This window comes from Dinoroseobacter sp. PD6 (assembly GCF_028807315.1).
GTDB classification, from domain to species: Bacteria; Pseudomonadota; Alphaproteobacteria; order Rhodobacterales; family Rhodobacteraceae; genus Dinoroseobacter; species Dinoroseobacter shibae.
In genome coordinates, this window is record NZ_JARAMN010000003.1 from 115,343 (window position 1) to 226,892 (window position 111,550).

A 111,550-nucleotide genomic window follows, 5' to 3' on the forward strand; every position below is an offset into this window, starting at 1 on the left:
CAGAGCATAACGAACTCAAGCCCCGGATCACCGTCTTCGGTGTCGGCGGCGCCGGCGGCAACGCCGTGGACAACATGATCGACAAGCAGCTCGATGGCGTGGAATTCGTCATTGCGAACACCGACAGCCAGGCGCTGCAGGGCTCCAACGCCCCGGCCAAGATCCAGATCGGCGCGAAAGTGACCGAAGGGCTTGGCGCCGGTGCGCGGCCCAGCGTGGGCGCGGCCGCCGCCGAAGAGAGCATCGAGGAAATCGTCGATCACCTCGCGGGCGCGCATATGTGCTTCATCACCGCGGGCATGGGCGGCGGCACCGGCACGGGTGCTGCCCCGATCATCGCGCAGGCGGCGCGGGAGCTGGGTGTTCTGACCGTCGGCGTCGTCACCAAACCCTTCCAGTTCGAAGGCGCCAAGCGGATGCGCCAGGCCGAGGAAGGCGTCGAGATCCTGCAAAAGGTGGTCGATACCCTGATCATCATCCCCAACCAGAACCTGTTCCGGCTGGCCAACGAGAAGACGACCTTCACCGAGGCGTTCTCGATGGCCGATGACGTGCTCTACCAGGGCGTCAAGGGGGTGACCGACCTGATGGTGCAGCCGGGTCTCATCAACCTCGACTTCGCGGATGTGCGCGCCGTGATGGACGAGATGGGCAAGGCGATGATGGGCACCGGCGAGGCCACTGGCGAGGATCGCGCGACCCAGGCCGCGGAGAAGGCGATCGCCAACCCGCTGCTGGACGAGATCAGCCTGCGTGGCGCCAAGGGCGTTCTGATCAACATCACCGGCGGCTACGACCTGACCCTGTTCGAGCTGGACGAGGCCGCGAACCGGATCCGCGAAGAGGTGGACCCGGAAGCCAACATCATCGTCGGCTCGACGCTCGACACCTCCATGGAAGGGGCGATGCGCGTCTCCGTGGTGGCCACGGGGATCGACGCCGTCGAGGCCCAGCAGGACGTGCCGACCCCGCGCCGCCGGATGTCCGAGCCGCTCACCCCCGCATCGAGCTTCGCGGCCGACCCAGCCGACGAGACACCGGAGCCGGTCTATCAGCCCGAGGTCGCCGCGGTCGAGGCCGCGCCGGAGCCGCAAGAGGCCCCTGCCCGGATCGAAGAGGTCGCGCAGCGCGCCCCCGCCGAAGAGCCGGTCGAGGAGGATCTCTTCGCGACCGCCGAGAGCCGGAAGGTCGAAACCTTCCGCGCCCAGCCCGATGCCTATGACCCCAACGGGTTCGAGCCGGGCTCGCCCGCGTCCGAGTTCGTCGCCCCCCAGCCGCGCAAACCCGGCACGCCGACCCCCGAGACCCTCGCGCGCCTGCGCACGGCGGTGAACTCCACCAAATCGGTCGGCGCCGCGCCGTCGCGCGCGCCGGCAGACCCGGGGGAGGGGGCGGAAAAACGCGGCTTCGGAATCAATTCCCTGATCAACCGGATGACCGGCCAGGCGGCCGATCACGGCCACGCAGCCAGCCCGCAGGCCCGCCGTCCCAGTCCCGTAGACACGCCACAAGCGGTCGATCCGGACCAGGAAAAGGTCGAAATCCCGGCCTTCCTGCGGCGCCAGGCCAACTAGGTTCGGTCACGAAAACTGCACAGGGAAGCCGCCTCCGGGCGGCTTTTTTGTTTTAAAAAACATAGGGTTCCCCGCGGCGCCCGCTGATTCAGGCGGAGTTCCGCCGAGCCGATTTTGCTATGTTTCACACCGTTGCAAAGATTGAGTTGAGATAGTCACGGATGCTGACTTAATAGCCTCATAACGGCGGGAAAACCGTCGCGTTCATGAGGTGTTGACGTGCAGAAAACGCTGAAATCCAAAGTCGTCTTCGAAGGCGTGGGGCTCCATAGCGGCGCACCCGTTCGCATGGTCGTACATCCGGCCTCCGCCGAGTACGGGATCTGGTTCAAGCGCACCGACATCCTCGCGGGCGACAATTTCGTGGCCGCGCGCTGGGACCAGGTAGAGCGCACACCGCTCTGCACCAAGCTGCGCAACGACGCGGGCATGACCGTCTCCACCGTGGAGCATGTGATGGCCGCCCTGTCGGGCTGCGGCATCTACAATGCGCTGATCGAGTTGAACGGCCCCGAAGTCCCGATCCTCGACGGCAGCTCCGCCGAGTTTGTCGCAGGCTTTCTTGCCGCGGGCATCCGCGATCTGTCCGAGCCCAGCCGCCTGCTGCGCATCCTCAAACCGGTCGAGGTCCGCGATGGCCTCGCCATGGCGCGGCTCGACCCGGCGCCCGGCTTCGAGCTGCGCTTTCACATCGATTTCGTCGACAGCGCCATCGGCGACCAGTCCAAGCGCCTGTCCATGGCCAACGGCACCTTCGTGCGGGAGCTGTGCGACAGCCGTACCTTCTGCCGCCAGTCGGACGTGGACGCGATGCATGCCCAGGGCCTCGCCCTCGGCGGCACCTATGACAACGCGGTCGTGGTCGACGGCGCGCGCGTGCTCAGCCCCGGCGGCTTCCGCCACCCGGACGAGGCGGTCCGCCACAAGATGCTCGACGCGGTGGGCGACCTGGCGTTGGCCGGCGCGCCGATCTTCGGGCGCTACACTGGCGAACGGGCCGGCCACACCATGACCAACACGCTCCTGCGGGCGCTTTTCGCGGACCCGAGCAGCTATGTGGTCGAGACCTGCAGCCGCGCCATGGCCGCGCGCCTGCCGGGCTCGGGCCTGCATCGCACGGACCTGCGCCTGGTGGCCTGAGGCCGCGGCGCAATCTCCGTTTTTAACTTCCGGCAAACGTGCTAAACACCGCCCGGGCGGGTCATGGGATCCGGCCGTGTGCAGACAAGACCGGGGACATGATGACTCGCGTGGGGACCCTCCGTAACCGGATGCTGGCGCTGGGGCTGGCCGTGATCCTGGCCGCCTGCGGTAGCCAGCAACCCGAATTCCCCGCCCTGGAGGAATCGCCCCCGGACGTGATCTTCAACCGCGCCGAGTTCGAATTGCAGGCCAACAATCTCGACGAGGCCGCGCGTTATTTCGGCGAGGTCGAGCGGCTTTATCCGTTCTCCGAATTCGCAAAGCGCGCGCTGATCATGCAGGCCTTCACCTATCACCGGAACCGCGAATACGAGAGCAGCCGTGCCGCGGCACAGCGCTATCTCGATTTCTACCCGGCCGATGAGGACGCGGCCTATGCGCAATACCTTCTGGCGCTCAGCTATTATGATCAGATCGACGATGTGGGCCGCGACCAGGGCCTGACCTTCCAGGCATTGCAGGCCCTGCGCACGGTGATCGAGGTCTATCCCGAGAGCAGCTATGCCAAATCCTCGATCCTGAAATTCGACCTCGCCTTCAACCATCTCGCCGCGAAGGAGATGGAGATCGGGCGCTATTACCTCAAGCGCGGCCATTACGCCGCCGCCATCAACCGCTTCCGCGTGGTGGTGGAGGATTTCCAGACCACGACCCACACCCCCGAGGCGCTGCACCGGCTGGTGGAGGCCTACCTGTCGCTGGGGCTGGAGGGGGAGGCGCAGACCGCTGGCGCGATCCTCGGCTTCAACTACCAGGCCACCGATTGGTACGAGGACAGCTTCCGGTTGCTGACCGAGCGCGGATTGTCCCCGGACGCGCAGGAAACTGGCTGGCTCAGCACGATCTACCGCCAGATGGTGCGCGGCACCTGGCTCTGAGTTTGCCGCGCGGCATGGCAGGGCTTGCGTGGGGCGGGGAAACGCGCCACATCATCTAGAGGTGTATGGGCGTATAGAGGGGCAGGGGATGCTGGCGCGGCTCGACATTCGCGACATCCTGATCATCGACCATCTGGTTCTGGATTTCCGGGCCGGGCTCAATGTGCTGACGGGCGAGACCGGCGCGGGCAAGTCGATCCTGCTCGACGCGCTCGGTTTCGTGCTGGGCTGGCGCGGGCGCGCAGACCTGGTGCGCCAGGGCGCCGCCCAGGGGGAGGTGACGGCGGTGTTCGACCTGGCCCCGGACCATCCCGCCTTCGCCGTGCTGCGCGCGGCGGGCTTTCCGGACCCCGAGGGCGAGCTGATCCTGCGCCGGGTGAACACGGGCGAGGGGCGCAAATCGGCCTATGTGAACGATCGCGCCTGTTCGGGCACGGTCCTGCGGGCGCTGTCGGATGTGCTGGTCGAGTTGCACGGCCAGCAGGACGATCGCGGGCTGCTCGACCCCAAGGGGCACCGGGCGTTGCTGGATGATTTCGGCGGGCATGACCGGTTGCGGCGCGAGGTGGCATCGGCCTGGCGCGCCCGGGCCGCGGCCCAGAGCGCGCTGGAGACTGCCCGGGCCGAGGTCGCCGCCGTCGCCGCGGACGAGGAATTCCTGCGCCATGCGGTGGGCGAGCTCGACGCGCTCGACCCCCAGCCCGGCGAGGAAGCCGAGCTCGATATCGCCCGCCGCCGGATGCAGGCCGCCGAGAAGATCCGCGCCGACGTGGCCCGCGCCCTGCAGGCGCTGATCGCGCCCGATGGCGGGGCGGAGTCCCTCGTGGTGGATGCGACCCGCTGGCTCGAAGGCGTCGCGGCAGAGGCGGACGGGGCGCTGGACGCGCCCATCGGGGCGTTGTCGCGCGCGCTGGTGGAGCTGGGCGAGGCCTCCGACGGCACCGAGCGCGCGCTCGACGGTCTGGGCGTCGATCCGCTGGAGCTGGAGCGGACCGAGGAGCGGCTCTTCGCCCTGCGCGGGCTGGCGCGCAAGCACGGGGTGGCCGCCGACGATCTCGGCGGGTTTGCCGACACTCTGCGCGCGCGGCTGAACACGCTCGATGCCGGGGCCGACCGGCTGCAGGGGCTGGAACAGGCCCTCGCCGAGGCGGAGGCCGCCTATGGCGCCGCCGCCGGGGCCCTGACCGCGGCGCGCCGCGCGGCGGCCGGGCGGCTCGATGCCGCCATGGCCGACGAGCTCGCCCCCCTGAAGATGGAGCGCGCGGTCTTCGGCACCGAGATCACGCCCGCCGCCCCCGGCCCGGACGGGGCCGACCAGGTGACCTTCCGCGTGGCCACCAACCCCGGCGCGCCCGCCGGGGCGCTCAACAAGATCGCCTCGGGCGGGGAGCTGTCGCGATTCCTGCTGGCGCTGAAGGTCTGCCTGACCGCCGGGACCGAGGGGCTGACCCTGATCTTCGACGAGATCGACCGGGGCGTGGGCGGGGCCACCGCCGACGCGGTGGGACGGCGGCTGCAATCCCTGGCCGAGGCGGGGCAGGTGCTGGTCGTCACCCATTCGCCCCAGGTCGCGGCCCTGGGCGCCCATCACTGGCGGGTGGAGAAAACCGTGCAGGCGGATGTGACCCTGTCCCGGGTCGTCCCGCTCGCCCCGCCGGACCGTGTGGACGAGATCGCCCGCATGATGTCCGGCGACGTGGTCACGGACGCGGCCCGGGCCGCGGCGCGCGCCCTGCTGGACGTTGCCTGACGCGAAACGGCCCCCCGGGCGCGCACACGGATCGTTGCAAGCCCGAAACAAATACGCCCGAGGACGGGGCGCGGCCCCGCGTCCCCTTGGGTTTGGCGGCGCGGGAGCGTAGCGTAACAGAATTGTAACCCGTTGATCCGGCGCAAGGACCGCCGCTTTCATGTCAAACCCGCCCCAAGGCTTCTTTGCTCAGCAACTGGGTGCATGGCGCAGCGCGCTTGCGCGCGCCTCCGTCACGATCCGCCGCCAGGGCCCCAGCCAGATCCAGTTCTGGTTCATCGCGCTGGCCGTGGGCATCGCGGCGGGCTTTGCGGCGCTGATCTTCCGCAAGGGGATTCACTGGCTCCAGACAATGGCCTACGGCCACGAGGACGTGCGCGCGGTGATCGACCACGCGGCGGGCCTGCCCTGGTACTGGCTGGTGATCGTGCCGACGCTGGGCGGGCTGGTGGTGGGGCTGATCCTGCATTTTTTCACCGATGACGGGCGGGTGCGCTCGGTCGCCGATGTGATCGAGGGCTCCGCGCTCTACGAGGGCCGGGTGGAGAAACGCGCCGGCATCGCCTCGGCGGTCGCCTCTTGGATCACCCTGTCCACCGGCGGGTCGTCCGGGCGCGAGGGGCCGGTGGTCCACCTGGCCGCCGTGATCTCCAGCTGGGTGAGCAACCGCATCCATGCCGACGGGATCACCGGGCGCGACCTGCTCGGCTGTGCGGTTGCCGCCGCCGTGTCGGCCTCGTTCAACGCCCCCATCGCCGGGGCGCTCTTCGCGCTGGAGGTGGTGCTGCGCCATTTCGCGGTTCACGCCTTCGCGCCCATCGTCATCGCCTCGGCCGCCGGGACGGTGATCAACCGGCTGGAATTCGGCGACGTGACCGAGTTTTCTCTGCCCGAGGCCAATGCGCTGGCGTTCTATGTCGAACTGCCCGCCTTCCTTCTGCTGGGGCTCGTCTGCGGCTTGGTCGCCATCGTCTTGATGAAATCGGTGTTCTGGACCGAGGATTTCGCCAACCACCTGCAGAAGGTCACCGGCCTTCCGCGCTACCTGCGCCCGGCTTTCGCGGGGGTGCTGCTGGGGCTGCTGGCGATCTGGTTCCCGCATATCATCGGGGTCGGCTACGAGACCACGACCAACGCCCTGACCTCGCAACTGCTGCTGCACGAGGCGATCGTGTTCGCCATCCTCAAGGTGGTCGCGGTGGCGATCACCATCGGCGGGCGCATGGGGGGCGGCATCTTCTCGCCCTCGCTCATGGTCGGCGCGCTGACGGGGCTGGCCTTCGGGATGATCGCCACGGGCGTCTTCCCCGATGTGTCAGGCTCCGAAGCGCTCTACGCGCTGGCGGGGATGGGGGCGGTGGCCGCCGCGGTGCTGGGCGCGCCGATCTCGACGACCCTGATCGTGTTCGAGCTGACCGGCGACTGGCAGACCGGGCTGGCGGTGATGGTGGCGGTGTCGCTCTCCACCGCGCTGGCCAGCCGGGTGGTGGACCGGTCGTTCTTCCTGACACAGCTGGAGCGGCGCAATGTCCATCTCGCCGCGGGGCCGCAAGCCTATCTGCTCGGTACCGTGCGGGTGGCCAAGATCATGCGGCCCACCAGCCACCCCCGGGCCGCGCCCGAGGCGCGATGTTGGGACCTGATCGGGGACGGGGTCTATCTGGATGGCACCGCCAGTCTCGAGACCGCCATGCCCGCCTTCGAGCGGGCCAATCACGATTTCATCCCCGTGGTCAGCCTGGGCGGCGAGGGGGAGCCGCCCGAGCTGTGGGGCGCGCTCTTTCAGGTCGATGCGCTGAAGGCGCTGAACCGGGCGCTGGCCGAAACCGCCGCCGAGGAGCATTCCTGAGCGGCGGCCTATTCGCATAACGGTCTCGCTGGGCCAAGGATTTTAAGTAAAATCCTTGGCAAAATCCTTCCTCAAGGATTTTGCGCCCGGAGGCCCGCGCAGCCAACGTGAAACTCAGCCCACGTGGAACAGGGTCTGGAACAGCCGCGGATCGAGGCTGTCGCTGGCGAAAGTCGGCCCCTCGGTCAGCACGCTCACCGCGTCATGGCTGTGCAGGCTCTCCTGGTGGCTGGCCACCACCCGGAAATCGCCGATCCGGTCGTCCCGCTGCAACGCGAGGCAGAAGCTGCGCGCCGCATCCTCCACGAAGATCGGGTTGGCGGCGTTCAACTCGGCAAAGGCCTGCTCGTCCTCGCGCTTGACCATCACCTGGGTCTCGGTCGGGATCGCCTCGCGGCACAGCTCCACCAGGTCCTCGAACCACAGGCAGTCATCGGCGCCGCAGGTCAGTTCCACCGACACCCGCGCGACCGAGCGCTGGGAATGGGGCGTGGCCAGCTGGCCGCGGAACTGCCGCGCATGTTCCGACAGCTCCAGCGAGCAGGGGCAGGTCGACGAATACACGTAATCCAGATGCATGAACTTGCGCCGCTGCCCGTTCACATCGACCACCTCCAGCGCGATGTCGTAATACTGATACCCCGACAGGCCCGAGCGCAGGCTTTCGACCTTCATCGGGAAGCTGAACCGCATCTGGATGCGCGCATCGAAGCTCTCCAGGTCGGACTTGTAGGCGTCCAGCGTCCGCTCGATCACCTCGAAGCTGAAGGTTTCATCCGCATGCCCGTAGAAGGTGCGCATGATGCGCGACATGTTGATGCCCTTCTTCTCCGCTTCCAGGCTGACGGAGCCGGTCACGCTTGTCTCCAGCGTCACGTCGCCATTGTCCCGCGTGTGGAACCGGATCGGCAGTCGGAAGTTGGAAATCCCCACATGCTGGATCTGCGCCTTGGCACCCCGGATCAGGGACGAGGGCCCGTTCTGCAGGTCCGGCAGGCTGTCCTTGTAAGCCGCGTCGACGGAGAACTCCTCCGGGTAGGCGCGCGCCAGGGACGGATAGTCCGACGGATCCCCCGGCAGCAGCCGCGCCACGGATGGATCGAGGGTCTCGATCTCGGCGGCCGAGGCGGTCTGCGCCCAGGCCCGCAGCGTGGCCAGGGCCGTCGCAGCCTCGTCTCGGTTCGGCAGTTTGTCGATATCCGGGGTATAAACATTCATGTGGGCAGCTCCCTCGCATCCCAAGTGACAGCCCGGCATAAGATGGGGGCCGCATGCCGGGTTTCCAGCATCTTTGTGTCAAGTATACGTGACAGTCCGCCTTCTGGATCACCCGCACCGCTATTTTTGCAGGCAAATCCGCGCGCGGGAAAGGCGCATTTTTTTCCGGGGTTTACACCGCGGCGAGGGCGGTCTGCAGATCGCGCAGCAGGTCGCCCGCATCCTCCAGCCCCACCGACAGCCGGATCAGCCCGTCGGTGATCCCCAGGCCCGCGCGCTGCTCCGGCGTCAGGCGCTGGTGGGTGGTGGTCGCCGGGTGCGTCGCGATGGATTTCGCATCCCCGAGATTGTTCGAGATCGTCACGATCTCCAGCGCGTTGAGGAACCGGAACGCCCCGTCCTTGCCGCCCTTGATATCCAGCGCCAGCACAGTGCCCCCCGCCGCCATCTGCGCCCGGGCCAGGTCGTATTGCGGATGGCTCGGCAGGTGCGGGAAGATGACCTTCTCCAGCGCCGCGTCCCCCTCCAGCATCTCGGCCAGGTTCAGCGCGGTCTCGGCTTGCGCGCGCACCCGCAGATCCAGCGTCTCCATCGCCTTCAGCATGACCCAGGCGTTGAACGGGCTGAGCGAACCGCCGGTGTGTTTCAGATAGGGCTCGGCCACCTTGCGCACGAACTCTTTCGTGCCGCAGATCACCCCGCCCAGGCAGCGGCCCTGTCCGTCGATATGCTTGGTCGCGGAATAGACGATCACATCCGCGCCCTGGTCGCCGGCGCGGGAAAAGATCGGCGTGGCGAAGACATTGTCCACGATGACCAGCGCGCCCACCGCATGGGCCAGTTTCGAGACCGCTTCGATGTCGATCACTTCCAGCGTCGGGTTGGAAATCGTCTCGAAGAACACCGCCTTGGTGTCGGGGCGGATCGCGGCGCGCCAGGCCGCGAGGTCCGTGCCGTCCACGAAGGTCACTTCCACCCCGTAGCGGGTCAGCACCTCTTCGAGGATATAGAGGCACGAGCCGAAGAGCGCGCGCGCCGAGACCACGTGATCGCCCGCCCGCAGCATCGAGGCCAGCGCGCCATTGACCGCCGCCATGCCGGACGCAGTGGCAAAGGCGTCCTCGGTCCCCTCCACCGCGGCGATCCGGTCCTCGAACATCCGCACCGTCGGGTTGCCGTAGCGGGCATAGATGAACTCGTCCGCGCCCGCCTCGATGAACCGCGCCTCGGCGGCCTCGGCAGTGTCGTAGACAAACCCCTGGGTGAGGAAAATCGCCTCCGCCACCTCGCCATACTGGCTGCGCCGCGTGCCCGCATGTACCAGCTTTGTCCGGGTCTGTTTCTCGGTCATCTCTCGTCTCCTGTCGCGCCGGAGCTTGGGTTCCGGGCACGAAAAAACCCCGCAGCCGGACGGGCTCGGGGGTTCCGCGTCCTTTTAGCAGCTTGTTTTACGTGGCCTGCAATCCGGCACCAAATCACCACGGTGTCGCGGGTCTAGGGGTGTTGCGCGGCGCGGTCAAGCACCGTCACGGAAGTCTAACGAAAGTTTCACACCCCCTTCGTAGTCTGGCACTACCCGCCATCCACAACATCTGGTGCCACGCAGAGCGAAGGGAGCCGTCATGCCCGTCCTCAATCTGACCGTGACCGAGACCGTCACCGGGCTTGCCGGGGGCGAGACCGGGTTCGACCGGCGGCTGGGCCGGGCGGCGGCGGCGGGTGGGCCGACCGACCCGATCGTGCTCTTGATCCACGGGTTTCGCTACTCGCCCCTGCGCGGCCCCACCAACCCCCATGACAGCCTCTATGCGACCGCGCCGGGCGGGCGCAAACGGCCCCGGCGGCAACTTTCCTGGCCCGCTGCGCTGGGGTTTCGCGACGATCCGGACGACCCGGGGCTCTGCCTGCCCATCGGCTGGGACGCGCGCGGCACCTTCGCCGAGGCCTTCGCCCAGGCCGAGGCGGTGGGCATGCATCTCGCGCAGCTCATCGCGCGGCTCCATGCGCGCTACCCCGCGCGCCCGATCAAGCTGATGGGCCATTCCCTGGGCGGGCGGGTCGCGCTCGCGGCGCTCGGCGCGCTGCCCGCGCCCATGGTGCGCCAGGTGATCCTGCTGGCCCCCGCGGATTTCGACACCCATGCCCGGGCGGTCCTGACCCGGCCCGGCGCCCAGGGCGCCGAGATCCTGCAGATCAGCCCCCCGGAAAACTGGCTCTTCGACCGGCTGCTGGAACAGGCCCTGCGCCGCGACGCCGGGGCCGGAACGGCCCTCGGCCGCCGCCCGCCCCGGGCGGAGAACTGGATCGCGCTGAGCCTCGCCGACGAGGCGGAGCTTGCCAATCTCGCGGCCCTCGGCCACGCCATCGGCCCGCGCTGCGCGCCGGTGTGCCACTGGGGCGCCTACCTGCGCGCGGGGGTGATGGACCTCTACTCCGCGCTGCTGACCGACCGCGGCCCGCGGGCCCTGCGCGATCTGGCCCCGCCGCCGCGCAGCCTGCCCTGACCCTTGCGCCCGCGGCCCGACCCGTCATAGTCGGACCAAACCCCGCGGAGCCGCCCCATGACCCGACCCATAGAGCTCTACTTCTGGCCCACGCCGAACGGCTGGAAGGCCTCCATCGCGCTGGAGGAAATGGGCCTGCCCTACACCACGCATCTCGTGAACATCGGGGCAGGGGACCAGTTCAAGCCTGCCTTCCTCGCCATCTCGCCCAACAACCGGATGCCCGCCATCACCGATCCCGACGGCCCCGACGGCGCGCCGATCTCGATCTTCGAGAGCGGCGCGATCCTGCAATACCTCGCCCGCAAGACCGGCCGCTTCTATGGCGCGACCGAGCGTGACCGCATCGCCGTGGACCAGTGGCTGATGTGGCAGATGGGCGGGCTCGGCCCCATGGCGGGACAGGCCCATCACTTCCTGAAATACGCCCCCGCCATGGACCCGCCCAACGACCTGCCCTACGCCAAGGACCGCTACCGGGCCGAGACCGGGCGGCTCTACAAGGTGCTCGACACCCAACTGTCCAGGCACGAATTCATCGCGGGCGACTTCTACTCCATTGCCGACATGGCCTGCTGGGGCTGGGCGTCGCTCTGGGAGGGTCAGCAGCAGACCCTCGACGACAAACCCCACATGGCGCGCTGGCTCGACACGCTGGCGGCCCGCCCGGGCGTGCAGGCGGGCCGCGCGCTCCATGCCGACAAGCGTGCCGATTTCCGCAAGGAAACCGGCGCCCACGCGTCCCTCTTCAAGACCAAGACCTGAGCCAGGCGTTGACAGCCCCCCCGGCACAGGCCAACCCTGCGCGCCATGTTTGACCTGCGCCCCGTCGGATACGTGATCGGCCTGCTGGTGGCCGCCCTGGGCGCCTCCATGCTGGTGCCCATGGCGCTCGACCTGATCGCGGGCAACGGGCACTGGCCCGCCTTCCTGGAATCCGCGATCCTGTCGGGGCTTGTCGGCGGGCTGACCGCGATTGCCTGCGCCAACGGGGTGGGCGACCGGTTGAACATCCAGCAGACCTTCCTGCTGACCACGGGCGTCTGGCTCGCCCTGCCGGTCTTCGCGGCGCTGCCCTTCGTGTTCGGGGCGACCGAGGCGCGCTATGTCGATGCATTCTTCGAGGCGATGTCGGGCCTGACCACCACCGGCTCGACCGTCTTCACCGGGCTGGAAACCCTGCCGCCCGGCCTGCTGCTGTGGCGGGGCATGATGCAGTGGTTCGGCGGGGTGGGTATCATCGTGGTGGCCATGGTGTTCCTGCCGGAGCTGCGCATCGGCGGGATGCAGATCTTCCGCTCCGAAGGGTTCGACACGATCGGCAAGATCCTGCCCCGCGCCACGCAGATCGCCAGCCGGATCTCGGTGATCTATCTCGGCCTGACCGGGGCCTGCGCGCTGACCTACCTGATCCTCGGGATGACCGGCTTCGACGCGGTGGTCCACGCCATGACCACGGTCGCCACGGGCGGCTTCGCCAATTCCGACGCCAGTTTCGGCGCCTTCCCGGCGGCCATGGAATACGCCGCCACTCTGTTCATGCTGCTCGCGGCCCTGCCCTTCGTGCGTTATGTCCAGCTGGTCGCGGGCACGGCGCGCCCCCTGCTGCATGACCCGCAGGTGCGGGCCTTCTTCGCCACGGTCGCGATGATCGTGCTGATCATCGCCACGTGGAAGATGATCGCCATCGACACGCCGGGCGAGGAATCCCTCCGCAAGTCCCTGTTCAACACCGTCTCGATCATCACCGGGACGGGCTATGCCAGCGCCGATTACATGCTCTGGGGGGCCTTCCCGGTGGTGGTGCTGTTCTTTGCCGGGCTGATCGGTGGCTGCGCGGGCTCGACCGCCTGCTCGATCAAGGTGTTCCGCTACCAGCTGCTGATCGCCTCCATCGTGGCGCAGATCCGGCGCATCCACTCGCCCCACGGCATGTTCACGCCCCGCTATGGCGGCAAGCCGGTGACCGAGGACGTGCTGTCCTCGGTCATGGCGTTCTTCGTGATGTTCACCGTCTCGCTCGGCATCCTGTCGGTGCTGCTCGCGCTGACCGGGCTCGACTTCATCACCTCGGTGTCGGGCGCGGCCACCGCACTGGGCAATATCGGCCCTGGCTTGGGCGACCAGATCGGGCCGGCGGGCAATTTCGCGGGCCTGAACGACACCGCGAAATGGATCCTGTCGGCCGCGATGCTGATCGGGCGGCTTGAGCTGATGGTGGTCTTCGCGCTCTTTACCGTGCGGTTCTGGCGCGCCTGAGCGACCCTACTCGGCCCAGCACGACACCAGCACCGTGAGGTTCTCCGCCAGCATGGCCAACCGCTCGGGCGGCAGGGCGGCATTTGGATCGCTCTGGACGACCTCGACCCCCGCCGCGCCCAGCCAGTCGGTGATCGCGGCCGCATCGGCACTGAAATTCACGTCCTCCGGCAGCACCCGGCCCCCGTCCATGCCCCGGGGCAGCAACAGCCCCAGAACCCCGCCCGCCACGTCCAGGACCGGCCCGCCCGCATCGGCCTCGGTCACGGTCACGGCGAGCCGGTCGAGCGCGTCTCCCCCGGTCAGGCCGCGCAGATCCGCCAGCGTCCCGAAACTCAGCGTCGGCGCCCCCAGCAGCCCGCCATAGGAATAGCCCGCCACCGCGATCTCCGCCTGCAACCGCGCAGGCCCGGGCGCGAACCGCGCCACGGCCATCGGTGCCACGGTCTCGGTCGGGCTGAGCAGCGCAAGACCCAGATCCGGATCGCTCTGTGTCAGTTCCGCCGCGATGTCGTCCCCGATGGTCAGCCGCGCGCAGCCCTCCAGCCCCCGCGCCGCCGTCAGCACGTCTCCCGCGGGCGTGACGAAAAACCCCGACCCCGCGCGGATCGGTTGCCGCACCTCCAGCCCCGCCAGCAGGTCGATCCGCTGCTCGGCTTGGCGGTCGCCCAGCGTCGGGTCCAGCGCGCTGTCGCCCACGGGCTCGAAACTCGCGCGCATCATCTGCGCCGCCCGCGCCATCAGGCGCGCGTCCTCGGGCGGCCACACCAGGGTGAAGCCCTTGATCAGCCCATCCTCCAGCGCGGAATAGGTATAGGATTCGATCTCGTCGTTGCGCCCGCGGATCTCGAAGCTGTCGCCAGAGAGCGCCCGTTCCCCCTCCCGCGGGATCACCTCCAGCGTCTGCATGATCTCGTACAGCCCGGCGAGGCCCGCGGGCGAGCCCTCCTGGCTGATCAGCAGTGCCTTGCGCCCGCCGTCGCCGGTGTAATGCACGAAGGGCGGCTCGATCCGGTCAAACGCCACCATGCCCATCGGCATGTCCAGCGCGATCCCGGCGTCTTCGCGGGCCACGCGGGTCATTCCCAGCGCGGCCAGGTCGCCCTGCCATTCGGCCAGCAGCTGCGCGCGCTGCGCCGTGGTCAGCGTGCCGGTCACCGGCAAGCCGCGATCGGCCTGCCACTCCGACATGGCCCGCCGCGTGCCCGGGCCGAACGCCCCGTCAATCGCCGCCCGGTAGAACCCGAACCACTGCATCGCCTGCTGCAAGGCCTCCCGCGCGGGCCGGTCCAGGGCGCGCTCGCTGGCGCGGGCCTCGGCCTCGGTCTCGTCGGGGGCCTCGGGGATCGGGCTGATCGTCAGGACCGGCGCGTCGGGCACCAGCCCCGGCGCGGTCGCGGGCGGCGTGACCTGCCCCTGGGGCCAGAACGCCGCGCCGTAATCCGTGCCATCGGCGATGAAACTGTCGCCCGGCACCTGGCCGAAACTGCGCAGCCGCGACAGCACCGCCGCCGCGTCGCCCGGGCTGAACGGCCCCAGCGCGATCGCGTACCACCCCGACGGCAGCCGGAAGCCCGCCACATCGCCCAACGCGCCCGCGTAATCCCGCGCCCGGTCCTCCGCCGCGCGCAGCGTCGGCTGTGCCTCGACCTGGATCCACACCTGCTCCTGCGCGCCTGCAACCCCCGCCATCAGCCAGATCGCCGTCGCCGCCCCTGCAAAAATCCGTCCCGTCACGCTTGTCCTCGATCAAAATTACCCGTTTGCGCCGCACTCTGGCAAAATCCGCCGTCCCCTGCACGCAGAACCCGTCCGGGGCGCGTTGACCCTGCCGGGGCTGTTGCCTATTGAGAACGCGGCTCTGATCAAAGGCATCCCCATGGACACCCCCCGCTCGTTCCAGGAAATCATTCTACGCCTGCAGGCCTACTGGGCCGACCAGGGCTGCGCCGTGCTGCAACCCTATGACATGGAGGTGGGTGCAGGCACCTTCCACCCGGCCACCACCCTGCGCGCGCTGGGCAGCCGCCCCTGGGCCGCCGCCTATGTCCAGCCCTCGCGCCGCCCCACCGATGGCCGCTACGGCGAGAACCCCAACCGGCTGCAGCACTACTACCAGTACCAGGTCATCATCAAACCCAGCCCCCCCGACCTGCAGGAGCTCTATCTCGGCTCGCTCCGCGCCATCGGCATCGACGCCGCCCTCCACGACATCCGCTTTGTCGAGGACGACTGGGAAAGCCCCACGCTCGGCGCCTGGGGCCTGGGATGGGAGGTCTGGTGCGACGGCATGGAAGTCTCGCAATTCACCTATTTCCAGCAGGTCGGCGGCCATGACTGCCGCCCGGTCTCGGGGGAGCTGACCTATGGTCTCGAACGGCTGGCGATGTATGTGCTCGGCGTCGATCACGTCATGGACATGCCCTTCAACGCCCCCGACGCAGCCATCCCGCTGAGCTATGGCGACGTCTTCCGCCAGACCGAGGCCGAATATTCCCGCTGGAACTTCGACCAGGCCGACACCGCGACCCTGCTCAAGCACTTCGAGGAGGCCGAGGCCGAATGCGCCGCCGCCCTCGCGGCCCCCCACGCGGACCCGAAAACCGGCAAACGCATCGTCATGGTCCACCCGGCCTATGACCAGTGCATCAAGGCCAGCCACCTGTTCAACCTGCTGGATGCGCGCGGCGTGATCTCGGTCACCGAACGCCAGGCCTATATCGGCCGGGTCCGCGCGCTCGCCAAGGCCTGCGCCGATGCCTTCGTGCAAACCGAGGCCGGCGGCTGGAGGCCCGCGCCCGCATGAACCGGGGCAAGCTCGTCGGCGGCGCGATCGTGGGCTTTGCCCTGATCTTCGGGATCGTGGTCTACTACACCCAGATTTACGCCTATTATGAACAGGTTGACGCCGAAACCGTCACCATCCGCCTGACCCCCCTGGGCGGGCAGGACGCGCCCGAACCGATGCTGGCGACCAACCTGCAGGCGATCGACGGCAGCTCCAGCCCCCTGCGCTTCCGCGCCTGTTTCGACACGTCCGAAAGCCTCGCCTTGCTGACCGAGAGCTACGTGATCCACGACGCCGCCGTGCCCCTGAACGCGCCCGGCTGGTTCGACTGCTTCGACGCCGCACGGATTGGCGCGGACCTGCGCGACGGCACGGCGCTGGCCTTCCTGGGCGAGGCCGAGATCGCCGATGGCGTGGACCGGATCGTCGCCGTGTATCGCGACGGGCGCGCCTTTGCCTGGCACCAACTCAATGAAAAATTTGCGGACTGACCGATGCCCGAGCTTCTGATCGAACTCTTTTCCGAGGAAATCCCCGCCCGGATGCAGGCCCGCGCGGCGCAGGACCTGCAAAAGCTGGTCACGAACGGGCTGGTCGAGGCGGGCATCACCTATGCCGGGGCCCGCGCCTATGCCACGCCGCGCCGCCTGACCCTGGTGGTCTCCGACATGCTCGCCGCCTCCGCGCCCGTGCGCGAAGAGCGCAAGGGGCCCAAGGCCGACGCGCCCGAGAAAGCCATCGAGGGGTTCCTGCGCTCCACGGGCCTCGGCCGCGAGCAGCTTGAGACCCGCGAGACCCCCAAGGGCGACGTCCTCTTCGCCGTGATCGAAAAACCGGGCCGCCCGGCGGCGGAGATCGTGGCCGAGGTGCTCGAGACCACCATCCGCAACTTCCCCTGGCCGAAATCCATGCGCTGGGGCAGCAGCTCCTTGCGCTGGGTCCGCCCGCTGCATCGCATCCTCTGCCTGATCCGCGATGAAGAGGGGGCCGAAATCGTGCCCCTGACCGTCGACGGCATCACCGCCGGGGATGTGACCGAGGGCCACCGCTTCCTGGCACCCGGCGAGATCAAGGTCCACGGGTTCGAGGATTACGAGACCAAGCTGCGCCGCGCCAAGGTCATTCTCGATGCCGAGGAACGGGCCGAGCATATCTGGGCCGACGCCACCAATCAAGCCTTCGCCCAGGGGCTGGAGGTCGTGGAGGATCGCAGATTGCTGTCCGAGGTCGCCGGTCTGGTGGAATTTCCCGTGCCCCTGATGGGGGAGATCGACGCGGACTTCCTCGACCTGCCGCCCGAGGTGCTGCAGACCTCGATGAAAGAACATCAAAAGTTTTTCAGCGTTCGAGATCTGAAATCCGGCAAAATTGTTCGATTTGTGACAGTGGCAAATACGGAAACCACCGATCACGGGGCCACGATACTCGCCGGAAACCGCAAGGTTCTCTCGGCGCGGCTGGCCGATGCCAAGTTCTTTTGGGAAAACGATCTGAGGATCGCCCGCGCAGGCATGCAGCCCTGGCGCGAGGCGCTGGAAAACGTCACCTTCCACAACAAGCTCGGCTCCCAAGCCGCCCGCATCGCCCGCATCGCCGATCTCGCCGCCACCCTCGCGCCCCAGGTCGGCGCCGACCCGGACGCCGCCCGCACCGCCGCCGAACTGGCCAAGGCGGACCTCAGCTCGGAAATGGTCTTTGAGTTCCCCGAGCTTCAGGGCCTGATGGGCCGCTACTATGCCGAGGCCGCGGGCCACCCGGCGGAGATCGCCGCGGTCGCCCAGGACCACTACCAACCCCTCGGCCCCTCCGACGCCGTGCCCACAGCCCCCCTCAGCATCGCCGTGGCGCTGGCCGACAAGCTCGACACCCTCACCGGCTTCTGGGCCATCGACGAGAAACCCACCGGCTCCAAGGACCCATTTGCCTTGCGCCGCGCCGCCCTCGGCGTGATCCGGATCGTGCTGGAGAATGGGCTTCGATTGCCGCTAATTAATTCGGTTAAGCACCACAACTCCGAGAACACTTCGAGACCACTATTCTCTGCCCTCGTTGCGCATGCAAAAACTGATCAAGAACGTGCCGACGGTAGCAAATCGATGAGCGACTGGAAAGCGTTGGTTGCCCGCAGTCAGGACGACCTCCTCTCCTTCTTCCACGACCGCCTCAAGGTCTTCCTGCGCGACGAGGGCATCCGCCACGATATCATCGACGCCTGTCTCGCCATGGAGGGCAATGACGACCTGCTGCTGCTGGTGAACCGCGCCCGCGCCCTTTCGGAAACCCTGAAAACCGAGGATGGCGAGAACCTGCTCCAGGGGTTCAAGCGCGCCAACAACATCCTCACCCAGGCGGAGGAGGCCGACGGGGTCGAATACTCCTACGGCGCGGACCCGAAGTTTGCCGAGACCGACGAGGAGCGCGCGCTCTTCGCGGCCCTCGACACCGCCGAGGCCGTGATCGACCCGGCGCTCGAAGCCGAGGATTTCGCCGCCGCCACCGCCGCCATGGCGTCCCTGCGCGCGCCGCTCGATGCCTTCTTCGAGGCCGTGCAGGTCAATGCCGAGAACCAGATCCTGCGCCGCAACCGGCTCAACCTGCTCTCCCGCATCCGCGCGACCTGCCTGAAACTGGCCGATCTGACCAGGATCGAGGGTTAACGCGCCCTGAACGGGGCGCGCGGAGGTGCCCGACACTTGCCCGACGCATGTCCGACAGGTGCCCGACCCGGATCCGACCGCGTGCAGATGCGTCCTTGGTGGCAGTTGCAAATGCGCCGACTCCGTCTATCGTAGCGCTAACAGGAGGATGCTGCGGTGCAGAAGAGCGCGCCTTTCACCGAGATCACAAGGACCGTGGACCTCTCCGCCGAGACCCACGGCCAACGCGCGAAATGCATCCAGCGGCTGATCCGGCTCGACATGCCCGTGCCCCATACCGTCGCGCTGAGCTTCGAGACGGTGCACGGGATCGCGGCGGGGCAAGTCATTGATACAAGGCCACTTTTGGGAAGTTTCGGGGCCGACAGCCTGGTCTCCGTACGGCCCAGCCCGGCGATGCAGGAATGGGGCGGCCCCACGGCGATGCTCGATGTGGGCATGAACGACACCATGCTGCTGACCCTGTCGGAAACCATCGGCGCCGAGGCCGCCCGCGCGCTTTATCTGCGCTTCGTGCAGGCCTACGCGGTGGAGGTCGCCCGGCTCGATCCCGAGCTGTTCGAGCCAACCGAGCCGACTCGCGACGCCCTCGTCCAATCTCTTGAAATATATGAAGAAGAAATGGACGAGCCCTTCCCCCAGGACCCGGCGGATCAGCTCGCCGCGGTGCTGAAATCCATGGCACGCGCCTGGGAAGGGACCTCCGCACGGCTGCTGCGCCAGGCCAAGGGCGCGCCGCCCGATGCGGGACTCGGGCTCGTGGTGCAACGCATGGCGCTGGGCATGGGCGCGGCCGAGAGCGGCTCCGGCGTGATTCAGTTCGTCAGCTCCGAGACCGGCCTGGCCCAGATCACCGGCCGCTATCTCAGCCAGTCCCAGGGCCGCGACGCGCTCGCCCACCGCGCCGAGGCGTTGTACCTGTCCCGCGACAGCCGCGGCCCGTCCCTCGAAGACGCCTGCCCCGAGGCCTTTGCCGAGCTGCGCGCCTTCGGCGACGTGCTGCGCACCGGGCTGCGCGAGGAGATGCAGATCGAGTTCGCCCTCGACGCCGGCAAGCTCAGCGTGCTCGACGCGGTCCGCGTGCCGCGCGCGCCCCGGGCGGCGGTGCGCATCGCCGTGGCCCTGGCCGAAAGCGGCGTGATCAGCAAGGAGGACGCGATCCTGCGGATCGAGCCGCGCACCTTGCCCGAACTGCTGCACCGGCAGGTCGCGTTCGACGCGCAGCGCGACCCGATCGCCAAGGGCATGGCCGCCAGCCCCGGCGCGGCGACCGGGCAGCTGGTGTTTTCCGCCACCGCCGCCCAGGCCTGCGCCGCCCAGGAGACGCCCTGCATCCTGGTCCGGCCCGAAACCTCGCCCGAGGATATCCGGGGCATGCACGCGGCCTCCGGCGTGCTGACCGAGAAGGGCGGCATGACCAGCCACGCGGCGGTGATCGCCAGGGGCCTGGGCAAGCCTTGCGTCGTGGGCACGCGGGATATCACCCTGGATTTGCGGGCAAAAACCCTGACCACCCGGGATGGGCGCGTGTTTGCCGAGGGCGACACGGTGACCCTGGACGGAACCGCCGGGGCTTGTCTCGCCGGGGCGCCGCGGCTGATGGAGCCGGCGCTCGACGGGTCCTTCCGCACGCTCATGGCCTGGGCCGACCAGGCCCGCGATATCGGCATCCGTGCCAATGCGGACACGCCCGCCGACGCCGAAACCGCCCGCCGGTTCGACGCCGAGGGGATCGGGCTGTGCCGGACCGAGCACATGTTCTTCGACGAAGACCGCCTGACCGTGATGCACGAGATGATCTTCGCCGAGACCGGCGAGGCGCGCGGCGCGGCGCTGGAGCGGCTCTTGCCCATGCAGCGGGAGGATTTCGTCGACCTGTTCGAGATCATGCGCGGCAAGCCGGTCTGCATCCGGCTGTTCGACCCGCCCCTGCACGAGTTCCTGCCGACCTCGCGGGAGGGCATCTGGAACCTGGCCGAGGCGCTGGACCTGCCGGTCTCGACGGTCACCCACCGGATCGAGGCGCTGAGCGAATACAACCCGATGCTGGGCATGCGCGGCGTGCGGCTCGGCATCGCGATCCCCGAGATATACGAGATGCAGGCGCGCGCGATCTTCGAGGCGACGGTGGATGTCAGCCTCAAGGGCGCGATCGTGACGCCGGAGATCATGCTGCCGCTGGTTTCGGCCCGGCGAGAGGTCGAACTGCTCAAGACCAATATCGATGCGGTCGCCGCCGCGGTGCGCAACGAGCGCGGCACGCGCTTCGGCTTCCGTCTGGGCGTGATGGTGGAGACGCCGCGCGCCGCCCTGAAGGCCGGGGAGATCGCCGAGATCACCGACTTTTTATCTTTTGGAACCAATGATTTGACCCAGATGACCTATGGGCTCAGCCGCGACGATGCAGGCCGGTTCATGGGAACGTATGTCCAGCAGGGTGTCTTTGCCGAGGATCCGTTCCATACGCTCGATGCGGATGGTGTGGGCGAATTGCTCAACATCGCGGCCGAACGGGGCAGGGCGGTGAAACCTGACTTGACCCTGTCGATTTGCGGCGAGCATGGGGGCGACCCCGATTCGATTGATTTTTGCCGAAAAGCGGGCTTTTCCTACGTTTCGTGCTCACCGTTTCGCGTGCCCGTGGCGCGTATGGCCGCAGCCCACCTGGCGCTGACGGACGCGCCGGTCGAGAAAAAACCGCGCCGTTTCAACCTGCTCGGACGCGTTCTTCGCAGCGGAAGCTGACCATCCGGTCAGCGCCTTCTTGCCGCCATACTGTTGCCCCAATGCCACGGGGGTGGACGCGGCGGCCCTGTTTTCATATGAACGCCCCGCAAGTTGCGCAATGCTGCAACTGCGAGAAATTGCTGCGACTGCATCATTCTGTTCGGATGTAGCGCGGGGGCTGACGAGGTTGATGATGATGTTTGGACAAACCGTTTTGCGGTCTGCATTGGCAGGCCTTTTTATTGCAACTGGCTCTCTGTCCCTGGCCGATGTGACGGTCATGTCGTCCAACAACCCCACCAAGGCCATCGACCTGGAGCTGCGCGGTCTGCTCAGTACCGAACAGGGCATGCTTTCGGCCGTGCCCTCCGACCGGTTGCAGCGGCTGGCCTCGCCGGTCACCACCAGCCCGCTGCCCGCGGAGCGCCGCTACAGCCGTGAGTGGATCGATGCCCAGCCCCCCGTGAGCGGCGGCGAGGCGTGGGAATGCCTGGCGGAGGCGCTCTATTTCGAGGCCCGCGGCGAGACCGTGAAGGGGCAGTTCGCCGTGGCGGAGGTGATCCTCAACCGGGTCGAGTCGGCGCGGTATCCGAATTCCGTCTGCGCCGTGATCAACCAGGGCACCGGGCGCAAATACCAGTGCCAGTTCACCTATACCTGTGACGGGCACCCGGAGCGGATCGCCGAGCCGCGGGCCTGGGAACGGGTCGGCAAGGTCGCGAAGATGAGCCTGCAGAGCGCGACGCGGCCCCTGACCGATGGCGCGACCCATTATCACACGACCGCCGTGAACCCCGGCTGGGCGTCGAAATACATCCGCACCGCCGCCATCGGCGTGCACCGGTTCTATAGGCAGTACTACCCCGGCCGCACCGCGTCGCGGTAACACGCCGGTTGCGCGCCACGGGCGCAGACCCCGGGCGCGGCCTGTGCTAGCGTCGCGCCGACTCAAGCCGCGGCCAAGGATCCCCTGCTGATGAACGATGAAACCCGGCGCGCCTTCGCGCATCCCGAGGCCCGTGCGCTGCATCTGTCGCGCGACGGGCGGGACAGGATCTCCTTGCGCGATTACGTGCTGGAGGTCGAGATCGGCGCCTTTCAGGCCGAGCGGGGCACGCGCCAGCGGGTCCGGTTCAACGTGGTGGTGGAGGTGCGCACCGCCGCCGAGACCCTGGCCGATGATGTGGACAAGATCCTGTCCTATGACACCCTGACCGAGGCGATCCATGGCGCGCTGGCCGAGGAGCGGATCAACCTGCTGGAAACGCTGGCGGAACGGGTGGCCGATCGGATCCTGTCGGACCCCAAGGCCGCGCGCGCCTTCGTGCGGATCGAGAAGCTGGATCGCGGCCCCTTCGCCCTCGGGGTCGAGATCGTGCGCACCCCCGAAGAGGCGCAGCGCATCGCCAGCCCGGTTCCGCGCCCGCGGCTCGTGCGGGTGCATGCAGCGGCCATCGCGGCGCCGGACCTGTCGGCGCGGCTCGACGCGCTGGAGACGGACGGCGTGCCGGTGATCCTGTGCATTGCCGAGATCGCCCGGGAGGGGCCGCGCGCAGCCCATCCCGCCGCCCAGCGGCGGATCGACCTTCTGGCGCTGGAGCAGACCGCCTGGATGCTGGCCGGGCGCGATCCGCGCTGCGTCGTGGTGGACAGCCGGACCGAGATCGACTGGGCCCTGCGGCAGGGGCAGATGACCGTCTGGGCGCCGGGCAAGATGCTGCTCGATGCGACGGACGGCCCGGTGCCGGAGCCGCGCGACACCGAAGGGCAGGCGGCCTGGCTGGCGGCCCGGCTCGATGCGCTTGAGGTTCGCGGGCTGGATCTGTAACCCCGGCCCCATGTCGCGCGCCTATTACCGCCCCATTCCGACCCTGACTCCCGGCGCGGGGGCGCTCCGCCTCGCGGGGGGCTGGGTGTGGTGCGACCGGGTGGAGGTGCTGCGCCGGGACGCGGCGGCGGTGCTGATCCCGGCGGGGGAGGTGCCCGCGGAGATGCGCGCCCGGCTGACCGCGCCGCGCGCGCCGGTGGCAGGGGTCACGCTCGACCGGCCGCGGTTGATGGGGATCCTCAACACCACGCCGGACAGTTTTTCCGACGGAGGGCGGTTCGACGGGCTCGGGGCGGCAGTCGCCCATGCCGGGCTGATGCGGGCGCAGGGGGCGGAGATCCTCGATATCGGTGGGGAAAGCACCCGGCCCGGGGCGCGCGAAATCCCCGTGCCGGAAGAGATCGAGCGCACGGCGCCGGTGATCGCCGCCCTGCGTGCGGGCGGTGTGCGCATGCCGATCTCCATCGATACGCGCAAGGCGGCGGTGGCGGCGGCGGCACTCGACGCAGGGGCGGACATGATCAACGATGTCTCGGCCTTCGGCTTCGACCCGGAGATGGGCCCGCTCGCCCGTAAGCGGGGCGTGCCCGCCTGCCTGATGCATGCCAGGGGCGCGCCGGAGACCATGCAGAACGATCCGCGCTACGATGCGGTGCTGCTCGATGTCTATGACGCGCTGGAGGATCGGATCGCCGCGCAGGAGGCGGCGGGTCTGCCGCGGAGCCATATCCTCGCGGACCCCGGCATCGGATTCGGCAAGACGCTGGATCACAACCTCGCGCTTCTGCGGGGGCTGAGCCTGTTTCACGGGTTGGGCTGTGCGATCCTGCTGGGGGCGTCGCGCAAATCCTTCATCGGCACTCTGTCCGCGACACCTCAGGCGGCGGACCGGGTGGCGGGGTCGGTCGCGGTGGCGTTGCACGGGGCCGCGCAGGGGGTTCAGGTCCTGCGGGTCCATGATGTAGAAGCGACGCGACAGGCGCTCGCCCTCTGGGCGCCGCTGACGCAGATCGAGACCGGGTAGGAAGGGGCAAGAACAGCCATGGCACGCAAGCTTTTCGGCACGGACGGGGTCCGGGGCACCGCCAACACCGCGCCGATGACGGCGGAGATGGCCCTGCGCCTCGGTGCCGCCGCGGGGCGGTATTTCCGCCGCGACCAGTCCGCCGCGCACCGGGTGGTGATCGGCAAGGACACGCGGCTGTCGGGCTACATGTTCGAGACCGCGCTGACCGCCGGGTTCACGTCGACGGGGATGAATGTGCTCTTGCTCGGGCCGATCCCGACGCCCGCGGTGGCGTTGCTGACCCAGTCCATGCGCGCCGATGTCGGCGTGATGATCTCGGCCAGCCACAATCCCGCCGACGACAACGGCATCAAGTTCTTCGGCCCCGACGGCTACAAGCTGAGCGATGCCGCCGAGGAGGAGATCGAGGAGATCCTGGCGGGCGATATCCGCCCCGCCCAGGCGCCCAATATCGGCCGCGCCAAGCGGATCGACGACGGGCTCGGGCGCTATATCGAGCGGGCGAAGCGGACCTTTCCCGCGCATCTGCGGCTCGACGGGCTGAAGGTGGTGGTGGATTGCGCCAACGGGGCCGCCTACAAGGTCGCGCCCGCCGTGTTGTGGGAACTGGGGGCGGATGTGATCCCCGTGGGCGTGTCGCCGAACGGGCGCAACATCAACCGCGATTGCGGCTCCACCGCGCCGCAGACCGCCGCGGAGGCGGTGGTGTCCCACGGGGCGGATGTGGGCATCTGCCTCGATGGGGATGCGGACCGGGTGATGATCCTCGACGAGAATGGCGAGTTGGCCGATGGCGATCAGCTCATGGCGCTGTTCGCGACCCGCTGGGCCGCACAGGGGCTGCTGCGCGACAACACGCTGGTGGCGACGGTGATGTCAAACCTCGGTCTGGAATACTACCTGAACAATCTGGGGCTGAAACTGGTGCGGACCGCCGTGGGCGACCGCTACGTGGTGGAGGCGATGCGCAAGGGCGGCTGGAACCTCGGCGGGGAGCAGTCGGGCCATATCGTCATGCTGGACCACGGCACCACGGGCGACGGGCTGATGGCGGGGCTGCAATTCCTGGCCGAGATGGTGCAGCAGGGGCGCATTGCCTCAGAGTTGAAGCACAGCTTCACCACCGTGCCGCAACGGCTGGAAAACGTGCGCTTCGGGGCCGGGCAGGACCCGCTGGCGGCGGCGTCGGTCAAGTCGGCGATTGCCGCGGCCGAGGCGCAGCTGTCGGGCAAGGGGCGGCTGTTGATCCGCAAATCCGGGACCGAGCCTTTGGTGCGGGTGATGGTGGAATGCGAGGATGAGGCGATGCTGACATCCGTGGTGGGCGAGGTGGTCGCAGCGGTCGAGGCCGCCTGCTGAACAGGCGCGGCGCCCAATTTACGGGCGCCAGACCCGCCGCCCGGGCCGATCCCGGTGCCCGTGCGATTCCGGTTTGCAAAGCCGCATCGAACCTGCAACTTTTGGCTGCAGCGGGGGTGCGGCGCTGCGTCGGATGTCCGCGATTCAAAAAAACCAGGGAGCGAAAATCATGGAAGCCGTTGTTATTGTTGTCTTGTTAGGGTTGGCCGGTCTGTGTGGCTTCATGCTCTACAAGGATGGGACCATCGTGTTGCCCGGCACCACCGTGCCGCCCAAGAAAGACGACGCCGAGAGCTGACGCCCCGCGTCGCCCATGGGCACAAAAAAGCCCCGGCACCGGCCGGGGCTTTCGCGTTTGCGAGCCAGGCTCAGTTCTTTTCCTGGTCCACCAGCTTGCCGGCGGAAATCCACGGCATCATGCCGCGCAGCTCCTTGCCGACCGCTTCGATCTGGTGCTCGTCGTTCAGGCGACGCGTGCCCTTGAAGAACGGCTGGCCCACGGTGTTTTCCTGCATGAAGTCGCGCACGAACTTGCCGGTCTGGATATCGGTCAGGATCGCCTTCATCCGGGCCTTGGTCTCGTCATAGGGCAGCACGCGCGGGCCGCTCACATACTCGCCATACTCGGCGGTGTTCGAGATCGAGTAGTTCATGTTGGCGATGCCGCCCTCGTAGATCAGGTCCACGATCAGCTTCACCTCGTGCAGGCACTCGAAATAGGCCATCTCGGGGGCATAGCCCGCCTCGACCAGGGTTTCGAAGCCCATGCGGATCAGCTCCACCAGACCGCCGCAGAGGACCGCCTGCTCGCCGAAGAGGTCGGTTTCGCATTCCTCGCGGAAGTTGGTCTCGATGATGCCCGAGCGCCCGCCGCCGATGGCGGAGCAATAGGACAGGCCGATCTCCAGCGCGCGGCCGGTGGCGTCGGTGTCCACCGCCACGAGGCAGGGCACGCCGCCGCCTTTGGTGTATTCGCCGCGCACGGTGTGGCCGGGGCCCTTGGGCGCCATCATGATGACGTCGACGCCCGCCTTGGGCTCGATCAGGCCGAAATGCACGTTCAACCCGTGGGCAAAGGCGATCGCGGCGCCCTCGCGGATGTTGTCATGGACGTATTTCTTGTAGGTATCCGCCTGAAGCTCGTCGGGCATGGTGAACATGATCAGGTCGCACCAGGCGGCCGCCTCGGCGATGCCCATGACCTGCAGGCCCTCGGCCTCGGCCTTCTTGGCCGATGCGGAGCCTTCGCGCAGGGCGACGACCAGGTTCTTGGCGCCGCTGTCGCGCAGGTTCAGCGCATGGGCATGCCCCTGGGAGCCGTAGCCCAGAATGGCGACTTTCTTGTCCTTGATCAGATTCACATCGCAATCGCGATCGTAATAAACGCGCATTATCCATCCTCCGGTTGCGGGTCTTATCGCTGCGCACCCTACAGAGGCGGGCGGGAAAGGGCAGAAGGCGGGCGCGAGAATTCGGATGCATTCTGAAATTGCTATTCGCGAAAATTCGGTTTAGGTGAAAAATCATGCAAATCGATGATATCGACCGTCGGCTCCTGCGGCTCTATCAGTCCGACCCGACCCTTTCGGCGGCGGAACTGGCCGAGGCCGCGCGCCTGCCGCGGGCCACCGCCTGGCGGCGGATCGAACGGATGGAGGCGGCGGGTGTGATCACCGGCCTGGAGGCGGTGATCGACTGGCGGCGCCTGGGCTTCGCGGTGGAGGTGGCCTTGCGGATCACCTTGGACAAGACCGAGCGCAACGCCTTCGACACCTTCCTCGCCGCCGCCCGCGAGGTGCCGGAGGTCACGGAGATCCAGACCTTCCTCGGCCGGGTCGACGTGCGCCTGAACGTGCTGGCCCGCGACATGGGGCATTACCAGGAGATTTACCGCGCGCGCATCCTGACCCTGCCGCATATCGCCGATATCGAGCAATTGATGCTGATCTCGGACGTGAAGACCGACGAGGCGCTGCCGCTGTGAGCGCGCTCGATGAGACCGACCGCGCGCTTTTGCGGGCGCTGTCGCGCGACGCGCGGCAGACCGCCGGGGCGCTGGGCCGCAAGCTCGGCCTCAGCCAGCCCGCGACCTGGCGGCGGATCAAGCGGCTGGAGGAGGCGGGCATCCTGAAGGGGCGTCGGCTGCGCCTCGACCCGCAGGCGCTGGGTTTCGGGGTGACGGTGTTTCTGGGCGTGAAGCTCGCCGCCAAGGGCCGGGTCAGCGTCGAGGATTTCGAGCGCGCGGTGACCGCGATACCCGAGGTGCAGGTGGTCCAGCACGTTCTGGGCGCTTATGACTACCGGCTGCGCGTCGTGGCGCGGGACATTTCGGATTTCGAGCGGGTGTTGCGGCGGCGGATCATGACCCTGCCCGGCGCGGGAGAGGTGGAAGCGAATGTGCTGTTGTCGGAGGAGCGGCGGCCCGGACCGCTGGGCTGAGACGGGCCCGTGATGGGGTCTTCGACTTCTTCGCGGATGCGGCGGGCAAGAGCCATTGGCGCGACGTGCCGGTCGCCCTGCAGGCGAAAACCCGCGCCCGCCGGAGCCGCCTGTTTCCGATCCGCGCCCGGCCTTTCCCCTGCGACGGAAAAACCCACGCTCGCCCTGCGGCTTTGCGTTAGTTTGACCGTGACAGGTGCGGGGGGCGGTGGCTACCCCGGTGGCCAAAGGAGACTGACATGACCGCTTTGCTCGATACCGTCGATCCGGACGGCCTGCTGGAATACTCGGTGGTGTTCACCGACCGCTCGCTCAATCACATGTCCGGGGCGTTCCAGTGCGTGATGCGCGATATCCACGGCATGCTGTGCGAGGTCTACAATGCCGACCATGTGGCCGTGATCCCCGGCGGCGGCACCTTCGGGATGGAGGCCGTCGCGCGCCAGTTCGGCACCGACGCCCATGCGCTGGTGGTGCGCAACGGCTGGTTCTCCTACCGCTGGAGCCAGATTTTCGAGGCCGGGGGCTTTGCTGCCGAGACCACGGTGATCAAGGCGCGACAGGTGGGCAATGGCGCCACCGCGCCCTTCGCGCCCGCGCCGATCGAGGAGGTGGTGGCCAGGATCCACGAGACCCAGCCGGACGTGGTCTTTGCGCCCCATGTGGAAACCTCCGCCGGGGTGATCCTGCCGGATGCGTATGTCACGCAGCTGGCCGAGGCCGCCCACGCGGTGGGCGCGCTGATGGTGCTGGATTGCATCGCCTCGGGCTGCGCCTGGGTGGACATGAAGGCCACCGGGGTCGATGTGCTGATCTCCGCGCCGCAGAAGGGCTGGTCCGCGTCGCCCTGTGCGGGTCTCGTGATGCTGTCGGAGCGGGCCGTGGCCCGGGTGCGGGAGACGGAGTCCACCAGCTTCGCCATCGATCTGAAGAAATGGCTGTCGATCATGGATGCCTATCTTGGCGGCGGACACGCCTATCACGCGACCATGCCCACGGATGCCCTGCGGGCGTTCCGCGACACCATGCTGGAGACCCAGGCCTACGGCTTCGGCAAGCTGGCGGAGGCGCAGTGGGAATTGGGCACCCGGGTTCGCAGCCTGCTGGCGGCGCGGGGGTTCCAGTCGGTCGCAGCGGACGGCTACGGCGCGCCGGGGGTGGTGGTGGTCTATACCGACGATCCGGCCCTGCAGAACGGGTCGAAATTCGCGGCCCAAGGGATGCAGATCGCGGCGGGCGTGCCCTTGCAATGCGACGAGCCGGCGGAGTTCCGAACGTTTCGGATCGGGCTCTTCGGGTTGGACAAGCTCTATGACGTGCCCGCGGCGGTGACCCGGTTCGAGACCGCCCTGGACAAGGTTCTGAGCTGAGCGCTGGCAAGGGGGCGCGCGCCCCCTTGGCCCCGCCTGAAACCCGCGCGAGGGGCGCATGACGGGCGCAGCGGAACCGTCTGGCGTCCCCGGCTGCGCGGACCATGCCGCCGCACCGGTGCCGCGGCGCGATTCGTCCCGGGTGTGAAGAAGCTCTGCCGCGGCGCGCTGGCAAGGGGGCGCGCGCCCCCTTGGCCCGGCTCGGCTGTTGCGCGGCCTTGGGGCGGGGCGCCTAGCGGACCCCGAGCCCCAGCTGCATCAGGGATTTGCGCACCGGGGCCAGGCCGTAGAGCGCCTTCAGCCCCTGCGCCCGGGCGTCCCGCAGCGGCTGTGCCCCGGCCATGGAGGCGCGGTTCAGCAGGTCGATCCCGGTGATCCGCGTACGCACATCCGGTGCCCGTTTGCGCGCGTAGGCCTGCAGCATCTCCGGGCTGCCGAGGGTGTCCGGCGCGGCCTCGGCCAGCTCCAGCAGCACCCGAACATCCGCCAGCGACATGTTCAGCCCCTGCGCCCCGATGGGCGGTACCACATGGGCGGCCTCGGCGATCAGGGACGTACGCGGGCCGGTGAGCCGCTCCGCCATCTGGCTGATGATCGGCCAGACCGACCGTCTGGAGACCAGCTTGAGCGGGCCCAGCAACCCGGTGGACCGGGCGGTCATCTCGGCTTCGAATTCTGCCACGTCGCAGGATGCGAGGCGCAGCGCCTCCGGCCCCCGCTCCATCCAGACGATGGCGGAGCGCGGCTGACCCTCCAGATCCGGCAGGGGCACCAGGGTGAAGGGGCCGCCGGAGCGGTGGATCTCGGTGGAGACGTTGTCGTGCGGGATCGGGTGGGTGACCGCGAAGGCCAGGGCCTTCTGGCCGTACCGCGTGGTCCGGACGCCAATCCCCAGCGCGTTGCGCACCGGGGAGTTTCGCCCGTCCGCCGCGATCAGCAGCCGCGCCGAGACCATGGTCCCGTCGGTCAGCCGCACCCGGGCCTCGCGTTCGCGCGCCAGCACGTCCGCGGTGCCGACCCCGGGGCGAAAGGTGACGTTCGGCAGCTCTTCCAGCCGCGCGACCATCTCGCGCCGCAAAAGCCAGTTCTGCAGGTTCCAGCCGAAGGGATCGTCGGAGATGTCCCTTGCGTTGAAGGCCTTCTGCACCCGGGCCACGGGCTCGGTCCCGCCGGCATCGATGATCTGCATCACCTGCAGCGGCGCTGCGAAAGGCGCCAGCCGCGCCCAGAGCCCGGCCTTTTCCAGCACCTCGCGGGAGGGTTGCAGGAACGCAGTGGTCCGCATGTCGGCGCCGTCCGCCGCGCCCTCGGTTACCGGCGGGGCGGGGTCGACCACGATCACCTGGAACCCGGCGGATCCAAAGGCGGCGGCGGCGGACAATCCTGCCACGCCGCCGCCGGAAATCAGAATATCGGTCTGTTCGGTCTGCATGCTCGGCCCTCCATTGTCCGGCAACCTAAGGCTGCGGCGGGCAGGGGCCAAGCGGCATTTCGTCCGCGCGGCGCGTCAGCCGCGGCTGATGAGCACCAGCGTCGCGTAGAGTACCGCGACCATGGTCAGCGCACCGACGATCAGCCCGGCATAGCCGAAGACCATCGTCGCGCCGCCCCAGAGACCGATGATGGCCAGCGCCAGCAAGATGAATTGCACCTCATCCTTGTTCACCGAGGCGTCGAACCGGCTTTCCCGAACCACTTTCTGGGTCTTGGGGGCGGGAGCGGATATCGGCGTGTTGGTGGTCAGCGTGGTCATGAGGTTTCTCCGAGTTCTGGGTCTGCGCCGTATATGGCAGCATAGCCATGCGCCGGACAGGAGGCGCGTTGCCGCAGTGCAGCAAAAGCTGAGAAAACCATGCGGGTTTTTTTACTGCCCTGCCCGTGGCTCAGGGCAGGACGCGGGTCAGAAAACCACTCAGGTCATCGGTATGATGGTGAATATGCGGGGCCGGGTCCGGCTCCGGCGCGACATGGACCGTCTGCATGCCCATCGCATGCGGGGCATGCAGGTTGCGGACATCGTCCTCGAACATGGCGGCGCGCCGGGGTGTCACGCCGTCCTGGGCGAACACGGTCTCGAAGGCCGCGCGCTCCGGCTTGGGGCGGAAGCCGGCGTGTTCCACCCCGTAGACCGCGTCGAAAATCCCGCTCAGCCCGCGATGGTGCAGCACGTTTTCCGCATAGGGCGCGCAGCCGTTGGTGTAGACGATCTTGCGCCCGGGCAGGGCCCTGAGCCGCGCCGCGAGGGCGGGATCCGGGGCGAGCACGGTGAAGTCGATGTCATGCACATCCGTCAGGTAGGGGCCGGGATCGACCCCGTGCACCTCCATCAGCCCCGCCAGCGTCGTGCCGAACCGCGCCCAGTACTCCCGGCGCAGGCGGTCCGCCTCGGCGCGGGAAACACCCAGCGCGTCCATCACATAGGCCGTCATGCGCCGCTCGATCTGGTCGAAGAGGCGCATCTGCGGCGGGTAGAGCGTGTTGTCGAGGTCGAACACCCAGGTGTCGACATGGGAAAAGCGATCAGCAACCATGCCCTGCACCTATGCTTTTGCCGCGCGCTTGCCAATGCTTGCTTGAAAACCGGACGCCCGGGCGGCTAGGGTTTCGCGCGGAGGAGACAAGAATGACAGAGCCCAAACCGGCCCAGAAAGACGCCTATGACATGATCCTGGAGGCCATCGACGTAGGCATTTACCGCCCCGGCGACCGGCTGGTGGAAAGCGACCTGGCCGAGCGCTTCGGCGTGTCGCGCACGCCCATTCGCGAGGCCCTGCAACGGCTGGAGACCCAGTCCCTTCTGGCGCGGGACGGCCGGTCCCTGATCGTGGCCTCGCTCGATCACAACCAGATGGCGGAGCTCTACGTGGTTCGCTGCGAGTTGGAGGGGCTGGCGGCGCGTCTGGCGGCCCGGCATGCGGCGGTCGAAGAGATCAAGGTGCTGTCGGACATGGTCGAGAGCGATGCCGCGCTGCTCGGGGATGCGGCCGCCATGGCGCGGGCGAACCGGCGGTTTCACAAGCAGATCCACCTGGCGTCCCACAACCGGTTTCTCGTGCAGCAGCTCGATCTGGTCTATCGGTCCATGGCGTTGATGGCGACCACGTCGCTGGCGGCCGAAGGGCGCGGAGAAGAGGCGTTGGAAGAGCATCGCGCGATCCTGGCGGCGATCACCAACCGCGATGAGGATGCGGCCTACGCGGCGCTCAAGGCGCATATTTCCCTGGCGTTCGAGACCCGGCTGAAGAGCGACGCGGAGAAGCTCTGAGCCGGTGGCGGCTCAGGCGGGCGGCTCGTGTACGTCCATCGCGATCCCGTGGTCGGTCTTGTCCCAGTAGAACGGCTTGTAGAGCAGCTCGACCAGCGCCTTGAGCGCGGCGATGCTCGACATCAGGAAATAGACATGCAGCAGCGGCAGCATCGGCCACAGGTGGCGGTGCCGGGCCGCCCGCACGCCGGCGGCCCAGAGCGCCAGGTTCACCGCCTCGATCCCCAGCATCACCGGGCCGAGCACATGGGCCGGTGGCAGAGTGGCCAGCACGGCGTTGGGCACGATCGGGGCGCCCAGATGCCCAAGCCAAAGCCACAGCAGCAGCGGCATGGTCAGCGCACTCAGGATCGAGCCGAGAAACAGGCATTGCAGGGCTGCGAACCCGCCCGGCCCCAGCGCCCGCCACAATGCGCGGGGGCTGCGCATATGCACCGCATAGGTCGCCATGTAGCCCTTGATCCAGCGCGAGCGCTGCTTGATCCAGGGCCAGATGCGCACGTTGGCCTCTTCCTGGGTGACTGTGTCGATCAGGCTGACCCGGTAGCCGTGGCGGTAGAGCCGCATGCCGAGATCCGCGTCCTCGGTCACGTTATGGGCGTCCCAGGGCCCGACCTCCTCCAGAACCTTGCGGCGCAGGAACAGGGTCGTGCCCCCCAGCGGGATCGGCAGACCCAGCCGGTCGAGCCCCTGCAGGAACAGTCCGAACCAGCCGGCGTATTCGGCGGTAAAGCACCGCGCGATCAGGTTGAACCGGGTGTTGAAGAAGTCGAGCCGCCCCTGCAGGCAGGCCACCTCCGGCGCGGCGTGGCGGAAGCCTTCGGCCACCTTCAGCAGCTGGTCCGGGTCGGGCCGGTCCTCTGCGTCGTAGATGCCCACGATCTCGCCGCGGCAGAAGGGCAGCGCGAAATTCAAGGCCCGCGGCTTGGTCTGCACCGTCCCGCGGGGCACCTCCAGCATGCGGAACCCCTGCGGCAGGCGCAGCTGCGACAGGGCGTTCTTGGTCACGTCATCCTCGGCCTCGACCACGAACAGAACATCCAGCAACGCACGGGGGTAGCGGAGCCGGTCGAGATTGTTCAGCAGTTTTTCCGCCACCTCGCTTTCCCGCAACAGAGGCACGAGGATGCTCATGGCAGGCAGGGGCGGTCTGGTCTTGTTCCGCTCCGGGGGCGGTTGCGGCGGGGGGCGCGCGCTCAGGCAGGCGACCGCGAGCATCAGTTTGAAGCCCATGGTGATCGCCAGCACCGCGAGCGTGATCCACATAAGCGCGCTGGTCACAAGCCCCGGGATCAGAACCAGGGCGGCGGTGGCCAGGGACAGGCACACAAGCCCCATCATCGCCGAGAGTGGCCGGAAGCCGCGGCAGCTCCAGCGTCCGGGCAGGGCGGTCTCGGCGCGGGCGATCAGGTGGGGGGCATGGGCGGCGCGGATCGCCTCGGCAATGGCATCGGCACCGGCCACGGCCAGCACCGGCTGCCCGGCTTCGGGTGGCAGGGTCGCGGCGATATCGGCGAATTCCTCCGGCTCGGCCACCAGGTACACGGTCGCCCCGGACAACCGCCGCCAGGGCAGGATACCGTGGGTGAGACACCAGTCGATCCCGTAGGCGCCGATCAGATCGGGATCGGCGGGCGCCTGCTCCGGGTCGATGCGGCCCGCGCGGTACATCTCGCAGCGCGCTTCCAGCAGCAGTTCGGGCGCCAGCCAGCCTTCGGCCACCAGAACTTCCAGCGGGCGCCGTCCCTGCAGCCGTGCCATGTGCACGGCCTGCAACCGCTCGGCCGGCGAGATGTCCCCCCGCCGCACCAGCAGATCAGCCAGCAACTCCCGCTCCGGGCGCGGCGCTGGCTTGCGCGGCACCGGCGCAAGAAGACCGTCACCCGTATCGCGGGTGGGTTGGAGGGAAATCACGGACATGGCGCTCACAGCGGGGAACACAGGCCGTGCCACCGTGAAACGGCAAGGTTAACATCAAGTTAAGGCGGGTTGCGCCGCGTTAGCCCGCCGTAACTGCACGGCGCGCAGCCATGGCCGCAGCGAACCGCTCGAACAGATAGTAGCTGTCTTGCGGGCCGGGGCTGGCCTCGGGGTGGTACTGCACCGAGAAAACCGGGCGGTCGGTCATGCGGATGCCGCAGTTCGACCCGTCGAAGAGCGACCTGTGGGTTTCGACCACGCCGTGGGGCAGGGTCTGGCTGTCCACGGTGAAGCCGTGGTTCATCGAGGTGATCTCGACCTTGCCGGTTTCCAGATCCTTTACTGGGTGGTTGGCGCCGTGATGGCCGTGGTTCATCTTCACGGTCTGTGCGCCGAGCGCCAGGGCCAGCATCTGGTGGCCGAGACAGATGCCGAAGACCGGCACGTCCGAGGCCTCCAGCACGCCCTTGATCATCGGGACCGCGTATTTCCCGGTGGCCGCCGGATCGCCGGGACCGTTGGACAGGAACACGCCGTCGGGGTTCTGGGCCAGCACGTCTTCGGCGGTGCTGGTGGCGGGCATCACCGTCACGTCGCAGCCCGCCGAGGCCAGGCAGCGCAGGATGTTGCGTTTCGCGCCGTAATCCAGGGCCACGACCTTGTGGCCCGGCGTGGTCCGGCGGGTGTAGCCCTCGGGCCAGGCCCAGCGTTGCTCGTCCCAGCGGTAGGATTGCGCGCAGGTGACCTCCCGGGCGAGATCGACCCCCTCCAGCCCGGCAAAGGCGCGGGCCTGGGCCACGAGGGCTTCGAGGTCGAAATTCCCTTCCGGGTCGTGGGCCAGGGCCACATGGGGCGCGCCCTGCTGGCGGATCTGCCGGGTCAGGCGCCGCGTGTCCACGCCGCCGATCCCGATCCGACCCGTGCGGGTCAGCCACTCGGTCAGCTTGCCTTGCGCGCGCCAGTTCGAGGGCTCGCTCGGGTCCCATTTGACCACCATGCCCGCGGCGACCGGGTCGGCGGCCTCGTCATCCTCGGCGGTCACGCCCGTATTGCCGATATGGGGAAAGGTGAAGGTCACGACCTGGCCCGCATAGGAAGGGTCGGTCATGATTTCCTGGTAGCCGGTCATGGCGGTGTTGAAGCACAGCTCCGCCGAGGTCGTGCCGACCGCGCCGAACCCGCGCCCATAGAAGACCGTGCCATCGGCGAGCACGAGGCAGGCGGTCGGGGTGTCGGGGGCGGCGGGCATGGGCGACTCCTCAGCAGCAGGCAAAATCTGGCGGACCCTAAGGGGGGGGCGCGGTCGGGTCAAGCGCGCGCGATCACATCCGGCCCCTGCGCCTGCACCCGCTTGCCAGACCGCGGCGGCCTTCTTACATAGGGCAGGCTTGCCACTTCTGGGGGACAGACACGACATGGATTTGCGCGAGAAGATCTCCTCGGGCCTGAAGGCCGCGATGAAGGAGAAGGACGCCGCCCGGTTGTCCACCCTGCGGCTCATCAGTGCCGCGATCAAGGACAAGGACATTGCCCTGCGCGGCCAGGGCAAGCCCGAGGGCGTGTCCGAGACGGACATCATGGCGATCCTGGGAAAGATGGTGAAGCAGCGCCAGGAGACCGCGCGCACCTATGAAGAGGCCGGGCGGCTGGAGTTGGCCGCGCAGGAACTGGCGGAGATCGAGGTGATCGAGGAATACCTGCCCACCCCGCTCAGCGAGGACGAGATCGACGCGGCGATCGACGACACGATCACGGCACTGGAGGCGGACTCGATCCGCGACATGGGCCGGGTGATCGGCGCGCTGAAGACCCGCTACACCGGCCGGATGGATTTCGGCCGGGTCGGGCCGATGGTCAAGGACCGGCTCAGCGCCTGAGGCGGCCCGAACAAGACACCACGCCTGTTCCGACGACCCCGACCCCGACCCTCGCGCCCCAAGACCCCGCCATGACCGACACGCCAGCCGATCCCGACGCCCAGACCCTCGCCCGCCGCTACCGCGCGGTGCTGGATGCGGAGATGGCGCAATTGGTGCAGGCCTCCGAAGACAGCGGCGCGGCGCGGCAGACAGTGGAGCTGGACCAGCAGAGCGTCGGGCGGCTGTCGCGGATGGATGCGCTGCAGGGCCAGGCGATGGCGGCCGCGCTGGAGGTGCGCCGCCGCGGACGCCGGGCGCGGATCGTGGCGGCCCTGCACCGTATGGAGACGGGGGAGTTCGGCTATTGCGTCGATTGCGGCGGCTTCATTGGCCTGCCGCGGCTCGACGTGGACCCGACGGCGGCACGGTGCGGCGACTGCAAGGGCTGAGAGCGGCCGCGCGGTCCGCATGTCGCGCATACAAAGGCGCCAACCGGGGGGGTGTCCGGCTGGCGCAGGCCGGTCCGTAATGCGGGCCGGTAACTGCCGGGGCACTCACTCACTACCACCGAAGGCACTCGTTGCGCCACGCGCTGTGGTCCCGGCACCGGTAAGTGTAGGGCACCCGCAGAGAGGGCGCCCTGATCTGGCGCATGTCGAGGGGGATTTGGCCGCGCTGTTGTGGGCAGAGCGCCCCAAAGCCCGTTCGAACGGGCTTGAACGCGCTTTGCGGAGCGGTTGCCGCCTGTTGCGCCGCGCGCGCTACGCGGGGCCGCGGCAGAGGTCCGGGGGCCTGCGAGGCGTGTCGCGCGGGCTGGGCCAAGCCCGTTCGAACGGGCTTGGTCGCTTGCCCGCTCAGGGGCGCCGCATCCGGTTGAGCCGGTCCTGCAGGTCCGCGTGCAGGTCCAGACGTTCCTCGGGGGACAGGAACGCGCCCAGTTCCACCTCCCGGTCCGAGCCGCGCAGGGTGATGTAGTTTTCCACCGGCCCCTCCTTGGGGTGCAGGCGCAGCTCCACCCAATAGGGGTTGGCTTCCCAGTGTTGCGCGGCACGGTGCGGGTTGTGCCGGGTCAGGGCGATCCGGTCCTCGGCGAGCACCAGCACCTCGTGCAAGCTCATGTCCCGCTGGTTGCGGCGGATGCCGTACCACACCCCGCCCAGCGACAGCAGCATGAAGGGCAAGAGACCCCAGAGCACCCCCGTCCCCAGCACCGCGACGAGGGGCAGGGACAGCGCCAGCGCGGTGATCGTCATGAACGCGACGAACCCCTTGGCCGTCAGCGACTTGTGCGGCCAGAGATACAGCCGCTGCTCCGTCAAACAGGCCCCGGATTTCTCCGGAGCCTGCTGCGACGTGGTGATCCACTCAAGTGGCATGGGGTTCCCTCAGTGCGACGGCTGCTTGTCCCACATGTCCCGGGTCGGGAGCTGCTCGAACGTATGTTCGGGCGGCGGGTTAGGCAGGGTCCACTCCAGGGTGTCCGCATGTTCGTTCCAGTAGTTCTCTTCTTCCACGCGCTTGCCGCGGGTGATGGTGTAGAAGACCACGCCGATGAAGAAGAGGAACGAGGCGAAGGACAGGAACGCGCCCCAGCTCGACACCCAGTTCCAGATCCCGAAGGCCTCCGGGTAGTCGATGTAGCGGCGCGGCATGCCCTGGCGGCCCAGGAAGTGCTGCGGGAAGAAGGTGATGTTGGTGCCGATGAAGAAGGTCCAGAAGTGCACCTTACCGGCCCATTCCGGGTACTGACGGCCCGACATCTTGCCGATCCAGAAGTAGATCCCGGCGAAGATTCCGAACACCGCCCCGAGGCTCATCACATAGTGGAAGTGGGCCACCACGTAGTAGGTGTCGTGATAGGCCCGGTCGACGCCCGCCTGGGACAGCACGATACCGGTCACACCGCCCACGGTGAACAGGAACAGGAACCCGATGGCAAAGAGCATCGGTGTCTCGAACGTCAGAGACCCCTTCCACATAGTCGCGATCCAGCTGAAGATCTTCACCCCCGTTGGCACCGCGATGACCATGGTCGCCAGCATGAAGTAGCTCTGCTGGGTCAGGGACATGCCCACCGTGTACATGTGGTGCGCCCAGACAACGAAGCCCAGGCCGCCGATGGCGATCATTGCCCAGACCATGGGCATGTAGCCGAAGACGGGCTTGCGCGAGAAGGTCGCGATCACGTGGCTGATGATGCCGAAGGCTGGCAGGATCACGATGTAGACTTCCGGGTGGCCGAAGAACCACAGGATATGCTGATAAAGCACCGGGTCCCCGCCGCCGGCCGGGTCGAAGAAGGTCGTCCCGAAATTCCGGTCGGTCAGCAGCATGGTGATCGCGCCCGCCAGAACCGGCAGGGCCAGAAGGATCAGCCAGGCGGTGACGAAGATCGACCAGGCAAAGAGCGGCACCTTGAACAGTGTCATGCCCGGGGCGCGCATGTTCAGGAAGGTCGTGATGATGTTGATCGCGCCGAGGATCGACGAGGCGCCCGACACGTGGACCGCGAAGATCGCCAGATCCATCGAGAACCCGGCCTCAGTCGTGGACAGCGGCGGATAGAGCACCCAGCCCACGCCGGAACCTGTCTGGCCATTGCCGCCCGGTGCCAGCACCGAGGCAATCGCTAGCGACGTCCCGGCCACGTAGAGCCAGAAGGACAGGTTGTTCAGCCGCGGGAAGGCCATGTCCGGCGCACCGATGTGCAAGGGCATGAAATAGTTGCCGAAACCGCCGAAGAGGGCCGGGATCACCACGAAGAACATCATCAGGATGCCGTGGCCGGTGATCAGCACGTTCCACAGGTGCCCGTTCGGCGTACAGACATCGTTCGCGCCGGCCGCGATGAAGCGCGCGCCCTCGGTACACATGTACTGAACGCCGGGGTTCATCAACTCCATGCGCATGTAAACCGTGAAGGCGACCGAAATGAACCCGGCCAGACCCGCCACGAGGATATAGAGGATCCCGATATCCTTGTGATTGGTCGACATGAACCAACGGGTGAAGAACCCGCGGGTATCTTCGTGACCGTGGCCATGGATGGCTGCATCTGCCATGCTGCTCTCTCCTGTTCGTCGTTCTCCGCGGGGGCCTGTCCAAAGGGTCGTTCAGACGGACTCGCCCTGCGGTTCCGAAATATGTTCTATCGGGGCTGCGCGGGTGCGGCAATGCCGTACACCATGACATACAACAAATTCTGCATGTGTTTTTCGCCACATGGGCGCAAAGGTCGCATGGCTCGGCCATCTGGCGGGGGCGTTCCGGGGGGCGCTGCCCCCGTCGCCCGGGCCGGGCAACTTCCCCGGAGTATTTTCGCAAAGATGAAGAAGGGCGCGGCGCGGCGTTAAGGCATCACGCGGGAAAGGCGGTCTGGACGCCGACAAGTTTTTTCGCGAAACCGCGCGAGATCAAGGGTTTGCAGAGATTTGTTTCGCGAGCGAAGCATTCGATTCTCGCAATGGATTGACGGCTCAATCGGCCTCGGTATCCGGGCGGGGCCAGGTCACCAGGCTGACGGAGTTCGGATTGAACGAGCGCACCTTGCGCACCGTGTCGAACTGCGCGCCCAGCCGGGCCGTCCACCAGCGGGCGGGGCGCACCGTGCAATGGGCGTTCTCGCCATTGGGCAGGATCTCGGCGGCCTTGACGCAGGAAATGTTGAAGAACGCGTTGGGCGAGACGCTGCGGATCTCGGCGAGTACGCGGTCGACCTCTTCGAGGGGGATATGCTCCATCACGTCGGTGCAGATCACGAGGTCGGTCTCCACCTCGGGCAGGGTCGCGATCTGTGGCAGTGCGGGGTCGTAGCGATAGGCGGTGGCGTCGAAGATCTTCGCCAGCCAGTCCACGGTCCGCGCCTGCCCACAGCCATAGTCGAGGATGGTGCGGGGCGGCGGCAGGAAGGCGACCTGCCGCAGGATGTAGCCGGTCAGCAGCTCCGAGGTCTGGCCATAGACCTTGCCCTCGTGCACCGCGCGGTACTGGGCGATCAGCTCTGCGCTGCGGGACATGAAGACCTCCTGCAAGGGATTTTACGTGACATGGGTTCAGGCCTCCACCGACAGGGGGCCGAAAGTCTCTTCGAAGCATTTGCGCAGGGCCACGTCCACATCCGCCATGGTCACCGGCAGGCCGAGATCGACCAGGCTGGTGACCCCGTGTTCGGTGATGCCGCAGGGCACGATGCCGGAGAAATGGTCGAGATCGGGCTCCACATTGATCGACAGACCGTGAAAGCTCACCCATTTGCGCAGACGCACGCCGATAGCGGCGATCTTGTCCTCCTGGAGCTGCCCGGCGGCATTGCGCGGTTTGTCCTGCCGTTGCACCCAGACGCCCACGCGGCCTTCGCGGCGTTCGCCGGTGACGTTGAACTCGGCCAGGGTGGCGATCACCCAGGCCTCCATCCGGCAGACGAACTGGCGCACGTCGCGGCCGCGTTTGCCCAGATCGAGCATGACATAGACCACCCGCTGGCCCGGCCCGTGGTAAGTGTACTGCCCGCCGCGCCGGGCGGTGTGGACCGGGAAGCGGTCCGGGTCTGTCAGGTCGGCGGGGTCGGCGGAGGTGCCGGCGGTGTAGAGCGGCGGATGCTCCAACAGCCAGATCATCTCGGGCGCGCGGCCCTCGGAAATGGCGGCGACGCGCACTTCCATGGTGGCGAGCGCGTCCTCGTAGGGCACCAGCCCATCGGAAATGATCCAGTCCATCGGCCCCTCCGTGCGGTCCATGAGGGGATGCCCGAAACCGCCGCCTGCTGCAAGGGACGCCTCCTTGCGAGCGGTTGCGAATGCCGGATATGCGCGCGAGCGGGCCGTGTGGAAAATCGCGTGCGGGAGGCACAATTCCCTCTTGGCATTGCGGCCAAGGCCCGCTAAACCCCCGCCATTCTCCAAGGCGTGCGGTCGTGGCGGAATTGGTAGACGCGCAGCGTTGAGGTCGCTGTGGGGTAACACCCGTGGAAGTTCGAGTCTTCTCGACCGCACCATTATCCCCTCGGATGAGTGACTTCCCCCTATTCTTGTGCTCTCTGCGGTTTGCCGGGGCTTGCCGTCGCGCGGGCACTCGCCGACGCCCTAGCGCACCGCTTCTATGGGGCCATCGGCGGAGCCGCTGATGAATTGAGTGAGGTAGGGATCGCCGCTGTGATCCATGTCCGAGACCGGGCCGGTCCAGCGGATCTTGCCCCCGTGCAGCATGGCCACGTCGTCGGCGATGGCGCGCACGCTGGTCATGTCATGGGTGATGGTCATGGCGGTGGCGCCCATCTCGACCACGATCTCGCGGATCAGGTCGTTGATCACGCCCGACATGATCGGGTCGAGCCCGGTCGTGGGCTCGTCGAAGAAGATGATCTCGGGCTCGGCGGCGATGGCGCGAGCGAGGCCCACGCGTTTCTGCATGCCGCCCGACAGCTCGGCCGGGAACTGGTCGGCCACGTCCGGGGTCAGGCCCACGCGGCGCAGCTTCTCGATGGCGATGTCGCGGGCCTCGGCGCGCGGGCGTTTCAGCGCCCCGCGCAGCAGGCGGAACGAGACATTCTGCCAGACCGGCAGGCTGTCGAAGAGCGCACCGCCCTGGAACAGCATCCCGAAGCGGGCGAGGAAGGCATCGCGCTCCACCTTCTCGACATCCTTGCCGTCCACCAGGATTTGCCCCGCATCGGGCGAGATCAGGCCCAGCACGCTCTTGAGCATCACCGATTTGCCCGTGCCCGAGCCGCCGATGATCACCATGCTCTCGCCCTTGGGGATCACGAGATCCACGCCGCGCAGAACCTCCTTGGGCCCGAACGCCTTGGAGACGCCGCGCAACTCGATCATCGGAGGGGGGCTGGTGGTGTCGGTCATCCGGAGAAAAACAGTTCGGTCAGCATGTAGTTGGCCGCGAGGATCAGCACGGCCGCCGCGACGACGGAGGATTTGGTGGCCGCGCCCACGCCCTGCGCACCCCGCCCCGAATTCATGCCCGAATAGCAGCCCATCAGGGCGGCGATGGCGCCGAATACGGCCCCCTTCGCGAGCGACGAGACGATGTCGTGCAGTTCGAGGAAATCCACCGTGTTCTGCAGGTAGGTCGCCGGGTTGAAGCCCAGCCGGGAGGTCGAGACCAGGTAGCCCCCCATGATCCCGATCGTGTCGCCCACCGCCACCAGCAGCGGCACCACGAGGATCGCGGCCAGCACCCTGGGGGCGGTGAGGTATTTCATCGGGTGGGTGGACAGGGTGACCAGGGCATCGATCTGCTCGGTCACCTTCATGGTGGCGATCTCGGCGGCGATCGACGAGGTCACGCGCGCCGCGATCATCAGACCGCCCAGCACCGGGCCCAGTTCCCGCACCATGCCGATGGCGACGATCTGCGGCACCACGGCCTCGGCCGAGAAGCGCGCGCCACCCGCGTAGATCTGCAGCGCGAGCGCGCCGCCGGTGAAGAACGCTGTCAGGCCCACCACCGGCAGGCTGAAATAGCCGATATTCAGCAGGGCCTGGCCGAATTCCCGCCAATAGAAGGGCGGGCGCACCATGTGGCTGAAGGCGGCGCCGACGAAGATGGCGAACCGGCCCGCGGCCCCCAGGATGCCCAGCACGCTCGCCCCGATGGCGGCGATCAGGCGGATCATGCGACGCCGCCCGCATAGTGCCGGGCGTAGCGGGGCCCCAGCGAAGTGAGGATTTCATAGCCGATCGTGCCGGCGGCCTCGGCCAGACGGTCCACGCCTTGCGCGGGACACAGCAGATCGAGCGCCTCCGGCACCTCGTCCAGGTGGCTGACATCCACGGTCAGCAGGTCCATGGACACGCGCCCGGCCAGCGGGCAAGCCACGTCGCCCGCATAGAGCATGGCGCGGTTGCTCATCGCCCGGATCAGCCCGTCGGCATAGCCCGCCGAGAGCGTCGCGATGGCCCCGTCCGATTGCGCCACCCAGGAACACCCGTAGCCCACGCTTTCGCCCGCGGTGACCGCGCGGACCTGCACCACCGGGATCGACAGGCGCACCACCGGCTCGGCCGCGCCGAAGGGGGCGCCGCCATAAAGCCCGATGCCGGGCCGGGTCATGTCGAAATGATACGCCTCGCCCAGAAGGATGCCGCCCGTGGCCGACAGGCTGCGCGGCACGGTGATCCCGTCCGTGAGGCGGTGAAACTCGGCCAGCTGTGCGGCGTTCGCGGCATGCCCGGGCTCATCGGCGCAGGCCAGATGGGACATCACCAGCTTCGGCCCTTGCCCCAGCGCGAATTCCGCCACCGCGGCCCATTCGTCCGCCTCCATCCCCAGCCGGTTCATGCCCGTGTCGAGTTGGATGCCGAAGGGATGGCGAGGCAGGGTCTCGAAATGCCGGGCGAGTTGCTCGGCGGAATTGATCATCGGGGTCAGCCGTGCGCCAGCGATGGCCTGGGTGTCGCCCTCCATATGCCCCGAGAAGACGTTGATCGCCGGGCCCGGCCCGAGAGCCTTGCGGAGCGTGACACCTTCCTCGGCGACGGCCACGAAGAACTGGCGTGCCCCGGCCTGGGCGAGGGTGCGCGCGACGCGCCCCGCATCGAGCCCGTAGCCATCGGCCTTGACCACGGCGCCGGTCGCCACCCGACGGTTGGATGCACGATCCAGTGCGCGCCAGTTGGCGGCAATTGCGTCGAGGTCGATGGAGAGGGTTGCGGTGGCCATGGGGCGGTTTTGACAGGCCCGTGTCCGGCGTCAAGGGGGGATGGCGGTCTGAGCGGCGCGCGGCCCACCGGGAGCACGGCAGCACAGGCGGCTGTCGCGGGGGGACGGCGGCCTGGTGCTTCGAGGCCGCTCCAGAATCTGTTTCGAAAAGGCGCAAAGTTCGCTAAGGTTTAGCGGTATTGTCAAGAGTTCGTTACATTTCAAGACCATGACCGGCCACGGGCGCGCAGATGCCCGGTCCGGTATGCGTAACCCAGCCAATCAACAGTCAGGGAGACACAAATGGCACGCGACGAAATCATCCACGATCCCGAATACGGCAACAAGGCGGAAGCCTTTGAAGCGTATGATGATATTCCGACGAACCCGAACCTCGGCAACACGATCGGCGACGTGATCAACGAACGCTACGGGCGGCGCGAGGTTCTGCGCGGCATGCTGGGCGTGTCGGCGACCACGGCGCTATTCGGAAGCTCTGCCCTCGTGGCGCCGAACCGGGCCGCGGCCATGACCGCCGCCGACAGCCGCTATGTCTTCGACGAGCTGGCCTGGGGCAATGACGAACGCCACCATATCGCCGAAGGCTATAACGCCGATGTCCTGGTGCGCTGGGGCGACCCGATCACGGCCGATGCGCCGGAGTTCGACGTGATGAACCAGACGCCCGAGGCGCAGTCGAAACAGTTCGGCTACAACAACGACTATGTCGGCTTTGCCGAGATCGAACCGGGCCGCGGCATGCTCTGCGTGAACCACGAATACACCAACGAAGAGGTGATGTTCCCCGGCCTCGGGCGCCAGGACCGCACGGGGTTCGAAGGCATGACCAAGGAGCTGGTGGATATCGAGATGGCCGCCCATGGCGGCTCGGTCTTCGAGGTGGTCAAGGGCGCCGATGGCAAGTGGTCGGTGAACCGCGACAACCCGGCGAACCGGCGCGTCACCGCCAACACGCCGATGACCATCGATGGGCCCGCAGCCGGGCATCCGCGGATGCGCACTTCCGCCGATCCGGCGGGCATGACCGTGCTCGGCACGATCAACAACTGCGCCGGCGGGATGACCCCCTGGGGCACCTACCTGATGGCCGAAGAGAACTTCCACGGCTATTTCTGGTCCGACACGCTGGATGCCGAAGGCCGCCCGGACGTGTCGGCCCAGCCCGAAGCCGACAGCATGATCCGCTACGGCGTGCCGGGGCGATGGTATGCCTGGGGCAAGTTTCACGACCGGTTCAACATCGACAAGGAACCCAACGAGTCCAACCGCTTCGGCTACATCGTTGAAGTGGATCCGATGAACCCCGACGCGATGCCGATCAAGCACACGGCGCTGGGCCGGTTCCGCCATGAGGGGGCCGAGACCACCATTGCCTCCGACGGGCGGCTGGTGATCTATTCCGGCGACGACAACCGGTTCGACTATCTCTACAAATGGGTCTCTGCCGATCCGGTGACCGAAGAAAACAGCCATTTCGGGTCCACGCTGTTGTCCGAAGGCACGCTCTACGTCGCGCGGTTCAACCCGGATGGCGTGATCGATTGGCTGCCGCTGGTGCATGGGGAAGGGCCGCTGACCGCGGAGAACGGATTCGAGTCCCAGGCCGATATCGCCATCGACACGCGTCTGGCCGCGGATGCGCTGGGCGCCACCCCGATGGACCGCCCGGAGGATGCGCAACCGGGCCCGAACGGCACCGCCTATGTCATGCTGACCAACAACAACCGGCGCACGCCCGAGCAGGTGGATGCCGCCAATCCACGCCCGGAAAGCAATTTCGGCCACATCATCGAGATCCGCGAGGACGGCGGCAACCATTCCTCGCCCAAGGGAACCTGGGAGATCCTCGTGCTCTGCGGCGATCCCGCCATTGCCGAGGTGGGCGCGCGTTGGAACCCCGAGACGTCCGAGTCGGGCTGGTTCTCCTCGCCGGACAACTGCGCCATCGACGATGCGGGCCGTCTCTGGATCTCGACTGACCAGGGGTCAGGCTGGGGCCGGACGGGCAAGTCCGACGGGCTCTATTCGCTGGAAACGGAGGGAGATTTGCGCGGGCATGCAAAGCTGTTCTTCCGCTGCCCCGTAGGCGGCGAGTTGTGCGGGCCGTATTTTGCCGACAACGATGAAACGCTGTTTCTGGCGGTGCAACATCCGGGCACGGACGGGACCAAGGATTACCCGGGCTTTGAACGCGACAGCACCTTCGAGGATCCGGCCACCCGCTGGCCCGATTTCGACCCCAACATGCCGCCGCGCCCCTCGGTGGTCGTGGTAACGAAACAGGGCGGCGGCAAGATCGCGGTCTGATCGGATCGTTTTCGCGGATGCCGGCCTCGCGGGGCCGGCATTCGTGCGCCCTGCGGGCCCTCAGGGCGTGCCCCAGATCCCGCGGTTGCGCTCCCAGATTTTCTCGCCGATCTGGCAGTCGCGAGCATCGTTCGGGCCGGGGCGGTATTGTACCGGGCGTGGCGTCGGCGCGGGCGACGTGCCGACCAGTTCCAGCACCAGCTTGCGGCGCACGGCTTGGGCAAAATCGGCCCAGCTGGTGACCGGGATCACGAAACTGCCCGGCCCACCGATCACGCAGGTCCGGTAATAGATATCGAGATCGTCGAGATGCCAGCGGGAGCGGGGGACCTCCACCGTCATAAGGGGCAGCCCGTTGATCACGATCCCCTCCGCCACGGCCCGATCGCGTGCAAGGGTGACGAGACCGCCCTGGTTGTTCGGGCCATCCCCGGAGATGTCGATGACCCGTCTCAACCCTGCAAAGGCGTTGCCATTCAGGCTCTCGCGCCCGAAGGCGATCGCGCCGGTGATCGACGTGCGGCGCAGGGCCGGGTTGAACTGCGTGTCGAGCTTCGCGGCGAAGGCTTCTGCCCCGGCCCGGTCCTCTATCAGGGTCCAGTCCACCACGATCCGTTGCGCGCCCGCCCCGGCCCATTCCACGTAGGACAGCGCCACCCGGCCCAGCAGCCCGCCTTGCAAGGCCGAGATGACTTCATCCGAGCGCAGGGCCTCGGCGTAGCCGCGGCGCTGGATTTCCAGCTCCGCCGGGGTCATGGAACGCGACACGTCCACCGCAAGCAGCAACTCGACGTCCACCTCGACGTCTTCGGCCCCCGAGGGACCGGCAAGAAGCGCCGCAAAGACGAAAGCCAGAATCCAAGCCATGGAGAAATCCTACGGCATCGCCGGCTTGAGGGGAGCCTAAATCCACCCCGCCGCGCGATTGTGATCGCAGGCACGCGATCGTTCGTGGCGCGCCCGCTATTCCGCCGGGTTCTTGCCGTCGGAGCGGAGCCTTTTCACCAGCCCGCTGCCGCTTTCGATGATCGATTTCAGCCGCTCTTCCAGCCGGGTCATCTCGAGGGTCGAGGTCTTGAGGTTCTCGCTCTGATCGCCGATCTCGGCGAGCCCCTTGTAGAGCGTCTCGCTGGCGCTGGTCTGGGCTTCGGCATTGGCAACCACCTGACGGAGCTTTTCCAGCAATTCGGTCGCGGTCGCCGCGTTTTCGACCTCCGCCAGGGCGTCATCGAGGGTTGCGATCGATCCGCGCACGGCGTCGAACCAGGCATTCGACAGGCGCGGCTCCTGCTTGGCGCTCAGCATCGCGTTGCGCTCCAAATGCCGGATGCCCGAGACCACCGTGTCCACGGTCGCGCGCAGATCGCCCTGCACCGCGATGATGTCGTCATTGGCGGTCACGACCTTGCGCAGCACCGTATCCAGCTCGCCCACGATCCCGGTGATCCGGTCCAGAAACAGGTTGAGATCGCGCGCCAGAACCCCGAATTCATCCGACGTGCGGATGTCGGCGCGGTGATCGAGCGTGCCGTAGGCGCGCGCCAGGTTGCTGACAACGGCGCGCAGTTCCATCAGCGGCTCCAGCCGGGCGCGCAGGATCAGAAACAACAGGAAGGAATGCAGCACGATCTTGCCCGCCGACAGGATGCCAGTCAGTTGTATGTCCTTGAACCAGATGGCGAAATCTCGGCTGAGATAGTTGCGCACCACGACGGTGCCGAGCACGTCGCCCACGACCGCCTGGGTGTGACAGGCCAGACAGAAATCCTCCGCCACGATATCGATCTCGAAGCTCTGGTAGCGTCCCTCGGGCCAGTTGTCCCCGGGGATGCCGCGCGGGGTGAAGCCGAAACTGTCCTCGATCGAGGTGACCGTGACCGGGGTGGGTTCGATGGCGATGACATAACCCAGATCGGACCAGTTTTCCTCCAGGATGGGATACATGGTGCGCGCGGCGACCGGCCCGCCTTCGTTTTGCATGATGGAGCGGACATTGTCGGCCAGATCCTCGGCCACGAGCTCGGCCTCTTCGACCCCGTTGGTTCCGTAGTTGTAATAGACAAGAGCGGCTTTCAGCGAGAACTCCGCGACGGTGACGATGATCAGGATCACGAAGAAATCGCGGATCATGTGAACAAGGAACGACTTGTCGAACCGACCGATGGAGGCGCTGTTCTGGTTGATCATCCGCAGGTCTCCTCCGGTGTTCCCGAAAAAGGTAGCGTTGGCCTGCCGAGTTTAAAGGCGCATCAGCGGGCGCGGCAGGGGGCGGATCGGCTGGGCGCCGTGCAAGGCCCTTCGAAGGGCCTTGGCGCCTCGCGGCACAGTCTGCGCAGGAGGCGCGGTCCGGACGCGCCCCGAGGTCTCGCTTGCGTCATTTCCAAGCGGGCAGGGCCAAGCGGGCAGGCGCGCGTCGCGCGCACCCGGTGCGCGGCGTGCCCCAAGGCCGTTCGAACGGCCTTGTACCGCGTCGCTCAGCCGAACCCGCCCGCATCGCCGCTGTCCTGCTGCCAGCGTTTCACCAGGTTGCCGAAGCGCGTGAACTGGCCCTCGAAGCTCAGCTCGACGGTTCCGATGGGGCCATGGCGCTGTTTGCCGATGATCACTTCGGCGCGGCCGTGGAGCTTTTCCATCTCCTCCTGCCACTTGGCCATGGCCTCCAGGTCGTGGTCGCCGGGCTTCTCGCGTTCCTTGTAGTATTCCTCGCGGAAGACGAACATGACCACGTCGGCGTCCTGCTCGATGGAGCCTGATTCCCGAAGGTCGGAGAGTTGCGGGCGCTTGTCCTCGCGGTTTTCCACCTGGCGGCTGAGCTGCGACAGCGCGACCACGGGGATGTCGAGCTCCTTTGCGATGGCCTTCAAACCTTGCGTGATCTCGGAAACCTCGTTCACGCGGCTGTCCTTGGCCGTGGCCGGGCGCACCAGCTGCAAATAGTCCACGATCAGCACGTCGAGCCCGTGGGTCCGTTTCAGCCGCCGCGCGCGGGCGGCGAGCTGGCTGATCGGCAGGGCCGGCGTGTCGTCGATATAGAGCGGGCAGCTTTCCAGCGACTTGGCGGCCTCGACGAAGCGGCGGAACTCGGTTTCGGTCATGTCGCCCCGGCGGATCTGCTCGCTGGGGACCTCGGCGGCCTCCGACAGGATCCGGGCCGCCAGCTGTTCGGCGCTCATCTCCAGGCTGTAGAACCCCACCACACCGCCATTGACCGTCCCCTCGGAGCCGTCGGGCTTGACCCCGCGCCGATAGGCCTTGGCGATGTTGAAGGCCATGTTCGTGGCCAGGGAGGTCTTCCCCATGGACGGGCGCCCGGCCAGGATCAGAAGGTCCGAGCGGTGCAGGCCGCCGAGCTTCTTGTCCATGTCGATCAGCCCGGTGGAGACCCCGGCGAGCCCGCCGTCGCGCTGATAGGCGGCGTTGGCCACGTCCACGGCTTGCGTCACCGCGCGCAGGAAGGACTGGAAGCCGCTGTCGCTCTTGCCCTGCTCGCCGAGGGCATAGAGGGCTTGTTCGGCCTCGACGATCTGTTCTTTCGGCTCTGAGGCCACGTCGACCTGGGCGGCCTTGCTGACGATTTCCTGGCCCAGCTCGATCAGCTCGCGCCGGATCGCCAGGTCGTAGATCATCTGGGCGTAGTCCTTGGCCGCGAAGGCGCTGATGGCGGCGCCCGCCAGGCGCACGAGATAAGCCGGTCCGCCCAGTTCCGCGAGGCCCGGATCGTCCTCCAGAAATGCCTTGAGTGTCACCGGGGAGGCCAGCGCGTTCTTCTGGATGCGGGTCGCGGCAACCTCGTAGATCCGGCGGTGGACCGGGTCGAAGAAATGCTCCGGCTGGATGATCATCGAAACCCGGTCGAAGACGTCATTGTTGGTCAGGATCGCGCCCAGCAGCTGCTGTTCGGCCTCGATGTTCTGCGGCAGGCCCGGGCTGTCGCCCTCGGGCCGAATTGCCGCCACCGCACCAGCCAGTTTCGCCACTTCCGTCACGCGCCACACCCCTCTTTGCCCCGGACCGTTTTTATGGCCCAAACCGCTTTGCAGGGCAATTGTTGGTAACTCTGTTGATAACTGAAAACCCTAGGCATGACCACTGCATCCTGTGGTTGCATATGCCAACCGGTCAACAGAATGTGGTGTCGCATTGGGGCCACGCGCAGGAAATTTTCCGATCGCGCGGGATTATCCACATGGGCGCGCCCGGCCCGAGAAGGCCCGGGCGCCCTATGTCAATCGCGCTTGTGGGCCTCTTGCCAGGCGCGCGGGTCGTTCAGGAATGTTTCAACTTCGCCAAGCGTTTCGGGATCAAAACTGCCCCGTGCGCGCGCCTCGGCCAGCACGTCCCACCAGGTGCACAGGTGGTGCAGTTTCACCCCTTCGGCGGCGAGGCTCGATTCGGTTTCGGGGAAAATGCCGTAGCTGAAAATCACCGCCGTATGGCCGCAGGTCGCGCCGGTTTTTCGAATCGCTTCCACGAATTTCAGCTTCGATCCGCCATCGGTGGTCAGATCCTCCACCAGCAGCACGCGCTCACCCTCGCGCATCACGCCCTCGATCTGTGCATCGCGGCCATAGCCCTTGGGCTTCTTGCGCACATAGGTCATCGGTAGCGCCAACCGTTCCGCCACCAAGGCGCCGAACGGGATGCCCGCGGTCTCGCCCCCCGCGATGTTGTCGAACGCCTCGAACCCGGCCTCGCGCATCACCGTGACAGTCAGGAAATCCATCAGCGTCGAGCGGATCCGCGGGAAGGAGATCAGCTTCCGGCAGTCAATATAGGTCGGCGAGGGCAGGCCGGAGGCCAGGATGAACGGCTCGCGCGCATTGAAATGCACCGCCTCGATTTCCAGCAACATGCCTGCGGTGAGGCGAGCCATCTCGGCCTGGTCGGGGAAACTGTTGGGGATCATGGCGGCCTCGCTGGGTTGGGACGCTTTCCCCTAGAGCAATCCGAATGCGGGTTGAACCCTTTTTGACGGGCCGCGTCGTGCGAAAATGCCGTTGCGATGCCGGGATCCGACATGGATCCCATGGGCAATTCGCGCCCTGTCAGTCCAGAACCCGCCAATGCAGCGGATGGCCCGGATCGAACAGGGTCACGGGGCCCGCGCCGGTTTCGATCTTCGCGGGGTAGGGGACGGGGTCGTCCGACCGCTCCAGCGTGATGGTGCCCTCGTTGGGTTCCAGCCCGTAATGGGCGGGGCCATGGAGCGACGCAAAGCCTTCGAGCTTGTCGAGCGCGCCCTCTTCTTCGAACACATGGGCCAGGCACGCCATGGTGTTGCTGGCCGAGAACACGCCCGCGCAACCACAGGACGTCTCCTTGTTGTCATCCGTATGGGGCGCGCTGTCGGTGCCCAGGAAGAAGCGCGGATTGCCCGAGATCGCCGCCGCGCGCAGGGCCGCCTGATGCGACGCCCGCTTGACCACCGGCAGGCAGTAGTAATGGGGCCGGATGCCGCCCACCAGCATGTGGTTGCGATTGATCATCAGGTGATGGGTGGTAATCGTGGCCCCGATATGGCCGTCGGCACCGGTCACGTAGTCCACCGCGTCCTTGGTGGTGATATGCTCCATCGTTACGCGCAACCCCGGCGTTGCCCGGCGCAGCGGGTCCAGAACCGTGTCGATGAACACCGCCTCCCGGTCGAAGATGTCGACCTCGGGCGTCGTGACCTCGCCATGAAAACACAGGGGCAGGCCGATCTCAGCCATCTTTTCGAGCACGCCGCGCACCTTGTCGAAATCCCGTACGCCCGACGCGGAGTTGGTCGTCGCCCCCGCCGGGTAGAGCTTCACCGCCGTGATCAGCCCGTCCGCATGGGCGGTGGCGACGTCCTCCGGGTCGGTCTCTTCGGTCAGGTAGAGCGTCATCAGCGGGGTGAACGCCATGCCCTGCGGCAGCGCCGACAGGATGCGGTCGCGATAGCCAATGGCGTCGGCGCCCCGCACCACGGGGGGCACAAGGTTCGGCATGATGATCGCGCGGGCGAAATGCCGTGCGGTTTCCGGCAGGACCCCTCTCAGCATGGCGCCATCGCGCAGGTGCAGGTGCCAGTCATCAGGGCGGCGCAGGGTCAGGCGCATGGGAAGTCCTCGTCTCGGCGCGCCCGGTGCGGCGCTTTTGTCGGTCCTAGCGCAGCATGCGCCGCGCGGCCAGAGTCAGACTTTCGGAAGAATGCCCGTTTCTTGGTCGATATGCGTCGGCATTAGGCGATTTGGAGACATGCAGGGGCAACAGGCTGGCAAGTTTCTGCGCTGCGGCATGGGGTCGGATTGCAGCCGCCGCTCTGTCGGGGCAGGGTGGCCGCGAAAGGAGCAGACATGCTCAACACGCTAGAGCCGCAGCCTTGCGAAACGGACGCACTTTCCCCACGCCTGCAACGCAGCACGGGAAGTGCCCGTGTCGTGATGCGGCGCAAAGCCGATGGGACAACGGCGCTGGCCGATCTGGCGCAACAGGGATGTGCCAAGGCGATGCTGCCCCGGGTCCATGCGCCGGTGCCCGAGGTGGTGTTCCTGAACACCGCCGGTGGCGTGACCGGTGGCGACAGTCTGAGCTACAGGCTTGACCTAGAGGCTGGCGCGCAGGCGACAGGGGCGACACAGACGGCCGAGCGCACCTATCGCAGCAGTGCCGGTACGGGCGAGATGCGCGTGCATCTGACGCTCGCGTCCGGTGCGCGGCTCGACTGGTTGCCGCAGGAGACGATCCTCTTCGACGGCAGCGCCACCTGCCGTTGCACGGAGGTGGAGATGGCCGCGGACGCGACGCTTCTGTGGTGCGAGACGCTGGTCTTCGGTCGCGCCGCCATGGGCGAGGCGTTGTCGCGTTTCGCGTTTCGCGACGATCGGCAGGTGCGGCGGGACGGCAAGCTGGTCTTGTGGGAGCCGCTGACCCTGGATGCGACCCATCTGGCGCCCCGGGCCTGCCTCGGCGGGGCCCGCGCGATCGCGACGGTGGCGTTCCTGGCGCCGGATGCGGAGGCGGCGCGCGACACGGTGCGGCGGCTCGCGCCGGAGGGCGTGGACTGGGCGGTCTCGGCCTGGGATGGCAAGCTGGTTCTGCGCGCCTTTGCGCCGGACGCGCAGCCGCTCAAGCATGCTTTGGCGCAGGTTTTGCATGTGTTGCGCGAGGGCGCGCCTCTGCCGCGGGTGTGGCAGTTGTGAGGGGGTGTGCAGCATCCTGCGACATGGCGCATCGTCCCATTGCAGAGCGGGGCGGTGACGCCCAAGTGACGAAAGGCAGACGAGAGGAGAGGACATGAACCTCACCCCAAGGGAGAAAGACAAACTGCTCGTGAGTCTCGCGGCGATGGTGGCCCGCGGGCGGCTGGAGCGTGGCGTGAAGCTGAACCATCCGGAGGCCATCGCGCTGATCACGGACTACGTGGTCGAAGGCGCACGGGATGGCCGTTCGGTCGCAGACCTGATGCAGGCCGGCGCGAAGGTGGTTCGGGCCGAGCAATGCATGCCGGGCATTCCAGAGATGATCCATGACGTGCAGGTTGAGGCGACCTTTCCCGACGGCACCAAGCTCGTCACCGTGCACCACCCCATTCGCTGACCAAGGAGCCCGACCATGCAAGACCTGATCGATCGTTTGCGCGAAGCCTTGGACCGTCTTTTCCCGGTGCCTGCTGCCCGGCCCGTGCCGGTGCGCGTCAAGGACGACCGGCCGCGCGGGGGGCCGCGCCGATGATCCCCGGAGAGATCATGGCGGCACCGGGCGACATCACGCTCAACGCCGGGGCCACGCTGTTGACCCTCACCGTGTCCAACACCGGCGACCGACCTGTACAGGTGGGCAGCCACTATCATTTCGCCGAAACCAACGCCGGACTGTCCTTTGATCGCGACGCGGCGCGGGGGATGCGGCTCGACATCGCTGCGGGAACGGCGGTCCGGTTCGAACCCGGACAAACCCGCGACATCACGCTTGTGCCGTTTGGGGGGGCGCGCAAGATTTACGGATTCAATCAGGGTATTATGGGAGCACTGTAATGACCAACCTTCGAACGCCGCTGGACCTCTGGGCCAGTGGCATGAAATTCTGGAAAATGTCGTTGGACATGCAAATCCAGATGGCTGAGAGCGCCTTCAAGCTGGCCAATGCCTATTCGCCCAACACGATGACGGTGAAAACACGGGTTCTGAAGCGCGCGGCGCCCACGCCCAAGGCTGTGTCGAAGCCGTCGGTGAAGGTGGCGCCGAAGCCCGCCGCCCCCGCGCCCAAGGCGAGCGCAACTGTGACCGAACTCAAGCCCGCCGCGAAGCCGGCAGCCAAACCTGCGCCCGAGCCAGCGGAGGAGGCCGCGCCGAAACCGGCGGCAAAGAAGGCCGCGCCCAAGCCCAAGGCGAAGACAGCCCGGAAAGCAGCGGCCAAACCGGCCGCCAAGGCTACGCCGAAGGCCGGTGCCTCGGCGCCGACAGCGAAGCCGAAAGCCAAGCAGACTGCGCCGGAAGCGGCGCCCAAGCCCGTCACGCAGGATGCAGCGCCCCAGGCGGTGGCCAAAACCGCAGCCAAGCCTGCCGCCAAGGAGACCGAGGCGCCCAAGAAGCCCTCCCGTCGTCGGGCACCGCCGCGCAAGAAGACCGTAAGCCTTGCGCCGATGCCAGAGGCCGTGACCGCGCCTGCCAAGGCCAAGGCCAAGGCCGAGGCCACTCCGGCAGAGGCCCCGGCGAAAGCGGCCAAGTCGCCCTCCTGAGGACGGCGCAGCACCGATCAGATCCCGTGCTGGCCCCCAAGGGGGCCGCACCTCGCTGCGCTCAGCGCTCTCCCCGTTCCGGGGACGCCCCTTTTCCGAAAGTCAGCCCCCCATGCACCATGCCATTCAGACCCAATCCAACATGTTCGATTATCTCAGCACCGGCGCGAATGTCTGGCGCCTGGGGGTCGAGACGAATTCCGTGATTCTGTTGCGGATGATGGGCATGGCCGGGATCTGGAACACGCCCTTCGACGAGAACTGGCGCATGATGGCCGAGAAGCCCAAGGTTTTCATCAATTCCGGCCGCGACGGGATGGTCGCTGCCATGGAGGGCAAGGACCCCGCCAAGGTGATGGATGCCTCGATCAAGCATCTCAACGACGCCACCAACGAGAACCGCAGGCGCCTTGTGGATCGCGGTTTGCGCAAACTGAGCTGATCTTGGGCGCGGCGCTCGTTTTTTGGGCAAATGCTCTGCTCTGAGTACGCTCCGCGCCGATCATTTCGGGCCTGCTGCTGCGGAGCTGGGCAAAACACCTCATCTTCGGGCTGACGAAAAACCCGAGGACTGCCCATGCCCGCCACGATCTCCCGCGCCGCCTATGCCGACATGTATGGGCCGACCACGGGCGACAAGGTGCGGCTTGCCGATACCGACCTGATCATCGAAGTCGAGCGCGACCTCACCACCTATGGCGAAGAGGTCAAGTTCGGCGGCGGCAAGGTCATCCGCGACGGCATGGGGCAGTCCCAGGCCACCCGCGCAGAAGGCGCGGTGGATACCGTCATCACCAACGCGCTCATCGTGGACCATACGGGTATCTACAAGGCCGATCTGGGCCTGCGCGACGGGGTGATCGCGGCCATTGGCAAGGCGGGCAACCCCGACACGCAAACCGGGGTGGATATCATCATCGGCCCCGGCACCGAAGCGATCGCGGGCGAGGGGCGGATCCTGACCGCGGGCGGTTTCGACAGCCATATCCATTTCATCTGCCCCCAGCAGATCGAGGATGCCCTGCATTCTGGCATCACCACCATGATCGGTGGCGGCACGGGCCCGGCCCATGGCTCCCTCGCCACGACCTGCACGCCCGGCGCGTTTCATATCGGGCGCATGCTGCAATCCCTCGATGCGTTTCCGATGAATTTCGGGCTGGCGGGGAAGGGCAATGCATCTCGCCCCGGCGCGCTGGTCGAGATGATCGAGGCCGGGGCCTGCGCCATGAAGCTGCACGAGGACTGGGGGACGACCCCCGGCGCCATCGAATGCTGTCTCAGCGTCGCCGACGACATGGACGTGCAGGTGATGATCCACACCGACACCCTGAACGAGAGCGGCTTTGTCGAGAACACCATCGCCGCCATGAAGGGCCGCACGATCCACGCCTTCCACACCGAAGGCGCGGGGGGCGGCCATGCGCCGGACATCATGAAGGTCGTGGGCTTCGAGCATGTGTTGCCCTCCTCGACCAATCCGACCATGCCCTACACGGTCAACACCCTCGAAGAGCATCTCGACATGCTCATGGTCTGCCACCATCTCGACAAGGCCATCCCCGAGGACGTGGCCTTCGCCGAGAGCCGCATTCGCAAGGAAACCATCGCTGCCGAGGACATCCTGCACGACATGGGCGCGTTCTCGATCATCGCATCGGACAGCCAGGCCATGGGCCGTGTGGGCGAGGTCATCATCCGCACCTGGCAGACCGCCGACAAGATGAAGAAGCAGCGCGGGCGTCTCGCGGAGGAGACCGGCGACAACGACAATTTCCGCGTCCGCCGCTACATCGCGAAATATACGATCAACCCGGCCATCGCCCACGGGATCAGCGCCCATATCGGGTCCATCGAGGTCGGCAAGCGCGCCGATCTCTGCCTCTGGAACCCGGCCTTCTTTGGCGTGAAGCCCGAGATGATCCTCATGGGCGGCACCATCGTCTGCGCTCAGATGGGCGACCCCAACGCGTCGATCCCCACGCCGCAGCCGGTCTATACCCGGCCCATGTTCGGTGCTTACGGACGGTCCGTGGAAAACTCCGCCGTCCTGTTCGTCAGCCAGGCGGGGCAGGCGGCGGGCATCGGCGCCAGCCTCGGCCTCGCCAAACAGACCCTCGCGGTCAAGACCTGCCGCGATATCGGCAAATCCTCGATGGTGCATAACAGCGCCACGCCAAAGGTCGAGGTGCATCCCGAAACCTACGAAGTGCGCGCCGATGGGGAGTTGTTGACCTGTGAGCCGGCGACAGAACTGCCGCTCGCCCAGCGTTACTTCCTGTTCTGATCCATGGCGATGTTTCAACAGCAGTCGAACACGGGGTCCGGCCCGAGGAGGGGGGCGCGGCGCGCATGGTCGGATACTGACAGCGTTGACGCAGTACCTTTCTGCATACCAAGGTATGCACGGAGCGCAATGCAGCCTTGCATCTGGAGGGCTACCAGCTTTGGTGCATTTGGGGCACATCTTATATACGATCTAAGTATACAATCGTATTCAGAGGTGAGACATGCCGACTGCACCCCTCCAGCCCCCCGCAAACCTTGCATGGATGCACGGCGTGACAGGCGCGTTCCGCAATGCCTATCGCTTCATGTGCCTGTTCCAGCGCTCCGATCGCGAGTTGGAGCGGCGCGGACTGAGCCGCAAGCAATTGGTGGACAGCTACCTGCGCAGCTTCGACGCCTGAACCGACTTCGTCCTGCGGCGTGCGCCAGCCGCAAGGGCGCCCTCCTGGGGCGCTTGGATCTTGGCGCGGTGATCAAACCGCATGGCGACGGTGCGTGGACTCCGTCCCAGGTGCGGAGTTGCCCTTCCCCAGCCGTGAAAATTCCAGATCTTGGTAGGCGGCTCAAGGCGCCAGTGCGGCCGCAGGCTCAGGTCAGCCTGACGGCACATTCAATGAACATGTCCGAAGTGCGCGGCGGCCTATGCTGCAGGTGCAAACCGGGCTTGCGGTTGCGGGTCTACCTCAGCCGCGCGGGAGAGGCCATTTACGAGGTCGAAAGCGGCACTGACGTGTCTGCAAAAACGGAGACCTCCCATGGCGACCCTCACGCTCGACCGTCCCGCGATTGCCGAAATCGCATCGTCCATTTTCGACGCCGTCCTTTATGTGCCCGCGCGGGTTGCCCATGCGCACGAGATGCGCGCGGAAATCGAGCATGTGATGGCTTTGACGGACGCAGAGATCGGCGCCATGCAGACAACGCGCGAGACCCTGCTGCGGAATATCGCTCAGCGGGTCTGAGGGCGCCGTACGGCACTCCGTCCCCAAACTCACGGCCTGACTGTCCTTCGGCTGTGCATCCCAGAGGCTCTTCGTATGTCGCAATGTGCGAACGAACGGGCCGAACGACAATCAGGTTCAGACCACTTCATGACCATGCCGCTTTGCCTCAGGCCAGGCTCTTCCGGACTGCTCGCCCGTCTGCGCGAGGTGTTGCGCAACCCCCGGGCGATGCCACCACCCTCGACCGAGTTCGATCGGCTCAATGCCCTGTCCGATGCGGAACTGCAAAGAATGGGTCTGACCCGCTCGGTCCTTCGGCGCCACCTGCACCAGAAGCGCACCGCAACGCGGCAGTGATCGCCCAGCAGGCGGGGGCGACATGAGCCTGCCGCGCATCACCCGCCTTGGCAAAGCCCACGGGGCGACGGACACGCTGAGCCTCGATTACGAAGCGCGCTTTCTGCGCCGCAAGCGCCTTGTGTCCGATGGCGGGCGCGCCTTCCTGCTGGATCTGCCCGAGGTGGTCAGCCTGGGCCCGGAGCATGGGATCGACTTGCCCGACGGGACCCGCATCGCCGTGAGGGCGGCCCCCGAAGCGCTGCTGGCGGTAAAGGGGGATCTGACCCGGCTGGCCTGGCATATCGGCAACCGGCACACGCCCTGCCAGATCACGCCGGATGCCCTCTATATCCGTCACGACCATGTGCTCGCCGACATGCTGCGGCAGCTTGGTGCCGAGGTCACGCAGGTGACCGCGCCATTCACCCCGGAGGGCGGGGCCTATGGCCACGGTCGCACCATGGGCCATGAGCACGGACACGGGCACACCCATGACCATGCCCATGGGGCGTCCGATGACTGACATGATCGCGGCCCGGCTGCGTCTGTCGCAATGGCTGTCACCGAGTTTCCCGGTGTCGGGCTACGCCTATTCCCACGGGCTGGAGCAGGCCATTTCGGCCGGCGACATCGCGGATGCCGAGGACCTGTTGGCATGGCTCCAGGCGCTGCTCACGTCCGGCGCGTGCCAGGCCGATGGTGTGCTGGTGGCGCGGGCCGCCGCGGGTGACCCGCTGGAGCCTCTCTGCGAGGCGGCCGAGGCGCTCGCAGGCTCCGCCGAGCGCTGGTCCGAGACCCGAGATCAGGGTGCGGCCTTCGTGAGCACCACGAACGCGCTCTGCGACACGGCGCTGCGGCCAATGCCCTATCCGGTGGCCGTGGGCGCCCGGGCGCGGGCGCTTGGCCTGCCTGTCGGCGAAGTCGTCGCCCTTTACCTGCAGGCCTTTCTCGGCAATCTCATCTCCGGGGCGGTGCGGCTCATCCCTCTCGGCCAGACCGAGGGTCAGCAGGTCAGCCAGAGATTGCATCCGACCATTTCCACCCAAGCCCGTCGCCTCGCCACGCGCCCGCTGTCGGAAATCGGCACCGGTGCAGTCCGTGCCGAGCTCGCGGCGATGGCCCATGAAACCCAAGAGGTCAGGATCTTCCGCACATGACTACGACCGAGACCGGACGCGCTCTCTCCGAGGCGCTCAACCCCGGGATGGAGGCCGCGCTGGAGGCGAGCTATGGCCACCTTGTGCCCGGCCTCGCCGAGGGGATCGTGGATTTCGCCTATGGCCGTCAATATGCCCGCCCCGGTCTTTCGCTGCGCGACCGCTACCTTGCGACCATCGCGGCCCTCGCTGCGTTGGGTGGTCAGACGCGGCCGCAGCTCAAGGTCAACATCGCCGCCGGACGCAAGGCGGGCCTGACCCGTCAGGAGATCGGTGAGGTCATCTGGCAGATGTCGCTCTATGGCGGTTTTCCATCCGCGATCAATGCGTTGAATGCTGCACTTGAAGTTTTCGACGAAGAAGGTGCCGAGGATGTCTGAGCATGGCCCCCTGCGCGTTGGGATCGGCGGACCGGTCGGTGCGGGCAAGACGACACTGACCGAAAGGCTCTGTGCTGCGTTGCGCGACGACTACTCCGTGGCGGTGATCACCAATGACATCTACACCTCGGAGGATGCCGAGTACCTGATGCGCGCCCAGGCCCTGCCGCTGGAGCGGATCCGCGGGGTGGAAACCGGGGGCTGTCCGCACACGGCGATCCGGGAGGATGCCTCGATCAATCTCGCCGCCGTGGCCGATCTTCGGGCGAGTTTCGCGGATCTCGACGTGATCCTGATCGAGAGCGGGGGCGACAACCTCGCCGCCACCTTCAGCCCGGAACTCGCGGACCTGACGATCTACGTGATCGATACGGCGGCGGGCCAGGACATCCCGCGCAAGAAGGGGCCGGGGCTGGCCCGGTCCGACCTGCTGGTGATCAACAAGACCGATCTGGCGCCCCATGTGGATGTGGATCTCGCACTTCTGGAGTCCGATGCCCGCACGGCGCGCGGCGCGCGTCCTTTCGTGATGGCGGCCCTGAAATCGGGACAGGGGATTGCCCAGATTGTTGCGTTTCTGGAACGTGAGGGCGGGCTCTGAAAGGGTCCCTCGAGTGACCGCCGTGCCGGATTGGCTAGGCACCCAAGGCCTGGATCACAGCGCGCCATAAACAAGAAAACCGGGCGCAGGAACGCCCGGGATCGAGGTTTTTAATCGACTGCCGCTCAGGCGGTCTTGCGCCGACGCACCCAGCCAAGCAGGCCCAAAGCCCCCAGCAGCAGCGGAGCCCCCGCCGGCAGCGGGACAATCGACGGCGCGGGGATCGCAGTGGTTCGGATGGTAAAAGACGACTGGCCCGTCAGGTTTCCAAGCTCGATCGCGTAGTTGAGGTTGAGGTTCGCGAGATCCTCGATCTCCCCCTCCTCGAAGATGTCGATCCACGGATCGTCCGGGTTCGACAGGGCCTCGACGATCTGGTCGAAGGTGCCGGTCTCGAAGGTATCCAGCGTTTGTCCGAAGGTGCAGTTCAGCGCATCGTCCGGATCGCAGGTTTCGCCAACCGTGCGGCGCAGCTCCCACAGATTGTCGCCGATCTGCCATGCCATGAGCAGGTTGTCGGTTTCCGCATCGTCGTCGAAGTCCCAGAACAGCCCCTGGGCGACATCGGTCTTGGTGTTCCAGTCGCCGAAGATGTCTTCATACGCGCCGTAATAGCCCGCTGTGGTGATCATGTGGTCGGTCTGGACAAGGTCGAAACCGGTGCGTTCGTCCGAGAAGAACCCGTCGATCAGGAAGTTGTCATTGTCGCCGGCATCCCCGAACAGGCCGAAGGGCATCTGGGAGGTCGACGATTTCCCACTGTTGTTGGGTTGGGCCGTGAACTCGGTTGAAAACACCAGCTGGTCGGTCGTGGCGGCCACGAAGTCCTCGCCGATGCCGAAGCCCAACTCGACGGTGACGCCTTCCAGCGCCGCGCCGGAGTCGTTGATCAGCCGCCCGAAGACCTGGTAGGCCTTGCTGCCTGTGTCGGACGCGTCGATGTCGAACACGAGGTCCACGGGCGCAAACCCTGTGATGTTCTGCTTGATGCGCTTGCCGCTCTGGAACGGACTGGTGCAGACCGCGCTCGGGTTGGAGGTCATCAGACACCCCGACAACTCCAGCGTCGCGCTGGAGCCGGTGTCGTCATATGTCTGGCTCTGGACCTTGATCCCCGGGCTGCCGGCTTCGGGCGGCGCGAAAGTGATGGTGCCGCTGGTGGTCGCCCCTGTGGGCACGCTGCCATCGGGGTTCAGGGTGCGGTCGTAGACTTCGCTGGTGCCGGTCACGCCGGGTGCCGCGTTGGGATCTACGGCGACATTGCCCGTATTCCATTGCACGATCGTGGCGGCGTGACCCGCAACAGGGGCCAGCGCGGTCATGGCGCACAAAAGCGCAGGCTGGACCCTGCGCTTCAAATCGTCTGTTCGGGGCATAGAACTTTCTCCCTTGTTACTACCCATTGGGCCGGGAGAGTTTCCTCATGAGCCATTGAACCCACCTTCCCCCAAAAGCGCCCAATAGATTCAGTTATTCATATTAAAGAATATAAATCAACCTCAAGGAGCATCGCGATCTCGTTACGTCATGCATTGGCTGCAGTGCGCGTGGCGCTGTGAGTTAGAAGAAAGCCTTGTAAGGGTCTGAAATTGGAACCTTATGCGCGGGCTTCTCTTGCGTCCGCCGTCACAGGCAGGAGTTGCGCGGCTTTGGGGGCGACTCGATGCTGACCTTGGCCCTGTCGCACCGTGGCAGGACAATGCTGTGCATCTTAAGGGCGGCAGCCCCGGCATGGCGGCCACGTCCCGCGGCAGCTGAAGCGCGTGTCGCCGGGCAGGGCGATGCGCGCGATCAGTGCCGGGTCAAACCGGGCATGTTCTGGTGGTGGCTTGAAGCGCGCAGGACACGCGCCTCCAGGGATGTCGCGCCGCAGGTCGGGCAAATGGCCCGGTCAGGCGCGCTGTGCCGTGGCCGTCAGCACACCCATGCCGATCAGCGTTCCGCCACCCGCGCGGGTGATCCAGGCGAGCATACGGGGACGCCGTATGGCTCCTCTCAGCCGATCGGCCAGCAGCGCATAGGCCAGCGCGTTCAGGGTCGCGAGCGTTACGAAGGTCAGGGTCAGAAGGGCGAATTGCGGCAGCAGCAACGCGCTGGCATCGATGAACTGCGGCACGAACGCGATGAAGAAGGCGATGCTCTTGGGGTTGAGCGCCGTGACCGTGGTGGCATGGAGGAAGGTCTCGCGCGGCCTGACCTCGCCCGCGCCCTGCACATGATCAGGCGCCAATGCGGCCCCCGTTGCACTGCGCAGCAACTTGATCCCGAGCCAGATCAGATAGACCGCGCCCACCCATTTCAGCGCCGTGAAAAGGGTGGCCGACGCCAGCACCAGCGCACCGAGACCCGCGAGCGAGGCGCTCATGGCAATCAGGTCCCCCAGCGCGACCCCCGCCGCCGTGCTCAGAGCGACCCGTCGCCCCTGGCTGAGCGCATAGCTCAACACCAGAAGGATCGTCGGGCCGGGGATCAGGAGCAGAAGCGTCGAGGCCGCCACGAAGGCGAGCCAGGTCTCGATCGGCATGATGGTAAGGGGCATGGGGCGGTCTCCGAGGGTGTTGCGCTACTGCGAGTATAATGGCGGACCTGCGCCGCGGAGAACTGGAAGGATTTTCGAAAATCCTTCCGCCCCGTCCAAACCTATGCGCCAGACGCCCCGGCCCGGTCCCAGCGTAAAGCAACCGGGCGCTGCCGCCAGCCTTCTGTGTCCAAGGATTTTCGAAAATCCTTGGCCCGGCTCAACGTTTCAGAAAAACGCCTGCAACCCGGTCTGCGCCCGCCCGAGGATCAGCGCGTGCACGTCATGGGTGCCTTCATAGGTGTTCACCGTCTCCAGATTCACCATGTGGCGCATGACCTGGAATTCCTCGGAGATCCCGTTGCCGCCATGCATGTCCCGCGCCGCCCGCGCGATCTCCAGCGCCTTGCCACAATTGTTCCGCTTCAGCAGGCTGATCATCTCCGGCGCCGCACGCCCCTCATCCATCAGCCGTCCGACCCGCAGTGCCGCCTGCAGCCCCAAGGCGATCTCGGTCTGCATATCCGCCAGTTTCTTCTGGAAGAGCTGCGTCTGCGCCAGCGGGCGCTTGAACTGATGCCGGTCCAGCCCGTATTGCCGCGCGGCGTGCCAGCAGAACTCCGATGCCCCCATCACGCCCCAGCCGATGCCATAGCGCGCGCGGTTCAGGCATCCGAACGGCCCCTTCAGCCCCTCGACCCCGGGCAGCAGCGCGTCCTCGCCAACCTCGACCCCGTCCATCACGATCTCGCCGGTCACGCTGGCGCGCAGGGACAGCTTGCCGCCGACCTTGGGCGCGCTCAGCCCTGGCGTGCCCTTGTCCAGAACGAAGCCGCGGATCTTGCCGCCATGGGCCTCGGACTTGGCCCAGACCACGAAGACATCCGCAATCGGGCTGTTGGAGATCCACATCTTGGACCCCGTCAGCCGGTAGCCCGTCGGCGTCTTCTCCGCCCGGGTCTTCATGCCCGCGGGGTCCGAGCCCGCATCCGGCTCGGTCAGCCCGAAACAGCCGATCAGGGTGCCCGCGGCGAGGCCAGGCAGGTACTTCTGGCGCTGCTCTTCGGTGCCATAGGCATGGATCGGGTACATCACCAGCGAGGATTGCACCGACATCATCGATCGATAGCCACTGTCGATGCGCTCGATCTCCCGCGCCACGAGCCCATAGGCCACATAGGAGCCGCCGAGCCCGCCATAAGCCTCGGGCACGGTGATCCCCAGCAGCCCTGCCGCGCCCATTTCAGAGAAGATCTCCGGCGCCACGGTGGCCTCGCGATAGGCGTCGATCACCCGCGGTGCCAGCCTGTCCGCGGCAAAGGCCGCCGCCCCGTCGCGCAGCATGCGCTCCTCTTCGGAAAGCTGGTCTTCCAGCCGCAGGGGATCGGGCCAATCGAACCCGGCCAGGTCCGGGGCATCCTTGTTGGAAATCGGCGTCTCGATGTTCATCACGGTTCTCCTCGCGGTCCGCGTGGAACATAGCGCCAGGACCCGGCGGCGTCCATCGCGCCGCTGCGGGGCCGCGACCTGCGCCTGATGTGGGGCTTGACCCGCCCTCGGCCCCATGCAGGGTGGGGGCACGGAGGATTTGATGAGCGATACGTTTACCAGCATCGACCATGTGCAAGAGGTGCTCTCTGCGCAGAACTATGTCTGCGGACGCCCCCTTGCGACGGTCGTGTTCCTGGCTGCGACCCTGGGCCGGCCGATCTTTCTCGAAGGCGAGGCGGGGGTCGGCAAGACCGAGATCGCCAAAGCGATGGCCGCGGCCCTGGGCAAGCGGTTGATCCGGCTGCAGTGCTACGAGGGGCTGGATGCGTCCTCGGCGGTGTATGAGTGGAACTTCCCGGCGCAGATGGTGGCGATCCGCACGGCGGAGGCCTCGGGCGGTGCGGACCGCCAGGCTCTGCAGGCGGAACTCTTTTCCGACGACTACCTGATCGAGCGGCCCCTGCTGGAGGCGATGCGCCCGCAGGAAGGCGGCGCGCCCGTGCTGCTGATCGACGAGATCGACCGGACGGACGAGCCGTTCGAGGCCTTCCTGCTGGAGGCGCTGTCGGATTACCAGGTGACGATCCCGGAACTGGGCACCATCGTCGCCGCCGAGCCGCCGCTGGTGGTGCTGACCTCCAACCGGACGCGCGAGGTGCATGACGCGCTCAAGCGCCGCTGTCTCTATCACTGGGTCGATTATCCGACCTTCGACCGGGAGATCGCGATCCTGCAGGCCCGCGCGCCCGAGGCCGCCGCCGCGCTCAGCCGCGAGGTTGTCGCCTTCGTCCAGCGCCTGCGCACGGAGGATCTGTTCAAGAAACCGGGCGTGGCTGAGACCATCGACTGGGCAAAATGCCTGCTGGCGCTCGACGTGATGGAACTCAGCCCCGAGGTCATCGCCGACACGCTGGGCGCGATCCTGAAATACCAGGACGACATCCAGAAGATCGAAGGCTCCGCCGCCAAGCAGATCCTCGACGAGGTCCGCGCCGAACTGGCACCGGCTTGAGCGATGCCGCGCAACGCCTCATTCTCAAGTCTGCAAATATCCTCGGGGGGTCCGGGGGGCAGACAGCCCCCCGGCCTTTCCGTCTGAGCCGGGGTCTACCATGGCGCAATTCCGCGATCTCGACCTGCCCGACGATCCCAAGCTGAGCCATAACATCACCTATTTCGCCCGGGCCCTGCGGGCGGCGGGGCTGCCCGTGGGGCCGGGGCGGGTGATCGATGCCGTCAAGGCGGTGCAGGCCGCGGGCTTCACCGAGCAGCGGGATTTCTACTTCACCCTGCAGGCCTGTTTCGTCTCGCGCCCCGAGCAGCGCGCGGTGTTCCACCAGGTCTTCCGGCTCTACTGGCGCGACCCGCGCTACATGGAGCAGATGATGTCCTTCCTGACGCCCATGGTCCGCGGCGTCTCGGAGGAGCGTAAGGCCAAGGCGGCCGAGAAACGCGCCGCCGAAGCCCTGCTCGACGGGGTCGACCGGGATCTGCCGGACATGCCGGAGATGGAGGACGAGGGCACCGAGATCGAGATCGACGCCTCGCGCACCATGTCGAGCCAGGAGCGACTCCAGACCCTCGATTTCGAGCAGATGTCCAATGCCGAGATGGCCGAGGCCAAGCGCCAGATCGCCAAGCTGACCCTGCCGGTGAAACCCATCCGCGCGCGCCGGACCAAGGCCGACCCCTACGGCGCCCGGGCCGATTGGCAACGCACCATGCGCGACGCCATGCGCAGGGGCGGCGAGATCCAGTCGCTCGCGACCAAGGCGCCGCGCACGCGCTGGCCGAACCTGGTGTGTCTGTGCGATATTTCGGGGTCGATGTCGCAATATTCCCGCGCCGTGCTGCACTTCCTGCATGCGGTGAGCAACGCCAAGGGCGCGGGCTGGGCCAAGGTCCACGCCTTCACCTTCGGCACGCGCCTGACCAACATCACCCGCCACCTGCACCAGCGCGACGTGGACGCGGCCCTCACTGCGGCGGGGGCCGAGGCGCAGGACTGGGAGGGCGGGACGCGGATCGGGCAGTGCCTGAAGACGTTCAACCATGACTGGTCGCGACGGGTGCTGAACTCGAACTCCATGGTCCTGCTGATCACCGACGGGCTGGACCGGGACGACCCGGAGGCGCTGGAGGCGCAGATGACGCGGCTGCATCTGTCGTCGCGCAAGCTGGTTTGGATCAACCCGCTTTTGCGGTGGGACGGGTTTGCGCCCAAGGCCGCCGGGATCATGGCGATGCTGCCCCATGTGGACAGCTTCCGCGCGGGGCATAATATCGCGTCTTTGCAGGCGCTTGCAGAAGCTATTTCACGTGACGACGATCAGGGGGAAAAGGCCCGTCTGATGGCAATGATGCGCGCCGCGTGACCGTGACCCCTCAAACCGGCGCGCGCCCGGTCTGACGCATGGCACGCAGGGACAGAACGAGGGCGATGCCCACCACCAGCGCGCCCACCAGCGGCAAGGCCGCGAGCCCGCCCATGGCCAGCACCGCGCCACCGAGCGCGGCCCCCAGCGCCTGTCCTGCAAAGAGAATCGAGGAATTGGCGGGCAGCACGACCGTGGCCAGCCCTGGCGCGGCGTCAACGAGGCGGGCCTGCTGCGCCGTGTTGATGCCGAACACGGCACTGCCCCACAGGATGATCGCCAGACCCGCCAGCACCGGCGCCCCCGCGGTGCCCAGAAGCGCGACCATGCTGAGCGCCGTCAACGCGATCGCGCCATGGGCCACCGGGCCTGCCCCCACCCTGTCCACGGCCCACCCGGCGGCGAAATTGCCGATCAGGCTGGCGAGCCCGAAGAGAAACAGCAAGCTCGCGATCCCGTCCGTGCCGACCCCCGTGACCGTGCCGAGATAGGGGCCGAAGAAGGCAAAGAGTACGAAGCTCCCGCCGATCTGGAACAGCGTCACGCCAAGCAGCGCGCGGATGATGGGCAGGCGCAGGGCCTCGTCCCAGCGGGCCAGCGTGGCCGCGGGCAGGAAGAGCCCACCGGGCACCCCGCGCCACAGGGCGATCACCGCGCCGAGGCTGAGCACCCCGAGACCGGCCAGCAGGATGCGCCAGCCGAAATTCAGCCCGATCCAGGTGCCGAGGGGCACGCCCAGCACGCTGGCGATGGTCATCCCGCCGAAGACGAGGGCGATGGCGCGGCCCCGTTCCGCCGGGGGCACAAGCGAGGCGGCCACGGCCACGGCCGTGGGCGAGAAGGTTGCGGCGGCCAGCCCGCCCAGCCCCCGCGCAATCAGCAACGTCGTGTAATTCGGCGCCACTGCGCTGAGCAGGCTGGCGGCGGCGAAGACCAGAAGCGACAGGGCCAGCACCCGCGCCCTGTCGAACCGGCCGGTAAAGGCGGCGGCGACGGGGGCCCCGAGCGCGAAGGCGAGGGCATAGACGGTCGTGACCTGGCCCGCCGCAGAGACACTGATCGCGAGATCGGCGGCGATCGGGTCGAGGATGCCCGACACCACCATGGTGCCGGTGCCGATCATCACGTTGCCGAGGGTCAGGTAATAAAGACGGGCGTCCATCGCGGGCTCCGGGTATCGGGGGAATACCCCGCCGCGCGGTCTAGCATGCGCGCGAAGCGGCGTCTGCCCCCGTAGAACCGCCCTGTCAGGCGATCAGGCGCGGGGAGCTGCCCATCTCCAGCCCGGGGAAGACGACGCGGTCGAGGTGGCTGGCCGCGATCCCCATATGGTCGCGCAGCACCCAGGCCGCCAGCGCCCGCAAATCGCGCGTGGGCATCAGGTCCCGCCCTTCGTACAGCGCCGCATCCGACAGGCCCGGCCAGTCGGTGATCACCCGCCCCCCGGCCAGCGCGCCGCCGGCGAACAGGGCCGCCCCACCCGTGCCGTGATCGGTCCCTTGCGAGCCGTTCTCCCGCGCGGTGCGGCCGAATTCGGTCACCGCCATCACCACCGTGCGGGACCAGTCCGCTCCCAGATCGGTCTTCAGGGTGGTCAACGCGCTGACCAGATCGCGCAGGGCGCGCGCAAGGGCAGGCGCCTGGCGCGCATGGGTGTCCCAACCGCCGAGGGAAAAGGCCGCAACGCGGGTTTCCTCGCGCAGCCGTGCGGCTGAGAACCGGGCCAGCGCCTCGCCCCGCCGCGCCTGTCTCGCGCTCATCTCGGCCGCATCGGTCGCCTCCGACAGGGCCGCGGCCTGCGCATGGGCGGCGGCGAAGAGGGGATCGCCCGCATAGATCTTGCGCAGCAGGGCCTGCGCCTGCGGCGACAGGTGAAGATCCGCGTCCGGTGCCCAGGTGGAAACAGGCTGGTCGCCGCGCAGCAGCAGCAGTGTTTCATGGCCCACGGCGAACCCGGTCTCGCTGCGGACATCCGGCAGCCCGGCCAATGCCCGGTTGAGCCAGCCATCGGCCTCGGGGGTCAAGGCGCCGTTCGTGGCCGCACTGCCGTTTTCCAGTGCATCCTGCCCGTCGAAATGGCTGCGCCGATCCCGGTACGGGGTCGAGACCGCATGGGCGAAGGCCAACTCGCCCCGCTGCCACCAGGGGGCAAGGGGGGCCAGTTCCGGGTGCAGCGCGAACCGGGTGTCGAGGGCGGGGCCGTGATCCGTTGCCGAAGGGCGCAGGGTTTTGAAATCCACGTCGCCCACGGGACGCACGACATCGAGCCCGTCCATCGCCCCGCGCAGCACGATCACCACCAGCCGCGCGTCGCCGGGCACCGCCGCCAAGGTCACCGGCGTGATCAATGGCGAGGCCGCGAGCGAGCAGCCCACCGCAAGGCCCGACCGCAGAAGTTTTCGTCGCGTGACGTCCATGTGCAGGCTCCTTACCGGCGGTTGAATTCAGGGCTGGCCAAGACGATCACATGGCCTTCGATGCGATCCTCGGCCCCGGCCACGGCAAAGCGCAGGGTGGGCGACGCGGCATCCCCGACGGCCGTGTCGAGAAAGTCGCGGGGGTCCGAGCCGCCGAGCATCCGCTTGGCGAACCCGTCGCTCCAGCGCAGCCGTGCCGAAAGGCCCACCGGCGTGATCCATGCCTCGGGTGCTTCGGGCCATCCGTCGGGACCCTGGGGCCGCCAGAGCGGTTGACCCATTTGCGCCAGCGGTTGCAGGAAGTCCCGGTTGACCTCGCGCGGGCGCAGGCCGCTGAGCTGCGCGGGATCGGTGCCTGCGGCGCGCAGGGCCGCCACCACGAACTCGAAGGGCGTCCGTGCCTTCACCGCCTGCGGGTGCCAGGCTCGGGGGTCGTGCAACATCACATCGTAGAGCGCCGTCAAGCGCGTGTCCGCGGCGAGATAGGCATCGGCCATATCCGCAACCAGGTCCCGTGGTGCCGGGGCGCCAAGGAAATGTACGACGAGCTTGCGCGCCAGGTGCTGGGCGGTCTCGGGATGTGCGGCGAGATCGTCAAGAACCTGCGCGATCGGTTCGATGCCCGGCCGGTCGCTGTGATAGGTGCGCCCCATCACGGTTTCCGGCCCCGGCTCCACCCGCCCGCGGTAAAAGGCGTAGCCGTCGGGTCCATGGGCAAGCCCGGTGAGCAACTCGGCCAGCTCGCGCACATCGGTCTGGGTATAGCCCGCGTCAACGCCGAGCGTGTGCAACTCCAACAGCTCCCGCGCGAGGTTCTCGTTCAACCCCCGACCGCGTTCCAGCCCTGCGGGGCTGTTGGGGCCGAAACTCCGCCCCTGGTCGAGATACATCACCATGGCCGGGTGCGTGATCACCGCGCGCAGCATGTCCTTGAAGCGGCCGGTAATGTGCGGGCCGATGGCTGTCGCGTGCATGTGCGGCAAGGCCAGGGACAAGCGCGGGAAGGTCTGAGCCGCGGTAAAATGATCGATCCAGAACGCGAGCAGGCGCTGATCGAAGCCCGTGGGCGATTCCATCGCGGCCTGAACGGCGCGCCGCTGGTCCCGGCGCAGATACTGTGCGAAAGCCCGGTTGGCGCTGCGGCTGCGCTGCATGCTCCCGTCCACGCCCCTGTCGCGGTCCCGGCGGGCCTGCCGGATCATCTCGAAGATCGCGTAGCGCGTGTCCCAGTCGTCGGTAAACGGCAGGCCCGCGTCCGGCAGGCTGGCGAGCAGGCCCGCGGCATCGCGCACCTTCGCCCCGTCAGGCCGGGGGCCGTAGCCGTATCTGAACGCGGCGAGGGTTGCGGCGCTGACCATCCTGGCCTCCAGCGGCGAGTGTTCCTGCTACATATAGGATGCGCCGGGCGCAGCGCGAGAGGGGGAGGAGCCCCGGACCGACGTCCGGCAGGGTTTCGCGTGTTTGCAGCTCCGCGCGGCCTCTGGTCCCCCGTTGGCCTTTGGGTCATAGTCGCGGCGGGAGGTGCTCCATGACGATATCGCACGATCAGATGCCCGAGCAGGCACTGGCCTGGCACCGGCAGGGCAAGGGTGCCGTGATCGCCACGGTGGTGGAGACCTGGGGCTCCGCGCCGCGCCCCATCGGGAGCCAGCTGGTGATCTCGGGGGAGGCTGAATTGGCCGGGTCGGTCTCGGGCGGCTGTGTCGAAGGTGCGGTGGTGGCCGAGGCCCTCGACGCCATCGAGAGCGGCAAGGCCAGTTCCATGACCTTCGGGGTCAGCGACGACGAGGCCTTTGCCGTCGGCCTGGCGTGCGGCGGGCAAATTCGCGTGATCGTCGAACCGGTGGGGCCACATATTTCCGAGGACATGCTGGCCGACCTGGTCGCGGCCCGCGCCGCCCGGGCCCCGGTCGCGCTGGCGGTGAACCCGGACACGTGGGAGCGACGCCTTGTCCGCCCGGACACCGATGATCCGCTGTGCCCGGCGCTGATGTCGCGCGCACGGGCGGACAAGTCCGGTTTCGAAGGCGACTGGTTTCTCGGGCTGCATAATCCGCCCCTGCGCATGGTGGTGGTGGGGGCCGTACATATCGCCCAGCCCTTGCTGGCCATGGCGCGGCTGGCCGGCTACGATCCTGTTCTGGTCGACCCAAGGGCGGCCTTCGGCTCGGAGGCGCGCTTTCCCGGCGAAACGATCCTCGACGAATGGCCGGATGCCGCATTGAAGGCGCATGGGCTCGACGCGCGCACGGCGGTGGTCACCCTGACCCATGATCCCAAGCTCGACGACCCCGCGATCGAGGTCGCGCTCGGCGCGCCGTGTTTCTATCTGGGCTGTCTCGGTTCGACGCGGACCCACGCCAAACGGGTCGCGCGCTTGCAGGAGGCCGGGTTCGACGAGGCCGCGATCGCGCGCATCCACGCGCCCGTGGGTCTCGACATCGGGGCAAAATCGCCCGCCGAGATCGCCATTTCGATCATGGCCGAAATCACGGACCGGCTGCGGAAGGCGCCATGAAGTTCGGAGCGGTTCCCTTGACCAAGGCGGAAGGCGCCCTGCTGGCCCATGCGCTGCGGCTGCCGTCGGGCAAGCTGTCCAAGGGGACGGTTCTGACCTCGCAGATGCTGGCCGAGATCGCGCAGACCGGTCTCGACGAGGTGATCGTCGCCCGGCTCGAGCCGGGGGATATCGATGAGAACGCCGCTGCGGCGCGGGTGGCCGCCGCGCTGGTGCCAGAGGCCTCCCGGCCGCATCTGCGGATCACCGAGCCCTTCACAGGTCGGGTGAATATCGTGGCGGAAGCCTCTGGAATAATTGAGATAGATGTTCCGGCCATCGAGGCGCTGAACTCCGTCGATCCGTTGATTACCCTGGCCACCGTGCCGCAATATGCCCGCGTTACACCGGGTATGCTGGTCGGGACGGTCAAGATCATTGCCTATGGCGTGGCCGCCGACGCCGCGCAGCAGGCCGCGCAGTGTGGCGCGGGCAGCTTGCGTCTGCGCCCGGCCCGCTACAGCTCCGCGGGGCTGGTTCTGACGGAGTTCGGGCCCGCCGATGCCCGTTTGCGCGACAAGAGCATTGCGGCGATCGAGACGCGGCTGATCCAGCTGGGCATGTCATTGGCCGAGACCCGCGTGACCGGCCACAACACCGCCGAGATCGGGGCGGCCCTGGCCGGTCTCGATGGTGAGATGGCGCTCTTGCTGACCGCCTCCGCCACCTCGGACCCGGCGGATGTCGGGCCGGAAGGGGTGCGCGCGGCAGGCGGACAGGTGACCCGGTTCGGCATGCCCGTGGACCCGGGCAACCTGTTGTTTCTGGGCGAGATCGGGCCGCGGCCGGTGATCGGGCTGCCGGGTTGTGCGCGGTCGCCCGCGCTCAATGGCGCGGATTGGGTGCTGGAGAGGGTGGCGTGCGGGTTGCAGGTCACGGGCGCGGATATCGCGGCCATGGGGGTTGGCGGGCTTCTGAAGGAAATCCCCAGCCGCCCGCAACCGCGCCGTCCCCGGCGCAAGCCGGAGTGACCGCGCAGGCGCGCAGGCTCAGGTTTTCGCGGCGAGCGCTTCGTCGAACTTGATCGATTCACCGCATCCGCAGGCATCGACCACATTCGGATTGCGGAACTTGAACCCGGATTCGAGCAGGGAGGTTTCGTAATCGATCTCGGTCCCGAACAGGAACATCTGCGCCATGGGCGCGATCATCACCCGGGCTTCGCCGGTCTCGACCACCTCGTCATGGGGGTCGATCTCGTCCACGTAGTCCATGGTGTATTCCATGCCCGCGCAACCGCCCTTCTTGACCCCGATCCGCAGGCCTTGCTTGTTGCCCTGCGCCATGAGCTTGCCGATATGCGCCGCCGCACGGTCGGTGATGGTCACGGGGGCCTTGCCGGGGATACCAAACATGATCAGGGTCCTTTGCGTCTGGAACAGATGTAGGCGCCGCGTATGCGTGCCACAAGTCCGAGGCGGACGGGTTACATGAAGCCCAGTTCGAGCCGGGCTTCGTCGGACATCATTTCCATGCCCCAGGGCGGCTCCCAGGTCAGGGCCACGTTGACCTGCTTCACGCCGGGCAGCGGCTCGACCGCTTCGGCGACCCAGCCGGGCATTTCGCCCGCCACGGGGCAGCCCGGGGCCGTGAGGGTCATGATGATATCCACCTCGGCCTCGTCGCTGATCTCGATCGTGTAGATCAGGCCGAGATCATAGATGTTCACCGGGATCTCCGGGTCGAACACCGATCGGCAGGCCTCGACGATCTGCTCGTGCAAGGGGTGGTCCGTGCTCGAAGGCCGGATCAGCGGCGCACCTTCCATCGGGGGGGTCTCTACGCTCATATCTATCTCTCAGGATTGTTGACCAAAGATATAAGGTTTTGCGTCCCGCCCGTAAAGGGGCGCTAACGTGTGGAGCGAACCACCTCGCGCAACCAGCTGTTCCGCGCAGCATTGTCGTTGCGCACATGCCAGAGCATGTCATGGGTGATCGGGGGCAGCGCCATTGGCGGTGTGCTGTAGCTGAAGTCCTTGAAGACGGTCTTGTGCAGTCGCAGGGGCATCGTCGCCACGTAATCGGAATCGCGCATAAGTTCCGCCAGTGTGTGGGAATTGGGTGCGGTCATCCGGATGCGGCGAATGATGCCCTGTCGCTCCAGTTCTTGTCCGACCGAGCTCTTTATGGATGCTCCGAAGTCGAGGGCCGCATGCTTGGCTTCCACGAAATCCTCGACGCTTTCGACCGGGCCACGTTGCTTGGGGCAGTAGTAACAGACAGATCGGTCCGAATAGAGCCGCTCGGCCAGCAACAGGGACGGGTAACTCGGCAGGCTCACGGCGATCACCAGGTCTGCCGCCCCGGCAGAGAGCAGTTCGCCGGCATTCACCCGTGAACCCATGTCGTGGAAGTGGATGGTGACATGGGGGGCGGCCTTGCAAATCCGGGCCTTGATCTCGATGAGCTTGGGCAGGATTTCGGTCACGTTGGTCGCGATCCGGAAGGCCCCGGTGTCTTGGGCCGGGTCATAGGTGGCGCTTGTGCGTAACCCCTCCAGACCGATCAGAACCGCGCGCACCCGGGGTGCCAATTCCTTTGCCGTGTCGGTCGGCGCAATGCCACGACCCGATTTTACGAATAGCGGATCGCCGAGTGCTTTTCGCAACCTTTCCAGCCCATGGCTGGCCGTAGATTGCGTGATCCCCAGTTGATCCGCGGCCCGACTGACCGAAACAGTATCGAATACACACAGGAATAGCTTCAATTGACGGCCGTCGAGGCCGTAGATATCCAGATCCTTCATACCCTCGCTCGAGTCCCTGAAGGGGTGCGCGCACGGAAAACCGTGCAAACACCGCATTTTATATGCGTGGGCATGCGTCCGTGAGTGTGGCTTGGATGCGGCGTGCCCGATGGGTCGTATCGATTAATCCGATACATATAATATCATGCATCAATTGATCTCATCAAACAAGAGTGTGAATGTCAGGCCAGTGTCGCGCAGTTACGGGATGAGGCAATTCCGTCAGACGGCAGAATGGAATGATAAAATAGGCAAGGCATGGAAAATAATCTCTTGCAGGACCCCGAAAAGAAGCGAGATGCTCGAAAGAGGGTTGATCTTGCCTGGCTCCCGGACGAGTTGGAAAATCTGCTCTTTCTTGTCGCGCGTGCGGGTATGACCGCAACGGCGCGCGACTTGCGTTTCGCGATCCGAAGTGCGCAGGTCGAACTCGATCACCGCGGCGGCGGGACGCAGGTCGGAAGCGGGGGTCCCCTCCGGTTTTCGCGTGACGAGAGCGGACAAGGCTCCTAACAGCAGGGCATGACACAGAGATTTTCCTTCACGCGCCTCGGACAGGACGGGGCGGCGCGGCTTGGCCGTATCAACACGCCCCGCGGAGAGATCCGGACGCCGGCCTTCATGCCGGTGGGCACGGCGGCCACGGTCAAGGCCATGCGCCCCGAAAGCGTGCGCGAGACCGGGGCGGACATCCTGCTGGGCAATACCTACCACCTGATGCTGCGCCCCACGGCGGAGCGGATCGCGCGCCTCGGCGGGTTACACAGGTTCATGAACTGGGACCGGCCGATCCTGACCGATTCCGGCGGGTTCCAGGTGATGAGCCTGACCGGGTTGCGCAAGCTCACCGAGCAGGGCGTGACTTTCAAGAGCCATATCGACGGCTCGAAACACGTGCTCAGCCCCGAGCGGTCGATGGAGATCCAGAAACTGCTCGGATCGGATATCGTCATGTGCTTCGACGAGTGCCCGGCCTTGCCCGCGCCGCGGGAGCGGATCACCGAGAGCATGGAGTTGTCCATGCGCTGGGCCGCGCGGTCGCGCGAGGCGTTCGGGGACCGGCCGGGGCATGCGCTCTTCGGGATCCAGCAGGGCGGGCTGGAAGAGGATCTGCGCGGCAAGAGCGCCGAGGCGCTGCGGGCCATCGAGTTCGACGGCTACGCGGTCGGCGGGCTCGCGGTGGGCGAGGGGCAGGAGGCGATGTTCGGCGTGCTGGATTACGCCCCCGGAATGCTGCCCGAGGACAAGCCGCGTTACCTGATGGGGGTCGGCAAGCCCGGCGACCTGGTGGGCGCGGTCAAGCGGGGCATCGACATGTTCGACTGCGTGCTGCCGTCGCGGTCGGGCCGCACGGGGCAGGTCTTCACCCGGCGCGGGGTGGTCAACATCAAGAACGCGCGCCATGCGGATGATCCGCGTCCGCTGGACGAGGATTGCACCTGCCCGGCCTGCCGCAGTTACAGCCGGGCCTATCTGCACCATGTGTTCCGGGCCGGTGAAATTCTGTCCTCGATGCTGCTGACCTGGCACAACCTGCATTACTACCAGGAGTTGATGCAGGGGATGCGCGATGCGATCGGCGCCGGGGATTTCGCAGGGTTCGAGGCGCGGTTTCTGGCGCAGCAGGCCGAAGGCGATATCGCGCCGGTTTGAGGGGCGGGGCCGGTATGGCCGCTGCGATGCGGCCCTGAGGCGCGTGGAGGCGTAAACGCCCAAAACGGACGAATGATCCGCTTCGGGCGGCGATCTGGCCTCTGAAACCTTCCCCGCGGGGAAGGTTTTGTGGCGTGTTTACAAGAATTTAACCGTGCGGAGGGCTAGGGAAATCTTAATCCGCCTGTGCCCTTCGCGGCCCGTCGCAGGCGCGCTGCGGGAGCGTGTCAGAGATCGACGCCGGTGCCTTGCAAAACGCCATGCTCCATGGCGTAGCGGGTCAGCCCCGCGGTGGACGATATGCCCAGCTTGCGCTTGATGTTCTTGCGATGGGTCTCGACCGTCCGGACCGAGATGTCCAATGTCGCCGCCACTTCCTTGTTGGACTTTCCCGAGGCCAGTTGCAGCAGGATCGTCTGCTCCCGCGAGGTCAGCGGTTCGCGCCCGTCGGCCGTGTTGGGCTCCAGTGAGGCCGACGCGCCTGTGCACATGTAGGTCTCGCCCCGCATCACGGCCTCGATGGCGAGGCGGATCTCGTCGGTGGGCACATCCTTGAGGATATAGCCCCGCGCGCCGTGGCTCATGGCGGTCGAGATGTATTCGGCGCTGTCATGCATCGACAGGATCAGGATCCGGGTGTCGGGGCATTTTTCCAGCACCATCTCGGTCGCGCTCAGCCCGTTGATCTCGGGCATGTTCAGGTCCAGCAGGATCACGTCCGGCGCAAGGGTTTCAACCTGCTCGACCAGCTCGCGCCCATTGCAGAGGCGTCCGATGACCTGCAGGTCGTCGTAGGTTTCAAGGATCGCCTCGATGCCCTCTGCGACCATCGGATGATCATCGACGATAACGACCTTGGTGCGCGGCGGCGTATCGGGTGCGAGTGTCATGCGCGGACCTTTCGGACGGGGGCCGCGGTGCTGCGGGCGGCCGGTTCTGGGGGCAGGATGTGACTGAGTGGCACGGTGGCGTCAATTCGGGTGCCAGCCTCCGAGGAGAAAACCTGCAGCGTGCCGTCGAGCTGTTCGACCCGCTCCTGCATGTTGCGCAGGCCGAGCCCGCCCGCGCCGCGGGAGACATTGGCCAGGCCGCGCCCGTTGTCGGCCACCCGCAGGGTCGCGCCGGTCTGGTGTCCGAAGAGGTCCAGATGCACTTCGGTGGCCTGGGCGTGACGTTCGATATTTGTCAGGGCCTCCTGGGCGATACGGTAGAGCGCGATCTTGGCCTCCGGGTCGAGGCGATTCCGGAACACGACCGTTTTCATTTCCGCGCGGATGCCGGTGCGCTTGGTGAACTCCTCGGCCAGGTCCTGGATCGCAGGGCCGAGGCCAAGATCGTCGAGCTGTCCCGGGCGCAGGTCGCGACTGATGCGGCGGACCTCCTGGATGGCGCCGTTCAGCCCATCGATGCCCTTCTCGATATTCTCCTGGGCGCGCGCGTCGCCGGTCTGGACCCGCCTTCGGGCCAGTTCCAGCGCGTAGCGGATGCCCACGAGAAGTTGGCTGATGCTGTCATGCAACTCGCGGGCCACGCGGCCGCGCTCTTCCTCCTGGGTGTCGAGGACGCGCTGGGTCAGCGCCTTGAGTTTGGCGTCTGCCAGCCGCCGCTCGCGGATGTTGATCAGCAAACCGGAGGCAAACACCGCCAGCAGGGCCGCCAGCGTGATCGCCCCGATCCAGAAGAAGGTCTGCGCGATGCGGGCCTCGGTCGCGGCGCGCGCCGCGGCCACGTGCGTCAGCACGTCGTCGATGAAGATGCCGGTCCCCAGCGCCCATTGCCAGTCTTGCAGGCCGACCACGTAGGTGATCATCCGGGCCTCTTCGCCCGTGGAGGGTTTGACCCAGTCATAGGTGTGATACCCCGCCCCGGCGCGCGCGATGCGGACCAACTCGTCCACCACGGGGACACCGTTGCTGTCGGTGCGGCCGGTCCAGTTGCGGTTGATCAGCTCGGTCTGGCGCGGGCTCACGAGGTTGGTTCCGTCATAGTGATAGACGAAGAAGAACCCGTCGCGCCCATAGAGCATGGCGGCAAGGATCTGGGTCACCCGTTCCTTGGCGGCCTCGTCATCGGGGGCGGCGCGGCCGTACTCGGCGAAGAACGCGGTGCGGGCCAGCTGGATGTAATTGCGCAGCTCGCGCTTCTTGGCCTCGATCAGCTGGGTTTCGAGCCCCGAGATCTCGCGCTCCGCCAGTTGGCGGCCCTGGTCGGCCACCACGACCGAGATCGCGGCCACCGCGAGCACGAGTGGAATGGTCGCCAGCAGAAAGAGCTTCTGGCCATAGCTGACCTGCAAGCGCTTCAGATACGGGGCAATGAACCGGGCCATGTCAGGTTCTAGCGCCTTCCGCGGACCGATGCCAAGCGTCGCGTTCGGCCGTTTGACGTTACGGAAGCCTGCCCTTCAGATATTATTTTCATCAATACCGACTGGTGGGTATTCCGCGTTGCAGGTGGATTGTCTAGGTTCGCGCCACTGTTAACGATCCGCCCATCTTGCAAAGGGTGGGCATCGACAAACCCGAGGGGAGGATTTTATGGATCGTCGTTCTTTTTTGCGGACATCGGCACTGGGCGGGACCGCGGCTGCGGCAAGCGCAGGGTTGGCCGCACCGGCCATCGCGCAGAGCACGCGCACACTGACCATGGTGACGTCCTGGCCGCGCGGCTTCGCGGTTCTGGATGATGCTGCGACCTACTTCAACGAGGCGGTCAATGCGATGTCGGGCGGCAGCCTGATCATCGAGAAAAAGGCCCCGGGTGAGCTTGTCGGCGCGTTCGAGGTATTCGACGCGGTGGCCGCAGGTCAGGCCGACATCTACCATTCGGCCGACTACTACTGGATCGGACAGCATCCGGGCTACGCATATTTCTGCGCGGTGCCTTTCGGCGCGACGGCACAGGAACTGACCAACTGGTACTACCATGACGGGGGTCAGGACCTGCACAACGAGCTTGGCGCGATCTTCGGCATGCACTCCATGCAGTGCGGCAACTCCGGCTCCCAGTCCGGCGGCTGGTTCCGCAACGAGATCACCTCGGCCGAAGACTTCAACGGTCTGCGGTTCCGGATGCCGGGCCTCGGCGGGCAGGTGCTCGGCAAGCTCGGCGCCTCGGTGCAGAACATTCCCGGTGGCGAGCTCTACCAGGCGCTGTCTTCAGGTGCGCTCGACGGTCTGGAGTGGGTCGGTCCCGCCGCGGACGAGAAGGCCGGCTTCCAGGAGGTCGCCAAGATCTACTACACTGCGGGCTTCCACGAGCCGGGCTCCGGACTGACCGCGTCGGTCAACCTGGACGTCTGGAACGAGCTGTCGCCGGAACATCAGGCGATCATGGACAACGCGGCCAAGGCCACGACGAACTACCAGCTGAGCCAGACACTGGCCATGAACGGCGCAGCCCTCGCGCGTCTGCAGGCCCAGGGCGTGCGCACCCTGCAATTCCCCGACGATGTCTGGGATGCGTTCGGCGCGGCCTCCAAGGAAGTTCTCGACGAAAACATGGGCGACGAGCTCTATGCCAAGATCCGCAACAGCTTCGACGCCTCGCTGGCCAAGAGCTCGGACTGGCTGCTGAAGTCGGACGCCTATTTCGTGGAGCAGCGCAACCGCGTGCTCGGCTAAAGCGACAAGACGAACGGCAAGGGCCCCCGAGCGGGGCCTTTGTCTCATGGACAGACCGGGGTGGCACGGCGAGGTCTGTCCGTCGCGCCCCGAGATGACGATGAGGGAACTCCCATGGAGAGTGAAGCGCAAGTCAGTGCTCTGGCGAGTATCGCAGGCGGGGTCTGGTGGGTCCTCCAGAATATCGGATTGGCTTTCTACAACACCGCCTGGGCGATCCTGAACCCGGGCCAATGGCTTGGCTGGATCGGCGGGCTGGAGACGACCGAAGACAAGGAAGCGCTGATGCGCTTTGCCTATTACGGCGCCTCGGTGGAGTTCTTCTTTTTCCTGCTGACGGCTTTCCTCGTGGCCCTTGCCATCGGCATCGCGCGGCCCCGGGCCATGTGGGGCATGGTGATCGGGCTGGAAGGGTTCGCGAACGTGGTCGGGCGCGTCGCGGCCTGGGCGGGTTTGCTGATGGTGGTTCAGCAGATCCTGATCGTGATGCTGCAGCGGTTCTTCCTCGTCAGCCAGATTTCAATCGGGCCGTTCGGGTATACATTTACCAAGGATCTCAGTTGGTTCGGCGAGGAACTTAAACTTTATAACGCGATCGTCGTCTGCCTGTGCTGCGCCTATACGTTCGTTCAGGGCGGGCATGTGCGCGTGGATCTGGTCTATTCGGTGGTCAAGCACCGAACCAAGAAGGTGATCGACATGGCGGGCAGCCTTCTGTTCATGATGCCGGCCATGGTGCTGATCTGGCTCTATTCGTGGTTTTTCATGTGGCGCCACCTGATCACACCCAAGATCAGCGCGTCCGACCCGTTCGACCGGATGATGTTGAAGGCGCGCGCGGTGCGCTGGAATGTCGAAACCGTGGGCTTCAGCCCGCAAGGGTTCGACGGATATTTCCTGTTCAAGATCCTGATCTGCCTGTTCGTGGCCATGGTCTTCCTGCAGGCGGTGGCGTTCTTCTTTCGCTCTTTCCAGGAATGGCGCGAGGGCGAGGAGAGCGCTGGCAAGTATCACGACAAGGATGCCTTGGGTGACGAAGACGCCGAACGCGTCGCGGAAATCCACTAGGGCATGGGGCTGACATAATGATTTTCGGTTTGGACGGCATCGAGATTGGCCTGATCATCGTGTTCCTGTGCCTGTTTGGCGGGATCATGTCGGGCTTCCCCGTGGCTTTCGCCATCGGCGGGGCGGGGGTGATCTCTTTCGGGATCATCGCGGCACTGGACAGCGCGGGGCTGCTCATTCACCAGGCAATCGACACGGGCAGCGCGGAATACGCGGCCCTGCTGGCCGAGGGCGTGGCGCGCGAGGCGATCAGCGTGTTCCGCTACCCCGAACTGCCTAGGGTCGAAGAGGCGCTCTTTCCCGGCGGTTGGGAACAGGCGATGGATCGCAACCTGTCCTTCATCGTCAACCGCCTGAACGAGCGGGTGATCGCGGGCCAGAGCATCGAGACATTGTTGGCGGTTCTGATGTTCGTGATGATGGGCATCACGCTGGAGCGCTCCAAGATCGCCAATGACCTGCTGACCACCATGGCGCGGGTGTTCGGCCCGCTGCCCGGCGGTCTGGCCGTGTCCATCGTGGTGGTGGGGGCCTTCCTTGCGGCCTCCACGGGGATCGTGGGCGCGACCGTCGTGACCATGGGGCTGCTGGCCCTGCCCACCATGTTGCGCAACGGCTATTCCAAGGAGCTGTCCACCGGCGTGATCGCGGCCTCGGGCACGCTGGGCCAGATCATTCCGCCGTCCATTGTGATCGTCCTGCTGGGGACACTGGCGGGCGACATGTACGCCACCGGGCAGGAGAAGCGCGCGGTTCTTGCGGGGTGCACCGACGCGCTGACCTTCCTTGGCGAGCCGGCGGTTCTGTCGGTGGGCACGCTCTTCCAGGCGGCCGTGCTGCCGGGGGTGATGTTGGCGGTGCTCTATGCGCTTTATGCTTTTGGCTACGCGGCCTTCAATCCCTCCAAGGCTCCACCCGTGGTCAGTGATGCACCCGCCGGTGAGGTCATTACCCGCAACGAGGCGCTGACCTGGTTTCTGGTGGCGCCTTTCGGTCTGATTGCGGCGATCATCCTGTCGATGAATGTGGGCGTGATCGGCTCCCAATCGACCGCCGTGTCGACCATGACGGAGCTGGGCGAGACAGCGGAGCTGCGCACAAATGTCAGCCCGGCCTGCCAGGCCTCGATGATCGAGCTGCACGGGCAGGAAAAATGGGACCTGGCCGTCGCGCAGGCTGAACAGATCGCCGCAGGCGGCGGGGCTGCAGAGCGCCGCGACCTGACGGCCGAAGAGCTCGAGGTGGCTCAGGCCGAGCGTCTGGAAGAAATCGCGCCGATCGGCTCGGGCCTGAGCGTGTTCTTCCTGCTTTTCGCGCTCGTGCTGATCGTGGCCCGCGGCGTGGCCCCCCTCGCCAACCCGGTGCCGTTGCTGATCGGCGGGGCGGGGGTGGTGCTGGCCTTCCTGACGGATGCGTTGCTGATCCCCGCGACCATGTCGCCCGGCGGCGCGTTCACGTTGCTGGCGATCCCTTTCGCCATGGTCGTCTATGGCTGCCGGGCGGCGATCGCGCGGCTGGCGCAGAACGATCTGATCCGCGTGGTGTTCCCTCCGCTGGTCCTGATCGTGGCGGTGCTCGGCTCGATCCTGGGCGGGATTACCAACCCGACCCCGGCGGCGGCGCTGGGCGCGGGCGGGGCGATCATGCTCGCGGCCTATCGCAAGCTGCGCGAGGAGGAGCGTAACGCCAAGCTGATCATCGGGGCCTCCTTCGCGCTCGTTATCCTGATCGTCATCGGCATCAATTTCGACCTGCGGACGGGCGTGGCGGATGTGAGCTTCCAGGATTGGGTGGCGATCATCATCGCCCAGGCGGCCTATCACGTGGCGGTGCTGGGGCTGCTCTATTCGTGCTGGGTGCTGTTCACCCGCGGGGTTCTGAGCCCGGTGGTGCGCGAGACGGCGAAGGTCACCTCGATGGTCTTCACCATCCTGATCGGATCGCAGCTCCTGAACCTCGTGGTGATCTCCTTTGGCGGAGAGCATTACATCCAAGAGTTTCTGCGCAGTTTCGACAACGAGCTGGTGGTGTTCCTGATCGTGATGCTGGTGCTGTTCATCCTGGGCTTCGTGCTCGATTTCCTGGAGATCATCTACATCGTGATCCCGATCGTGGGTCCGGTGATCTATGGCGGCACAATGGACCCGAAATGGGTGACGATCATGATTGCCGTGAACCTGCAGACCTCGTTCCTGACACCGCCTTTCGGCTTTGCGCTGTTCTATTTGCGCGGGGTGGCGCCGCCTTCGGTGACCACGGGTCATATCTATCGCGGGGTGTTGCCCTTCGTGTTGATCCAGGTGGCGGCCCTGGGAATGCTCTTTGCCTTCCCGGGCGTTGTGACCATCGTGCCGAACCTGCTGGGCAACTGATTAACCTTTATTAACAAGCCAAAGGGCGGCCCGAGGGGGCGCCCTTTTTGCAGGCGAACTGGTCCGAGCGGGCAAAACAATCATTGTGTTTTGGCCTCCACTGGATTTATCTAGGCGAACGGGCGTTCGCCAAGCGTATGGCGATGCCGTCCGGTTTCAGGTTTACCTGCCCCCGCTTCATGGACCAAGGCATCAACGCCGATCCTTTGCAGGGTGCAGTGTTTTCAAGGGGCTGACCGCTCTGCGCACTCTACGCGGCCGTCATCCCCTGTTCATTCCGCAAGGCTCTTGCGGGTTCGGTTTGCTCCCTCGGGAGCTGGAGAAACGCGATGAAACGCGACAAGGCGAGCAGGCAGGCTGCAAGACATGCAGCCGAGGTGACCGGGGTTCTGTCCCCGACCGCGCTGCGCCGCGCGATATCCATTGCACAGCAAAATACACGGCTGACACCCCGGGGGCTTGCGCCACCCGGGCCATTTCTGTCGTGCAGAAAGACAACATGGCAAAGAAGATGCTCATCGATGCCACCCACGCGGAAGAGACCCGCGTTGTGGTGGTCGACGGAACGAAGGTCGAGGAATTCGACTTTGAGTCGGTAAACAAGCGGCAACTTGCGGGAAATATCTATCTGGCGAAAGTGACACGGGTCGAGCCGTCCCTGCAGGCGGCCTTCGTGGACTATGGTGGCAATCGCCACGGGTTCCTCGCCTTCTCGGAAATTCACCCGGATTACTATCAGATCCCGGTGGCGGATCGCGAGGCGTTGCTGGCCGAGGAAATGGCCTTTGCAACCGCCGATGCGGAAGAGGACGAGGTCAAGCCGAAGAAGCGCCGTTCCCGTCGCCGGAAGAAGGTCGAGACGTCGGACGAGGACGCGGCCGAGGTCACTGCCGACAGCAATGCCGCCGAGGCCGAGACGGCACAGGACGCGGACGCTGCCGACAGCCCGGATGCAAAAGACGCCCCGGCAGTCGAGGCGGCGCAGGCTGCGCCGGAAGATGTCGCAGAGGACGCGCCGACAACCGAGACCGAAGCGCAGACAGCCGAGGCCGAACCGGCCGAGACCGCCGAGGCGGACGAAGATACCGCCAAGCCCCCCATGCCGCACGCGGTAGAGGGCGATGACCCGACCGTGAAATCCGAAGAGGTGAGCGAGGCCGACGCGGACCCGCAAGCCGAGCCCGGATCCCCGGCAGCGGAGGAGGCCCCTGCCGAGGACGCCCCTGCCGAGGACAAGCCGGTCGCCGAAGCCGCGCCGCGCCAGACACAGTCCATCCCCGGCATGGACGTGGTCGAGACCGACAGCGAGGCCGAGGACGGTCCGATCCTCGTGGCCGAAGCCGCGGATGGCGATAAGGAAACCGCCGAGAAGCCCAAGCGCCGTCGCAGCCGACGCCGCAAGAAAACCGATGTCGAGGTGTCCGAGGAGGCCACGGACGAGACCGCGGCGGCCGACAGCGACGCCGCAGACCAGGATGACGGTATCGAGGATGTGGCCGACGAGGATGTGGCCGAAGAGATCCGCCGCCCCCGCCAGCGCCGGGAGCGCCGCTACAAGATCCAGGAAGTCATCAAGGTCCGTCAGGTCCTGCTGGTTCAGGTCGTCAAGGAAGAGCGTGGCAACAAGGGCGCGGCCCTGACCACCTATCTCAGCCTCGCGGGCCGCTACTGCGTGTTGATGCCCAACACCGCCCGCGGCGGCGGCATCAGCCGCAAGATCACCAATGCAGTGGACCGCAAGAAGCTCAAGGAGATCGCCTCCGAGATCGAGGTGCCGCGCGGCGCGGGCCTGATCGTGCGCACGGCGGGGGCCAAGCGGACGAAGACCGAAATCAAGCGGGACTACGACTACCTCAAGCGGCTGTGGGAGCAGATCCGCGACCTGACCCTGAAATCCATCGCGCCCGCCCCGATCTACGAGGAAGGCAACCTCATCAAGCGCTCGATCCGCGATCTTTACAGCCGCGATATCGACGAGGTGCTGGTTGAGGGGGAAGAAGGTTACCGGGTGGCCAAGGACTTCATGAAGATGCTCATGCCGTCCCACGCCAAGAACGTGAAGCTCTACAACGAGAACCTGCCGCTCTTTGCGCGGTATCAGGTGGAAAGCTACCTCGCGGGCATGTTCAACCCCACGGTGCAGCTGAAATCCGGGGGCTACCTCGTGATCGGCGTGACCGAGGCGCTGGTGGCGATCGACGTGAACTCGGGCCGGGCCACCAAGGAGGGCTCGATCGAGGAGACCGCGCTCAAGACAAACCTGGAGGCCGCCGAGGAAGTGGCCCGCCAGGTCCGCCTGCGCGACCTCGCCGGTCTGATCGTGATCGACTTCATCGACATGGAAGAGCGGCGCAACAATACCGCTGTCGAGAAGCGTCTGAAGGACAAGCTGAAGACCGACCGCGCGCGCATCCAGGTAGGCCGCATCTCCGGCTTTGGCCTTCTGGAGATGTCGCGCCAGCGGCTGCGTCCGGGGATGCTGGAGATCACGACACAGCCCTGCAACCATTGCCATGGCACTGGCCTGATCCGGTCCGACAACTCCTTGGCGCTGTCGATCGTCCGCGCGCTGGAAGAAGAGGGCATGCGCCGCCGCGTGCGCGAGGTTCTCGTCAAGGCGCCGGTCAATGTCATCAACTACCTCTTCAACGAAAAGCGCGAGCATATCGCGCTGATCGAGGGTCGCTACGGTTTGTCCGTGCGGCTGGAGGCCTCGAACGAACTTTCGGGGGCGGACTTCACCATCGACAAGTTCAAGACCGCGACCCGCAAGGTGGTCGAGCTTGACGCGCCGGTTGTGTCGATCGACACCTCGGGCGTGGACGAGGCCGAGATCGTGGAGGAGCCCGACGAGGAAGAGGCCGACACCGAGACCGAGGCAGAGACTGCCGCCACCGAGGAGACCAGCGAAGAGCAGGCCCCGCGCAAGCGCCGCCGCCGTCGCCGTCGCTCCCGCCGGGGCGGTGGGACCGAGAACGGCGAGTCCAACGGAGATGGCAGCGACGAGGCACAATCCGCCGCAGACGCGGACTCCTCGGATCAAGCTGACATTTCCGAAGAAGCGGAGTCCTCCCAACCGGCGGTTGAGGCAGAGGCAGAAGAGGCCCCGAAACCCAAGCGTCGTCGGCGTCGTCGCCGGAAGTCCGACGCAGAAGAGGGTGAAGCTGCTCCCGATGGGGATGCTGTCTCTGAAGACGTCTCTGCGCCTGAACCCGCCCCGACCCCCGAGCCGGTTGCGGAGGCCAAGGCCGACGCGCCTGCGGCGGAAGCCGAGCCTGTAGCGGAGGCCGAAGCGCCGGTTGAAACCGCAGAGTCCGAGGCGCGTGCCCCGGAGGTCGATCCCACGCCGGAGACGGCCGAAACGGCCCCTGTCGAACAGGGAGACGAGGCATCCGACACGACCGATGAGGACACCGGCCAGCCGGTCTCCGAAGAGGCACCGGAAGCGGAGGCCGAAGACCCCCAAGCCGTTGAACCCGAGCTTGCAGAGGCCGCCAACGAGGCTGCGCCCGCGCAGGACGACGACACCAAGCCCAAGCGGCGCGGATGGTGGTCGCTCGCGCGCTGAACTGGCGCCTATCTCAATCGACAAAGGCGTCCCTCGGGGCGCCTTTTTCATCGGCTCAGGTTTTGCGGATCACGTAGAGCTGGCCGTCGTCCCGGTCGGTCTGGCGCAGCAGTTCATGACCGCTCTCGGCGCAGTAATGGGGCACATCGACGATCGCGGCCGGGTCATCGGCCAGCAGGTGCAACTCCGCGCCCTTGGGCAGGGATTTCAGCGCCTTGCGCGCTTTCAGGACGGGTAGGGGGCACAGCAACCCCCGGGCATCGAGATGGGTCTGATCGGACATGGCCCTTGAATACCGGCCTGTCGCCCGCGCTGCACGTAAATTCCGCAGCCCTTACGCCGCTTTCGGCGCTGGTGATCTATCCAAGCCCCGGAGCGCGGGCTAGGGTCGCGCAAAACGCGAGCGATGCGAGCCATGACATCCACGGAACAGGCGCCAGAGGTCCGGCGCCGCAAGGTGTTCTACCTGCCCGGGTATGACCCGTTTCCGCCCCGGCGATACCGCGAGATGTATCGCCGCGAGGGCCGCAAGCAGGCCGAGCTGTCGGGTTATGGCCTGAAGGTCGCGGGCCTGCCCGGGGGGATCGCCTGGCAGGTGGACTTCCGCGACGGCGCGCGAGAGGTCGTGACGCAGATCGAGGTGCTGGTCTGGTCCGATCTGGTGCAGGCGTCCATGACGGGCAATGTGCTGCGGTCCTACGCGGCGCTGGTGCGGACCGCGTGGATCTACCTGGCGAGTGGCGCCCTCTGGCGGCTGACGCGGTTGCGCAAGGGGCCGGTGCTGGCCGCGCTCTATCCGGTGGTGGCCTTGCTGGCGCAGCTGCTGCTGGCGCTGGGGGCGGGGGTGCTGTGTCTGCAGCTGGTCCCGGTGCCATGGCTGGATCTTTTGCTGGCGGTCGGGGTCTTCGCCCTGGTGCTGGAGGCCGGGTACCGGGCGGATCGCTGGCTCTATGCCCATTACCTGATGCGGGATTATGCCTATGCGGCGGGGCTGGGAGGGGCGTATCCGCCGGAGTTGCGCGCCCGGTTGTCGGGGTTCGCGGACCGTTTGGCCGAGGCGGCGCGCGGAGAGGTAGACGAAGTGCTGCTGGTGGGCCATTCCTCGGGCGCGTATCTCGGGGTGACGGTGTTGGCAGAACTGCTGCGTGCCGGGCGCCTGGAGAGCGGCGTGACGGTCGGGTTTCTCAGCCTCGGTCACGTCACGCCCATGGTGTCGGCCCTGCCGCAGGCGACGGAATTGCGCGGCGATCTGGCGGTACTGGGCCACCAGTCCCGGGTCTTCTGGCTGGATGTGACTGCGCCCGGCGATGGCTGCGCCTTCGCGCTGTGCGATCCGGTGGCCGTGAGCGGCATGGCACGCGCAGACCAGACCGGGCCGCGCATCATCTCGGCGCGTTTCAGCGAGACGCTCGCGCCGGAAACCTGGGCAAAGCTGCGCTGGCGCTTCTATCGGCTGCATTTCCAGTATCTGCATGCGTTCGACCGGCCCGGGGATTACGACTATTTCCAGATCACGGCGGGGCCGCTGCGGCTCAAGGACCGGTTCGAGGCGCGGGCCCCTTCGCCCAGCGTGCTGCGCCGACGCGTCGTCGCATGAGACCGCCCGCCCCGAAACCCGTGGCGCGGCAGGACCGGGTGTCGCTCTGGCAGTACCTGAAGCTCTTTCGCAAGGACATCCTGTCGGCGCAGCCCGCGCGGCTTTACCGCGCGTGGATGGCGGAGTTCCGGACGCCGTTTTTCCGCTCCTACCTGGTCAACGACCCTGTGTTGGTGCGCGAGGTGCTGCACGATGCGCTCGAGGATTTTCCGAAATCCGACCGGATCGCGGAGGGGTTGCGCCCGCTTTTGGGCGAGAGTGTCTTTTTGACCAATGGCGCGACCTGGGCACGCCAGAGACGGATCATCGATCCGGCCTTCGAGCGGGGCCGCGTGCGCGAGAGTTTCGCGGCAATGCAGGACGCGGCGCGCAATGCCGTGGCGCGGCTGGAGGCGCGGCGCGCGGCGGATCTGGTCGAGATCGAGGAGGTCTGCGCCCATGCGGCAGCGGATGTCATTTTTCGGACCCTGTTCTCGGTGCCCATAGATGATGCGCTGGCAGCAGAGGTCTACCGGGCCTTCCGCGCCCATCAACGCAGCCAGCCGATCCTGAACCTCGGCGCGTTCCTGCCCCTGCCGCGCTGGATGCCCCGGATGCACCGGGCCGAGACAAAGGAGACCGCGGCGCATCTGCGGGCGCTGATCGCGCAGATGACGGCCCGGCGGCAGGCGGAAATCGCCGCTGGAACCGCCCCGCAGGATCTGGCCACGAAGATCATGACCACGCCGGACCCGGAGACCGGCGCGCGATTCTCGACCGACGAGATGGTGGACCAGGTCGCGATCTTCTTTCTGGCCGGGCACGAGACCAGCGCCAGCGCATTGGCCTGGGCGCTCTACCTGCTGGGCGCCGCGCCCGACGTACAAGCCCGGGTTCGGGCGGAGGTGGCGGCGGTCGCGCCTCTTGAAATGACATTCTCCGATCTGTCGAAATTGCCGCGCACGCGGGATGTCTATCGCGAGGCGCTGCGGCTCTACCCGCCGGTGCCGATGATGGTGCGGCAGGTGGAGGCGGCGCGCGTATGGCGGGGCCGGAAAATCCGGCGCGGCGCCCAGGTGGTGCTCAGCCCCTGGCATCTGCAGCGCCACACGCGGCTCTGGACCGCGCCGGACGTGTTCGATCCCGACCGATGGCAGCGGGAGGAGACGCAACAGAGCCAGCGCGACGCCTATATGCCGTTCTCCGCCGGGCGCCGGGTCTGTCCGGGGGCGGGGTTCGCCATGGCCGAAGGGACCTTGATGCTGGCGGCGTTCCTGCAGGCGTTCCGGTTCGAAGCGGACCCGAACCACGTGCCGGTGCCCGAGGCGCATCTGACCGTGCGCGCGCGCCATGGGATCTGGTTGCGCGTCGGGGCCGCCGGCCAAGAGTTTTGAGCAAAACTCTTGGCAAAATCCTTGCTCAAGGATTTTGCGTCAGACCACCCGGCGGATCGGCTGGGCATTGCAGAAGATCACGATATGCCCGCCATTCTCAACCGCATGGAAGCCGCGTCTTCGGATCTCGGCCAGAAATTCGGCGCGCCCGACGATCCTCTCCACATCCCGCATGCGCCGCCGCACCACGCCGCCCTGGCGGGCTGTTTTCGAAGAAAAGACCTGGAGCATCCATGTCTCCGGGGATCTCGGGATCGGTCGCGTGCATCGCATGGCCGAAACCATGCCGCGCCACGGTAAACAGACCCTTAATCGCGATAGTGCCGTAGAATCGCCAGGCGAATGGCAGAGGCCAGCCCCAGATCCGCGCCGCGTTCGGCGTCGATTTCTGCGGCCAAGGCGTTGATCGGCATGTTGCGGTCGGCCGCCATGTCGCGGAATGCAGTCCAGAACTCGTCCTCCAGCGACACGCTGGTGCGGTGCCCGCGCAAGGTCAGGGAGCGTTTGACCGGGCGTCTAGTCATCCTCGGCATAATGCTGGTCGAGATGCTTCTTCTCGCGCTCGGCCCGCGAGATACGCAGCAGGCGTTCAGCCTTGCTCTCACCATGAAGAGTGGCTTTTTCCGAGGCAGTTACACGCTTTTCTACACGTGCTTTCTGCTTTCTGATCGTGCGGAGATTCGTGACCTGGACCATGGTCGCAGGATGCGCATCTCCGCTCCGGATCACAAGTGGATGCAGGCGCCTGGCACCGGTTTTTCGATGCCAGGCATTAGAGGGACGTGTCAGCCCGGTGGGCGATGCGGTACACAGGATTGGTCGGTGGCGCAGCGCCTTACCTCGGGCCGATCATGTCCTCCGGGCGCACGACCTTGTCGAAGGTTTCCGCATCAACGAACCCCAGCGCGATGGCTTCTTCCTTCAGGGTGGTGCCGTTCTTGTGAGCGGTCTTGGCCACCTTGGTGGCGTTGTCGTAGCCGATGGTGGGCGCGAGGGCCGTGACCAGCATCAGGCTTTCTTTCATCAACTTGTCGATCCGTTCTTCATTGGCGCGTGTGCCCATCAGCATCCGCTCGGTGAAGCTGTCGGCGGCATCGCCCAGGAGGGTCATGGATTGCAGCAGGTTGTAGGACATCATCGGGTTGTAGACGTTCAGCTCGAAATGGCCCTGGCTGCCGGCAAAGGAAATGGCCGCGTCATTGCCCAGGATATGGGCGCAGACCTGGGTCATCGCCTCGGCCTGGGTCGGGTTCACCTTGCCCGGCATGATGGACGACCCGGGCTCGTTTTCCGGCAGGATCAGCTCGCCCAGTCCGGACCGTGGGCCAGAGCCGAGAAAGCGCATGTCGTTGGCGATCTTGTAGGCCGCCATGGCGGTCGTCTTGATCGCGCCGGACATGAAGACCATGGCGTCATGGGCGGCGAGTGCTTCGAACTTGTTGGGGGCGGTCACGAAGGGAAGGCCGGTGATCTCGGCCATGTTGGCGGCCACGGTTTCGGACCAGCCCGGCGAGGTGTTCAGCCCTGTGCCGACGGCGGTGCCGCCTTGGGCCAGTTCGTAGATGCCGGGCAGGGCCATCTCGATCCGGGCAATGCCGTTGCGAATCTGCTTGGCGTAGCCGGAGAATTCCTGGCCCAATGTGAGTGGCGTGGCATCCTGGGTATGGGTGCGACCGATCTTGATGATGTCCTTGAACTCTTCGGCCTTGGCTTCCAGCCCCTCGGCGAGTTTCACGAGCCCGGGCAGCAGCACGTCGCGCGCGGTGGTCGCGGCGGCGATATGCATGGCCGTGGGGAAGGTGTCGTTGGAAGACTGACCCATGTTGCAGTGATCGTTCGGATGCACCGGGTCCTTGGAGCCGATCACGCCGCCCAGGATCTCGATCGCGCGGTTGGCGATCACCTCGTTGGAGTTCATGTTGGACTGGGTGCCGGAGCCGGTTTGCCAGACCACCAGCGGGAAGTTGTCGTCGAACTTGCCGTCGATCACCTCGCCCGCGGCCTGGATGATCGCATCGGCCAGGCGGGCGTCGAGCTTGCCGCTTTCCTTGTTGGCCATGGCGCAGGCCTTCTTGATCACGCCGAGGGCGCGAACGATCGCCACGGGTTGCTTTTCCCATCCGATGGGGAAGTTCATGATCGAGCGCTGCGTCTGCGCGCCCCAATACTTGTCGGCAGGAACCTCGAGCGGGCCGAAGCTGTCGGTTTCGGTGCGGGTCTCGGTCATGGTCATGGGGGGACACTCCCTTCCGTATACGTTCGCATGCCGTTTACCGCTCAGGACAGGTCCGGGCAATCGGGGAATGGTGCCGCGCGCCCGGGCCAATTGGCGCAGGGCAGCAGGCGCGCTTACTTGCGAAAGGAATCGAGGCTGACGATCTCGGCGTCCTTGGACGTGCCAGGCTTCTTCTCGGTGGTGTCCTTGGCGGTCGGCTTGTGCGGGCGCGCTTCCGGCGGCGGAACGAGGGCCGTGACCTCATGGGTCTCTTCCTCGTCATCCTCCTCGTCCTCGAAATCGGCATCGTCCTGGGTTTCGAACCGCAAACCGAATTCCACGGAGGGGTCCACGAAGGTCCGGATTGCATCCAGCGGCACGGTCAGCGCTTCGGGCTGGTCGCCGAAGTTCAGCACCACCGAGAAATCCGCCTCGCGCACTTCCAGCCCGTCGAACCAGTGCTGCAGCACGATGGTCATCTCGTCCGGGTAGCGTTCGCGCAACCAGTCGGACAACTCGACCCCTGGGTGCTGGGTGTCGAAGGTGATGAAGAAATGATGTTCGCCGGGCAATCCGTCAGCAGCCACCTCACGCAGGACATCCTGAATGAGCGCCCGCATCGCCCGGTGCATTCGGTTTCCGTAATCGAGGCGTTCAGCCATTCGGGAGATCCTCATCGCGTGCAGTCTCAGGTTAAGTAAAGTCACTTGGGATGGAAAGGTCCGGTCGTCAAAAAGAACATTTGCCGCGCAGGCGGTATCAGATCAGGGTGATGACCCCCGCAGCGGTTGCGCAAAAGGCAAGCACAACCGGGAATTCCAGCTTCAGGCGCAACATCAGGTAGGCCGCGAACAGGGTCAGGCCGAGGGCCGCCCCGTTCCACGAGGCCAGCAGCGGAAGCTCGGCCACCACACCCGGCACCGCCACCGGGCGCAAACTGTCAAACAGCACATGCAGTGCGAACCAGAGCACAAGGTTCAGGATCACGCCCACCACGGCGGCGGTAATGCCCTGCAGAGCGCCGGTCAGGCGGGGCCGTGTGGCGATCCACTCCACATACGGTGCGAAGGTGAAAATCCACAAAAAACAGGGCACAAAAGTCACCCACAGCGTGATGAGCCCGGCGATCAGTGCCAGTCCGAGCCCGCCTTCGGCGAACCCTGCGAGAAAGCCCACGAATTGTGTGACCAGAATCAGCGGCCCCGGCGTCGTCTCCGCCAGACCCAGCGCGTCGATCATCTGCTCGGGCGTGAGCCAGCCCCGTTCCTGCACGACCTCTTGCGTCATGTAGGCAAGCACTGCATAGGCCCCGCCGAAAGTGACCACCGCGAGCTTGGCGAAAAAGAGGGCGATCTGGCTGAGCAGGTCGGCACCGCTGGCCCAGAGCACCGCGATGGGCGCGAGCCAAGCAGTCAACCAGGTCAGAATCGTGCCGATGGCAGGGTGGGGTAGGGCCTCGCTCTCAGCGGACGTCGTCACGGGCCCGCGGGCGCTCAACGCACCGTAAAGCGCCGCCGCGGCGATGATCGCAGGGAATGGCACGCCGAACACGAAGAGCGCCGTGAAGCTGAGCGCTGCCAGCATCCATCGGTCCCGCGAGGTCAGCGTCTTGCGCGCAAGACCCAGGAGCGCCTTGAACACCAGAACGATCACGGCCGCCTGAATGCCCAGAAACACCCCGTCCACCAGGGGCAGATCGCCGAATGCGGCGTAGGCATAGGCGAGCGCGAAGATCACGCAGGCCCCCGGCACCACGAAGAGCCCCCCCGCGATCAACCCGCCGGGCGTGCCACGCAGCTTCCAGCCCGCATAGGTGGCCAGCTGCATCGCCTCCGGCCCGGGCAGGAGCATGCAGAAGGACAGCGCGTTGAGGAATTGCGGCCGCGTCAGCCAGGCGCGGTGCTCGACCAGCTCTTCCTGCATCAGCGCGATCTGGGCCGCAGGGCCGCCGAAGGACAGAAGGCCGATGCGACCGAAGACGCGGGTCAGCTTCGACAGGGAGGGGGGCGTCATGGGGCCGGGTGCGGCATGGATGCGGGGCGGGGGCTCATCCGTGCAGGGCCACGCTGTCGGCGGGGGCCTCGGCCCGGTCGGTCATGCCGTAGTCGCGCAGCACATGGGCCACGCGCAGCCGGTAGTCGGCGAACATGCCCGCGCGGCCCGCGGTCTGCGCCCGCCGATGCTGCGTCAGCCGGCGCCATTCATCCAGCGCTGCTTCATCCCGGAAAAACGATACCGACAAGAGCTTGCCGGGGGTTGTCAGGCTCTCGAAGCGTTCGACCGACAGGAACCCGTCGATCTGCTCGACAAGGGGGCGCATCTCCGCGGCCATGGCGAGATAGGCGTCCTTGCGGCCCTCGGCGGGATGGACTTCGAATATCACGGCAATCATCTGGGGCTCCGGTCAGAACATGATCTGGGAAATTTCGCGGCGAATCTTCTCGCGCAGGGTGCGGGCATAGCTGCGATAGCCGCGGGCGGTCATCACGAAGCCGCCCCGGGTGATGACCGCGCGGCGAAAGTAATTGGTGATCGACAGGCCCAGCGATTCGATCGCCAGCGCATTGATCTCGATGCCCGCGCGTTCAGCGGCGCGGCGGGCCAGCCGCGGGTCGGAGCCCGCGTTGTCAGGCCCATCGCCTGACACATCGATCACCTTGCGCGCGCAGTCCGGGACGGCCGCGAACTGCGCAAGCCCGAAGCTCAGCGCCTCGCCCACGGCGGTGTTTGACATGACATAGGCGCGCGGTATGGCACGGGCGCGGGCGGCGAAGGCCGCCAGGTCCGCCTGGCTGTGGATGCGTGTCCAGGGGATCGACAGGTTCTGCGCGTCCCGTCCGGACCATTGCATCACGGCCAGCGCCATACGGCCCCGGATCAGGGCCTCGGCGATCTCGGTATCGGCCAAGGCATCGGCCAGCCCTTCGGTTTGATACCGGTACTCGGCACTGTCGATGGATTGGGACACGTCGATGGCCAGCAAAAGCGCGGTCTGGCAGGCCCGCGCGGGCAGGGCGGGGACCAGCAGGGTCAGGGCCAAGGCGAGCGGGCGCAGGGGAGCGAGCATGGTCGCAGGTTGCACGCCGCAGGGGCGGCGCGCAATCACGGAGTGTGCCGGCGCTAGCTGCGCGAGGGGAACAGGCCCTGGGTCACGATGCACATCTGCACCACGGTATAGGGCGGCATGTTGTTGACCGGCTGTCCGCCGCCGGTACTGCCGATCGCGCCCGCGCCCATCCCGGTGTCGGCGCTGCCGGCGGCATAGCTGGAATCGCGCCCCGTCGTGGCGGGCAGGGCACCGGCGGGCGAGGGGGTATTGGCAGCCGTGCTTGTGCCTGTCAGCGCGTGGGCGTGTGGGGGCAGTTGGTCGACGGTCAGCGTGTTGGTTTCGCTGCCGCCCCGGGCGCCGATGCGCTTGTTGGTCAGGCCCGGCCCGGTTCCGTTGTGCAGGGCCACCCGGCCGCGCATGTCGGGCAGGGCGAAGGTCGTGCGCCCGTCCCCGCCGAATTGCGTGCCCAGCAGGGAGAACAGGGCAGAGTTCTGGCTGATCTGGATCAGTTGTCCGTTGAGTGGCGCGGTTCCGCGCGGACAGAAGTTCCATCCGCCCATGATGATCTGTCCGAGGTAGGCCTCCTGCGCGTGTGCGGGGGCCGAAACGGATGTGGCAAGGGCCAGGACGCAGGCGGCGAGGGAGGATTTGAGGGGATTGAACATGGGTAAACCTTTTTATGATGGTGCGCCCGCGGTGGCAGGCGAAGGGTCGTCCTGCACCTGTCATTGATGTGCAGGGGGGGGGAGGCGGTGTCGCTGGGTTGGGGTCAGTTCCGGCTCGGGTAGATCCCGAAGCCCACCATGCAGTAGGTCACCACGTTGAACGGAGGCATGTTGTTGACCGCACTTCCTGCGCCAGTGCTTCCGATGGCGCCAGCGGCCATGGCGGTATCCGGGGTTCCGGCGGCATAGGTCGAGTCGCGCCCGGTGGTGGCCGGGAGCGCGCCTGCCGGAGACGGCGTGTTCGCCGCGGTTGCCGTGCCGCTCAGGGCGTGGCTGTGGGCGGGCAGTTGCGCGACGCTGAGAGTGTTGGCCTCGCTCCCGCCCGTCTGGCCCAACCGGCGGTCCGACAGGCCGGGGCCCTGGCCGGTGTGAACGGGAACCCGACCGCGCATGTCGGGCAGCCCGAATGTGGTGCGTCCGTCGCCGCCATAATTCGTGCCCAGCAGGGAGAAGAGAGCCTGGTTTTCGTTTATCGACAGCAAACTGCCATCGAGCCGGAAGGTGCCGCGCGGGCAGAAATTCCAGCCGCCGATGATGATCTGTCCGATGTAGTAATCCTGCGCCTGAGCCGAGGACGGCGCGGAGACGGACAGCCCCAGTGCGATGGCGCCGATGGCGAATGTAGATTTGAGTGTGTTCAACATGGGTGAAAAGACCTCTGTCATGGGCATGTCAATGCACGCCGGTCATGGTCGCGGGGCGCGAGCCCCGCGGTGACAAATCAAGCACTCGTTATGTGAAAGTCGGTGGGCTCAGCCGCGCCGTGCGCGGCGGGCCAACCCGAGCCCGACCAGGCCGGTCAGCAGCAGCGGAAGACCGGCAGGGACCGGAATCACGTGGGGCGGCGGCGGGGCCATGCCACCGAGATCGAAGGTGATCGTGAAGGTCGAGATACCCGCCGTGTCGCCGTCCCTCGTGTCGCCCTCGATCTGTCCGAGGAAGTCGAGGCTGGTCTGAGACGACAATGTTTCGGTATCGGATGTTGCCGAGGCCGCGGTGAACCCCGGGGCTTCGAAGATCTCCAGATCGACTCCGCCGCCGATGCCCACGATGTCAAATATCACCTCGCTGACGCCTTCGTTTGTAGCGAAGAGATCGCCCCCTCCGAGTGTCACGCTTTCCAGGGTGCGGGCCGAGCTTGCCGACACGGACACGGTGAAATCCAGGAAAAACTCGTAGAGATGCCCAAAGCCGCTTGCGGCGTCTGCCCCGGCGATGCTGATCGCGGGGTCGATGGTGGCCGTCAGGGAAACGGTTGACGCCGTGGCGGATGTCGAGATGTCGACTTCGGAGGCATCGACGACGCGGTCGCCGGACACAGGGCTGAACGGGCTGGTTTCGAAGAAATCCTGGAACGCGAAGCCGCTGAAGGTGACATCGCCCTGGGTGAGTGTGGAGCCCGCGACCAGTTGGTCGAGTGTGACGGCCGAAGCCACGGTTGCGCTGAACGGAAGAAGGGCCGTGACGGCGGTCGCGGCAAGAAATGGACGCATCTTCATTTGGAAAATCCCTGAATTTTTTGGTAAAGTTTCAAAAATCATTCCATTTTTTTGCACTGATTTCAATTGTTTTCTGACCGCCGGTGCGCGGGGTCGGTTGATCGACTGGCTCCGAGACCAGGCAGCCTGCGTCCTCAAGGGGCACCGGTGCTCGGCCAAAGTCGGGCATCAGGGTGTTGCGGACAAGGGGCAGGCTTGTGTTGCAAATTGTCTTGTTCGGGAGAGATGTGCAGGCTTCTGTTGCCAGGTGCCTGCGAACCCCGCCTTACGCTGCTAGGCGCAAGGACTTAAGTTTCGGTGTTGTTACTGCTTACGCAGCAACGGCCACCGGAGCACGGTTGTCGTTTGCAACTGTACAATTTAGGCCGATAACGGTGGCACCCAGCCGAGACAAAGCTAACCCCTTTAGACGTTCGTCGATCCTGTTTCGGCCCCCTCTGCCTGCAAACGACAGGGCTGTTGGTGGAGCCGCCGGGTACCGCCCCCGGGTCCGATCCGCTTATTACGAGCGCGTTTATGTCCATAGTCCCGAAGGACACGATAAATATAGGTATGGAGCGCGCCGGATGCAAAGGTGCAAAATCCTTGAGCAAGGAAATTGGCCTCGCGGGACCGTCCTAGAGGTTGATGGCGAGCGCGGTAGCGGCGACCAAGGCCTCGGTTGCGAAGAACCCCCAAGTGCGGCGCGTCGGTGCCTCGTCTCGGAGGATCGAGGTCATCCGCCCCACCGCCGCCCCGCCCCAGGCGAACCCGATCATGGCGTAAGCCGTCGGTGTTCCAAGCAGGATCGCCCCGATGCCCAAGCCGACGAACAGCGCTCCCGCCGAGGCGCGGATCTCCGACACGCCCATGGTCGTTTCTCCCCGCTTCAGGTCCAGCGCCTCCATGGTGTATTTTGGCGCCAGCCAGCCGAAAAGCCCCAGACCGATACTGATCAGCGCAATGAAGATGTTGAGAATGTCGATCACGGGTCCGTCCCTTTCTGCGATATAAGACCGCCGAAACCGGGGTCTTCAATGGCAAACACCGCGCGGCGGCGCGGTGTTCCATGTCATCTCGTCCGGTCGTCTTCGGGGACCGGCCTTGATCCGTAGGATCAGAAACCGGCCTTGATCCGCTCGAACGTGGCCGATTGCTTCTCGCGCAACTCCTTGCTCATGGGCAGTTGTGCCAGCACCGGCGCGTTGACCTCACCCAACCCGACTGAGGCCAGTTCTTCGGCGCTGATCTGCGCCATGGCCGCGGCGTTGGAATGCCCGTAGCCCGCTTCCAGCAAAGGCCTGGTCGAGGATGGGTCCAACATCGCATTCATGAAATCATAGGCCTTGTCTTCGGACCCCTGGCCCTCGGCGAGGTTCACATAGCCGCACAGCCAAAGGGAGGACCCTTCCGCAGCCTCCTGCTGATAGCCGATGGGGAATCCCTCTTCGGTCATGGTCGGCAGCGTTTCGTTCCAGGCCCAGGCCACCAGCACCTCGCCCGTGGCCAGGAGCTGTGCCAGCTCCGCCGGGTCGGTCCAATAGGTGCGCAGGTTCGAATGGACCTCGCGCAGCCAGGCCGATGCCGCTTCGAATTGCGCATCGGTGGCGGTGGTCCAGTCGGTCGTTCCCGTCGCCAGGTAGGCAAGGGCGTAGGCATCGTCGACATTGTCCGGCAGGGTGATCCGCTGGGCGTATTTCGGGTTGCGGAACACGTCGAGGCTCGCCACGTCCTCTGCCGGGACTTCGTCCATGTTGTATGCGATGCCGGTGGATCCGAAATCCAGCGGGATGAAGTAGGTGTTTCCGGTGCCTTCGGTCACGTCCTGCCCGGTCAGATCCGCATTCAGGTCCGCGAAGGCCGGGATGCGGGATGTATCCCAAGGCTCCAGCAGGCCGCTGGCGACCCATTTTGTCACCGAGCCCGCGCAGACGTGGCTGACATCCGGGCGAAAGCCGGACACCATTTTCTGGAAGGCCTCTTCCTCGTCGCCGAAGAAGGTGAATTCCGGGCTCGCGCCGTGGGCGTCGACATAGGCGCTGTGGAATTCGGGCAATTCGAACCCGGCGTAGTCGAAGACGATCAGGTCGCCATCAGCGGCCGAGATCGGGGTGGCGAGGACGGCGAGCGCTGTCGTCGCGGTCAGGCGGAAGGCTGTGCTCATTGGGCTCCCAAGCTCCAGGAAAATGCATCACGCGCTTCACGGTAGAAAGAACGCAAGGCAGGTGCAACAACGCGTTTGCACCCCCGGGGCAGGTCTCAGCCGGCGGCGCGTTTTGCGCGGCTCTGGGAGCCGAGTTCCGCAGTATAAAGCGCCAGTGCGCTCAGGGCCTGATCGACCCGCGCGCCGTCGCGGGCGGCCAGCCCGTCGAGGATGTCGCCATGCAGATCCACGATCCGCGCGCGCGATCGCTCGCTATGGGTGATCATGTTCATCAGGGGCTGCATCCCTTCCACCGCCCCGGCCAACTGGTAGCTGAGCACCGGGTTGTCCGCAGCCTCCACCAGTACCCGGTGGAAGGCCACGTCGGAGGCGCAGAAAGCTGCATCGTCCAATCCCGGATCGCTCTGACGGCGCAACTCCGCCTGCAGGGCGGCGAGGTGCGAATCCGTCCGCCGAGCGGCGGCCAGCGGCGCACAGGCCCGCTCCAGCGCGTAGCGGGCTTCGCAGGCGGTCTCGAAATCCACGGCATTCATGCTCAGCACGAGCGTCGCCGTGATCTCCTGCTGGCTTGCGGCCTCGGCAAAGCTCAGCCGGTTGACGAAGGCCCCGCCCGTGGCCCCGCGCTGGGTCCGGATGAGGTTCTGCGCCGCCAGCCGTTTCAGCGCCTCGCGCACCGTCGGGCGCGATACCTCGAATCGCTCGGCCAGCTCCGCCTCCGAAGGCAGACGCGCATCCACCAGAAGATCGGCCCGCAGGATCGCCGCCCGGATCTGGTCGGCAATCTGCACCGCAAGGTCGCGCCCCGGTTCAAGCTGGTATTCCATGCGGTCCGATCCCGCCTTTCATACGTCTGACATTAATTGTTTGACATTTAGATTGGCCCGTTAAATCTTCGGGCGCAAGAGGGAGGATCCATGACAGCTCTTCGCACGTCCTTGCGCGGTCTCTCGTGGCTTGCGTTTTTCGCCATCATCCTGCTGGCGTGGTGGGTCATGTTCGACATGGCCCGCATGAGTGGTGTCGATCTCTGGGGCCGCCCCGTGGGCATGAACATGATGCCGATGGAAAGTTTCGGCACGCTCTTTGCCATGTGGGCGATCATGATGGCGGCGATGATGCTGCCGACCCTTGTTCCAACCCTTGGCACCTATGATGCGCTGATCCGGTCGGCGGACGGGACGCGCGCGGGGTGGATCGGGGTGCTTCTGGGGTATTTTCTGGTCTGGGTCGCGGTCGCGGCGCTCTTGGCGGTGGTGCAAGTGGCGTTCCTGAATACCGGGATCGTCAACGGGCTGGGGGCGTTCACGTCGCTCTGGCTGAGCGGGCTTTTGCTGCTGGCGGTGGGGCTTTTCCAGTTCAGCCGCCTCAAGGCGGTCTGCCACGGGGTCTGCCACAGCCCGATGAGCTATTTTCTCGGCCGTTGGCGCACGGGCTTTGCGGGCGGGCTGCGCATGGGCGCCGGGATGGGGGCGTTCTGCGCGGGCTGCTGCTGGGGCCTGATGGCACTGGGCTTTGTCGGCGGGACCATGTCGCTGGTGTGGATGGGGCTCGCCACGCTTTTCATGGTGGTCGAAAAACTGCCGGAGCTTGGCACCCATGTGACCAAACCCATGGGGATCGTATTGATGACGGCGGGGCTCGGGGTGATTGCCTATGCCGCGACCGGGATGTGAGGGAGAAAACGATGGCCAAGACACCGCGCAAGAGCGACCGGTTGCAGGTGATGGAGCGGATTGACGCGCGAATGAACCCGCGCCGCCGCCGCGCCGAGCCGACCAACTGGGAAATCAAGGGGGAGCTGTTTCTGAATTGCTCCTGCGACGTGTTCTGCCCCTGCGTGGTCTCGCTCGGCAAGCACCCGCCCACGGAAGGCGACTGCAAGGCCTGGATGGCGATCCGCATCGATGAGGGGCATTTCGAGGGCGAGAGCCTTTCGGGCCTCAATGTCGGGCTGATGGTCGAGATCCCGGGCCGGATGGCCGAGGGCGGTTGGCGCGTGGCGGCCTATGTGGACGAACGCTCCAGCCAGAAGGCCTATAACGGTATTCTCAAGATATTCTCCGGCGCGGCGGGGGGGACCACCGGGCTCTTCACCTTGCTGGTCTCCGACATCATCGGGGCCGAACGCGCGCCGGTAGAGATCGTCACCGACGGCGCGCGCCGGTCGATCCGGATCGGGCGCAAGATCGAGGGCGAGATCGAGATGGTGGGCGGCGCGGACCCTGAACATCCGGTCATGGTGTCGAACTCGAAATACTGGATGGGCCCGGACATCATCGTCGCCAAGGGCCTCAAGAGCCGGGTGCGCGACTACGGTCGGATGTGGGATTTCGGCGGCAAATCCGCCGAGATCTGTCCGATCCACTGGCAGGGGCCGGGCAAGTGATCACCGCTGCGTTCTGCCGAACCATGGCGGCCTATAACGCCTGGCAGAACGGGTCGCTGATGTCTGCGGCGGACACCTTGACCGAGGCCGCGCGGCAGGAAGATCGCGCGGCTTTCTTCGGGTCGATACAACGGACGTTTTCCCATCTTCTGTGGGCCGACACGCTTTGGATGAGCCGATTTGACGGCTGGGACAAGCCCGCGGGCGGGATCGCCGAGAGCGTCCAATTCGTCGAGGATTGGGATCAGCTCTGCGCGCTGCGTGCGGATGCCGATGCGATGATCCGCAACTGGGCCAAGAAGCTGGATGAGGGCGCTGTCGAGGGCAGGCTGGCGTGGCATTCCGGGGCGCTCGGGCGTGATGTGGAGAAACCGCTTGCTGTGTGCATCACGCATTTCTTCAACCACCAGACCCACCACCGGGGACAGATCCACGCGATGCTGACCGCGGCAGGGGCGCGGCCCGGCGACACGGATCTCTTTGCCATGCCGGAGGCCCCATGACGCCTTTGCTCTCCCTTGCCCGCCGGCTGAGGCGCACGCCGTTCTCCGAAGGGGTGGAGGCCGCCGGGGTGCGCGCCTACACGGTCTACAACCACATGCTGCTGCCGACTGTGTTCGAGTCCGTCGAGGAGGATTACCACCATCTCAAGCAGAAGGTGCAGGTCTGGGATGTGTCCTGCGAACGGCAGGTGGAGTTGCGCGGCCCGGATGCGGGCAAGTTGATGCAGCTTCTGACCCCGCGGGACCTGCGCGGGATGTTGCCGGGGCAGTGTCTGTATGTGCCGATGGTGGACGAGACCGGGGGCATGCTGAACGATCCCGTGGCGCTGAAGCTGTCCGAGGACCGGTTCTGGATCTCGATCGCCGACAGTGATCTGCTCCTGTGGGTGAAGGCGCTGGCCAATGCCCGCCAGCTCGAAGTGCTGGTCGAAGAGCCCGATGTCTCGCCCCTGGCGGTCCAGGGCCCGCTCGCCGATGATTTGGTCGAGCGGGTGTTCGGCGCGGATGCGGTCAGCCTGCGGTTTTTCCGCTTCGGGTTCTTCCAGTTCCAGGGTCATGACCTGGTCGTTGCGCGCTCGGGCTATTCCCGGCAGGGCGGCTTCGAGATCTACGTGGAAGGCAGCGATCTGGGCATGCCGCTCTGGCATGCCCTGTTCGAGGCGGGCGCTGATCTCGACGTGCGCGCGGGCTGCCCCAACGGGATCGAGCGGGTTGAGGGCGGGCTCTTGAGCTACGGCAACGACATGACCCGCTGGAACACCCCCTTCGAATGCGGGCTGGAGCGGTTCTGCAACGTGCAGACGGCCATTGGCTGCCTGGGGCGCGATGCGCTCCTGCGGGTGTCCATGGACGGCCCGAACCGCCAGATCCGCCCCATCGAGATCGAAGGCGAGCGGGTGCCGGTCTGCGACCGGGCCTGGCGCCTTCTGGCCGGGGACAAGCATGTGGGGCAGGTGACCTCCGCCGCGTGGTCGCCGGACTTCGACACGAATGTTGCCATCGGCATGGTGCGGATGACCCATTGGGACCCGGACACCGAATTGATGGTCGAGACGCAGGAGGGGCTGCGCCCCGCCCGCGTGCAGGAAAATTTCTGGATCTGAGGAGAGACGATATGAGAGCCCTGGTGGTGCGCAAGGATGGCGACGACAAACCGGTCGCGGCGGTCGAAGAGATCACCGCGGATGACCTGCCTGCGGGGGAGGTGACGGTGGATGTCGAGTTCTCTACCGTGAACTACAAGGACGGGCTCTGCATCGGGCCGGGGGGCGGATTGGTGCGGAATTACCCTCATGTGCCGGGGATCGATTTCGCCGGGACGGTGGCCAGCTCCGACGACGACCGCTACGCGCCGGGCGACAAGGTGGTGCTGACCGGTTGGCGCGTGGGCGAGGCCCATTGGGGCGGCTATGCCGAGCAGGCCCGGGTCAAGGCCGATTGGCTGGTCCCGCTGCCTCAGGGGCTGACCACGCGGCAGGCCATGGCGGTCGGGACCGCCGGGTTCACGGCCATGCTGGCGGTGATGGCCTTGGAGGATCACGGGTTGGCCCCGGGGCAGGGGCCGGTGCTGGTCACCGGGGCCGCCGGCGGAGTCGGGTCCGTGGCGACCGCGATCCTGGCGGCCAAGGGTTATGAGGTGGCCGGGGTGACCGGGCGGCCCGAGACGGCAGAGTATCTGAAATCGCTCGGCGCAACTCAGATCGTGGCGCGCGAAGAGGTGGCCGAGACCGTCAAACGCCCGCTGGAATCCGAGACCTGGTCGGGCTGCGTCGATGCCGTGGGCGGCGCGATGCTGGCCCGCGTGCTGGGCCAGATGAAATACGGCGCCTCGGTCGCGGCGGTCGGTCTGGCCGGGGGCGCAGGTCTGCCCGCCACGGTGATCCCGTTCCTGCTGCGCGGCGTGAACTTGCTGGGAATCGACAGCGTGATGCAGCCTTATGAGAACCGGATGCGGGCTTGGAAAGAGATCGCCGAGCACTTGCCCATGGACAAGCTCGAAGCGATGATCCAGCCCGCGACACTCGAAGATCTACCGGCCCTCGGGCGCGACATCCTGAAGGGCCAGGTCAAGGGCCGCGTGGTGGTGGACGTGCGCGCCTGACCGCCGGGCCTGGTCCAAGCGGTTTCGAAACCGCTTGGCGCGCAATCCCCGCGGAGCGGCGAAAACCACCCCTTGGCGCAAGTCCGCGCCGGGGCAGGGGGGCCGGCGCTGCCGTCGCAGCCGCCGCAAGCAAGCGGTTTCGAAACCGCTTGGCCCGTGGCCGGCTCTGCGCCCAGGCTTCGACTGGGTCTTGTGGTTGCATGCGCGGCACCTTTGCTTGACCTGCCGCGCGCCTGCGCCATCTCCGGCAGGGAGGACGACACAGGACAGGACAGTGGAGATGAGCAGTCAGACCGACAGGGCGCCGGTGATCTGGTGGGTGCGCCGGGACCTCCGGCTGAGCGACAACCGGGCGCTTGTGGCGGCGGTCGAGACCGGTGCGCCGGTGATCCCGGTCTTCCTCTGCGATCCCATTCTCGACAGCCTCGGCGCGGCTCCCAAATGGCGCTTCGGGCTCGGGGCGGCGGCGCTGGACGCAGCCCTTCGGGACCGCCGCTCGCGGCTGATCTACCGCAAAGGCGACGCGCTCGAAACCCTGCGCGCTCTGGTGTCGGAAACCGGTGCCGAGACCGTCTACTGGAGCCGCGCCTACGACCCCGACCAGGTCGCCCGCGACAAGGCCGTCAAATCCGGGTTGCAGGACGACGGCGTGGACGCGCGCAGCTTCACCGGGCACCTGTTGATTGAGCCTTGGACGGTCGAGACCGGCTCGGGCGGGTTCTACAAGGTCTACACACCGTTCTGGAAAGCGGTCCGTGACCGCGCCATGCCCGAGCCGCAGCCCGCCCCCGACCGCATCCCCGCCCCCGACAACTGGCCCGAGAGCGACCGGCTCGACTACTGGGCACTGGGGGCCGCCATGAACCGCGGCGCGGCCATCGTGGCGCCGCATCTCGCCATCGGTGAGGACGCGGCCCGCGGTCGGCTCGGCGCCTTCATCGCCCACCGGGTCGAGGATTATGACCGCGCCCGCGACATCCCCGGCATCGAAGGCACCTCGCGCCTGTCGGAAAACCTCACCTATGGCGAGATCGGCCCCGCCACCTGCTGGCAAGCGGGCCAGCGCGCGCTGGCCGAGGGCAAGGCCGGGGCGGAGACCTTCCTCAAGGAGCTTGTCTGGCGCGAGTTCGCCTATCACCTGGTCTGGCACACGCCCCACCTGATCGAGAAGAACTGGCGCGCGGAGTGGGACGACTTCCCCTGGCGCGATGACAACGCCGATGCAGAGGCCTGGCGCCGGGGCCGCACGGGCATCCGTTTTGTCGATGCGGCCATGCGCGAGATGTATGTCACCGGCACCATGCACAACCGCGGCCGGATGATCGTGGCGTCTTACCTCACCAAGCACCTGATGACCCATTGGCGGGTCGGGCAGGCGTGGTTCGATGATTGCCTGGTGGATTGGGACCCGGCCTCCAACGCCATGGGCTGGCAATGGGCGGCGGGCTCCGGCCCTGACGCCGCGCCCTATTTCCGGGTGTTCAACCCCGACACCCAGCTCGACAAATTCGACCGCGACCAGTCCTACCAGCGCCGTTTCATCGCCGAAGGGCAGGGCACGCCGCCCGAGGATGCGCGCGCGTATTTCGATGCGATCCCGCGCAGCTGGGGTCTGTCGCCCGACGACGCCTACCCGGATCCGATCGTACCGCTGGACGAAGGCCGCAAGCGCGCCCTCGACGCCTACCAGGCGCGCAAGGATGCTGCATAATTGACACCGGGCCTGTAAACCCCCTAGGACGAAGCCGACACGCCCTTGAAACACCGCCCTTTTCGCGGCGTTACTGCGGCGGACAGTTGAGGATAAAGATGACCCTGCTTACCGGAACCAAAGGTGCCGCCGAACCCGTGTTGACGTCGCCCAAGGGGCAGAAAGACCTGCCGCGCTACTTCAAATCAGCTTTCGACATCGCCTCCAAGATCGAACACGGACGGCTCGATTTCGTGCTGGCGGACGGACGCCGCTTTCGCGTCGAAGGGCCCAAACCCGGTCCGGTGGCGGAACTGGCCATTCATAACGACGACGTGTTCGCGCGGCTCGTTCGCGAGGGGGAGCTTGGCTTCTGCGATGCCTATCTCGACGGCTGGTGGAGCACGCCGGACCTGCAGGGTTTCATGGATCTGATCACCGCCGATAACGACGCGCTGTTCGACGGCTATACCGGGTTTGCACTGGTGCGGATTGTCGAGAAACTGCGCTTCTGGCTGCAATCCAACAGCAAGACCCAGGCCAAGAAGAACATCGCCGCCCATTATGACCTGGGCAACGAGTTCTATGCGCTGTGGCTCGACGACACGATGACCTATTCCTCGGCCATGTTCGAGACCGGGCAGGAGAGCACCGAGGCCGCGCAACGCCGCAAATACGCCTCGATGGTGGATGAAATGGGCGCCCAGCCCGGCGATCATGTGCTGGAGATCGGCTGTGGCTGGGGCGGGTTTGCCGAATATGCCGCCAAGGAACGCGGGCTCAAGGTCACCGGCCTCACCATCAGCCAGGCGCAATTCGACTACGCCACCGCCCGGATCGCCAAGGCCGGGTTGTCGGACCGGGTCGAGATCAAGTTGCAGGATTACCGCGACGAGCACGGGCTTTATGACGGCATCGCCTCCATCGAGATGTTCGAGGCCGTGGGCGAGCGGTACTGGCCGGTCTATTTCGATACGGTCCGCGAGCGGCTCCGGCCGGGCAAACATGCCACGCTGCAGATCATCACCGTCAAGGATTCGAAATTCGAAACCTATCGCAAGAGTGTTGATTTCATTCAGAAATACATCTTTCCCGGTGGCATGCTCCCGGGTCCGAGCGTGCTGCGACAGCAGGCCCGCCGCGCCGGGCTGGAGGTCAAGCGCTCCATCGAGTTCGGCGAAAGCTACAGCCAGACACTGCGCCGCTGGCACGAGACCTTCAATGACCGCTGGGACGAGGTCGCCTCTCTCGGGTTCGATGACAGATTTCGCCGCATGTGGAACTTTTATCTGACATCTTGTGCTGCCACGTTCCACTACGGAAACTGCGATGTCACGCAGATCACGGTGACGAAACCGGGCTAGGGGCAGGTGAGAGGATGGCATGCCGACGGGCGCGAAACTCTTCGGGGCAATCATTTTCTGTCTGACCGGCGCGCTGGCGGCGTGGATCGGAATTCCGGGTCTGCCCGATGAACGCGCGCCCGGGGTGCTGGTGCCGCTGTCGGCACTTACGGGCATTTGGTTCGGCTGGCGGCTCGCGGGCGCCCATGCGGGGCCGAGCCTGCGGCGGTCCTTCGCGTTGTCGGTGCGCACCGTGACGCTGATGATGCTGACCACCTTGTTCCTGATCGCCGGTGAAGAGGCCTATCAACGCTCGATCAAACTGCGCTATGATGGTCCGATCGAGGCTGTGACCGATATCGCCAACCTCATGCTGTTCTTCGGAGCAATGGCGATCCAGGGCCCGGTTTTCACGGTCCTCGGCCTCGGGGTGCTGATCGGCACGGTCTTCGTGCGCTGGGCGGGACGCAGCCTCGCATGACCCGCCCGCGGCCATGACAGATATCTTCGTCTTCGGCACCCTGCGCGACCTGTCCCTTTTGGAAATCGTGCTCGGCCAGTTGCCCGAGCGGCGCGAGGGCTGGTTGCTCGGCGCGCGCACCGTCTGCGCCGCGGGCCATGATTTCCCGATCTCGATCCCCGCCGCACCGTCGGACCGGTCCCCCGGTCTGCTGCTCATCGGCCTGAGCGCAGACGATATCGCCCGGCTCGATTTCTACGAGTACGGCTTCGGCTATCTGCGCCGGACGGCCACCGTCACCTGCGCGGATGGAACCTTGCGGCAAGCGCAGCTTTACCGACCCACCGACGGCGCGCTGCGCCCCGGAGGTTCGTGGGACTTGTCCGCATGGCAGGACCGACATGGCGCGGTCACGCGGGAAACGGCGCTGGAGGCGATGTCCTATTTCGGTAGCCTGACCTCGGCCGAGATGGCTGCCCTCTGGCCGGTGATGGGCGCCCGCGCGCAATCCCGGCTGGCCGCGTGCACCCGACCCGCGCCTGTCCGCGACGACCTGCCGTCCCGCGACGCGGTGGTCGTGGAGCGGACCGACATCCCCTACAACAAGTTCTTCCGCCTCGAAGAACACCACTTGCGCTTTCCCCATTTCGACGGCGGTCTGAGCGATCCGGTCTCCCGCGTGGCTTTCGTGGCGGTGGATGCGGTCACGGTCCTGCCTTACGACCCGGTGCGCGACCGGGTTCTCCTGGTCGACCAGTTCCGCATCGGGCCCTATGTGCGCGGCGATGCCCAGCCCTGGACATTGGAGCCCATCGCAGGCCGTGTCGACGGGGGCGAAACCTGGGAAGAGACCGTCCACCGTGAAGCCCGTGAAGAGGCGGGGCTGACCATGTGGCACCTGGAGCGGATCGGCACCTATTACCCCTCCCCCGGGGCGGTGACCGAATACCTTGCCTCCTATGTTGGGCTGACCGATCTGCCCGATGATGCCGTGGGCCTTTACGGCGTCGATCATGAGGCCGAAGACATCAAGACCCGGATCGTGGGTTTCGACACGCTCATGGCGATGACCCGCGACGGCCGTGTGCAGAACGGTCCGCTGATGATCTCGGCCCTCTGGCTGGCCGCCGAACGCGCCCGCCTGCGCACCCTGCCGCGCCCCGACACTTGAGGTCCGCCAACGCGGCGCGTATCACCCGGGAACGGCTTAGAGGGAGACCGCCATGCACAGCTATCGTGACCTTGCGGAGGCCATTGGCCACACGCCGCTCATCCGCCTGAACGCGGCCAGCGAGGCGACCGGGTGCGAGATCCTCGGCAAGGCGGAATTCCTCAACCCCGGGCAGTCGGTGAAGGACCGCGCCGCCCTCTACATCATCCGCGATGCGGTGGCTCGCGGAACCCTGAAGCCGGGCGGCACAATTGTGGAAGGTACCGCCGGGAACACCGGTATCGGGCTGGCACTGGTCGGGGCCTCGATGGGGTTCAAGACTGTCATCGTCATCCCCGAAACCCAGTCCGAAGAGAAAAAGGACATGCTGCGCCTGGCGGGCGCGGACCTCGTGCAAGTGCCCGCCGCGCCTTACCGCAACCCCAACAACTATGTGCGCTATTCCGAACGGCTGGCCAAGCGACTGGCCGAGACCGAGCCGCACGGAGCGATCTGGGCCAACCAGTTCGACAACGTCGCCAACCGCCAGGCCCATGTGGAAACCACCGGCCCCGAAATCTGGGACCAGACCGGTGGCAAGGTCGACGGGTTCATCTGTGCCGCAGGCTCCGGCGGCACCGTGGCGGGGGTGGGCCTCGCGCTCCAGCCCAAGGGCGTGAAGGTCGGCCTCGCGGACCCCGACGGCGCGGCGCTCTACAACTTCTACACGCAGGGCGAGCTGAAATCCGAAGGCTCCTCGATTTCCGAGGGGATCGGACAGGGGCGCATCACCGCCAATCTCGAAGGCTTCACCCCGGATTTCGCATGCAATGTGCCCGACAGCGAGGCCTTGCCGATCGTCTTCGACCTCTTGCGTCACGAAGGGATCTGCCTCGGCGGTTCCTCGGGCATCAACATCGCCGGGGCCATCCGCATGGCGCGGCATATGGGGCCGGGCCACACCATCGTAACGATCCTGTGCGACTACGGCACGCGCTACCAGTCCAAGCTCTTCAATCCCGACTTCCTGCGCAGCAAGGATCTGCCCGTGCCCGACTGGCTCGACGCAAACCCGCGCAGCCTGCCCGCGGTCTTCGAGGAGGTTCCATGACCCGGCTCCTGTTTCGCGACGATGCCTATCTGCAGGAGTGCACCGCCACGGTGACCGCCCTGACCCCCGAAGGCGGTATCGTCACCGACCAGACCGTGTTCTACGCCACGGGCGGCGGCCAGCCTGGCGACGCGGGCCGGATCGCCTGGGACGGCGGCGAGATCGAGATTGCGACCGCCGTCAAGCTGGACACCGGCGCCATCGCCCATGTCCCCGCAGAGGCCGCCTCCCTGCCACATGTGGGCGCCGGGCTTCGACTGAGCCTCGACTGGGCCCGCCGCCACAGCCATATGCGTATCCACACGGCGCTGCACCTTCTGTCGGTGGTGATCCCCCTGCCAGTCACCGGGGGGGGCATCTCGGCCCAGAAAGGGCGGCTCGATTTCGACATGCCCGACGCGCCCGAAGATCGCGACGCCCTCGAAGCCCAACTCGCCACCCTGATCGAGCGGGACCTGCCCGTGGCCGACGAATGGATTACCGAGGCCGAACTGCTCGCCAAACCCGAGCTGGTGAAGACTATGGCCGTGAAACCGCCCTTGGGATCGGGGCAGGTGCGCCTGGTGCGCATCGGCGAAGGCGCCGACACCGTCGATCTGCAGCCCTGCGGCGGCACCCACGTGGCACGCACGGGCGAGATCGGCCGGGTGGTCCTCGGCAAGATCGAGAAAAAGGGCCGCCAGAACCGGCGCGTCAATCTGCTGCTCGATCCGTAGGAAAACCCTCGGCCTGGGGACTTGCACCCGCCCCGGGTTTGGCGGTAAGACCCCTCGCACGGAGAGGTGGCCGAGTGGTCGAAGGCGCACGCCTGGAAAGTGTGTAGGCGGGAAACCGTCTCCAGGGTTCGAATCCCTGTCTCTCCGCCACTTGCCCTTGAGAAAGTGTTCTCCCGATCCGGCTGCGGCCGGATTTTTCCGTTGTTTTCGAGGGTTATGCACGAGGGGCC

108 protein-coding genes, 2 tRNA genes, 1 other RNA gene and 1 riboswitch (1 of these 112 only partly in view) are annotated in these 111,550 nt (G+C 66.5%); of the genes, 61 read left to right on the forward strand and 50 right to left on the reverse strand.

All coding sequences use genetic code 11. From position 1 onward, the window contains the following. The 5 genes from ftsZ to PVW48_RS06255 all read left to right on the forward strand — a co-directional run. Positions 1–1,574, forward strand: the 3' portion of a protein-coding gene (gene ftsZ, locus PVW48_RS06235; RefSeq protein ID WP_274580726.1) for a cell division protein FtsZ. 22 nt of this gene lie to the left of the window's left edge; the window shows 1,574 of its 1,596 coding nt (coding positions 23–1,596); its start codon lies beyond the left edge, outside the window; its stop codon occupies positions 1,572–1,574. A 219-nt stretch (positions 1,575–1,793) separates the two neighbouring features. Continuing rightward, a complete protein-coding gene (gene lpxC / locus PVW48_RS06240) occupies positions 1,794–2,714 on the forward strand; it encodes a UDP-3-O-acyl-N-acetylglucosamine deacetylase (protein ID WP_274580727.1) in 921 nt (306 codons plus the stop codon). A 101-nt stretch (positions 2,715–2,815) separates the two neighbouring features. Further along, positions 2,816–3,655 carry an outer membrane protein assembly factor BamD gene (locus PVW48_RS06245; RefSeq protein WP_012179079.1) on the forward strand — a complete coding sequence of 280 codons (840 nt, stop codon included), beginning with the start codon at positions 2,816–2,818 and terminating at the stop codon, positions 3,653–3,655. An 88-nt stretch (positions 3,656–3,743) separates the two neighbouring features. Next, complete coding sequence (gene recN / locus PVW48_RS06250) at positions 3,744–5,405, forward strand: DNA repair protein RecN (RefSeq protein WP_274580971.1); 1,662 nt, start codon at positions 3,744–3,746, stop codon at positions 5,403–5,405. A 160-nt stretch (positions 5,406–5,565) separates the two neighbouring features. Beyond that, positions 5,566–7,254 carry a chloride channel protein gene (locus PVW48_RS06255; RefSeq protein ID WP_012179077.1) on the forward strand — a complete coding sequence of 563 codons (1,689 nt, stop codon included), beginning with the start codon at positions 5,566–5,568 and terminating at the stop codon, positions 7,252–7,254. A 114-nt stretch (positions 7,255–7,368) separates the two neighbouring features. Here PVW48_RS06255 and folE2 read toward each other — a convergent pair whose 3' ends face one another. Further along, positions 7,369–8,472: a GTP cyclohydrolase FolE2 gene (gene folE2, locus PVW48_RS06260; RefSeq protein WP_012179076.1), complete on the reverse strand. Its 1,104-nt coding sequence runs from the start codon at positions 8,470–8,472 to the stop codon at positions 7,369–7,371. A gap of 172 nt (positions 8,473–8,644) precedes the next feature. Beyond that, positions 8,645–9,823, reverse strand: a complete 1,179-nt coding sequence (gene metZ / locus PVW48_RS06265) for an O-succinylhomoserine sulfhydrylase (RefSeq protein ID WP_274580728.1) — start codon at positions 9,821–9,823, stop codon at positions 8,645–8,647. Positions 9,824–9,887: 64 nt separating this feature from the next. Next, positions 9,888–9,964, reverse strand: a riboswitch (SAM riboswitch). Between the two features lie 130 nt (positions 9,965–10,094). On the opposite strand from metZ, the gene PVW48_RS06270 reads away from it, so the two are divergent. Genes PVW48_RS06270 through PVW48_RS06280 form a run of 3 tightly spaced genes read left to right on the forward strand, consistent with a single transcriptional unit; the run spans position 10,095 to position 13,235 of the window. Next, positions 10,095–10,976: a serine aminopeptidase domain-containing protein gene (locus PVW48_RS06270; RefSeq protein ID WP_274580729.1), complete on the forward strand. Its 882-nt coding sequence runs from the start codon at positions 10,095–10,097 to the stop codon at positions 10,974–10,976. Positions 10,977–11,033: 57 nt separating this feature from the next. Beyond that, a complete protein-coding gene (locus PVW48_RS06275; protein ID WP_274580730.1) occupies positions 11,034–11,741 on the forward strand; it encodes a glutathione S-transferase N-terminal domain-containing protein in 708 nt (235 codons plus the stop codon). A 45-nt stretch (positions 11,742–11,786) separates the two neighbouring features. Continuing rightward, positions 11,787–13,235, forward strand: coding sequence for a TrkH family potassium uptake protein (locus tag PVW48_RS06280; RefSeq protein WP_274580731.1), 1,449 nt, complete (start codon positions 11,787–11,789; stop codon positions 13,233–13,235). A gap of 6 nt (positions 13,236–13,241) precedes the next feature. Here PVW48_RS06280 and PVW48_RS06285 read toward each other — a convergent pair whose 3' ends face one another. Beyond that, positions 13,242–14,972, reverse strand: a complete 1,731-nt coding sequence (locus PVW48_RS06285; protein ID WP_274580732.1) for a serine protease — start codon at positions 14,970–14,972, stop codon at positions 13,242–13,244. 142 nt (positions 14,973–15,114) lie between these two features. On the opposite strand from PVW48_RS06285, the gene PVW48_RS06290 reads away from it, so the two are divergent. The 9 genes from PVW48_RS06290 to PVW48_RS06330 all read left to right on the forward strand — a co-directional run bounded on the left by PVW48_RS06290 (position 15,115) and on the right by PVW48_RS06330 (position 25,919). Further along, complete coding sequence (locus PVW48_RS06290) at positions 15,115–16,041, forward strand: glycine--tRNA ligase subunit alpha (RefSeq protein WP_274580733.1); 927 nt, start codon at positions 15,115–15,117, stop codon at positions 16,039–16,041. Further along, a complete protein-coding gene (locus PVW48_RS06295; RefSeq protein ID WP_012179070.1) occupies positions 16,038–16,514 on the forward strand; it encodes a DUF6446 family protein in 477 nt (158 codons plus the stop codon). The genes PVW48_RS06290 and PVW48_RS06295 overlap by 4 nt, the downstream gene beginning before the upstream one ends. 3 nt (positions 16,515–16,517) lie before the next feature. Further along, the gene (glyS, locus tag PVW48_RS06300) at positions 16,518–18,680 is read left to right on the forward strand and encodes a glycine--tRNA ligase subunit beta (RefSeq protein ID WP_012179069.1); all 2,163 of its coding nucleotides are present in this window, start codon (positions 16,518–16,520) and stop codon (positions 18,678–18,680) included. Positions 18,681–18,836: 156 nt separating this feature from the next. Continuing rightward, positions 18,837–21,425: a putative PEP-binding protein gene (locus PVW48_RS06305; protein WP_274580734.1), complete on the forward strand. Its 2,589-nt coding sequence runs from the start codon at positions 18,837–18,839 to the stop codon at positions 21,423–21,425. 262 nt (positions 21,426–21,687) lie between these two features. Then, on the forward strand, positions 21,688–22,293 hold the full coding sequence (locus PVW48_RS06310; RefSeq protein WP_157865325.1) for a cell wall hydrolase: 606 nt from the start codon (positions 21,688–21,690) through the stop codon (positions 22,291–22,293). Between the two features lie 90 nt (positions 22,294–22,383). Continuing rightward, entirely contained in the window at positions 22,384–23,235 is an 852-nt protein-coding gene (locus PVW48_RS06315; RefSeq protein WP_274580735.1) for a dihydroneopterin aldolase, read from the forward strand. A gap of 10 nt (positions 23,236–23,245) precedes the next feature. Beyond that, a complete protein-coding gene (gene folP / locus PVW48_RS06320; protein WP_274580736.1) occupies positions 23,246–24,259 on the forward strand; it encodes a dihydropteroate synthase in 1,014 nt (337 codons plus the stop codon). 18 nt (positions 24,260–24,277) lie between these two features. After that, positions 24,278–25,621, forward strand: coding sequence for a phosphoglucosamine mutase (glmM, locus tag PVW48_RS06325; RefSeq protein WP_274580737.1), 1,344 nt, complete (start codon positions 24,278–24,280; stop codon positions 25,619–25,621). A gap of 169 nt (positions 25,622–25,790) precedes the next feature. Then, positions 25,791–25,919 carry a hypothetical protein gene (locus tag PVW48_RS06330; RefSeq protein WP_274580738.1) on the forward strand — a complete coding sequence of 43 codons (129 nt, stop codon included), beginning with the start codon at positions 25,791–25,793 and terminating at the stop codon, positions 25,917–25,919. A gap of 70 nt (positions 25,920–25,989) precedes the next feature. Here PVW48_RS06330 and ilvC read toward each other — a convergent pair whose 3' ends face one another. Beyond that, positions 25,990–27,012, reverse strand: a complete 1,023-nt coding sequence (ilvC, locus tag PVW48_RS06335) for a ketol-acid reductoisomerase (RefSeq protein WP_274580739.1) — start codon at positions 27,010–27,012, stop codon at positions 25,990–25,992. Positions 27,013–27,146: 134 nt separating this feature from the next. On the opposite strand from ilvC, the gene PVW48_RS06340 reads away from it, so the two are divergent. The 3 genes from PVW48_RS06340 to PVW48_RS06350 all read left to right on the forward strand — a co-directional run bounded on the left by PVW48_RS06340 (position 27,147) and on the right by PVW48_RS06350 (position 29,430). Further along, complete coding sequence (locus PVW48_RS06340; protein ID WP_274580740.1) at positions 27,147–27,605, forward strand: Lrp/AsnC family transcriptional regulator; 459 nt, start codon at positions 27,147–27,149, stop codon at positions 27,603–27,605. After that, positions 27,602–28,060, forward strand: coding sequence for an Lrp/AsnC family transcriptional regulator (locus PVW48_RS06345; RefSeq protein ID WP_012179061.1), 459 nt, complete (start codon positions 27,602–27,604; stop codon positions 28,058–28,060). The genes PVW48_RS06340 and PVW48_RS06345 overlap by 4 nt, the downstream gene beginning before the upstream one ends. A gap of 239 nt (positions 28,061–28,299) precedes the next feature. Further along, positions 28,300–29,430, forward strand: coding sequence for an aminotransferase class V-fold PLP-dependent enzyme (locus tag PVW48_RS06350; protein ID WP_274580741.1), 1,131 nt, complete (start codon positions 28,300–28,302; stop codon positions 29,428–29,430). Between the two features lie 232 nt (positions 29,431–29,662). Here PVW48_RS06350 and PVW48_RS06355 read toward each other — a convergent pair whose 3' ends face one another. From PVW48_RS06355 to PVW48_RS06365, 3 genes are all read right to left on the reverse strand, one after another. Next, on the reverse strand, positions 29,663–30,862 hold the full coding sequence (locus PVW48_RS06355; RefSeq protein ID WP_274580742.1) for a UbiH/UbiF family hydroxylase: 1,200 nt from the start codon (positions 30,860–30,862) through the stop codon (positions 29,663–29,665). Between the two features lie 75 nt (positions 30,863–30,937). Next, positions 30,938–31,183 (reverse strand): hypothetical protein, encoded by a 246-nt coding sequence (locus PVW48_RS06360; RefSeq protein ID WP_274580743.1) that lies wholly within the window; start codon positions 31,181–31,183, stop codon positions 30,938–30,940. Between the two features lie 130 nt (positions 31,184–31,313). Next, positions 31,314–31,961 carry a pyrimidine 5'-nucleotidase gene (locus PVW48_RS06365; protein ID WP_012179057.1) on the reverse strand — a complete coding sequence of 216 codons (648 nt, stop codon included), beginning with the start codon at positions 31,959–31,961 and terminating at the stop codon, positions 31,314–31,316. 92 nt (positions 31,962–32,053) lie between these two features. On the opposite strand from PVW48_RS06365, the gene PVW48_RS06370 reads away from it, so the two are divergent. After that, positions 32,054–32,695: a GntR family transcriptional regulator gene (locus PVW48_RS06370; RefSeq protein ID WP_012179056.1), complete on the forward strand. Its 642-nt coding sequence runs from the start codon at positions 32,054–32,056 to the stop codon at positions 32,693–32,695. A gap of 12 nt (positions 32,696–32,707) precedes the next feature. Here PVW48_RS06370 and PVW48_RS06375 read toward each other — a convergent pair whose 3' ends face one another. Both PVW48_RS06375 and carA read right to left on the reverse strand, forming a co-directional pair. After that, positions 32,708–34,615: a glycosyltransferase family 2 protein gene (locus tag PVW48_RS06375; protein WP_274580744.1), complete on the reverse strand. Its 1,908-nt coding sequence runs from the start codon at positions 34,613–34,615 to the stop codon at positions 32,708–32,710. A 79-nt stretch (positions 34,616–34,694) separates the two neighbouring features. Then, entirely contained in the window at positions 34,695–35,864 is a 1,170-nt protein-coding gene (carA, locus tag PVW48_RS06380; protein ID WP_012179054.1) for a glutamine-hydrolyzing carbamoyl-phosphate synthase small subunit, read from the reverse strand. A gap of 166 nt (positions 35,865–36,030) precedes the next feature. Here carA and PVW48_RS06385 point away from each other — a divergent pair, with 166 nt between their 5' ends. Together PVW48_RS06385 and PVW48_RS06390 are read left to right on the forward strand one after the other, a co-directional pair. Beyond that, on the forward strand, positions 36,031–36,492 hold the full coding sequence (locus PVW48_RS06385; protein ID WP_012179053.1) for a GatB/YqeY domain-containing protein: 462 nt from the start codon (positions 36,031–36,033) through the stop codon (positions 36,490–36,492). Between the two features lie 71 nt (positions 36,493–36,563). Continuing rightward, positions 36,564–36,923: a TraR/DksA family transcriptional regulator gene (locus PVW48_RS06390; protein ID WP_274580745.1), complete on the forward strand. Its 360-nt coding sequence runs from the start codon at positions 36,564–36,566 to the stop codon at positions 36,921–36,923. 405 nt (positions 36,924–37,328) lie between these two features. Here the strand turns inward: PVW48_RS06390 and PVW48_RS06395 are convergent, their stop codons facing one another. The 4 genes from PVW48_RS06395 to lipB all read right to left on the reverse strand — a co-directional run bounded on the left by PVW48_RS06395 (position 37,329) and on the right by lipB (position 41,189). Beyond that, positions 37,329–37,850, reverse strand: coding sequence for a DUF2244 domain-containing protein (locus PVW48_RS06395; RefSeq protein WP_012179051.1), 522 nt, complete (start codon positions 37,848–37,850; stop codon positions 37,329–37,331). A gap of 9 nt (positions 37,851–37,859) precedes the next feature. Next, on the reverse strand, positions 37,860–39,536 hold the full coding sequence (ctaD, locus tag PVW48_RS06400) for a cytochrome c oxidase subunit I (RefSeq protein WP_274580746.1): 1,677 nt from the start codon (positions 39,534–39,536) through the stop codon (positions 37,860–37,862). Positions 39,537–39,950: 414 nt separating this feature from the next. Further along, the gene (locus PVW48_RS06405; RefSeq protein WP_012179049.1) at positions 39,951–40,490 is read right to left on the reverse strand and encodes a methyltransferase domain-containing protein; all 540 of its coding nucleotides are present in this window, start codon (positions 40,488–40,490) and stop codon (positions 39,951–39,953) included. A 36-nt stretch (positions 40,491–40,526) separates the two neighbouring features. Beyond that, positions 40,527–41,189, reverse strand: coding sequence for a lipoyl(octanoyl) transferase LipB (gene lipB, locus PVW48_RS06410; protein ID WP_274580747.1), 663 nt, complete (start codon positions 41,187–41,189; stop codon positions 40,527–40,529). 191 nt (positions 41,190–41,380) lie between these two features. Between lipB and PVW48_RS06415 the strand changes: the two genes are divergently transcribed. After that, positions 41,381–41,467 (forward strand) — tRNA-Leu (locus PVW48_RS06415). Between the two features lie 88 nt (positions 41,468–41,555). Here PVW48_RS06415 and PVW48_RS06420 read toward each other — a convergent pair. The 3 genes from PVW48_RS06420 to alr are packed head-to-tail and all read right to left on the reverse strand — an operon-like array spanning position 41,556 to position 44,148. Next, complete coding sequence (locus PVW48_RS06420; protein WP_044027847.1) at positions 41,556–42,302, reverse strand: ABC transporter ATP-binding protein; 747 nt, start codon at positions 42,300–42,302, stop codon at positions 41,556–41,558. Between the two features lie 23 nt (positions 42,303–42,325). Further along, a complete protein-coding gene (locus PVW48_RS06425) occupies positions 42,326–43,102 on the reverse strand; it encodes an MlaE family ABC transporter permease (RefSeq protein ID WP_012179046.1) in 777 nt (258 codons plus the stop codon). Continuing rightward, positions 43,099–44,148: an alanine racemase gene (gene alr, locus PVW48_RS06430; protein ID WP_274580748.1), complete on the reverse strand. Its 1,050-nt coding sequence runs from the start codon at positions 44,146–44,148 to the stop codon at positions 43,099–43,101. Before alr ends, PVW48_RS06425 begins: the two co-directional genes overlap by 4 nt. A gap of 282 nt (positions 44,149–44,430) precedes the next feature. On the opposite strand from alr, the gene PVW48_RS06435 reads away from it, so the two are divergent. Next, entirely contained in the window at positions 44,431–46,455 is a 2,025-nt protein-coding gene (locus PVW48_RS06435) for a PhoX family protein (protein WP_274580749.1), read from the forward strand. A 60-nt stretch (positions 46,456–46,515) separates the two neighbouring features. On the opposite strand, the gene PVW48_RS06440 is transcribed toward PVW48_RS06435, so the two are convergent. The 5 genes from PVW48_RS06440 to pyrC all read right to left on the reverse strand — a co-directional run bounded on the left by PVW48_RS06440 (position 46,516) and on the right by pyrC (position 52,538). Continuing rightward, positions 46,516–47,322: a DUF1194 domain-containing protein gene (locus PVW48_RS06440; RefSeq protein WP_012179042.1), complete on the reverse strand. Its 807-nt coding sequence runs from the start codon at positions 47,320–47,322 to the stop codon at positions 46,516–46,518. Positions 47,323–47,418: 96 nt separating this feature from the next. Continuing rightward, positions 47,419–48,642, reverse strand: coding sequence for a HAMP domain-containing protein (locus PVW48_RS06445; protein ID WP_274580750.1), 1,224 nt, complete (start codon positions 48,640–48,642; stop codon positions 47,419–47,421). A gap of 287 nt (positions 48,643–48,929) precedes the next feature. Next, positions 48,930–50,432: a replicative DNA helicase gene (locus tag PVW48_RS06450; RefSeq protein ID WP_274580972.1), complete on the reverse strand. Its 1,503-nt coding sequence runs from the start codon at positions 50,430–50,432 to the stop codon at positions 48,930–48,932. 248 nt (positions 50,433–50,680) lie between these two features. Next, positions 50,681–51,361: an orotate phosphoribosyltransferase gene (locus tag PVW48_RS06455; protein ID WP_274580751.1), complete on the reverse strand. Its 681-nt coding sequence runs from the start codon at positions 51,359–51,361 to the stop codon at positions 50,681–50,683. A gap of 139 nt (positions 51,362–51,500) precedes the next feature. Beyond that, the gene (gene pyrC / locus PVW48_RS06460) at positions 51,501–52,538 is read right to left on the reverse strand and encodes a dihydroorotase (RefSeq protein WP_274580752.1); all 1,038 of its coding nucleotides are present in this window, start codon (positions 52,536–52,538) and stop codon (positions 51,501–51,503) included. Positions 52,539–52,775: 237 nt separating this feature from the next. On the opposite strand from pyrC, the gene PVW48_RS06465 reads away from it, so the two are divergent. From PVW48_RS06465 to ureG, 13 genes are all read left to right on the forward strand, one after another. Further along, the gene (locus PVW48_RS06465; RefSeq protein ID WP_274580753.1) at positions 52,776–53,621 is read left to right on the forward strand and encodes an urease accessory protein UreD; all 846 of its coding nucleotides are present in this window, start codon (positions 52,776–52,778) and stop codon (positions 53,619–53,621) included. 94 nt (positions 53,622–53,715) lie between these two features. Continuing rightward, positions 53,716–54,018 (forward strand): urease subunit gamma, encoded by a 303-nt coding sequence (locus PVW48_RS06470; RefSeq protein ID WP_274580754.1) that lies wholly within the window; start codon positions 53,716–53,718, stop codon positions 54,016–54,018. A 131-nt stretch (positions 54,019–54,149) separates the two neighbouring features. Beyond that, positions 54,150–54,455 carry an urease subunit beta gene (locus tag PVW48_RS06475; RefSeq protein WP_274580755.1) on the forward strand — a complete coding sequence of 102 codons (306 nt, stop codon included), beginning with the start codon at positions 54,150–54,152 and terminating at the stop codon, positions 54,453–54,455. Next, on the forward strand, positions 54,455–55,159 hold the full coding sequence (locus PVW48_RS06480; RefSeq protein ID WP_274580756.1) for a hypothetical protein: 705 nt from the start codon (positions 54,455–54,457) through the stop codon (positions 55,157–55,159). Before PVW48_RS06475 ends, PVW48_RS06480 begins: the two co-directional genes overlap by 1 nt. A 112-nt stretch (positions 55,160–55,271) precedes the next feature. Next, positions 55,272–55,601, forward strand: coding sequence for a hypothetical protein (locus tag PVW48_RS06485; protein ID WP_012179033.1), 330 nt, complete (start codon positions 55,272–55,274; stop codon positions 55,599–55,601). Positions 55,602–55,736: 135 nt separating this feature from the next. Further along, positions 55,737–57,446 carry an urease subunit alpha gene (gene ureC / locus PVW48_RS06490; protein ID WP_274580757.1) on the forward strand — a complete coding sequence of 570 codons (1,710 nt, stop codon included), beginning with the start codon at positions 55,737–55,739 and terminating at the stop codon, positions 57,444–57,446. Positions 57,447–57,711: 265 nt separating this feature from the next. Beyond that, positions 57,712–57,849 (forward strand): hypothetical protein, encoded by a 138-nt coding sequence (locus PVW48_RS06495; RefSeq protein WP_274580758.1) that lies wholly within the window; start codon positions 57,712–57,714, stop codon positions 57,847–57,849. 354 nt (positions 57,850–58,203) lie between these two features. Continuing rightward, positions 58,204–58,410: a hypothetical protein gene (locus tag PVW48_RS06500; RefSeq protein ID WP_274580759.1), complete on the forward strand. Its 207-nt coding sequence runs from the start codon at positions 58,204–58,206 to the stop codon at positions 58,408–58,410. A 129-nt stretch (positions 58,411–58,539) separates the two neighbouring features. Beyond that, the gene (locus PVW48_RS06505) at positions 58,540–58,749 is read left to right on the forward strand and encodes a hypothetical protein (protein WP_044027845.1); all 210 of its coding nucleotides are present in this window, start codon (positions 58,540–58,542) and stop codon (positions 58,747–58,749) included. A 22-nt stretch (positions 58,750–58,771) separates the two neighbouring features. After that, a complete protein-coding gene (locus PVW48_RS06510; protein ID WP_274580760.1) occupies positions 58,772–59,254 on the forward strand; it encodes an urease accessory protein UreE in 483 nt (160 codons plus the stop codon). A gap of 1 nt (position 59,255) precedes the next feature. Next, the gene (locus tag PVW48_RS06515) at positions 59,256–59,888 is read left to right on the forward strand and encodes an urease accessory protein UreF (RefSeq protein ID WP_338020468.1); all 633 of its coding nucleotides are present in this window, start codon (positions 59,256–59,258) and stop codon (positions 59,886–59,888) included. Next, positions 59,885–60,268, forward strand: coding sequence for a carboxymuconolactone decarboxylase family protein (locus tag PVW48_RS06520; protein ID WP_274580762.1), 384 nt, complete (start codon positions 59,885–59,887; stop codon positions 60,266–60,268). The genes PVW48_RS06515 and PVW48_RS06520 overlap by 4 nt, the downstream gene beginning before the upstream one ends. After that, the gene (gene ureG, locus PVW48_RS06525; protein ID WP_274580763.1) at positions 60,261–60,869 is read left to right on the forward strand and encodes an urease accessory protein UreG; all 609 of its coding nucleotides are present in this window, start codon (positions 60,261–60,263) and stop codon (positions 60,867–60,869) included. The genes PVW48_RS06520 and ureG overlap by 8 nt, the downstream gene beginning before the upstream one ends. A 125-nt stretch (positions 60,870–60,994) precedes the next feature. On the opposite strand, the gene PVW48_RS06530 is transcribed toward ureG, so the two are convergent. From PVW48_RS06530 to PVW48_RS06540, 3 genes are all read right to left on the reverse strand, one after another. After that, positions 60,995–62,191: a choice-of-anchor F family protein gene (locus tag PVW48_RS06530; RefSeq protein ID WP_274580764.1), complete on the reverse strand. Its 1,197-nt coding sequence runs from the start codon at positions 62,189–62,191 to the stop codon at positions 60,995–60,997. A gap of 569 nt (positions 62,192–62,760) precedes the next feature. Further along, complete coding sequence (locus tag PVW48_RS06535) at positions 62,761–63,393, reverse strand: LysE family translocator (protein ID WP_274580973.1); 633 nt, start codon at positions 63,391–63,393, stop codon at positions 62,761–62,763. 222 nt (positions 63,394–63,615) lie between these two features. Further along, on the reverse strand, positions 63,616–64,836 hold the full coding sequence (locus PVW48_RS06540) for an acyl-CoA dehydrogenase (protein ID WP_274580765.1): 1,221 nt from the start codon (positions 64,834–64,836) through the stop codon (positions 63,616–63,618). A gap of 142 nt (positions 64,837–64,978) precedes the next feature. Between PVW48_RS06540 and PVW48_RS06545 the strand changes: the two genes are divergently transcribed. Both PVW48_RS06545 and PVW48_RS06550 read left to right on the forward strand, forming a co-directional pair. Beyond that, the gene (locus PVW48_RS06545; RefSeq protein WP_012179023.1) at positions 64,979–65,890 is read left to right on the forward strand and encodes an AAA family ATPase; all 912 of its coding nucleotides are present in this window, start codon (positions 64,979–64,981) and stop codon (positions 65,888–65,890) included. Between the two features lie 100 nt (positions 65,891–65,990). Continuing rightward, positions 65,991–67,253 (forward strand): vWA domain-containing protein, encoded by a 1,263-nt coding sequence (locus tag PVW48_RS06550; RefSeq protein WP_274580766.1) that lies wholly within the window; start codon positions 65,991–65,993, stop codon positions 67,251–67,253. A gap of 10 nt (positions 67,254–67,263) precedes the next feature. Here PVW48_RS06550 and PVW48_RS06555 read toward each other — a convergent pair whose 3' ends face one another. The 3 genes from PVW48_RS06555 to PVW48_RS06565 all read right to left on the reverse strand — a co-directional run bounded on the left by PVW48_RS06555 (position 67,264) and on the right by PVW48_RS06565 (position 71,028). Continuing rightward, positions 67,264–68,415 (reverse strand): MFS transporter, encoded by a 1,152-nt coding sequence (locus PVW48_RS06555; protein WP_274580767.1) that lies wholly within the window; start codon positions 68,413–68,415, stop codon positions 67,264–67,266. Positions 68,416–68,500: 85 nt separating this feature from the next. After that, entirely contained in the window at positions 68,501–69,670 is a 1,170-nt protein-coding gene (locus PVW48_RS06560) for a DUF1501 domain-containing protein (protein WP_274580768.1), read from the reverse strand. Positions 69,671–69,681: 11 nt separating this feature from the next. Continuing rightward, complete coding sequence (locus PVW48_RS06565; RefSeq protein ID WP_274580769.1) at positions 69,682–71,028, reverse strand: DUF1800 domain-containing protein; 1,347 nt, start codon at positions 71,026–71,028, stop codon at positions 69,682–69,684. A gap of 170 nt (positions 71,029–71,198) precedes the next feature. On the opposite strand from PVW48_RS06565, the gene PVW48_RS06570 reads away from it, so the two are divergent. Both PVW48_RS06570 and PVW48_RS06575 read left to right on the forward strand, forming a co-directional pair. Beyond that, positions 71,199–72,188, forward strand: a complete 990-nt coding sequence (locus PVW48_RS06570) for an XdhC family protein (RefSeq protein WP_274580770.1) — start codon at positions 71,199–71,201, stop codon at positions 72,186–72,188. Then, positions 72,185–73,198, forward strand: a complete 1,014-nt coding sequence (locus tag PVW48_RS06575) for a molybdopterin-binding protein (RefSeq protein ID WP_012179017.1) — start codon at positions 72,185–72,187, stop codon at positions 73,196–73,198. The genes PVW48_RS06570 and PVW48_RS06575 overlap by 4 nt, the downstream gene beginning before the upstream one ends. 18 nt (positions 73,199–73,216) lie before the next feature. Here PVW48_RS06575 and PVW48_RS06580 read toward each other — a convergent pair whose 3' ends face one another. From PVW48_RS06580 to PVW48_RS06595, 4 genes are all read right to left on the reverse strand, one after another. Continuing rightward, positions 73,217–73,582 (reverse strand): HesB/IscA family protein, encoded by a 366-nt coding sequence (locus tag PVW48_RS06580; protein ID WP_012179016.1) that lies wholly within the window; start codon positions 73,580–73,582, stop codon positions 73,217–73,219. Between the two features lie 71 nt (positions 73,583–73,653). Then, on the reverse strand, positions 73,654–74,016 hold the full coding sequence (locus tag PVW48_RS06585) for an SUF system Fe-S cluster assembly protein (protein ID WP_012179015.1): 363 nt from the start codon (positions 74,014–74,016) through the stop codon (positions 73,654–73,656). Between the two features lie 62 nt (positions 74,017–74,078). Beyond that, positions 74,079–74,975 carry a LysR family transcriptional regulator gene (locus tag PVW48_RS06590; protein WP_274580771.1) on the reverse strand — a complete coding sequence of 299 codons (897 nt, stop codon included), beginning with the start codon at positions 74,973–74,975 and terminating at the stop codon, positions 74,079–74,081. A gap of 222 nt (positions 74,976–75,197) precedes the next feature. After that, positions 75,198–75,479 (reverse strand): hypothetical protein, encoded by a 282-nt coding sequence (locus tag PVW48_RS06595; RefSeq protein WP_274580772.1) that lies wholly within the window; start codon positions 75,477–75,479, stop codon positions 75,198–75,200. Between the two features lie 18 nt (positions 75,480–75,497). On the opposite strand from PVW48_RS06595, the gene tgt reads away from it, so the two are divergent. After that, positions 75,498–76,628, forward strand: coding sequence for a tRNA guanosine(34) transglycosylase Tgt (gene tgt / locus PVW48_RS06600; protein WP_274580773.1), 1,131 nt, complete (start codon positions 75,498–75,500; stop codon positions 76,626–76,628). Between the two features lie 227 nt (positions 76,629–76,855). Here the strand turns inward: tgt and PVW48_RS06605 are convergent, their stop codons facing one another. Further along, the gene (locus tag PVW48_RS06605) at positions 76,856–77,518 is read right to left on the reverse strand and encodes a response regulator transcription factor (RefSeq protein WP_274580774.1); all 663 of its coding nucleotides are present in this window, start codon (positions 77,516–77,518) and stop codon (positions 76,856–76,858) included. Then, the gene (locus PVW48_RS06610) at positions 77,515–78,957 is read right to left on the reverse strand and encodes a cache domain-containing protein (RefSeq protein ID WP_274580775.1); all 1,443 of its coding nucleotides are present in this window, start codon (positions 78,955–78,957) and stop codon (positions 77,515–77,517) included. The genes PVW48_RS06605 and PVW48_RS06610 overlap by 4 nt, the downstream gene beginning before the upstream one ends. Positions 78,958–79,165: 208 nt before the next feature. Between PVW48_RS06610 and PVW48_RS06615 the strand changes: the two genes are divergently transcribed. The 4 genes from PVW48_RS06615 (at position 79,166) to PVW48_RS06630 (ending at position 87,259) form a co-directional block, all read left to right on the forward strand. After that, complete coding sequence (locus tag PVW48_RS06615) at positions 79,166–80,251, forward strand: TRAP transporter substrate-binding protein (RefSeq protein WP_012179010.1); 1,086 nt, start codon at positions 79,166–79,168, stop codon at positions 80,249–80,251. Between the two features lie 114 nt (positions 80,252–80,365). Then, entirely contained in the window at positions 80,366–81,319 is a 954-nt protein-coding gene (locus PVW48_RS06620; RefSeq protein WP_012179009.1) for a TRAP transporter small permease subunit, read from the forward strand. Between the two features lie 17 nt (positions 81,320–81,336). Continuing rightward, positions 81,337–83,691, forward strand: a complete 2,355-nt coding sequence (locus PVW48_RS06625) for a TRAP transporter large permease (RefSeq protein ID WP_274580776.1) — start codon at positions 81,337–81,339, stop codon at positions 83,689–83,691. A gap of 499 nt (positions 83,692–84,190) precedes the next feature. Beyond that, positions 84,191–87,259, forward strand: a complete 3,069-nt coding sequence (locus PVW48_RS06630) for an Rne/Rng family ribonuclease (RefSeq protein ID WP_274580777.1) — start codon at positions 84,191–84,193, stop codon at positions 87,257–87,259. A gap of 55 nt (positions 87,260–87,314) precedes the next feature. Here the strand turns inward: PVW48_RS06630 and PVW48_RS06635 are convergent, their stop codons facing one another. Continuing rightward, entirely contained in the window at positions 87,315–87,542 is a 228-nt protein-coding gene (locus tag PVW48_RS06635; RefSeq protein ID WP_012179006.1) for a sulfurtransferase TusA family protein, read from the reverse strand. Between the two features lie 123 nt (positions 87,543–87,665). Here PVW48_RS06635 and PVW48_RS06640 point away from each other — a divergent pair, with 123 nt between their 5' ends. Both PVW48_RS06640 and PVW48_RS06645 read left to right on the forward strand, forming a co-directional pair. Next, positions 87,666–88,856, forward strand: a complete 1,191-nt coding sequence (locus tag PVW48_RS06640; RefSeq protein WP_274580778.1) for a hypothetical protein — start codon at positions 87,666–87,668, stop codon at positions 88,854–88,856. Continuing rightward, entirely contained in the window at positions 88,853–90,229 is a 1,377-nt protein-coding gene (locus tag PVW48_RS06645; RefSeq protein WP_274580779.1) for a cytochrome P450, read from the forward strand. Before PVW48_RS06640 ends, PVW48_RS06645 begins: the two co-directional genes overlap by 4 nt. A 39-nt stretch (positions 90,230–90,268) precedes the next feature. Here PVW48_RS06645 and PVW48_RS06650 read toward each other — a convergent pair whose 3' ends face one another. The 16 genes from PVW48_RS06650 to PVW48_RS06725 form a co-directional block, all read right to left on the reverse strand. After that, the gene (locus tag PVW48_RS06650) at positions 90,269–90,460 is read right to left on the reverse strand and encodes a hypothetical protein (RefSeq protein ID WP_274580780.1); all 192 of its coding nucleotides are present in this window, start codon (positions 90,458–90,460) and stop codon (positions 90,269–90,271) included. Positions 90,461–90,537: 77 nt separating this feature from the next. After that, complete coding sequence (locus PVW48_RS06655) at positions 90,538–90,753, reverse strand: ribbon-helix-helix domain-containing protein (RefSeq protein ID WP_044027836.1); 216 nt, start codon at positions 90,751–90,753, stop codon at positions 90,538–90,540. After that, complete coding sequence (locus tag PVW48_RS06660) at positions 90,746–90,925, reverse strand: DUF4169 family protein (RefSeq protein ID WP_274580781.1); 180 nt, start codon at positions 90,923–90,925, stop codon at positions 90,746–90,748. The genes PVW48_RS06655 and PVW48_RS06660 overlap by 8 nt, the downstream gene beginning before the upstream one ends. Positions 90,926–91,064: 139 nt before the next feature. Further along, on the reverse strand, positions 91,065–92,456 hold the full coding sequence (fumC, locus tag PVW48_RS06665; protein WP_274580974.1) for a class II fumarate hydratase: 1,392 nt from the start codon (positions 92,454–92,456) through the stop codon (positions 91,065–91,067). A gap of 122 nt (positions 92,457–92,578) precedes the next feature. After that, positions 92,579–93,106 carry an SspB family protein gene (locus tag PVW48_RS06670; protein WP_012179000.1) on the reverse strand — a complete coding sequence of 176 codons (528 nt, stop codon included), beginning with the start codon at positions 93,104–93,106 and terminating at the stop codon, positions 92,579–92,581. 97 nt (positions 93,107–93,203) lie between these two features. Next, positions 93,204–94,457: a chromate efflux transporter gene (gene chrA / locus PVW48_RS06675; RefSeq protein ID WP_274580782.1), complete on the reverse strand. Its 1,254-nt coding sequence runs from the start codon at positions 94,455–94,457 to the stop codon at positions 93,204–93,206. 34 nt (positions 94,458–94,491) lie between these two features. After that, positions 94,492–94,836 (reverse strand): antibiotic biosynthesis monooxygenase family protein, encoded by a 345-nt coding sequence (locus PVW48_RS06680; protein WP_274580783.1) that lies wholly within the window; start codon positions 94,834–94,836, stop codon positions 94,492–94,494. 12 nt (positions 94,837–94,848) lie between these two features. Then, the gene (locus PVW48_RS06685; RefSeq protein WP_274580784.1) at positions 94,849–95,511 is read right to left on the reverse strand and encodes a DUF1194 domain-containing protein; all 663 of its coding nucleotides are present in this window, start codon (positions 95,509–95,511) and stop codon (positions 94,849–94,851) included. A 53-nt stretch (positions 95,512–95,564) separates the two neighbouring features. Next, entirely contained in the window at positions 95,565–96,158 is a 594-nt protein-coding gene (locus tag PVW48_RS06690) for a phage tail protein (protein WP_274580785.1), read from the reverse strand. Positions 96,159–96,262: 104 nt separating this feature from the next. Beyond that, on the reverse strand, positions 96,263–96,862 hold the full coding sequence (locus tag PVW48_RS06695) for a phage tail protein (protein WP_274580786.1): 600 nt from the start codon (positions 96,860–96,862) through the stop codon (positions 96,263–96,265). Between the two features lie 108 nt (positions 96,863–96,970). Continuing rightward, positions 96,971–97,711, reverse strand: a complete 741-nt coding sequence (locus PVW48_RS06700) for a hypothetical protein (protein ID WP_274580787.1) — start codon at positions 97,709–97,711, stop codon at positions 96,971–96,973. 37 nt (positions 97,712–97,748) lie between these two features. Beyond that, entirely contained in the window at positions 97,749–97,886 is a 138-nt protein-coding gene (locus PVW48_RS06705) for a hypothetical protein (RefSeq protein ID WP_274580788.1), read from the reverse strand. 57 nt (positions 97,887–97,943) lie between these two features. After that, positions 97,944–98,293: a transfer-messenger RNA gene (gene ssrA, locus PVW48_RS06710) on the reverse strand. A 41-nt stretch (positions 98,294–98,334) separates the two neighbouring features. Then, positions 98,335–98,685 carry a DUF4345 family protein gene (locus tag PVW48_RS06715; RefSeq protein ID WP_274580789.1) on the reverse strand — a complete coding sequence of 117 codons (351 nt, stop codon included), beginning with the start codon at positions 98,683–98,685 and terminating at the stop codon, positions 98,335–98,337. A gap of 128 nt (positions 98,686–98,813) precedes the next feature. Next, the gene (locus PVW48_RS06720; protein ID WP_274580790.1) at positions 98,814–99,860 is read right to left on the reverse strand and encodes an extracellular solute-binding protein; all 1,047 of its coding nucleotides are present in this window, start codon (positions 99,858–99,860) and stop codon (positions 98,814–98,816) included. 95 nt (positions 99,861–99,955) lie between these two features. After that, positions 99,956–100,684, reverse strand: a complete 729-nt coding sequence (locus tag PVW48_RS06725; RefSeq protein ID WP_012178991.1) for a FadR/GntR family transcriptional regulator — start codon at positions 100,682–100,684, stop codon at positions 99,956–99,958. A 90-nt stretch (positions 100,685–100,774) separates the two neighbouring features. Between PVW48_RS06725 and PVW48_RS06730 the strand changes: the two genes are divergently transcribed. The 12 genes from PVW48_RS06730 (at position 100,775) to PVW48_RS06785 (ending at position 111,470) form a co-directional block, all read left to right on the forward strand. Next, on the forward strand, positions 100,775–101,533 hold the full coding sequence (locus PVW48_RS06730) for a DUF2182 domain-containing protein (RefSeq protein WP_012178990.1): 759 nt from the start codon (positions 100,775–100,777) through the stop codon (positions 101,531–101,533). An 11-nt stretch (positions 101,534–101,544) separates the two neighbouring features. Further along, positions 101,545–102,246 carry a DUF1326 domain-containing protein gene (locus tag PVW48_RS06735; protein ID WP_274580791.1) on the forward strand — a complete coding sequence of 234 codons (702 nt, stop codon included), beginning with the start codon at positions 101,545–101,547 and terminating at the stop codon, positions 102,244–102,246. Beyond that, positions 102,243–102,749 carry a DinB family protein gene (locus tag PVW48_RS06740; protein ID WP_338020465.1) on the forward strand — a complete coding sequence of 169 codons (507 nt, stop codon included), beginning with the start codon at positions 102,243–102,245 and terminating at the stop codon, positions 102,747–102,749. Before PVW48_RS06735 ends, PVW48_RS06740 begins: the two co-directional genes overlap by 4 nt. Then, the gene (locus tag PVW48_RS06745) at positions 102,746–103,852 is read left to right on the forward strand and encodes a dimethylsulfoniopropionate demethylase (protein WP_274580792.1); all 1,107 of its coding nucleotides are present in this window, start codon (positions 102,746–102,748) and stop codon (positions 103,850–103,852) included. The genes PVW48_RS06740 and PVW48_RS06745 overlap by 4 nt, the downstream gene beginning before the upstream one ends. 11 nt (positions 103,853–103,863) lie before the next feature. Further along, positions 103,864–104,850 carry an acryloyl-CoA reductase gene (gene acuI, locus PVW48_RS06750; protein ID WP_274580793.1) on the forward strand — a complete coding sequence of 329 codons (987 nt, stop codon included), beginning with the start codon at positions 103,864–103,866 and terminating at the stop codon, positions 104,848–104,850. A gap of 280 nt (positions 104,851–105,130) precedes the next feature. Next, complete coding sequence (locus PVW48_RS06755) at positions 105,131–106,561, forward strand: cryptochrome/photolyase family protein (protein WP_274580794.1); 1,431 nt, start codon at positions 105,131–105,133, stop codon at positions 106,559–106,561. Positions 106,562–106,659: 98 nt separating this feature from the next. Further along, positions 106,660–107,904: an SAM-dependent methyltransferase gene (locus PVW48_RS06760; RefSeq protein ID WP_274580795.1), complete on the forward strand. Its 1,245-nt coding sequence runs from the start codon at positions 106,660–106,662 to the stop codon at positions 107,902–107,904. A gap of 19 nt (positions 107,905–107,923) precedes the next feature. Then, positions 107,924–108,364, forward strand: a complete 441-nt coding sequence (locus tag PVW48_RS06765) for a TrgA family protein (RefSeq protein ID WP_012178983.1) — start codon at positions 107,924–107,926, stop codon at positions 108,362–108,364. A gap of 13 nt (positions 108,365–108,377) precedes the next feature. Continuing rightward, entirely contained in the window at positions 108,378–109,514 is a 1,137-nt protein-coding gene (locus PVW48_RS06770) for a gamma-glutamylcyclotransferase (protein WP_274580796.1), read from the forward strand. Between the two features lie 52 nt (positions 109,515–109,566). Continuing rightward, a complete protein-coding gene (locus PVW48_RS06775; RefSeq protein ID WP_012178981.1) occupies positions 109,567–110,604 on the forward strand; it encodes a cysteine synthase A in 1,038 nt (345 codons plus the stop codon). Then, positions 110,601–111,320: an alanyl-tRNA editing protein gene (locus PVW48_RS06780; protein WP_274580797.1), complete on the forward strand. Its 720-nt coding sequence runs from the start codon at positions 110,601–110,603 to the stop codon at positions 111,318–111,320. The genes PVW48_RS06775 and PVW48_RS06780 overlap by 4 nt, the downstream gene beginning before the upstream one ends. 60 nt (positions 111,321–111,380) lie before the next feature. Continuing rightward, positions 111,381–111,470, forward strand: a tRNA-Ser gene (locus PVW48_RS06785). Positions 111,471–111,550 lie beyond the last annotated feature (80 nt).

What these genes read in the sequence shown, in the direction of transcription:
- PVW48_RS06465 (WP_274580753.1), top strand. Translation starts at nt 52,776, where the DNA reads ATGCTCAACACGCTAGAGCCGCAGCCTTGCGAAACGGACGCACTTTCC.
- PVW48_RS06245 (WP_012179079.1), top strand. Translation starts at nt 2,816, where the DNA reads ATGACTCGCGTGGGGACCCTCCGTAACCGGATGCTGGCGCTGGGGCTG.
- PVW48_RS06350 (WP_274580741.1), top strand. Translation starts at nt 28,300, where the DNA reads ATGACCGCTTTGCTCGATACCGTCGATCCGGACGGCCTGCTGGAATAC.
- PVW48_RS06505 (WP_044027845.1), top strand. Translation starts at nt 58,540, where the DNA reads ATGACCATGCCGCTTTGCCTCAGGCCAGGCTCTTCCGGACTGCTCGCC.
- PVW48_RS06685 (WP_274580784.1), bottom strand. Translation starts at nt 95,511, where the DNA reads ATGCTCGCTCCCCTGCGCCCGCTCGCCTTGGCCCTGACCCTGCTGGTC.
- PVW48_RS06330 (WP_274580738.1), top strand. Translation starts at nt 25,791, where the DNA reads ATGGAAGCCGTTGTTATTGTTGTCTTGTTAGGGTTGGCCGGTCTGTGT.
- PVW48_RS06720 (WP_274580790.1), bottom strand. Translation starts at nt 99,860, where the DNA reads ATGAGCACAGCCTTCCGCCTGACCGCGACGACAGCGCTCGCCGTCCTC.
- PVW48_RS06545 (WP_012179023.1), top strand. Translation starts at nt 64,979, where the DNA reads ATGAGCGATACGTTTACCAGCATCGACCATGTGCAAGAGGTGCTCTCT.
- PVW48_RS06535 (WP_274580973.1), bottom strand. Translation starts at nt 63,393, where the DNA reads ATGCCGATCGAGACCTGGCTCGCCTTCGTGGCGGCCTCGACGCTTCTG.
- PVW48_RS06290 (WP_274580733.1), top strand. Translation starts at nt 15,115, where the DNA reads ATGGACACCCCCCGCTCGTTCCAGGAAATCATTCTACGCCTGCAGGCC.
- acuI (WP_274580793.1), top strand. Translation starts at nt 103,864, where the DNA reads ATGAGAGCCCTGGTGGTGCGCAAGGATGGCGACGACAAACCGGTCGCG.
- PVW48_RS06580 (WP_012179016.1), bottom strand. Translation starts at nt 73,582, where the DNA reads ATGTTTGGTATCCCCGGCAAGGCCCCCGTGACCATCACCGACCGTGCG.
- PVW48_RS06440 (WP_012179042.1), bottom strand. Translation starts at nt 47,322, where the DNA reads ATGGCTTGGATTCTGGCTTTCGTCTTTGCGGCGCTTCTTGCCGGTCCC.
- PVW48_RS06655 (WP_044027836.1), bottom strand. Translation starts at nt 90,753, where the DNA reads ATGACTAGACGCCCGGTCAAACGCTCCCTGACCTTGCGCGGGCACCGC.
- PVW48_RS06485 (WP_012179033.1), top strand. Translation starts at nt 55,272, where the DNA reads ATGCACCATGCCATTCAGACCCAATCCAACATGTTCGATTATCTCAGC.
- PVW48_RS06255 (WP_012179077.1), top strand. Translation starts at nt 5,566, where the DNA reads ATGTCAAACCCGCCCCAAGGCTTCTTTGCTCAGCAACTGGGTGCATGG.
- PVW48_RS06730 (WP_012178990.1), top strand. Translation starts at nt 100,775, where the DNA reads ATGACAGCTCTTCGCACGTCCTTGCGCGGTCTCTCGTGGCTTGCGTTT.
- PVW48_RS06385 (WP_012179053.1), top strand. Translation starts at nt 36,031, where the DNA reads ATGGATTTGCGCGAGAAGATCTCCTCGGGCCTGAAGGCCGCGATGAAG.
- PVW48_RS06270 (WP_274580729.1), top strand. Translation starts at nt 10,095, where the DNA reads ATGCCCGTCCTCAATCTGACCGTGACCGAGACCGTCACCGGGCTTGCC.
- PVW48_RS06650 (WP_274580780.1), bottom strand. Translation starts at nt 90,460, where the DNA reads ATGCTCCAGGTCTTTTCTTCGAAAACAGCCCGCCAGGGCGGCGTGGTG.
- PVW48_RS06625 (WP_274580776.1), top strand. Translation starts at nt 81,337, where the DNA reads ATGATTTTCGGTTTGGACGGCATCGAGATTGGCCTGATCATCGTGTTC.
- PVW48_RS06540 (WP_274580765.1), bottom strand. Translation starts at nt 64,836, where the DNA reads ATGAACATCGAGACGCCGATTTCCAACAAGGATGCCCCGGACCTGGCC.
- PVW48_RS06575 (WP_012179017.1), top strand. Translation starts at nt 72,185, where the DNA reads ATGAAGTTCGGAGCGGTTCCCTTGACCAAGGCGGAAGGCGCCCTGCTG.
- PVW48_RS06660 (WP_274580781.1), bottom strand. Translation starts at nt 90,925, where the DNA reads ATGGTCCAGGTCACGAATCTCCGCACGATCAGAAAGCAGAAAGCACGT.
- PVW48_RS06615 (WP_012179010.1), top strand. Translation starts at nt 79,166, where the DNA reads ATGGATCGTCGTTCTTTTTTGCGGACATCGGCACTGGGCGGGACCGCG.
- PVW48_RS06435 (WP_274580749.1), top strand. Translation starts at nt 44,431, where the DNA reads ATGGCACGCGACGAAATCATCCACGATCCCGAATACGGCAACAAGGCG.
- PVW48_RS06495 (WP_274580758.1), top strand. Translation starts at nt 57,712, where the DNA reads ATGCACGGCGTGACAGGCGCGTTCCGCAATGCCTATCGCTTCATGTGC.
- glmM (WP_274580737.1), top strand. Translation starts at nt 24,278, where the DNA reads ATGGCACGCAAGCTTTTCGGCACGGACGGGGTCCGGGGCACCGCCAAC.
- recN (WP_274580971.1), top strand. Translation starts at nt 3,744, where the DNA reads ATGCTGGCGCGGCTCGACATTCGCGACATCCTGATCATCGACCATCTG.
- PVW48_RS06555 (WP_274580767.1), bottom strand. Translation starts at nt 68,415, where the DNA reads ATGGACGCCCGTCTTTATTACCTGACCCTCGGCAACGTGATGATCGGC.
- PVW48_RS06610 (WP_274580775.1), bottom strand. Translation starts at nt 78,957, where the DNA reads ATGGCCCGGTTCATTGCCCCGTATCTGAAGCGCTTGCAGGTCAGCTAT.
- PVW48_RS06275 (WP_274580730.1), top strand. Translation starts at nt 11,034, where the DNA reads ATGACCCGACCCATAGAGCTCTACTTCTGGCCCACGCCGAACGGCTGG.
- folP (WP_274580736.1), top strand. Translation starts at nt 23,246, where the DNA reads ATGTCGCGCGCCTATTACCGCCCCATTCCGACCCTGACTCCCGGCGCG.
- PVW48_RS06310 (WP_157865325.1), top strand. Translation starts at nt 21,688, where the DNA reads ATGTCGTCCAACAACCCCACCAAGGCCATCGACCTGGAGCTGCGCGGT.
- chrA (WP_274580782.1), bottom strand. Translation starts at nt 94,457, where the DNA reads ATGACGCCCCCCTCCCTGTCGAAGCTGACCCGCGTCTTCGGTCGCATC.
- PVW48_RS06760 (WP_274580795.1), top strand. Translation starts at nt 106,660, where the DNA reads ATGACCCTGCTTACCGGAACCAAAGGTGCCGCCGAACCCGTGTTGACG.
- PVW48_RS06360 (WP_274580743.1), bottom strand. Translation starts at nt 31,183, where the DNA reads ATGACCACGCTGACCACCAACACGCCGATATCCGCTCCCGCCCCCAAG.
- PVW48_RS06510 (WP_274580760.1), top strand. Translation starts at nt 58,772, where the DNA reads ATGAGCCTGCCGCGCATCACCCGCCTTGGCAAAGCCCACGGGGCGACG.
- PVW48_RS06725 (WP_012178991.1), bottom strand. Translation starts at nt 100,684, where the DNA reads ATGGAATACCAGCTTGAACCGGGGCGCGACCTTGCGGTGCAGATTGCC.
- PVW48_RS06695 (WP_274580786.1), bottom strand. Translation starts at nt 96,862, where the DNA reads ATGTTGAACACACTCAAATCTACATTCGCCATCGGCGCCATCGCACTG.
- PVW48_RS06355 (WP_274580742.1), bottom strand. Translation starts at nt 30,862, where the DNA reads ATGCAGACCGAACAGACCGATATTCTGATTTCCGGCGGCGGCGTGGCA.
- PVW48_RS06670 (WP_012179000.1), bottom strand. Translation starts at nt 93,106, where the DNA reads ATGGCTGAACGCCTCGATTACGGAAACCGAATGCACCGGGCGATGCGG.
- PVW48_RS06700 (WP_274580787.1), bottom strand. Translation starts at nt 97,711, where the DNA reads ATGCGTCCATTTCTTGCCGCGACCGCCGTCACGGCCCTTCTTCCGTTC.
- tgt (WP_274580773.1), top strand. Translation starts at nt 75,498, where the DNA reads ATGACACAGAGATTTTCCTTCACGCGCCTCGGACAGGACGGGGCGGCG.
- PVW48_RS06735 (WP_274580791.1), top strand. Translation starts at nt 101,545, where the DNA reads ATGGCCAAGACACCGCGCAAGAGCGACCGGTTGCAGGTGATGGAGCGG.
- PVW48_RS06690 (WP_274580785.1), bottom strand. Translation starts at nt 96,158, where the DNA reads ATGTTCAATCCCCTCAAATCCTCCCTCGCCGCCTGCGTCCTGGCCCTT.
- PVW48_RS06405 (WP_012179049.1), bottom strand. Translation starts at nt 40,490, where the DNA reads ATGTCCCGCAGCGCAGAGCTGATCGCCCAGTACCGCGCGGTGCACGAG.
- PVW48_RS06630 (WP_274580777.1), top strand. Translation starts at nt 84,191, where the DNA reads ATGGCAAAGAAGATGCTCATCGATGCCACCCACGCGGAAGAGACCCGC.
- PVW48_RS06680 (WP_274580783.1), bottom strand. Translation starts at nt 94,836, where the DNA reads ATGATTGCCGTGATATTCGAAGTCCATCCCGCCGAGGGCCGCAAGGAC.
- PVW48_RS06395 (WP_012179051.1), bottom strand. Translation starts at nt 37,850, where the DNA reads ATGCCACTTGAGTGGATCACCACGTCGCAGCAGGCTCCGGAGAAATCC.
- PVW48_RS06705 (WP_274580788.1), bottom strand. Translation starts at nt 97,886, where the DNA reads ATGCCCGACTTTGGCCGAGCACCGGTGCCCCTTGAGGACGCAGGCTGC.
- PVW48_RS06470 (WP_274580754.1), top strand. Translation starts at nt 53,716, where the DNA reads ATGAACCTCACCCCAAGGGAGAAAGACAAACTGCTCGTGAGTCTCGCG.
- PVW48_RS06480 (WP_274580756.1), top strand. Translation starts at nt 54,455, where the DNA reads ATGACCAACCTTCGAACGCCGCTGGACCTCTGGGCCAGTGGCATGAAA.
- PVW48_RS06745 (WP_274580792.1), top strand. Translation starts at nt 102,746, where the DNA reads ATGACGCCTTTGCTCTCCCTTGCCCGCCGGCTGAGGCGCACGCCGTTC.
- carA (WP_012179054.1), bottom strand. Translation starts at nt 35,864, where the DNA reads ATGCCCGCCGCCCCCGACACCCCGACCGCCTGCCTCGTGCTCGCCGAT.
- PVW48_RS06425 (WP_012179046.1), bottom strand. Translation starts at nt 43,102, where the DNA reads ATGATCCGCCTGATCGCCGCCATCGGGGCGAGCGTGCTGGGCATCCTG.
- PVW48_RS06765 (WP_012178983.1), top strand. Translation starts at nt 107,924, where the DNA reads ATGCCGACGGGCGCGAAACTCTTCGGGGCAATCATTTTCTGTCTGACC.
- PVW48_RS06455 (WP_274580751.1), bottom strand. Translation starts at nt 51,361, where the DNA reads ATGATCCCCAACAGTTTCCCCGACCAGGCCGAGATGGCTCGCCTCACC.
- PVW48_RS06375 (WP_274580744.1), bottom strand. Translation starts at nt 34,615, where the DNA reads ATGTCCGTGATTTCCCTCCAACCCACCCGCGATACGGGTGACGGTCTT.
- ilvC (WP_274580739.1), bottom strand. Translation starts at nt 27,012, where the DNA reads ATGCGCGTTTATTACGATCGCGATTGCGATGTGAATCTGATCAAGGAC.
- PVW48_RS06445 (WP_274580750.1), bottom strand. Translation starts at nt 48,642, where the DNA reads ATGATCAACCAGAACAGCGCCTCCATCGGTCGGTTCGACAAGTCGTTC.
- ctaD (WP_274580746.1), bottom strand. Translation starts at nt 39,536, where the DNA reads ATGGCAGATGCAGCCATCCATGGCCACGGTCACGAAGATACCCGCGGG.
- PVW48_RS06605 (WP_274580774.1), bottom strand. Translation starts at nt 77,518, where the DNA reads ATGACACTCGCACCCGATACGCCGCCGCGCACCAAGGTCGTTATCGTC.
- PVW48_RS06755 (WP_274580794.1), top strand. Translation starts at nt 105,131, where the DNA reads ATGAGCAGTCAGACCGACAGGGCGCCGGTGATCTGGTGGGTGCGCCGG.
- folE2 (WP_012179076.1), bottom strand. Translation starts at nt 8,472, where the DNA reads ATGAATGTTTATACCCCGGATATCGACAAACTGCCGAACCGAGACGAG.
- PVW48_RS06280 (WP_274580731.1), top strand. Translation starts at nt 11,787, where the DNA reads ATGTTTGACCTGCGCCCCGTCGGATACGTGATCGGCCTGCTGGTGGCC.
- PVW48_RS06640 (WP_274580778.1), top strand. Translation starts at nt 87,666, where the DNA reads ATGCGAGCCATGACATCCACGGAACAGGCGCCAGAGGTCCGGCGCCGC.
- PVW48_RS06550 (WP_274580766.1), top strand. Translation starts at nt 65,991, where the DNA reads ATGGCGCAATTCCGCGATCTCGACCTGCCCGACGATCCCAAGCTGAGC.
- PVW48_RS06585 (WP_012179015.1), bottom strand. Translation starts at nt 74,016, where the DNA reads ATGAGCGTAGAGACCCCCCCGATGGAAGGTGCGCCGCTGATCCGGCCT.
- PVW48_RS06520 (WP_274580762.1), top strand. Translation starts at nt 59,885, where the DNA reads ATGACTACGACCGAGACCGGACGCGCTCTCTCCGAGGCGCTCAACCCC.
- alr (WP_274580748.1), bottom strand. Translation starts at nt 44,148, where the DNA reads ATGGCCACCGCAACCCTCTCCATCGACCTCGACGCAATTGCCGCCAAC.
- PVW48_RS06365 (WP_012179057.1), bottom strand. Translation starts at nt 31,961, where the DNA reads ATGGTTGCTGATCGCTTTTCCCATGTCGACACCTGGGTGTTCGACCTC.
- PVW48_RS06370 (WP_012179056.1), top strand. Translation starts at nt 32,054, where the DNA reads ATGACAGAGCCCAAACCGGCCCAGAAAGACGCCTATGACATGATCCTG.
- PVW48_RS06515 (WP_338020468.1), top strand. Translation starts at nt 59,256, where the DNA reads ATGATCGCGGCCCGGCTGCGTCTGTCGCAATGGCTGTCACCGAGTTTC.
- PVW48_RS06475 (WP_274580755.1), top strand. Translation starts at nt 54,150, where the DNA reads ATGATCCCCGGAGAGATCATGGCGGCACCGGGCGACATCACGCTCAAC.
- PVW48_RS06560 (WP_274580768.1), bottom strand. Translation starts at nt 69,670, where the DNA reads ATGGACGTCACGCGACGAAAACTTCTGCGGTCGGGCCTTGCGGTGGGC.
- PVW48_RS06315 (WP_274580735.1), top strand. Translation starts at nt 22,384, where the DNA reads ATGAACGATGAAACCCGGCGCGCCTTCGCGCATCCCGAGGCCCGTGCG.
- PVW48_RS06565 (WP_274580769.1), bottom strand. Translation starts at nt 71,028, where the DNA reads ATGGTCAGCGCCGCAACCCTCGCCGCGTTCAGATACGGCTACGGCCCC.
- PVW48_RS06500 (WP_274580759.1), top strand. Translation starts at nt 58,204, where the DNA reads ATGGCGACCCTCACGCTCGACCGTCCCGCGATTGCCGAAATCGCATCG.
- PVW48_RS06635 (WP_012179006.1), bottom strand. Translation starts at nt 87,542, where the DNA reads ATGTCCGATCAGACCCATCTCGATGCCCGGGGGTTGCTGTGCCCCCTA.
- ureG (WP_274580763.1), top strand. Translation starts at nt 60,261, where the DNA reads ATGTCTGAGCATGGCCCCCTGCGCGTTGGGATCGGCGGACCGGTCGGT.
- fumC (WP_274580974.1), bottom strand. Translation starts at nt 92,456, where the DNA reads ATGACCGAGACCCGCACCGAAACCGACAGCTTCGGCCCGCTCGAGGTT.
- PVW48_RS06420 (WP_044027847.1), bottom strand. Translation starts at nt 42,302, where the DNA reads ATGATCGAGTTGCGCGGCGTCTCCAAGGCGTTCGGGCCCAAGGAGGTT.
- PVW48_RS06620 (WP_012179009.1), top strand. Translation starts at nt 80,366, where the DNA reads ATGGAGAGTGAAGCGCAAGTCAGTGCTCTGGCGAGTATCGCAGGCGGG.
- lipB (WP_274580747.1), bottom strand. Translation starts at nt 41,189, where the DNA reads ATGGACTGGATCATTTCCGATGGGCTGGTGCCCTACGAGGACGCGCTC.
- PVW48_RS06590 (WP_274580771.1), bottom strand. Translation starts at nt 74,975, where the DNA reads ATGAAGGATCTGGATATCTACGGCCTCGACGGCCGTCAATTGAAGCTA.
- ureC (WP_274580757.1), top strand. Translation starts at nt 55,737, where the DNA reads ATGCCCGCCACGATCTCCCGCGCCGCCTATGCCGACATGTATGGGCCG.
- metZ (WP_274580728.1), bottom strand. Translation starts at nt 9,823, where the DNA reads ATGACCGAGAAACAGACCCGGACAAAGCTGGTACATGCGGGCACGCGG.
- PVW48_RS06770 (WP_274580796.1), top strand. Translation starts at nt 108,378, where the DNA reads ATGACAGATATCTTCGTCTTCGGCACCCTGCGCGACCTGTCCCTTTTG.
- PVW48_RS06775 (WP_012178981.1), top strand. Translation starts at nt 109,567, where the DNA reads ATGCACAGCTATCGTGACCTTGCGGAGGCCATTGGCCACACGCCGCTC.
- pyrC (WP_274580752.1), bottom strand. Translation starts at nt 52,538, where the DNA reads ATGCGCCTGACCCTGCGCCGCCCTGATGACTGGCACCTGCACCTGCGC.
- PVW48_RS06530 (WP_274580764.1), bottom strand. Translation starts at nt 62,191, where the DNA reads ATGACCGCGCTGGCCCCTGTTGCGGGTCACGCCGCCACGATCGTGCAA.
- PVW48_RS06340 (WP_274580740.1), top strand. Translation starts at nt 27,147, where the DNA reads ATGCAAATCGATGATATCGACCGTCGGCTCCTGCGGCTCTATCAGTCC.
- PVW48_RS06570 (WP_274580770.1), top strand. Translation starts at nt 71,199, where the DNA reads ATGACGATATCGCACGATCAGATGCCCGAGCAGGCACTGGCCTGGCAC.
- PVW48_RS06295 (WP_012179070.1), top strand. Translation starts at nt 16,038, where the DNA reads ATGAACCGGGGCAAGCTCGTCGGCGGCGCGATCGTGGGCTTTGCCCTG.
- PVW48_RS06645 (WP_274580779.1), top strand. Translation starts at nt 88,853, where the DNA reads ATGAGACCGCCCGCCCCGAAACCCGTGGCGCGGCAGGACCGGGTGTCG.
- PVW48_RS06390 (WP_274580745.1), top strand. Translation starts at nt 36,564, where the DNA reads ATGACCGACACGCCAGCCGATCCCGACGCCCAGACCCTCGCCCGCCGC.
- PVW48_RS06780 (WP_274580797.1), top strand. Translation starts at nt 110,601, where the DNA reads ATGACCCGGCTCCTGTTTCGCGACGATGCCTATCTGCAGGAGTGCACC.
- glyS (WP_012179069.1), top strand. Translation starts at nt 16,518, where the DNA reads ATGCCCGAGCTTCTGATCGAACTCTTTTCCGAGGAAATCCCCGCCCGG.